Below are 115,343 nucleotides of genomic sequence, written 5' to 3'. Positions count from 1 at the left end.
CAGGAACCACCTCCAACAACTGGTCGATACTCTGTTTCAGTGGTGCACTCTCGTTCAGTTCCTGTTGAAGGAACTGGCGCATGTTAGCGATATGCTGGATGGCAAAGTCTGTTTCCGGATCTGAGCCTTTCACATAGGCCCCCACGCTGATCAGGTCGCGGGCCTGTTGGTAACGGGAGTAAACCTGTTTGAAGCGCTGGGCTCTTGAGAAATGTTCGGGGTTTGTGACCTGCGGCATTACCCGGCTGATGGAGGCTTCCACATCAATGGCGGGGTAATGGCCCTCTTCAGCCAAGCGGCGAGAAAGCACGATATGACCATCCAGAATCGCCCGGGCCGCGTCGGCAATCGGGTCCTGCTGGTCATCGCCTTCTGTCAACACGGTGTAAAAGGCGGTAATCGAGCCACCGCCCGGTCGACCATTGCCGGTTCGCTCCACCAATTGCGGCAATTTTGCAAAGACCGACGGTGGATAACCCTTGGTCGCGGGAGGTTCGCCAACAGCCAGGGCAATTTCACGCTGTGCCTGGGCATAGCGGGTCAGGGAGTCCATCAGCAGCAAAACCCGCTTGCCCTGGTCCCGATAATATTCGGCAATTCTCGTAGTCAGCATGGCGGCACGCAACCGCATCAGCGGCGAGTCATCCGCAGGCGATGCCACGACAACCGAACGGGCAAGGCCCTCTTCGCCCAGAATGTCTTCGATAAACTCCTTCACCTCACGGCCCCGTTCGCCAATGAGACCTACCACGGTGATATCGGCATCGGTAAACCGGGTCATCATGCCCAGCAGCATACTCTTACCCACGCCGCTGCCCGCAAACAGACCCAAACGCTGCCCCTGACCAACCGTCAGTAACGCATTGATGGCGCGAATACCCACGTCCATCGATTGACGCACAGGCGCACGGTTCAGGGGATTGATGATGTCGCCTGTCAACTGGACCCGCGCTTCCGCCTGCAGCGGCCCTTTGCCGTCCAGCGGATCACCGGCGCCATTGACCACGCGGCCCAGCATTTGCGGACCGACGGGCACACGACTGGCGGACGATAAAGGAACAACCCGGGCGCCCGGCTTCAGGCCCTCGATGGCGGTCAGTGGCATCAGGTAAACCTTGTTCTCTTCGAAGCCCACCACCTCGGCTTCAACGCTGCCCGTTCCTTCTCCCTGAATCACACAGCGATCGCCGACAACCATCGGGCATCCCACGCATTCAAGGGTAAGACCAACCATCCGCGTCAGGCGGCCGGAAAGCTCCGGCTCTGGTTCCGGGCTGATGGCACCCTGAAGCTGTCGAAGGCGATCAGCCAGTCGGGAGGTCATCGCCCTCTTCCTTCTGCGCAGGCTCAGGCGACGGCACGGCGTCAGGGCTCATGGCCGAATCACTGAGGACATCCCGATGAAAATCTGTCAGCTCTCCCATTCTGGAGTCTGCCAGTTCGCTCTCGGGGCCGGTGGCATCCGCGAGTTGCTCTTCAAGCATGCCCTGAACCGCACGCTGGAAGCGCTTTTCGACCGTGTAATCCACCAGACTGTGAAGTGTTTCCACTTTGCAGCCGCCGGGCATCAGGCTGTCGTCTTCAACAATCACCGGAGCAACGTCCAGGCGCTCGGTCACTTCCCGAACCGGCTCAAGATCATCCGGATGAATATGGATACGCACATTATCGGCCGCCGAGGGCAGCGCCCTAAGCGCTTTGCGAACAACCTGACGAATCTGGGAGGAGTCGATACTGAGCTCGCGATAGACCACGGCACGGGCCAGCACCGTCGAGAGATTGACGAGTGCAGATTCCAGCTCTTCTTCGTGGCGTTCGATAGGCAACAACAACTCGCCCAACAAATGTTCCAGCCGGTCCAGTTTGGTGGCGACTTCCTGGCGGGTTTCTTCGGTGGCCTGTTGACGCCCCTGTTCCCTGCCCTCCACTTCAGCCGCGGCAAAGCCTTCCTGATGGCCTTCGCTACGCCCCTGGCTGAATCCTTCCTGGTGCCCGGCTTCGAGCCCTTCACGAAAGCCGTCTTCCCGCGCCGCCTCACGGATCTCAGCCAGGTCTGCGGCGGTAAGGGGCTTCACCTCCTCTTCCTGCGCAACCTGGTTGCCACGTTCATCAAGCAGGGGCAGCTCCCAGCGTTCCCAGGCGGTCATCTGTTCTTTGCGGATAGGTTTGGCATCCTGATCGGAGTCTTTCATCACATCATTTCTTCACCGGCACCGCCGAGCGAAATTTCGCCAGCCTCCGCCATTCGACGGGCAACGGTGATGATGTCTTTCTGTGCGGATTCCACTTCGCTGACCTTGACCGGACCTTTGGCTTCCAGATCATCCTGAAGCAACTCTGCGGCCCGCTTGGACATATTCTTGAAGATCTTTTCCTTGACCGCTTCGTCGGAGCCCTTCAGGGCTACAACCAACACCTCGGATGACACTTCCCTGAGCAGGGCCTGAATACCCCGGTCGTCAATATCCTTGAGATTGTCGAAGACAAACATGAGATCTTCGATGGTGGTGGCAAGGTCCGGGTCCATATCCTTGATGGAGTCCATCAGGGTGCCTTCGATCGCCCGGTCCATAAAGTTCATGATATCAGCGGCCCGTTTAACACCGCCAATACGACTGGTCTTGGCCGCTGAGCCACCCGAGAACTGTTTCTCGAGAATGTCGTTGAGCTCTTGCAGAGCCTGGGGCTGGATGCTTTCGAGCGAGGCGACCCGCATCATGACATCCAGGCGCACACGTTCATCAAGGGTTGCCAGAATTTCGGCGGCCTGGTCCGGGTCGAGGTAGGAAATAACGATGGCCTGAATCTGTGGATGCTCGTAGCGGATGATATCGCCGACCGCCCTGGGCTCCATCCATTTCAGGGTGTCCAGGCCGGTGGTGTTTCCGCCCACCAGAATGCGATCAATCAGGCTGGCGGCTTTGTCGTCCCCCAACGCCTGGGTCAGCATCGCACGGATGTAGTCGTCGTTACCCACACCCAAGCCGGTCTGCCCGCCGACGGCGTCAACAAACTGATTAAGCACATAGGTTACGTCATCCTTGCTGACGTCCTGCATCTGCGCCATGGCAACGCCCACGCGCTGAACCTCTTTCGGGCCCATGTGTTTCAGCACTTCAGCGGCATCAGCCTCACCCAGCGACATCAGCAGGATCGCAGCCTGCTCTACCCGGGAGATTTTTCTCTGCGGCTTTTTGGGAGCAGCTTCACCCTGCTGGAGGTTTTGTTCAGTCATCGACGTTCACCCACTGGCGCATAACCTGTGCAACCCTGGCCGGGTCTTCTGCAATCAGGCCTTTGAGTGCATTCAACTGCCTATCATAGCTGTCTGTAGCGCCGGGCAAAAGCAGTTCATCCTGAGATGCCATGGCGTCTCTGAGGGCACTGCCCCCTTCAATGCTGTCGAGCCCGCCGTAGCCGTCGTCTTCCGAGCCTTCTTCTCGTTCACGGCGGCCACCACCAGACAAACTCTTCAAAGTCGGGCGAAGCAGGCCCAGCACCAGAATCAGAATGACCAGCCCGGCCAGAACCTGTTTCATCAAATCCCAGAACCAGGGCTGCTGCCAGAATCCGGGCTCCTCAAAGGTCACGGCTTCTTCTGGCGCAAAGGCGGTATTCATGACGGTTACGCTGTCACCCCTGGCAGCCGAGTAGCCTACGGCATCCCGCACCAGCATTCCAAGCCGCTGAAGCTCGGCTTCAGGCCATGGCTCGTAGGTTACCTCGCCCGTTTCCGGATTCACCACTTTCATGTCGTCGACCGCGAGGGCAACGGTTACGCGTTTGACCGCACCCAGTTCCTGGCGGGTATAGCTGACAGTGCGATCAATCTCATAGTTTCGGGTCGATTCCCTGCGGACATTCACCGGGGGTGCAACGGCTTCTCCATCTTCACCGGCATCGGCGTTGGCCACTTCCGGCACGGTTGCCTGCCCGGGAGGCTGATTGGAAAGTGCGCCGGGCACACCGGCCATGGCACCGCCAGCACCACGCTGCTCAGAAAGCTCACGCTCGCTGCGCACCGCTTGCTGTTCCGGATTATAGAGTTCTTCTGCCCGTTCAACCGCGGAGAAATCCAGGTCTGCAGACACCTCCGCACGATAACGGCCGTCACCAACAATCGGGGAAATCAGGGACGCCACGCGTCGGGTCAGGCGCTCTTCCACTCTGCTGGTGTATTCATACTGATCTTTCATGCGATCAGTCTCGCCCCTGGCTTCATCGCCGGTCAGCAGATTGCCATTCTGGTCAACCACCGTCACCTGAGCACGGTTCATCATGGGGATACTGCCCGCCACCAGGTTCACGATGGCGCGAATCTGCTCCTGCTCTGGCCGTCGACCAGCAAACACTTCCAAAAACACCGATGCGGTCGGTTCACGGGCATCCCGAATGAATACCGAACGTTCCGGAATGGCCAGATGCACACGGGCATTCCGGACACCGCGCATACTGGCGATGGTGCGCGCCAGCTCACCTTCCAGGCCACGACGGTAGCTGATGGTTTCCATGAACTGGGAGGTGCCCAGGCCCCGATCCTGATCCAGTAACTCATAGCCTATGGTTTTGCGATCTGTGACCCCTTCAGCCGCCAGCTTCAACCGGGCGTTGTACACCTGTTCCGAAGGCACCAGCAGTGCGCCGGTACGCGGGTCCATTTTGTAATCGATACCGCTGCTTTCGAGAATCGTGGTTACGTCTTGCGGATTGTAGGCCGACAAATCGCCAACCACCGGCTGGTAGTTAGGCTCCTGAGCCCACAGCACCACCGCAACCCCGAGGGCAACGCTGGCCGCCAGCCCCACCATGAGGCCAATCTGGCGCAACAAGTGCAGACGATTGAACCCGAGCAACAAGTTGCTGCGGCTTTCGGATGCATCTGAGTCCTGGGTTGCGGGCAGGTCAGACGCTGCGGTTTGGGCGGGTACGCTTGCCATGCTACTGCTCCGTTATCAGATCGGCATATTCATGATGTCTTCGTAGGCCCTGACTACCCGGTTACGAACCTGGGTCAGCGCTTCGAAGGACACACTCGATTTCTGGGCGGCAATCATCACGCGGGTAATATCGACGTTGGGATCGCCCATTTCGTAGGCGGTACGCAGTTCACTGGCGTGACTCTGTACCTCGTTCACACTGTTCACCGCGTTGCCGAGCATGTCGTTAAAGCTGGGGACTTCCCGGGTGTCCTGGACCTGCCGCGGGCCATCAATGCGACCGCGCACGGATTGATTTTGTTCGACCTGCTGATTCTGCATCATCTGGGATCGCAGATTCCGGATCTCGGACAAAACATTGTTAATGTCGGCACGCTGAACCATATCACTCTCCAGAACACCCAGGCGGGCATCAGTTATTCATTCTCTGAGACGGTTAAAGCAAACGGCAGGCCAAAACCACTTTAATTAATGTTTTCATGGAATTAACAACAGGAGAGAAGGGTTCAGACAAACTTTTGACAGGAATATGGCGGGCTGAGCGCGGCCGAACGCCGTGGCCGACAAAAAAGCGGCACCCCGAAGGGTGCCCGAAGGAGTAGAGGTCTGAGAAGGTCGAACGATTTAAGCGGCCGCCAGTTCGGCGTCGAGATCAATGCCGGCATCACGCATCTGCGCGAGCTTATAGCGCAAGGTTCTGGGGCTGATGCCCAGCTGCTCGGCAGCCCGGTTACGGCGGCCACGCTCCTTTTTCAGCGTCTGGATAATGATACGGAACTCCTGCTGACGCAGATCATCCCCCAGCGAACCGGCAGCATCTGTGACCTGCTCAAGACTTTCCGGGCGGATTTCCGGCGCCACGTCTTGTTCGAGCTGGCGCTCATGGATTTCGGGCTCAGCAAACGGTGCCGTTGGCTGCGTGAACTCGGAGGAACCGGTAATGCCCATCTCCAGGCACAGATCACCGGCGTGAATAACGTTGCCCTGATGCAGCACCAGTGCCCGCTGGAGGGCATTATCCAGCTCGCGCACATTACCAGGCCAGCGATAGGCCAACAGGGCCTGGCGGGCGTCTTCAGCCAGACTGATACCGGTAAGTTTCATCTTCCGGCAGTGCTTCTTCAGCAGCGACTTTGCCAACGGCATGATATCCAGCGTGCGCTCGCGCAACGGCTGCCAGCGCATCGGAAAGACCGTCAACCGGTAGTACAGATCTTCCCGGAATTTACCGTCACGCACATAGTCCGCCAGGTCACGGTTGGTGGTGGCGAGAACCCGGACATCCAGAGCGATGGTCTTTCGGCCACCGACCCGCTCAACTTCACGCTCCTGCAAAACCCGGAGCAGCTTGGACTGCAGCCCGAGATCCATCTCTGAAATTTCATCCAGCAGGATGGTGCCACCGTTGGCCTGTTCGAATTTGCCTGGTGAGGATGCAACCGCTCCGGTAAAAGCACCTTTCTCGTGGCCGAACAGAATGGCTTCCAGCATGTTTTCCGGGATGGCCGCACAGTTAATGGCCACAAATGGCTGATCCGCGCGAGGTGACCGCTGATGAATGTAGCGGGCCAGCACTTCTTTACCGGTGCCGCTCTCGCCGGAAATCATCACCGTCGAATCACTCGCCGCCACTTTCGCCGCAAGCTGGAACATGCGCTTGCTGACCGGGTCTTCAGCCACAGGCTCATCGCCCGACTTCTGGCGCACGCCACCAACCACTTTACTGACAGCCTCCACCAGAACCTGCGGTTCAAACGGCTTGACGAGGTAATCAATAGCGCCGGACTGCATGGCAGACACCGCATGGCTGATCTGACCATACGCAGTAATCAGCATCATCGGCAGACCCGGGTAAAGCCGCTGCACCTCCGCCAACAGTTCGTGACCGGAAAGGCCAGGCATGTTGACATCACTGACCACCATATCCACCGGGTTGCGAGCCAGGCTGGCGAGCGCTTCCTGACCATTTGCCGCTTCACACACCTGAAACCGGGCCAGTTCAAGGGTTGTTACCAGTGCTTCCCGCAGGTCCTGGTCATCTTCCACTATCAGAATCTGAGCCTTTGCCATGTCTATGCCTCCACCTGCTCTTTAAACCCGGCCAGCCAGCGTGGGCAGCCGCATAACGGCCACTGCCCCACCCTGTCCGGCAGATTGAATCGAAAACTCGCCCCTGTGGGCCTTTACCACCGCCTGAACCACCGCCAGGCCCAAACCCGTACCATGGGATTTCGTGGTGTAAAACGCTTCCATGATTTTACCGGTCTGCTCCGGCTCAAAACCCGGGCCGTTGTCCACAACCCGGATTTCCAGCCCGCCACCGGAAGACGACACCTGCAGCCGGACTTCTGTCGCACCGGCTTCCAGGCTGTTGTTCACCAAATTCGTGCAGGCACCGACCAAGGCATCGCGGTTGCACATCAACCGACATTGACGGCCAACGGAATTATCCAGAGCCACTGCGGCACCGGGCGCCAGCTTCAAGCCATCAACGGCGGACGCCAGCGCTGCAACCAGCTTGTCGGCAGACAGCTCTTCTGCCAGTCGGGTCTCGCCCCGGGCGAAAATCAGCATGTCCCGCACCTGCTGCTCAAGGTGCGTCAGGCGAGACATCAAGCGAGAGGCACAGCGCTGACGCAACTCTTCATCGAGATCCGGCTGGCTCAGGTGGCCGCCATAAAGAATGGCCGCAGACAGGGGCGTGCGAATCTGATGCGCCAGAGACGCTACCATCTTGCCCATGGCAGACAGGCGCTGGGCGTGGGCAAGCTGCGACTGCAGTTGCCGGGTTTCGGTAAGGTCGGTCAGCAGAATGAGCTGGCCAGGCTGATTTTCCATTGTCCGGATTTCGATACTGACCCGGCGGCCGTCTTTCAGAGACACCTCATGGCCATCGTCGCTCCGCGGGGAAAAACAGCGTGTGATCACGTCAACCCAGCGTTCACCGTCCAACGGCTCACCAAGCAGCGCCATCGCTGCAGGATTGCACTGACTGACAACGCCACGCTTGTCGAGCACCACGACACCGGCCGGAAGTGCTTTGAGCAGCGTCGAAAGGCGGTCTGCCAGTTGCTCTTTCTCTTCCAGTTCCTGCTGGCGCTGGCGAGATTCGTGGGACAATTCCCCAGACAACTGGTTAACCCGAGACTCAAGCGTTCGATAGGAATCCGTAATCTGGCGCGACATCCTGTTGAACAGCTCCAGGGCTGAATCCACCGCCTCGTCGTCTTGTTGAGGAAACAGTGCCGTTACCTTGTCATTCGCATCAGCAGCAGCGTTCACACCCACCTGGGTGTGCCCCGGTTCCAGAACAAATTGTGCCTGATTCATAACCTTCCCCCTGAGACCAACCCCTTACAGGCCAGACCACTCGGATGTTTCGTTTGGAGTCAGTTATGCCAACACTGTGCCATCTTTAATTTTTGTTTATATTTCAATGGGAAAGAATTGTAGGGAAGGGAGAGGTGACGGCTTTTCGTCGGCTTTATCGAGGTGTGGCGCCCGCAGGTTACGAACCTTTGACGCCACACCGAAGGGGATATCAGGATTCGTCGGAGTCGTCCCGAAGGCCGTACTTACGAACTTTCTCCACCAAGGTGGTTCTGCGAATCCGGAGTTTTTCAGCAGCCCTGGCAACAACGCCGGCAGCTTCATCCAGCGCCTGCTGAATCAACTGTTTCTCGAGGTTAGAGAGGTAATCTTTAAGATCGATGCCATTAACCGGCAACAAAGCTGGCGCATCCAGACCGACCAACCCCGGTATCGCTGACGGCATGCCATTGTCCTCAACGGGACGATTTTCATCATAATCATCCACATATCGAAACTTCTTGGGCAGCTCCTGCACACCAATCACGCCATAGGGGTGCATGATCGCGAGTCGCTCAACCAGGTTCGCCAGCTCCCTCACGTTGCCGGGCCAGTCATGGCGGCAGAGGCTCATAATGGCTGCGGAATTCATTCTGAGGGAGCCGCGCTTTTCTTTCTCCATCCTCGAGATCAACTCGTTGATGAGCAGAGGAAGATCCTCAACCCGCTCGCGCAGAGCGGGCATTTCAATGGGGAACACGTTCAGGCGGTAATAGAGATCTTCCCGGAATTCGCCACCTTCAATCATGCTTTCCAGATTCTTGTGAGTCGCGGCAATAATGCGCACATCCGCAGACTGAGTGCGATTGCTTCCCACCCGCTCAAATGTGCGCTCCTGCAGCACCCGCAGAATTTTGACTTGCATGTTCAGCGGCATATCACCGATTTCGTCGAGAAACAGCGTGCCACCCTCTGCCAACTCAAAGCGCCCCACCCGAGCCGTGATTGCGCCGGTAAAGGCCCCTTTTTCGTGACCAAAGAGCTCGCTTTCCAGCAGTTCGGCAGGAATGGCACCACAGTTGACGGGAACAAAGGGTTTGTCGCGACGCGAGGAGTGATAATGCAGGTTCCGGGCGACCACTTCCTTGCCCGTACCAGACTCCCCGGTAATCAGCACACTGACGTCTTTATCGGCAACCTGCTCCATCAGCTGACGAACCTGCTGCACTCGCCGACTGGTACCGACCAGGCTACGAAAAAGCTGAACACCGCGTTGCTGGCCACGCTCCCGCGAACGGCTGAACTGACCACGGTAGATCTGCGCCCGATAGAGCGAATCTACAAACTTGGTATAGTTCAGCGGCCATTCCATCCGGGCGATCAACCGCGCCGCATCCTCATCCGAAAGGTCCGCAGTATCCAGGTCACCCACCAACAAAATGGGTAATCCAGGTACAGACTTACACACAGCCGCAATGGCGGCCTCGGCACCGGAATCCTCACCGTTAATCACCGCAACGGATGCACTTTCCCGTTGTTCCGCGTCTTCACTTGCCAAAAGCGCCAGTGCTTCGTCACCAGCCAGAACCTGCTCTTCACCGACGAATTCAAGAATGGTCACCAGATCACGGCGCCGGGTCTCGTCTTCGCTGAGCACCAGCACTTTGTTATTTTTCGACATGCACAGAAATCTCTGTCGGGGATTTGAGCGGTATTTAAGACTGTCCGGCGTCAGGAGTCAATTTTATGACGCCATTTCCAGAGCCAAGTCAACTTCATCATGGCGCCAATCGTGGCACCTCACTACTTGGGCCGGCCTGAGGAAACGTTTTCGTAGGCTTTGGCGGCGGTACGATTCTTACTAACACCGCGCAGCGACTGGCGAGCCTCTTCTCGCGCGCGGGTCGCGCTCTGCTCGGCCTCGGCTACAAAGCGATTCAGCGACTCCAACCGCTCCTTCACCAGCGAGGGCTCAACCTCACCATGCTCCATCAACATCATGAGCGGCTCCACAGCCGGTTTCACCCTGTTATTGAGCTCCGCCAGTGCGTCCCAGTCTTGTGCTTTCAAGGCGTCTTGCAGAAGGGTTTGCAGATGATCGAGTTCTGCCAGAAGGGATTCGGAATTCGCCATGGGCTGTCTCCTGTTACATGAGTGAACACAGACCCCAGGCATAACCCGCAATGCAGCCGCCACCCTGACGGGTGGCGGCCAGGCAGGAAAGTATTACCGGCGGGCCGCTCGACGGGCAGCCGACGCGGTGAATTCATTTCCGCGATAGCCAGGGGCAAAATCGTAAGCCGGATAGCCGTCGTTCAGACCATCAACGTAGTACCGCTGTGCTTTCAGATCATACGTCATTTCCAGAGTAGTCCAGAACACCGGCACACTGTAGTGACTGATGTTATGAGCTTCGGAAACCCGCCAGAGCTCTCCAGCCTCGTTGTACTCCTCTGATGCCAGAATCTGCCAGCTGTCCTCATCAATGTAGAAAACCCGACGATCGTATATGTGGCCAATACCGGTCCGGCGCTTGGCCTCCACGACCCAAACCCGGTGCAGCTCGTAACGGGCCAGGCTCTGATTGATGTGATTGGCTCGGATGATGTCGTCCGGGCGAACGTCTGCATCATGCAGCTTGTAGGCATTGTACGGAACCAAAAGTTCTTTCTTGCCCTTGAGCTCCCAGTCGTACTGGTTTGGTGCACCGTTGTACATGTCTTTCTGATCAACCGAACGCAACGAAGACGAGTTCGGCAGATCGGTTTCATAGGCCATGTTTGGCGAACGGCGCAAGCGGCGAGAGCCTGCATCGTAACGCCAGGCAAGGCGTGGCGAACGAATCTGGTCCAGAGTTTCATGCACCAGTGTGATGGTTCCCGCCAGGGTGCTTGGGGCCAGGGTTTCCGTCTTCAGATAGAAAATTTTGTTATCAATGTCGGCCAGGTCTGCGCCATCTCTGCTGTACGCGAAGAAATAGTCATAGTGGTTCACAACAGCATTGAATGAGCCGTCACGCTGGGGGGTCGCTGATGCACTGCGGAAGGACACTTCCTCGCCCCGGTACCGGAGGATGTGATTCCAGATCACCTCAAGTCCGTTCTGGGGGATCGGGAACGGGCTGGTCATAATGGTGTTACGAACGCCATTACCGTTATCCAGCAGTTCCGCAGTAACCGCATTCTCCAGGAATTTTTCGTAAACGTGCTCCGGGAAGGCGGCGGTGCGGCGGGTCTCGTACACCGGCATAACGAAATCAGGGCCATACTGCGTCAGCATTTTGATATGGCCATCCGTCAGGTTGTCGCGGTAAAGCTCCAGATTGTCCTGTGTCACCACAAATAACGGCTTGTCTTCCGGGAACGGATTGATTTCCACGGTTCCTTCGCGCCAGTTGGCGGGAGGGGTTGCCAGGCCACCCTGCCATTCTGGGATGGTACCCGCAGCGTTGCCAGCGCGCTCAGCACCAACCGGCGTCAACTCACCCTTCAACCGCTCTGCTTCCGCGGGAGAAACTTTGGCCCAAACCGGACCGGAAACGCCCAAAATTACTGCTGTAACGGCCGCATATAGACGGTTTCGCATCCCTTAACCTCCAACATGTGTCTCGCGAGTGATTGAATTTCACCCAAAGTGCGCTCTTTTTGCCAAATTCAAACGCTTGTTTCAAGTGAATGTTTGTAGTTTCTTGTGACAGAGATACCCGGCAAAGCAGGGAGAAATGCCTGACCAAAAATGATACACTGCCCGGCTTGATCAATGGCGCAGCTCTCCTTTTGGCAGGTCGCTTATGGCATCACAATGGTATTCGCTGGTTTCTCAAAATCTGTATATGGCCAAAATACTGTTGGCACAGCTTGAACACGCTGATGAACACGCACAGGTTTCAGGCCAGCCGCCAGCGGCACTCAGAGAAGCACTTACGCAGGGAGCCACGGAACTTTTACTTCGTGGCAGAAGTACGCTGCTGATCATGATAGCGCGTTATCACCAGCAAAAACATGCAACGCCCAGCTCGCTTGCCGAGCTCAAGGCACTGATTCCCTACGAGGTTCAGGAAATCGAAAACCTTGAATTGCTCTGTGATGACCATCGCAGCTGGTGGAACCACCTCGGGCAACTGGAAAGATCCATGGTGCAGCCGGCAGCCCCGAAAAAAACCGTGTCGGCCGAAAACATCATTGCTATATCTGCAGAGGAAGGGCCGGATCGCTCATCTGAACGCTTGCAGCAAACCCTGAAAGCAATGGCAGAATTTGCCCGCGCACTGGAAGACCAGCACGGCGAATGGTGAATCTCACCACAGCCTGCCAAGCAAGCAAGACTCAAGAACAGAACGCATCAGGATAAAGGTCTAAAGAATGTCACCATCGTTTTTCGAGATAGTTCAACTTTCTGACGGCGACTACGCACTGCGCCGGATAGATGATGATGCAGCTCCGCTAGTTCGCATTTCATTCTCGCCAGAAGCGCGGGAGATGATGGAAGACCGCGACATGAATGTCGCCAAGGCCATGATCGCGGCAGGTATCGAAGCGGCGGGCACCATTGCCCATGATGTCGACTGGGACGACGACGAAAACGAGCTTCCCGACTCCAGGCCCCATTACACACTTCACTGATAATACTTATCTCTGGCGAAGAATAACCCCATGGCTATTGCCTTGCGCCGATGCTTTTTGCAGAGATTCAAACGCCGACCGCGCCAACTTGTTGGTCCATAGAACAACGGCATGACAGGTACCCGCACCCAGCGCCAATTCAGCAAGCTGTTGTGCGGGAATGTCCGCCGTTGAACGCAGCACCAGAATTTCGCTGGCAACAATACCGTGCATTTTCTGCCATTTTCCAACCAGAGCTGCCGGTGGATCTATCCAGGCAAGCCACCGCTTTTCCTGGTTGAGCTGAGTGAGCATGGGCAGCAGCATCTGGAAGTTTTCAACCTGCCCTTCCGGCAATATGATCTCGGTTACATTGCCGCGAAACTCTGCCGCCTCAGGTGATGAGCGGCGAACGCCTGACCGTCTGTATCCAGAGGCGACGGCTTGGGCCGGCACAACGGCCGCCGACTGAAACGCTACGTTCTGATTGAAACTCAACTGTTCCATAACTCACCTACCTGCGGTTAACGCAAAACAGATTTTCGGATTCTCAATGCAGCTCTGAACGCCGGATGACACCCACGCCCAGACCCTCAATAAAGAGCTCCTGTTCGGTTAGATCCACTTCAATGGGACCAAACTCTTCGTTCTCTGCAATCAGCCAGACTTTATTACCTTCTTTCCGGAACCGCTTGACCGTAACCTCGTCACCCACCCGGGCCACAACAACCTGGCCGTTGTGAACATCCTGGGTTCTGTGAACCGCCAGCAGATCGCCATCCATGATGCCGATATCCTTCATACTCATACCCCGAACGCGAAGAAGATAATCCGCTGTCGGAGAGAAGAAATCCGGCTGAAGGGCGCAGTGATCCTCAATGTGCTCCTGGGCAAGAATGGGGCTACCGGCCGCCACCTGACCAATCACCGGCAAGCCCAGATCAGGCTCAGCTTCAGGCAACCGGATGCCACGACTGGCACCGGGAACCATCTCAATCGCACCTTTTCTTGCCAGTGCCCTGAGGTGCTCTTCCGCAGCATTAGCTGAACGAAAGCCCAGCTCCGCGGCGATTTCTGCACGGGTAGGCGGATAACCGGTCTCATCAAGGTAGCGTCGGATAATGTCCAACACCTGGGACTGTCTGGCGGTCAGCTTCATCAAGGGCGCTCCGGGTCAACGTGCCTGGGTTTTTATACAGTGATTTGACTATATACAGTGTTTTATCCAGTGTAAACCCTGCTCTTTACTTTTTCTTATCGGTAACAGGCGATATATTCACGGTATGTTAAGGTGAAGTTCAAAGCCTTGATAAGGATGCAGAGCCTCACCATGACCCCCCATCACCGATGCAACATGCCTGATCACACTCACGGTGCCGACGGGAGTGAACGACGAGTCGGCGTAGAAATTGAACTTTCAGGATTGAGTTATGACGCGCTGGTCGAACATTCGGGGCGCCTCCTCGATGGCACACCCGAGCTCAAATCACGTTACGTGACCAGCCTGCAAACTGACGCGGGCACCTTTACCATCGAACTGGATTCAGACCCGATCAAAGACCTCGATCTTGCCGACAAGCGGCTGCCCGAAGCCGTACGTGAATTTGGCACCCACGCCATGGATGTGATCGATTTCGCCGCTGAAAAGATTGTGCCGCTCGAAATCGTCGGGCCACCTCTGGCTTTTTACCGTCTCGATCTCGTCGAGAATCTGATGGATGAGCTTCGGGAACTGGGTGCGGTTGGCAGCCGCGAGGCAATTTACTATGCCTTCGGACTGCAACTGAACCCGGAGCTCCCGGATCTCGAGCCTGATACCATCGTGCGCTATCTGCAGGCATTTGCCGCTTTGTACGACTGGCTCAAATCCCGGCATCAGATTGATATCAGTCGGAAGTTTACTACCTACATAGAACCCTGGAGCAGCCGGTATACCGAAAAGCTGATGGCCGATGACTATGCGCCGGATATCAAAACGCTGATGTCGGATTATCTGCACTACAACCCCACCCGCAACAAGGCGCTCGACCTTCTGCCCCTGTTTGCGCACCTGGATGCCGAACTACTTGCCGAGTATGTTGATGACCCCCGAATCAAAAGCAGACCAACGCTTCACTATCGCTTGCCGGATTGCGACATCGATAACCCGGATTGGCACTTTTCGTCGGTGTGGAATGACTGGGTGATTCTGGAGCAGGTGGCTAATCACCGGGAGCACCTGGCCGAACTGCGGCATGAATTTCTGGCGGCCAGGAAGTTCAGCCTTCACAACCTGACGCATTCGTGGGAGGAAACCACCGCACACTGGCTGCAAGAGCGCGGCTATGTCTGATCACCAGGAAGCCCCGGAGCTTCCCGGGCTTACCATCGGCATAAGCGGCCCGCCCCGCCGGAGCCTTGCCCATCGCCTGATCAGCCTCGGACTGAAGCTCCATGGCGCTCGCACTCACTATATCCGGCCGGGGTCCCGCACCAACGTGGCCCTGCTGGACGGGCTGGTGTTGTCCGGCGGCACGCATGTACACCCGGAACGTTATGATCAGCAGCCGCAAGTGACAGCGAGTTACAGCCCGAAGCGGGATGAAACCGATTACCGGTTGCTGGAGCAGGCGGAAGCCTTGGGCATTCCGGTGCTGGGCATTTGCCGCGGAGCCCAATTCATCAATATCTTTCAAGGTGGCTCTCTGTGCCAGAACGTCACCCCACTGAGGGTCAGAACACGGCACCGCCCTCTGTTGCTGCCCCTGCAAACCGTTCATCTGGTCATCGGAAGCCGTATTGGCGCACTCATGCCAAGTCATAAGATTGGCGCCAACCGCATTCACAGCCAGGCCATCAAACGACTTGGCCGTAGCTTGCGGGTGACGGCGGTAGATAATGACCTCTTTGTGCAAGCCATTGAAAGCACCGGTCAGCAATGGATGATGGGCGTTCAATGGCACCCGGAATACCTTCTTTACCACCCTGGCCATCGACGCATTTTCAGCCATTTTGTACAAGCTGCCTGTGCGCGAAAACTTCAGCGCCTCGAAAGCGATAACCCCCCAAAGACTTCAGAAGGAAACTGACTATGTCACACCCTTATCGAGCACCTGGCCTGGCAACGGTTGTGCTGGCCTCCGTTCTGGCTCCGGTCGCTGCGTCAGCAGGCGAAGTCAGCCTGAGCGGCGAAGGCATTGTGAGCTATACCCCAGACAGCGCCCGGCTTCAGTTTACCGCCAGCGCCGAGCACAAGCTGCCTGAAAAGGCCTCCCAGCAGGTCGCGGATACCATGACACAATGGCGAAAAGGCATTCAGAACCTGCGTGACCAGCTTGATGATTACTCAGATGCTGACGTCAATCTCTATACCCGCTCCCTGCCAATACAGGAGCACGGGCAGAAACCAGAGCAGCTTGCGGTAGCCAGCCAGACGGTCAGCTTTGCGATCCGTGATCTTGAGCTTTTGAACCCGCTGCTGGATCAGGCACAAAAACTTGGACTGCAATACCACCTGGGCAGTCATCAGTTTTTCCACTCAAACGAACCAGACCTTCAGAGACAGGCTCTGGCGCTCGCCATTAAGGATGCCAGAGACCAATGCACATTCGTGGCAGAGCAGCTCGACAAAAGCTGCGGAGACGTTGTTACCATCAATATCAGTGGTGGCCACCGGCCTGTTCCGATGATGATGGCTGAGGCAAAATCCGGCGGAGACACAGTCTCCAGCGTGGGCCCCAGGGAAGTTCGTGCCAGTGTCAGCGCCACCTTCGAGCTGGATTGACCCGCCAGGCACTCAGAAATCCCGGGTATAGAAAATATCCAGTGACGCTGCCAGCCCGCTGGCAGCCTCCAGGTAGAAGTAGCGGCCGAGATCATAGCGCAGTGCCACGGTGGTGATCGGCTCGAAGATGCCCACTCCGTAACGCAGACTGAGCTCATCCGTAATATAACCACTGGCAACCACGGCAGCCTGATCGCCGGAGCCTTCCGCTTCAAGAATCAGGTTTTTTATGCCCAGCTCCTCACCAATACCTTGCGTGAACTTGCTGGTCTGAGTGAGCCCGAGCGATATCGCGGCCTGGCTCATCTGCCCTTCGTCCCCTCTGCCGCGAGGTGGACGGCCCAGGATCACGTAAGACAACGCATCGCTCTGGGGCATTGCAGGCTCGGAAAACACCTCGGTTTCCGGTGCGCTGACCGGGCCGCTCAGTCTTATACCCGCGACAACCGTATCGACTTCCCGCACCGCTTCAATGTCCAGGTAAGGTTCGGTAAGCGCGCCTACAAACACCACCCTCGCCCTGCGCAGATCCAGCTCCTGGCCAAAGGCCTCGTAACGGCCGTTTACCAGCCGCAAGGCGCCCCGGGTATCCATGTTGTTGCCGATGCGCAGCGTTCCTTCCAGATTTCCTGTCAGGCCAAAAGCATCAAAACCCACCTCTTCTTCGCCAACCACCACGGTGATGTCCATCAGCATCGCGCGGATGGTCGGCTCTTCTCGCTGAACACCGACAACCTGCTCATCTTCCGAGACCGAAACCGCCGACTCGGGCAACCCCTTTATCTCAATGCTGCCTCTGGGCACTTCAACCCGGCCGGATACCGCCAGCTCGCCGCTGCCAAACCGGATGTCCAGATCAGGCGCCACTTCCACGCTGGCATAGGGTTCAATATTAACCGGTAAACGGTTCCCGCTGACGTTCAGGGCAAGCTCTGGTTCCTGTTGCCAGTTCAACGTCCCGGAAAGCTGTCCCTGACTTCGGTCGTTACTTTGCCAGCGACCACTGATATCCGCCGAGTAGCCCAGAAATTCCAGCACAAGCACCACCTCTTCCAAGGGCAACGGCAGTTTTGTGTCCTGAAGGCGGCCCTCAGTAAGCGCCAGCTCGCCGGTTATTTCCGGTTTTAACAAAGGGCCGGCGAGCGTCCCTTCGCCATTAACCTGGCCTTTGACCTCCTCCAGCCCGGCAAAGGCCGACAAGAACGCCAGGTCCAGATTTTTCAGGCTGAACTGACCGTCGACCGTTCGCTGCTCCGAGATAGGATCAACCGCCAGGCGAGTACTGAATTCGCCCAACTCAGGGCCGCTCAGCGCAAACGACAGCTCAGCCTGCTCAGGCTTGAGGAGCGCATCGACCGTCAGTGTCCTGTGGCTCAGCTTCTCCCACTTATCGAGTACCAGAAATTCAAAGGTGCCCTCTCCCGCGTCCACGCTGATCCGCCCGTCCGGGCCAGCGTCGGTATACGACAGTTCGATGTCAGCATCGAGCATAGCGGTCCACCGGAAGGTTTCCGGGAACAGAGGCTCCAGAGCGAGCGCGGGAAACCGGGTAATCTGATAGGCAATCCGGGGATCCGGCCAGAGTTGCTGCTCTCCGGCACATACCGAGCTGTCTTGCCAGCGCCAGCAATGCGCACCAAAGCTCAACACCCCGTCGGCGCTATAAACAAGGTCGGCAGGCTGGTCCAGAACCCAGGACTGGCCCGGTTCCGGCACATCGATTTCGCCGCGGGTCAGAGCGCCGCTCCAACTGGCAAGGTTCACGCCCAGACTGCCGACAAAGTCGAGCAGTAGCGACACTTCAGGGTGGCTTGCAGTCAGCGAAACCTGATGGTTTTCGCGGGTTCCGTTGACCGACAGCATGACTTCATCAACGTCCTGCCCGGAAGCCTTGATGCTCTTCGCTGCCAGTGTAGCGTCAAGCACTTCACCAGCGGCGAGTTCTGCCTGTATCTCTGCACTGCCCACCCTCAGAAGATCTTGCCAGGCCAGTTCCTGAGCACCCAGGCTAAGTGTCGCCTGAGGTTTCTGCACATTACCTGAAGCGGTCAGTTGAGCTGACAGCTCACCCTCAAGCCCGGGCACAAGAGCGCCAGGCTGCGGCAACAGGACTGCAAAGTCCGCAGCGATGTCCGCACCGTAGCGACCACTCCCGGTCACTCTGTTCTCACCAACCGTCAGCAGAAGGTCATCCAGCAACCAGTCAGAACCATCACTGGTCAGCCTGCCCTCGGCGTTTGCCTCTTGCTGCTGCCATGTTCCCTGCAGTGCCCAGTCGGCAGACATTGCCGGCAGTTCCCCTTCCTGAAGCTCGCCTTCACTGTTCACTTGCCCGTTCAGGCTGGACTCCAGAACCGGCAACCAGTAACCCGGGTTAAACTGGTTCAGTTCCAAGGCGGCCTGCCAGGACAAAGGGCCGGAAAATCCCAGTTCCCCATGCCCGGAAAGAGAGCCAGCCCCGGTGGTCATCTCCAACTGACGGATACTCAGGGATTCGAGATTGCCATTGACGCGGGTCCTCAGATTGGCAGAGCCCAGTGGCCCGCTTACTCTGGCACCCAGATCGGCATCATAGCTACCGTCACGGTAGGTCGCCTGCCCTTGCAGTGCCTCCAGCACAACGGGCGGCGGCTGAATGCCGGGTATCAGGCCATACCAGGGGAACGCATCCAGATTCAGCTTGGCGTTGGCTTCAAGACCCTCTGACCAGGATACCTCGCCTCTGGCCTCAAAGGTTCCGGGTTGCTGTCGCTCGCTCGCGGCAGGGCCAGACAGCGAAAGTACCAAATCTGAGACATCCCCAGTGGTGACCACCCCCTTCAGGGCAAGGCTGATTTCCCCGGTGGTTCCGGGCAATACGGCACTGGACTCTGCTGCAAAACCCTTTGCCAGTGATCCGTTCAGGCCCACAACCAGTTGGTTAAGAGTGAGGGTTGGTGGCAGGCTGTCATGGGCCAAAAAGGCGGGCGACTGCACCGTGAGGTTTGCCGGCAGGCTGTTATTCAGCGGCTCCACCTGTCCGTTCAGGCTGGCATCGAGGTAGCCTTCGCTCTGGCCCGTAACCCTGAGCTGCCGGACACTGCCGGCAAGGTTCAGCCCAATTTGCCAGGCGTCGCCCGAGGGCGGCGGCAGCTCGGCCGTGACGTTTATATCGAGAGGCCAGTCTCTGCGCATTTCGGCCCGACCGCTTGCGGTCACCCGAATGCCGCCTAATTTATAAAATGCATGATCAATCTGAAGGCTGGCACCGGAGGCACTCGTGCGTAATTCAACCCGATCCCAGATGGCGCTTTCGTTGACCGTCAGTGGTCCCAGATCGACATCCCTCACATTAAGCGCAAGCGGCAGGTTAATCTCTGGCAGAGTGATGGCCCCGGATTCATCGCTCTCATTGCTTTCAGAAGGCTGAACCCCGACCTCAATGCGCGTTGCCTTGAGGGTTTCAAGACAGAGCGTCAGTTCAAACAGGCAGCTTGGTGACCAGTCCACCTCAGGGGATTGCACCAGAACCCCCACACCATAACCTTGCCACTCAAGGCTCTCGGCCTGCCACTGCCCCAACAACGAACCGTTGCCGGCCTTGGTGTTCAGCCCCGGAATTTTCTCTATCGTCCAGGCGGTGCCGGTTTCGGTATTGAGTGCGACAAGAACCAGGCCCACCAGCAACACCGGCAACAGCAAAACCACCGCAAGAATGACCAACAACCAAAACCACCAGCGCCGGCGCAACGGCACCCTGCCGGTCTTCGGCTGGCTGTCATGATTCGGCTGAGCATTCTTCGTTGTCACAGCTCCGGCCCCATAGAAAAGTGAATTCGCCAGTCGCCACCAAGGGATTCGTTCAGCCCCTGAGCGATATCCAGTCTCAACGGCCCAACCGGACTCACCCAACGAATCCCAACGCCAACCCCCGTTGCCAGCGGATCAAACACATCGTCTACCGCGTTGCCCTCATCAACAAATGCCGCAACACGCCAGTTTCTTGCGAACTCGTACTGATACTCGGCACTGCCGACAATAAGATAGCGCCCGCCCACAGCCACACCATCCGAACCCTTCGGCGACAGCGTTTCATAACCATAGCCCCGCACGCTTTGATCACCACCCGCAAAAAACCGGAGCGATGGCGGAACATCAGAAAAGCTGTTGGTGGCCACACCCCCAAAATTGAACCGAGCCAGGAAGCGGTGGTTGTCTGCCAGCGTGTACAACCCGCGAGCCAGTAGGTTGACATGCAGTATATCGGCATCGGAAAGCACGGCGCTGTGTGCGCCCGTCACGTCAAGTTGCAGCCGGTATCCTCTGGAGGGATCAAGGGGCGAGTCGGCCTGTAACTTTGAATAGCTCGCACCTGGCAGTAGCAAGGTGGAATTGCCTCTTTCGTCTTCGCCGATGGTAAATCGCTCGCCTTCCCAGCGCATGGACAGCACCTGCATCCAGCCATTGTCCAGCTGATGACGCCACTGCTGACCGAGCGTCAAACGCTCAGACTCCACATCTTCAATGTGCTCACGCTGATAACCGCTACTCAGGCGAATGGAATCTGTCATGGGTGGGTCCAGAGGCAATTCGTACCAACCGGTCAGGTTTTGGCGCGGCACTGACAGTTCGGTCTCCAGGCCGCGGCGATGGCCCATAGGGTTGATGTAATGCTCGCGCCAATTACCCCGCAAGCGGGGCCCAACATCCGTGGAAAAACCGACACCCGCTGCGATGGAGCGACGTTTTCGGGGCGTCAACACAATGTTTACCGGAATAACCCCGTCGTCGGCCCGGTTTGGCGAGGCCTCAACATCCACCCCGGAAAAATAACCACTGTTGGAAAGGTCACGGCTGAGCTTTGCCACCTCGCCTGCGTGAAACGGCTCACCCGGTTCAAAGGTGACAAACTGATCCAGTAAGGCCTGCTCGAAACCGTGCCCTTCCCGAAAGGTAACCCGGCCCAGGCGATACCGCTCTCCCGTGCGGAAGGTCAGACTGATATCCGCTGTTTTTTCAGAAGGGTCAACCTCAAGCGTTCGGGTTGCAAACTCTCCGTCAAAGTACCCTAAACGGCTGGCCCTGTTCTGAATGATCTGGCGCAGGTTGTCGTATTGGCCATGATTGAGCACGTCGCCCACCGCGGGCTGATCCGGAAGCTGGTATACGAGTTCCGGGTCATCCCGACCTGGTCCTTCAAACACAACCGTGCGGTTCTGTATTCTGACAGGGTCACCGGGCGCCACCGTCAACAAGAGTTCGGCCAGGCCGTCACTGTCGTCGCTTACCGTCCAGGTAATCTCCGGATTGTAATAACCCAGCGCCCTGACCGCCTCTTCAACCTGGGCAATTGCGGTCGGTGCGTAGCGCCGTAAACCATCAGCGGTTCGGCCCTCCACTTCCCCCAGAAAGATCCTGGCATTGTCTTCCAGGGCACTGTAATCACCCTCAACATCAACCTGCACCTGATTCGCCACACTCAAACCGGAATAACACAGCACAAACAGCCGGAAGGCCGTGAGGGCAGCTCTTTTTCGGGTAACGGCTGAAAACATACGGCGTTTTGGTATCCCAACCAGGTTTGGTGATGAATCCCTGTCACAGGAGCGAGAGTTTACCGGTACCCCAATGGCCGTGCCACGCCTGGCGCAACAAAATCACAATTGGCCACATTGCCAACCGGCATGGCGGCCTCCGCCAATGGCCAAGGCGACAATCGGCGCCATGCTCAGGGCTACAGTATCTCTCATGCGCACCCCAAATCAGGAGACTGCCGTGCCCAAGGACCCCATAGGCCTTGCCCTCTCAATTATGAACCGGATTTCCGGAAATCCGCTATTGGACCGGTTAGGGCTTCGGTCCCCACTTGAAAAAACCGCATACCACGGCACCCGCGCGGGTTTTCGTACCATTGCGTTGGCGGGCCGGGAATTCAATCGGGCTCGCAACTGGCTTCCGCAAACACGCTTGCCCGCGCGCAAGCAAGGTGAGCTCTTTGATCTGTCGCTGGATGACGACCAGCTGATGATCACCGACAGTCTTCACAGGCTCTCCCGAGAGGTGCTCCGCCCCAACGCATGCGAAGCTGATGAATCCGGCACATTTCCTGCCCGGATTATGGCTTCAACAGCCGAACTGGGCCTGACCATGTACGCAGTACCTGGTGAGTTTGGCGGTGTTGCCGAGCAGCAGTCTCCGGTCACCAGCGTGCTGATTGCGGAACAACTGGCCTGGGGCGATATGGGGCTCGCCCTGGCGCTGCTGGCACCGTTCAGTGTAGCCCAGGCCATTAGTCAGTGGGGCACCGGTGAGCAGCAGTCACGTTACTTGCCAGCTTTCTGTGAAGACCATCCCCCTATGGCCAGCATCGCTCTGGACGAACCAACGCCCTTGTTCGACCCGATGCACCCCGCCACCACCGCCATTGCAACCGCCCATGGCTATCGCCTCAACGGTGAAAAAGCCCAGGTTGTCATGGGCGGCCAGTGCGATCTACTCCTGGTTGCCGCAGTACTTGACGGCAAACCTCGCATGTTTATCGTGGAGACGGCTGGCAGAAACCTGCTCATTACCGACGACGACGGAATGGGCCTGCGCGCCACAGGTGCCGTCAAAATCTGTTTCGACAACACGGAGCTGCCAGCGGATGCACTGCTCGGCGGTGATGATTTCGATTATCAGGCATTTATCGACCGGGCCGCTCTGATGCGCTGTGGGCTGGCCGTGGGTACTGCACAAGCCGTACTGGATTACGTGATCCCCTACTGCAACGACCGGCACGCGTTTGGCGAACCCATCAGCCACCGGCAGTCTGTCGCGTTCATGATCAGCAATCTGGCGATTGAAATCGACAGCATGCGTTTGCTCACCTGGCGCGCCGCCAGCCGGGCAGAAGCTGGCCTGGCGTTTCATCGCGAAGCAAGCCTTGCGCGATTACTGTGTAACGAAAAGAGCATGGAAGTCGGCAGCAACGGTGTGCAATTGCTGGGCGGCCACGGATTTGTAAAAGAGCACCCGGTTGAGCGCTGGTATCGAGACTTGCGTTCTGTCGCCACCCACCACGGCGGCGTTCACGCCTGAAACAGAGGAACACAGCATGAACCTAGAAATTCCAGGCAAGTTCGCGCCGATTATCCACCAGGCCCGGCAAGTTGCGCGGGAAGTCTTCCGGCCAATCTCCCGAAAATACGACCGTGCAGAACACGCATACCCTAAAGAGCTGGATCTGTTTGCCACCATCATGGACGGCATGAACGACGGCGCGGCCGACGGTGGGGCGGGTGCAGGCCGCCTGGCCCGTTCCGGGGGCGAAGGCGCACCCGGAAACCGCAACGGCACCAACATGAAAACCGTCCTGGGCCTGACCGAATTGTGCTGGGGTGATGTTGGCCTGGCGCTGTCGATCCCCCGCCAGGGCCTGGGTAACTCAGCCATCGCCGCTGTTGCCAGCGAAACGCAGCTGAAACGGTTCGGCAGCACGTGGGCTGCCATGGCAATCACCGAGCCTGGGGCCGGGTCAGATTCCGCAGCCATCCAGACAACGGCCACCCAGGACGGCGACCACTACATCATCAACGGCGAGAAGATCTATGTAACCGCAGGCGAGCGCGCCAATGCCGTCGTGGTCTGGGCAACCCTGGACAAGTCCCGGGGGCGAGCGGCCATCAAATCGTTTGTGGTGGAGAAAGGCACTCCGGGCATGAGCGTGGAGCGGCTGGAAAAGAAACTGGGCATACGAGCCTCTGACACCGCAGCCATCCGCTTCGACAACTGCCGCATTCCCAAAGAAAACCTGCTGGGAGACCCGGACATCAGCGTCGACAAGGGCTTTGCCGGGGCCATGCAAACCTTCGATAACACTCGCCCAGTGGTGGCAGGCATGGCTATTGGCGTGGCGCGGGCTGCGCTGGAGCGTACCCGTGACCTACTCGCCATCAGCGGGTTAAACCTGGATTATCGGCAACAAACCTGGCACCTGCCCGCCGCAGCCCGGGAGCTGCACCTGCTGGAAGCCGAACTCGAAGCCGCCAGGCTACTGACCCTGCGCGCAGCCTGGATGGCCGATAATGGTCAGCCAAATTCCCGGGAAGCCTCCATGGCGAAAGCCAAGGCCGGACGTGTTGGTAGCCAGGTCACTCTGAGGTGCGCAGAGCTGTGTGGCAGTCTCGGCTATGGCGAAACCGAATTACTGGAAAAATGGGCCCGGGATTCAAAAATACTGGATATTTTCGAAGGCACTCAGCAAATCCAGTTGCTGATCATCGCCCGACGACTGCTTGGCAAGTCGTCCTCAGAGTTAAAATAGGCTACTCTGTCAGGGACTTATATTCAGTCCCTGACACGTTTACAGGTAGCCACAATGCTCAGGATAAACCGCGAGAACCTGAAATCCAGCCATCAGATGATCTGGTTCCTCATCGATTTTCTGATGCTGGGCCTGCTGATTATCAACCTTGCGTTTATTATCTGGGACTCCATCTATAATTTCATCGCCGTGCAGAATCTCCTCAAGGAGCACCTGCCTGCAGCGCAGTCTGCCTACCACCCCATCCACGAAAACTTTATCTTCTACGACCTGATCTTCGTATGGATATTTCTCAGTGAGTTTTTTATTCGGTGGGGTTATTCCATCAAGGCAAAGGTTTACGATCGCTGGTACTTTTACCCATTCATCCACTGGTATGACCTGGTAGGCTGCATCCCGGTCGGCAGCCTGCGCTTTTTGCGAATACTGCGGATTATCTCGATCGTATACCGGCTGCATCAATACAAGATCATCGACGTCACCAGTACCCGGCTGTACCGATTTGTTGCGTTTTATTACGACGCCTTCATGGAAGAGCTGTCGGACCGCATCGTCCTGAAAGTCCTGAGTGGCGTTCAGCATGAAGTCCAGCAGGGCTCACCCCTGTTCGACAGAATCCAACATGACATTTTGTATCCGAGACGCCAAATGCTGTCCGACTGGCTGTCAGACCGGATTGCCCTGGCAGCACAGCAGGGTTATATACCGAACCGGGGGGCGTTGCGAGCCTACCTTGAGCACCGGGTAGACAACGCTTTGAAACAGAATCTCGAGTTGTCACGACTTAAGTATCTACCGGTGGTGGGGCCCACCATTCAGGACACCCTGGAGAATGCTGTAGGGGATATCGTGGCCAACGTGATTCACCAGATTCTGGATGATCTCGCCTCCTCCACCAACCATGCGTTTATTGAAGACATCGTAAACGTATTTTTACCTGAGCCAGGTTCGGCAGCCGCCAGCGGAAATACCGAGAAGGAGGCACTCATCGCTCTGATTACCGAGATCATAGAAGCGATCAAGACACAGGTTCAGGTTAAGCATTGGCGCAGGAACCTGCCCTAGTGTCCCGTAGTGGGCAAGCGCCCTGCGTCAGCGCCATTGGGCCGGTGAATAACTGAACACCGGAAGCGACACCCGCCAGCGAATGGCACACATCCTCATCAGCAGCCCCAGACTGAAAGCTGCCAACAGCGTAATATCTTCATCAACACCCTCGCGCAGCAGCGCAAGATACGCCAACGCAACCACCAACGACACACTGGCGTAGAGCTCGTGGCGTAATACCTGAGGCGTTCGATTGCACATAATATCCCGAAGAATGCCACCAAAAATACCGGTGGTAATGCCCGACATCACGATCACCGGTGTTGCGTAGCCAAGCTTCAATGCAACGTTGCACCCGATAACGGTGAAAGCCACCAGCCCGATAGCGTCGAGAACGAGAAACAACTGGTGCAGGTGGCGCATGAACCGGGCAATGACAATGGTCACCAGGCCACCCGTAATGGTCAGATAGATGTAGCCTGGATGCTGGGTCCAGGTCACCGGGAAATTGCCCAACAGAATGTCGCGCACTGTGCCGCCCCCGAGAGCGGTCAGAAAAGCGATAACAGCAACCCCAAAAAGGTCCATATTGCGCCGGCCCGCGGCCAGGGCTCCCGACATGGTTTCCGCCGTGATGGCTATCAGATAGACAGAGGTAAGCACACAGATCTCCTGCGTTCTATTGGCCTCTCCCCCTGTCCCTGATACCTGAGAGTTTACAGGAATACCCTGCTTGCCCCTTCGGTGGACTGCCGGGGCAGTCACTCTCCAGACGGCTGTTGATGTTGGTCGCAGTACATGAGCCTGAGCGTTTATGGGAGGTTGCGCCTTCGGCGGAGTGCGAAAGCACTCTCTCTCCTGCGAGGGGGCGCATTATAGCGCCCAAATACAAAAAAGGCAGATCCGTAAGGTTCCCATAACCCGCTTTGATCACGTGGTCGAGTTAACGGCGAAAATCTTCCAGAAAATGCAGTAGCCAATTAATCCCGGCCAGGTATATCGCCAGTGCTTCCTCTCTGTATTCACCATGCCCATGCGTGGCCCGCGGATGAGCAATCCGATAACAAACACTGCCGCCGCCGTGGAACTCCCAAAGTTTCCTGGGTACCACCGGATCAACGTTTTCATGACCGTCGAAATGATCATTGAATAGACTTCGAATGATCGGATCAATCTGATCGTACCCGGTGGCAAAAATGATGAAGTACGGTTTAAGCTGTTTGATTTGCGCCGCAAGCAACTGATTGGAAAGCCTGAGCACCTCTGAAAGCTCACCATTGGGTCGATCTATCGGTAACCGACCATCGTAATCCCAGGCAAAGAGATTGGCGTACACCAGAGCTTTGGGATCCACATCCAGCTCTCTTGCCAACCGGAAATAATATTGCTTGAAACGACTGCTCGTCTTGGTGACAACACGACCGCTGGCACTGAGTTCGAGAGGATTAAAGTATCGCTACACGGGCTCGGAGCCTTCGGCTGTCGCACTTTGATACGCCTGTTCCAGCGCATCGAAGATATCTTCCGGCACTCTGTACCGGTATTGCTTGCGCCGGTGGTTGGAGATGCGGCCATTCTGGTCCAGGCAAAACATTACCAGCCTGGAAAGATCAGTGTTGGGTATATCGAAGACCCGGTCTATGCTGCGGTAGATTTCGTCGTATCGGGTAAGGAATACGGTTTCTTCTTTCAGGTGTTGTTCAATAGCCTGCTTGGTTGCCCGGGCCATAAATTCGGCGCAGTGGGTGCCGTCCCAGTATCGGTAGAGGGCTTCATGGCCCTTAAATTCAAACTGGAACTGGTTTTCGTCGATGTAAGTAACGTCCCAGTATTGCCTCGCTTGCTCCGAAAACGCTTGCAGCACACCAAGATATTCGGACTCATTCAGGCGTAGCACGATGGATACGGGCAACACCAGGCCGTTTTGGAGGGCCCCACGCTGGCACAGTACCTGGTGAAACAAAAACCGGGACAGGCGGCCATTGCCATCCATGAAAGGATGAACAAATACAAAGCCGAAGGAAACGATACTTGCCAAAACCAGTGAGTCCACCTCTTCCGGTGGCTGGTTTGCCAATGCCATCAGCTGTTCCATCAAGGAGCGCGACAGTTCCGGAGCTGGCGGCACATAGGTAACCCCCAGCGCTCCACGCAAGCCGTTACTAAGGTAATTCTGTTCCGTTCGGAAGGACACAGCCTGGGAGAACACGTTGCTGATAACGGCGTTTTGCAGGTCTACCAGGTAGTCTTCATCCAGTTTTCGGGGGCTGTGGGCCTGTTTCAGAAGGTTCACGAAGCGGGTGGCTTTATCTTCCGACGGTGCTTCGTTTTCAATGGCGTAGGAGTCCTTGGTTTCGTGCAGGTAGGCCCAGGCCAACGTGCGGTTCAGGATGTCTTTCGGAAGTGACTCGGTAAACTCCGTGGCTTTTTGCAGCAAGCCTTCATCAAGCAACGCCTGAAGCTCTCCGGTTCGCCGCACTGTGATGCAGTAATCCAGTGTGCCCAGGCCATTGAATATCACTCGCCAACGGGGATTCTTCTGTCCCTGGCCGGTGATGTAGGCCTTGGCGTTAAATAACGGCACGTAAGCTTGCCGAATGCTCTCCGTGGCGCGTTTAATCGTCTCTCCGGTAAAGTGCTCCCACAGGAAGCAGGCCTTGCGCAAGTATTGGCTGTTTGGGGCGGAATCAAAGGCCTGGCGGATCTCAGACTCTGGGATGGCCGGCAACGCCTGTGCCAGTACCTGCAAGTTGATGCCTTCGTGTTTGATGGCAAACAGAACGTGGCCCAGACGATCATTCGGGGACGGGACCAGCTTTGCGGGCACAGCTATGGTCTGGCCGATGAATTCCTTGCGGGTGACCGAGCGCACTTCCACAGAGATTGCCGGCTCTATTGCCGAGATACTGTCCTGATTGATGAGATGCGCGTAACCTGCGTATTGCATGTTATCCCTTTCTTCCGCCCGCCAGAACTTTATTTACACTCATTTCACTTTATTTACACTTTTTATGATCTCACTAATATTTTTTACACACAAGGATGGGGTGGCCGAGTCGTCCGCTGATGGATTATTTGGCGTGTGACATAGAAAGACTTACAGTCAACAACGAAGAGGGGCCAAAATATCCAAATCGGAAATTGGCACGCATAGGGCACGGTGAGGGCACGGAGAAAATTCCAGAGTCAGAAAGCAAAAAAGGCAGACCAGTAAGTTACTGATCTGCCTTTCTTTTATATGGTAGCGGGGGCAGGATTCGAACCTACGACCTTCGGGTTATGAGCCCGACGAGCTACCAGACTGCTCCACCCCGCATCAAACTTTTTGTTGGCCTTCGGGGCTAACCCCGATCAACGAGGCGCGAATAATACGGCCTGATGCCGGCAGTGTCAAAGGAAATTACGAAATCCCCGTCACTTAGCGCTCAAGAATCGCCGTAACGCCCTGACCGCCGGCGGCACAGATTGAGATCAGACCACGGCCGCGGCCCTTCTGCTCAAGCAGTTTCGCCAGGGTGGCGACAATGCGCCCCCCGGTGGCGGCAAACGGATGACCCGTGGCCAGGCTGGAGCCGTTTACGTTCATTCGCGCGCGGTCGATGCTGCCTAACGGCTTAGCCAGGCCAAGACGCTCCTTGCAGAATCCGGGGTCCTCCCAGGCTTTCAGGGTAGACAGAACCTGCGCTGCGAATGCTTCGTGAATTTCATAGAAATCGAAATCCTGCAACGTCAACCCGGCTTTGGCCAACATGCGAGGCACCGCATAAGCCGGCGCCATCAACAAACCTTCTTTTTTGTCCACAAAATCGACCGCAGCCACTTCAGAGAAGGTCAGCCAGGCTTTCACCTCCATGTTGTGCTCTTTCGCCCACTCTTCACTGGCCAACAGCACACAGGATGCGCCGTCGGTGAGCGCGGTGCTGTTGGCCGCGGTCATGGTGCCATTCTCACGGTCAAAGCAGGGCTTCAGAGTGGCCAACTTTTCCAACGTCGTGTCCGGGCGAAGAATGTTGTCTCTTGCCAAACCGGCCATGGGTGTCATCAAATCCTCGAAAAAACCGGCTTCATAAGCTTTTGCCAGCTTCAGGTGGCTTTCCCAGGCCAGCCGATCCTGGTCTTCCCGGGGAATGCTCCACTCTTTAGCCGTTACCTGGCAATGATCGCCCATAGACATACCGGTGCGGGGTTCACCATTTTCCGGAATTTCCGGCATCAGATGGCCGGGACGGAAACGGCCCAGTATCTTAAGTCGCTCTTTCGCGGATTTAGCCCGGTTAAGGTCCAGCAGAATTTCCCGCAGGCCTTCACCCACACCAATCGGTGCATCCGATGTGGTATCGGTGCCACCGGCAATGCCACATTCGATCTGCCCCAGTGCAATTTTGTTGGCCACAAGAATCGCGGCCTCAAGACCAGTACCACAGGCCTGCTGAATGTCGTAAGCGGGGGTCTCAGGCGCCAGACCGGAACTGAGTACCGATTCGCGAGTCAGGTTAAAGTCCCTTGAGTGCTTGATCACAGCACCTGCGACAACTTCGCCCAAACGCATGCCCTCCAGACCATACCGATCCACCAGGCCTCGCAGGGTGGACGTCAACAGCTCCTGGTTGCTGATTTTACTGTAGGCCGTATTGGAACGGGCGAAAGGCGTGCGATTGCCGCCCAGCACTGCGACGCGGCGAATACCTGAAGTGTTCCTGGCGATTTCGGATTTGGTCTTGGTACTCTTCGGGGCCTGGGCCATAGTGAATAATCCTTTATAACGATGAGGGGTTAGGGTTGGAATTGGAGTCGAAGACGTTGCATTGAAGTCTAACGATTACCCGGCGCGGCTCATTGGCAACTCTGACAACCGCAATACTGCGTTCAGTCAATCCAATAGCCTGAAGAATCTTTACCCTTTAGGCTATTAGATACTCAAGCTTATACAAGGAAGCAACCATGTCTGACCTCTATCTGAAACTCGTGAATACCCCCGTGGGCAAAACCGCCGCTCAATCTCTTGGCCTGCCATCACCGAACCCGCTGAAACGCCTTAAACGCGTCGACCAGCCTTTTGTTGAAGGTGATGTTCTTATTGGCGCAGGCCCCGGCGCAAAGGCGATATCAACACTGGGCGCCATTTTGGCAGCCAGTCCGGCAAACCTGCACCACGCCACCGGAACAGAAATCTTGTCGGAATCCGCGAAAGCCGGCAACAAGGCCAAGACCTTTGACCTCAGCAGCCCGGTGGACACCAAGCTTTCTGCACTGATCTTCGACGCTTCCGGCCTGAAAACCCCTCAGGAACTCCGGGCGCTGTACGATTTCTTCCACCCCACAATTCGCAAACTGGCTTCGAATGGCCGGGTACTGGTCATTGGCCAGGACCCTCATTCCTGCCGCAAAGCGCCTCAGGCTGCAGCCCAGCAGGCACTGGAAGGTTTTGTGCGCGCAGTAGGCAAGGAAATCGGCAAAAAAGGCTCCACCGCGAACCTGATATGGATTGCACCAAATGCCGAGAACCAACTCGACTCCAGCGTGCGCTTTTTCCTCTCCGCCCGGTCAGCATACGTTTCTGGCCAGACCGTGCGCATTGGCAAGGCCGACGAAGCCAAAGCAACCAACCCGGTTGCCGCCCTGGCCGGCAAAGTTGCCCTGGTTACCGGCGCTTCCCGGGGTATTGGTGCGTCCATTGCGGAAACCCTTGCCCGGGACGGCGCAACCGTCATAGGCCTGGACATCCCACCAGCCCTGGAAGAGCTGCAGAAAGTAACCGGCGCCATTAAAGGCAAAGCCATGGCCTGTGATATCACTGACGAAAAGGCGCCAAAGCTGATTGCAGACTTCATTGAAAAGGAAACTGGCGGGGTAGATTTCGTGATCCACAACGCCGGCATAACTCGCGACAAAACCCTTGGCAACATGCCTGAGCACTTCTGGGATATGACCATTGCAGTGAACCTGACGGCGGAAGAGCTTATTGACGAAGAGCTCGCTCACCGAGGACTGCTGAAGGACAACGGTCGAATTGTGTGCATTTCTTCCATCAGCGGGATCGCCGGCAACTTTGGCCAGACCAACTATTCCTGCGCCAAGAGCGGCGTGATTGGCTACGTGGAAGCTATGGCGAAACAGCTCAAGAACGGCATCACCATCAACGCCATAGCCCCGGGATTCATTGAAACCCAAATGACGGCCGCTATGCCCTTCACCATTCGCGAAGCAGGCCGGCGGATGAACAGCTTGTCGCAGGGCGGTCAGCCGGTAGACGTGGCCGAGGCCATTGCCTGGTACTGCAACCCGGCGTCGGCGGGCGTGAACGGTAACGTAGTGCGGGTGTGTGGCCAGTCCCTGATTGGCAAGTAAGCCTCTCACTATGGAAAGCCGGGGGCGCATGGCCCCCGGCTTTTTTATAAGACCGCAGAATTCTCTGAAGGCAAAAAAAAAGCAGATCCGATTGGATCTGCTTTTTTTCAAATCTGGTGGGTGGTGCAGGGATCGAACCTGCGACCCTCGCCTTGTAAGGGCGATGCTCTCCCAGCTGAGCTAACCACCCGGGAAAAAGTGGCGGAGCGGACGGGACTCGAACCCGCGACCCCCGGCGTGACAGGCCGGTATTCTAACCAACTGAACTACCGCTCCGCATTGATTCAACCCATTGGGTCAAACCGGTTGCCAGACAAACACTCTGGCGGCTGCTTAAAAGTGGTGGGTGGTGCAGGGATCGAACCTGCGACCCTCGCCTTGTAAGGGCGATGCTCTCCCAGCTGAGCTAACCACCCACTTCGGAGCTTTACTGTACTTCAAGCTCTAAGCAGTCACTTGCTACGCTTGACGCGCTTGCTGATTCAGCGTTGCTGCATCAACCAAGTGAGACGCGCATTTTAAGCATTTCACTCTGAGAGTCAAATGTTTTCCGGAAAATTCCTGAAGTTTTTTCGATAACCACAAAAACTGAGCGTTTTATGATCGAAATCAGCGAGTTGACCTCACCTCCCACCCTTCGGAAAGTCTTTGACCTCGGCCGTTTTCTGCCCTGCCCGCTCACCTTTCGAGCGCAAGGACAAATCGCTAACCTGAGCCCTGCGCTCTTCCGGAACAGCCTGCGCTGCCAGGGAACGGTTAAGATCATCCAGCCTCGTCTTTACGTCCAGCCAGGATTCTTCCAGGTAGGGTACGAGTCGCCCAGCCACATGCTCAACCCGAGCAAAAACATCATCTTTGAGTGACATCAGTTGTTCTCACTTACTGCCAGATCGCATTCAGTGTAGTCACTCAACCGTTAAAAAATCCACCAGCCGCCACCAGATTCCGCTTCGCGGCGCCGTTCACGCTCCTTCTCAAGGCTGGCATACTGTTTTTCCAGCTCGTCCAGCTTGCGATCAGATTCCAACGGAACCGTGGGGCCGCCACCAAATGGCCAGTACCAGGAGGCAGGTTCATACTTGCCCTGCGCCTTGAGCCGCTCAATTTCCAGCTCCCGCTCTTCCTCAAGAACAGCCCTGCGCTTTTCGTAATCGGCATCCTGATTAACCTCAACGATCGAGGTGGCCGCATGGTTTGGCGCCAGCAAATCACTGTTCAGGAAAAGGGTAGATACGATTTCTCCAGACTGCATGGCGTATTCCCGGGTTACCAATTGCAAATCACCGGACGCCAGTGGGTCTTCCGGATCCAGACCCGGGTAAGGACTCTCCGGCTCGGTCAACTCGTTGTAACGCAGGTAATAAATCTTGCCAGCTTCCACATTAATAGTGGCATCTGCAATCAGGCTAAGACTGAACGAATTCAGGCCTTCAAGCCCGAGCAACGGGCGGCGCATGGCTAAATGGCGCTCCCCAGGCGCCACCTCCAGCCAGGTGAAGCTGTTATTGCGAATATTGAAGTAATGCTTGTCGTCGATATAGACGCTGGGGGATTCAATCTCATCCGCCGCCCACTGGGAATGGGTGCGATAAAAGTACAACAGCGCATTCTGCTGATCCCAGGCGTCGGTATCGATGTGTACAAAGTTATGGCCAGACACTGGGTGCAGGAAACCACCCACACTCTTGCCGATAGATTGATATACGGTACAACCGGACAAGGCCAGCGCACACAGAAGCGCAGCCACGTTTTTTACGAAAGGTGCTCGGATTCTCATTGTTTTACACTCTTCATCCTTTCTCGAGTAGGCAAATCATAACAACTGCCACCCCGGAGAAATGAGAGCTACCGCAAGGGATGAATACAAACCGTTACATTCACCCCTGTCAGCCCTGAAACCGATTACTGGCCTGCGGAACCCGAGCGAAGTTGATTCACCTCTTCTGAAAGACGCACCAGCCGCGAGGTCAGCTGCGCACGGGATGCATCAACGGCCTCCACCACCTTTTTTACTTCCGCCAACTGACTCCTCAGTGCGCGTACCTCTCCACCCCCGGCCATCGAAGCAACGTCATCTTCCAGTGCCGCAATACGGCTTTCCCGGCCATCAATACCGAGCTTCTGCTCCTGCTCGAACCGACGAACACGACTATCCACAACCTGAGCCACATCCCCCATCTGCTGGCGTAGAACACCCAACTGTTCTGCCGACGTTTTGTCGGCCTGCTCCAGCGAGGCCACTGAGCTATCGAGCCGACCTGAAAGCTGCGCGAGATCGCCGGCCAGGCCGGTACGAACCCGCTCCAGGGAGGCCGTTAAATCCGAAACCGATTTGCGAGCCTCACCAAGCGCTTCATCCAAAGCCCCAAGCTGCTGCTGATGCTCATCCAGACGCTTTTTGTTCCGCTCATTGGCTATCACCCAAAGTTTGCGAACCTCACCGTCGGCAGCATCCAGGCGCGCTTCGTTTGCCGCAATCTTCTCCTCCAATGACGCGCCCCGTTCCTGCAAGGACTCACCGGTTTCAGAAAGCTCACCTTCAAAGCGCGCCAGCGCCAACTTACTCTGCCTGGCCCAATAATCTGCTTCCTCCAACTGCCCTTCGAGCGCGGTAATGCGTTGCTCCTGAACATACCAGCCGGTACCCGCTGCAACCGCCACCGCAATCAGCAGCACCCAGACCAGCACCGAGCCACCGCCACCATGACCACCCCCTTTGGCTGGCTTCGGCGCCTTTGACGACTCCGGTGGCTTTGGCGGTTTTTCCTTTTTGGCCGCGGACTTTTCTTTGCCTGCCACCGGCTTTCTCGGCTCCGCCCCACCAAAGGGTGCTTCAGCTCTCAGCTCATCGTCATCCGGACGGATCGGTTCCATTACAGCTCCTGACTATGGATAGTTAAAACAGAGGCCTCGATAATACCCGCACCTGACCAAACGTTAAAATGACGAACGTTACAGGCGCCCCGACAAGGGCGCGGTCTCTGTTGCATGGCAAGTAGGCAGACCCTACAATGGCCGGCTTTCCAATTATCACAGGACAGTTGCATATGCAGCCGCTTGTAGGACTCATCATGGGCTCGAAATCCGACTGGCCCACCATGGAACACGCCGCCGACATGCTCGACAAACTCGGCGTACCCTACGAAACCCGGGTAGTCTCAGCACACCGCACACCCGACCTGCTTTTTGACTACGCCAAAACCGCATCCGACCGCGGCCTGAAAGTCATCATTGCAGGCGCAGGCGGTGCCGCACACCTGCCCGGCATGGTTGCTTCGCAAACGTCTTTGCCGGTACTCGGTGTCCCCGTACAATCAAAGGCCTTGAACGGATTGGACTCTCTGCTGTCCATCGTCCAGATGCCCGGCGGCATTGCCGTCGGCACTTTGGCCATCGGTAAAGCCGGTGCCACCAACGCCGGCCTGCTGGCTGCCCAGATTATCGGCACCTTCGATGACAAAGTGCGCAAGGCGGTAGACGAGTTCAGGGCAACACAAACACAGACTATTTTGGACAACCCTGACCCCAAGGATCAGTGAAACCAGCTCACTCCACCAAGACAAGAGCCGAAACACTGGCAGGAGATCCCGAATGAGAATTGGTGTTCTAGGTGCCGGCCAATTGGGGCGCATGCTGGCCCTCGCCGGATACCCTTTGGCCAAAGAATTTGTATTCTATGACATGTCTGGCAGTCCCAGCGCCGGGCTCGGCGAAACCATCGTGGACCGCGACGGCAAATACCTGGACGACTTTCTGTCCAGAGTTGACCGAGTCACCTACGAATTCGAGCACCTGCCCGTAGACGTTGCCGAACAACTGGCCAAGCACAAACCGGTGCACCCATGCCCTCGCGCCCTCCAGGTATGCCAGAACCGCGAAGCTGAAAAAACACTCTTCGGGCAGTTAGGCATCCCCACTCCGGAATGGAAAACCGCCGACAGCGCTGAATCACTTAAAGCAGCCGCAGAGGCACTGGGCTGCCCGGTAGTGGCAAAATCCATCACCGAAGGGTACGACGGCAAAGGCCAGGCCGTACTCAAAAGCCCGGAAGACGCTGTCGATGCCTGGGCCAGCATAGGCCACCCGAAGGTCATCGTAGAGAAGTTCGTCAACTTCAAGCGAGAAGTATCCATCATTGCAGTACGCGGCGAAGACGGAGACGTTGCCTTCTACCCCATTGCCGAGAACACCCATCACGAGGGCATTCTGCGCTACTCGATCGCGCCCGCGCCGGGCCTGCAGGCACACGTGCAGCAAGATGCGGAGCGATACATCAAAGCCCTGCTGAACGAACTTGGCTACGTTGGTGTTTTAACACTGGAACTTTTCGAAACCGACGATGGACTGGTCGCCAATGAAATGGCGCCACGTGTCCACAACTCTGGCCACTGGACCATCGAGGGCGCCATGACCAGCCAGTTCGAGAACCACATCCGTGCCATCAGCGGCCATGCCCTCGGCAATGTAGAGGCCCGAGGCGTCAGCTGCATGATCAACATCATTGGCGAACACGGTGAGATCGAGCGCATACTGGAGCTGCCCTACGCTCACCTGCACCTGTATAACAAAGGTGAACGGCCGGGGCGCAAGTTAGGGCACGTAAACATCCTGGCAGACAGCTACGAAGAACTCGTCTGGCGGGTAAGGAACTGTGCGCAGTTCCTGCCGGGCAGCCCCGAGTTTAAAAGCTCTTTAACAGCAAAGGGTTGATTTAACTCAAACCGCCCTTATATTGCTTGTACGAACATTCATAAACACAGAGAGACAGGGAGAACGACCTCATGGCATTTGAACTTCCCGCACTGCCTTACGAAAAAAACGCACTGGAACCGCACATCTCTCAGGAAACACTTGAGTACCATTACGGCAAGCACCACAACACCTATGTGACCAAGCTGAACGGCCTGGTTGAAGGTACCGACAATGCCGGCAAGTCCCTGGAAGACATCATCAAGAGCGCCAGCGGCCCTCTGTTCAACAACGCAGCCCAGGTTTGGAACCACACGTTCTACTGGCACTGCCTGAGCCCTAACGGTGGCGGCGAGCCGACTGGCGCAGCCAAAGAAGCCATCGACAAGGCTTTCGGATCGTTCGAAGAGTTCAAGAAAGAATTCAACGACAAAGCCGCCAACAACTTCGGTTCCGGCTGGACGTGGCTGGTCAAGAAAGCAGACGGCAGCGTTGCAATCGCCAACACCAGCAACGCCGAAACACCGCTGACAGGTGCAGACAAGCCAGTGCTGACTGTTGATGTATGGGAACACGCTTACTACATTGACTACCGGAACAGCCGTCCTAACTACCTGGAAGCTTTCTGGAACCTGGTTAACTGGGATTTCGTGAACGAAAACCTCGCGTAAACCGGTTTGTGCCTCTGACAGCGTCAGCTGTCATTGCCAGAAACAGAAACGCCCGCCTGGCATGTGCCCGGCGGGCGTTTCTGTTTCTGAATGCGACCAAACTGCAACAAATCGATACATGTCGCACCAAGATAAATGTAAAAAATCAGGCATACTCAATGACGATCGGATCAGCCTGAACCATACTGTCTAAGGGGCTGACCTGAGAGGTTCATAGGCTCCAACAACAATCACGACAAACGAGCTATCCACAGCCGTATGCAAAAAGCGTTTCATGTAGAAAACCACCTGGGATTCCGGATTCTGCGCTGGGTGCTGATCGTCGCCCTGCTCAGCGGCATTGCGGTCAGCACCGTGCAAGTTGTGCTGGACGCCCAACGGGTCTCTTCAGAGCTTGAGCGGCAGGCCGCCCAGACCATGACCATGGTTCGGGACGCTGCAACCCAGGCCGTTTTCAGCATCGATGAAACGCTTGCCCAACAAGTGGTAGACGGCCTCTTCGCCCTTGAACCTATTCACATGGCAAGCATTACCCACCCGAACGGTGACGAACTCGGCGGTCGGTTGAGGCCACTTCAGGAACTGGATTTCCGCCCAATCACCGATCTCTTCTTTGGCAGTGTCCGGGAATATCGCGAAGCGCTGAACCGCAGCACCAACACCGATATCACCTATGGCTACCTGGAAATTCATTACGACACCGCGCCAGTGGCGGAAATCTGGCTCAGTCGCGCACTGGTCACTTTCACTTCCGGTATTGTTATTGCCCTGATTCTGGGCTTTGTCCTCTTCATCGTTTTCCACCTGTTACTGACAAGCCCGCTACTCCGAATCGTTCACTCCGTTAAAAAGGTCGACCCGGCCCATCCGGATGACCGCCTGCTGAGCGTTCCAAAAGGGCATCAGGCTGACGAACTGGGGCTTTGGGTCAATGCCACCAACAACCTTCTGGTGGCCATAGCAGACAGCCAGCAACGACACCGTGAAGCGGAAGACAGGGCGAGCCAGCTCGCACGCTTTGATTCTCTGACGGGCCTGCCAAGCCGTGATGTGTTTATGGAAGAGTTACGGCAGGATATTCAGGCAGCTCAGGCTGAACACGGTTCTGTGGCACTGATGGTTTGTGGCATAGACGATTTCAAATCCGTCAATGACCAATGCGGGTTTCGAACGGGCGACACCATCCTGCAAACGGTCGCCAGCCGAATGAGCGCCAACCTGTCCTCAGACCGCTTCAGTATCGCCCGTCTGGGCAGCGACCAGTTTGTGATTGTTGAAAAAAAACTTCGGGATGGTTTTCAGGCAGCGGAAACCGCTGAAAAAGTACTCGCTGGCTTCGCCTCGCCTATCAATGCCGGCAATCACCGCATATCCATGACAGCCACCATAGGCATCGCACTGTACCCATCGGATGCCGAAGAAGCCGATCGCCTGCTACAAAGCGCAGAACAAACCATGGCTCTGGCCAAACAGAACGGCCACAACCACTTTCAGTTTTACGTCGCCAGCATTGACCAGGCAATCCGCGAGCGGAAGCAAATGGAGAAAGACCTGGCCCGTGCACTGGCCAATCACGAGTTTCATCTCGTTTACCAGCCCCAGATCAACCTGGAGACCAAACGCATCATCGGCGCTGAGGCTCTGCTCCGGTGGAATCACCCGGAATATGGCCTGGTCCCGCCAGACACGTTCATTCCGGTATCAGAAGCCAATGGTTCCATCGTCGACATTGGTCAATGGGTTCTGGAACAAGCCTGCTGGCAAGCCGCTCGCTGGGCAAGTGAAGGCTTACACCTGAGGATTGCCGTTAACCTGTCCGCCGTTCAGCTACGGCAAGACGCCATCGTCGACGACATTCTCGCCACCCTGGAAAAACACAAGATCCCTGCGGGACGGCTGGAGCTCGAAGTCACCGAAACAAGCTTCATGACCAACCTGACCGATGCCGTGGCCAAACTGCACCGGTTGCACCGAGCGGGCATCAGCATAGCGGTAGACGATTTTGGCACCGGCTATTCATCACTCACCTACCTGAAGCAGATGCCGGTTCAACATCTGAAAATCGACAAACAGTTCATCCGTGACCTGCTCGTCAACGAGGAAGACACCCGAATCGCCAACACCATCATCGATCTCGGCCGAAGCCTGAATCTGACGGTGGTTGCAGAAGGTGTGGAAACTGCAGAGCAAGAGCACTATCTGACCCAAAGAGGCTGCAAACTGGCCCAGGGTTATTTCTTCAGCAGACCCCTGCTACCTAAAGATTTTGAGAGTTTTATACAGACATTTCACGCCAATATCGTGGAAAATGACGCCTGAAATCCAACCCCTTGAGGATTAGACATGGGAACAACCACTGTCATCGGCCTTGTCGTAATTGCCGTTGTCGTGTTTTACCTGGTTTTTATCTACAACAACCTGGTATCTCTGCGTAATCAATTCAAAAACGGTTTTGCCCAGATAGATGTGCAGCTTCAGCGCCGGCACGACCTTATCCCCAATCTCGTAGAGGCCGCCAAAGCCTACCTTGATCACGAGAAATCCACGCTTACCCAGGTGATGGAAGCTCGTAACAATGCCGTCAGCGCCCAGAAAGATGCCGCCAAAGACCCAGGCGACAATACCAAGATCCAGCGCCTTGGCAGCGCAGAAAACCTGCTCACCAAAGCCCTGGCAAACTTCTATGCCGTGGCAGAAAACTACCCGGATCTGAAAGCCAACGAAACCATTCAGCAATTGATGGAAGAGCTGGCCAGCACGGAAAACCGTGTTGCTTTTGCCCGTCAGGCCTACAACGACGGCGTGATGACCTACAACATTTTCCGCGAGAAGTTCCCGAACAACATTGTGGCAGGCATGTTTGCTTTCAAAGAGACCGCCCAGCTGCAACTGGAAACCCCGGAAGCCCGCCAGGCCCCAAAAGTCAGCTTCTGAGGCCTGATTCATGGCAAACCCCGGTTTCTTTCAGCGCCAGGCACACGCCCGGCGCAACACCGGCCTGTTGATCGTTCTGTTTCTGACTGCCGTCACCCTGATCACCCTGGCCGTTTGCCTGGTTGGCTACATGGTCACCCGCAGCCAGAGCTCTCCCCTTCCCTTTCACCTCTGGTTGTTATCAAGCCACGGCCTGGCGACGGCAGCGGCCGTGGTCACGCTGATCAGCGTTGGCTCATTAGTGCGCTGGATAGACCTGGGCGGGGGTGGCAGCCGGGTGGCCCGTATGGTGGGTGCGCGACTGATTGAGCCAGACACAAAGAGCGCGGAAGAGCGGAAACTCCGCAATATTGTGGAAGAGATGGCCATTGCCAGCGGCGTCTCCGTGCCCGAACTCTACGTTATGGACAGCGAAACCAGCATTAATGCCTTCGTCGCCGGCTACACCCCTGGCGAAGCCGTTATGGTCGTCACTCAGGGAGCCTTGTCCCAACTCAACCGGGATGAACTGCAGGGTGTTGTCGGTCACGAGTTCAGCCACATCCTCAACGGCGACATGCGCATCAACGTTCGCCTGATCGCCTTGCTTGCCGGCATTCTTATGATCGGCCAGATCGGTCAGTTTTTACTGCGCGCCGGCTTTTACAGCAGTGGCCGCACACGCAGCCGCGACGGCCGTGCCCAGGCAGCCCTCGGCATACTGGGGCTGGCCCTGATGATCATCGGGTATGTAGGGGTATTTTTCGGTCGACTGATTCAGGCCGCGGTGTCACGTCAGCGAGAAATGCTGGCCGACGCGTCTTCGGTGCAGTTCACCCGCAACCCGGAAGGTATTGGCAGCGCCCTGTTCAAAATCGGCCTGAAAAGCGGATACCTCGATTCCACAAGCCACGCCAGCGATATGAATCATATGTGTTTTGGCGAGTCGGCCCGGATGAAATTCACCTCACTCCTGGCCTCCCATCCGCCGGTGAATGACCGGATCAACGCCATTCAGCCGGGCTTGCTGGCAAGACTGCGCAGCCGTTTGAGAGACACCGAGCCAGGTGCCAACCTTCGTCAGACCGGAGCTCCTGCTGACCGCACACGGCTGGGCGACCTGGTCAGCCAGGTTGCTGAACCTGTTCGAGGCAGAGCCGGTAGCCGGCTTTCCCCCTTGCAGTCATCCTTTAACGAAAACCTGCAGCCACCGCCGACCAAACTCTCCACCCGGGTAGGAACAGTGACGCCAGGCAGTGAGGCCTACGCCGCCCGCCTGCTGGACCAGCTGCCCTCCACATTCCGAAACCTGCTCTACACCCGGGCTGGTGCAATCCAGCTTTGCTATGGACTGCTGACTTACCATCTTCCTGACGCCACCCAGAAGGAACATCTTTCACTGATAGAAAAGCACTCCATGCTGGGCCTGCAAGAAGAGCTTCTAGGCAAGCTTCGGCCGACGCTGATCAAGCTCGGGGAAGCGGCCAGGTTCCCCGTCCTCGAGCTGGCCATGCCTGCCCTGCGCAAACTCGACCCGGATGAGCGCCACGCCCTGCTGACCAATGTGCAGAGACTGGTCGCCGCCGATAATCGGCTGAGCCTGTTTGAGCTGGCATTGACCACCTTCCTGAACAGGCACCTTGCGCCAGGGGCAGAACATGCAGTACCGGTAAAACACCGAAATTACCGATCCGTGCTTCCCGCCATAGAGCGTGTACTCAGCCTGTTCGCCCGGGCCGGCAGCACTTCTGAGGGGCAGTCCGTCAAGCTGTACCGTGAAGCCATGGCCGGCTTCTGCAACGGCACCGCCGAAGTGACAACCGGCAAAGTGTCCGTCAACGAGCTGAAAGCCGCGCTGGAAACCCTGAGCCGCCTGTCGCCACTCCTAAAGCCAGCCATCATCGACGCCTGCGGACACTGCATCATGCACGACGGAAAAGTGGACGTGCGGGAATATGAGCTCATGAGGTTAGTGGCAGACCAACTGGACTGCCCAATGCCCCCGCTGTAAAACCGGGGTCAGACCCGGGGTCAGACCCCGGCCCGTAATGACATGCCCGTGAGGTTATTCGAAGGCAAATAAAAGGGGCCAGTTCCCGGCACGGCCCTGAAGCCTGAGTTCTGTGCCGGGGACTGGCCCCATCGGATGCTTCTGTTATTCAGTATGTTTTTACTGGCGGCGACCTTCAAACAGCATATCCACCGACGCCCCGGTCTCCGGTGCCGGCAAACCAAGCTTCTCCCTCACTTCCAGGTTTACATCCCACAAGCGGTTAAACTTCTCGGTGGTGGCCGCGACGGCGTCTTCCTTGCCAAGCATGATGGTCGGGCGCAGGAACACCAGCAGGTTACGCTTTATGCGAGTTTCAGACTCGGACGAGAACAGTCGGCCGAGCACCGGGATATCACCGAGCAGGGGTACTTTGCTCTTGTTCACCTGATAATCGTCTTTGATCAAGCCGCCCAGAACCACAGTTTCGCCATCGTCGGCTAAGACCGTTGTTTTGATTTCACGTTTGTTGGTGATCAAATCCGAGGCGCCATCTACGGTGGTCGTGGAAATGTCTTCCGTGGTTTGCTCAACCACCAGGCGCACCAGGCCATCGGCACTGATGGTCGGGGTCACCTTAAGCGAAAGACCCACGTCTCGGCGCTCAATCGTGGTAAAGGGGTTCGTCGTGCCATCGCCTGTGACCGTGGACTGACCAGTGCGGAAAGGCACGTTCTGGCCAACGATGATTTCCGACTCCTGGTTATCCAGAGTGATGATACTCGGCGTAGACAGCAGATTCGCTGCAGCGGAGGATGACAGTGCCTGGATCAGCACACCCCAGGTTATGCCGTTTTCATCACGGTTACCCGCACCCAACGTAATACCCCCGCCAAGTTGCGGGATGGTGTCGCCTACCAAGGCCCCGATGACCGAGTTCAGGCCAACCATACCCTGACCACTGGTCAGATTGGTGCCCAACACCGGAAGAGATGAAGCAGATTCATCGCCTGCGGCTAACTGCACACCCAACTGGTCACCCAGCTCATCGCTGATCTCGACAATTGCGGCCTCAATCATCACCTGAGCACGACGCACATCCAGCTGGGCAACAATTTGCTCGGCTTCTTGCATCAATGACGGGTCGCCCCGAACCACCAGGGCATTCAAGCCTTCGTCTGCGAATACCGCAAAATTGTTATTCGGATTGCTGCCCGCGCCCCCGGCCGCGCCAGTGCCACCTCCGCTGCTTTCTTTGATCGCCTCGCCCATGACGCCTTTGAGAATTTCCGTCAGGGTTTTGGCGTCCGCATGGCGTAACCGAAGCACCTTGGTTGTACCACCACTGGCAGATGGCTGGTCCAGCTTGCGGATCAAGCCACGCATTTTGTCCCGGAAGGTTTCATCACCACGCAGAATCAGGCGATTGCTTCGCTCATCGGCGGTTACACTGTACTTGCGTGCAACGTTGTCGCCACCGGCCCGGCCCAATTCATCCGGTGCCAACTCCTGCAGCAGCTTGACCATATCACCAACCCAGGCTTCGCTGAGCTGGATCACCTCAACTTCGTACTTCGAGGGACTGTCCAACTCACGAACGATTTGCTCGATACGCTGAATGTTGGAGGAATGATCACTGACGATCAGAGCATTCGCCGCCGCAACACCGGCCAGATGACCATACTTGGCGACAAGAGGACGAAGAATGGGCACCAGTTCAAGCGCATTGGCGTTATCAATCTGAATAACCCGTGTAATCAGCTGCTCAGAAGGCGTTACATCAAACCGGTCCAGCACCTCAGCAGACTGCTTGGCATCCACCTGCTGTACTACCTTGACCACTTCTTCGCCCGGAATCGCAGTGAACCCGTGTACGTTCAGCACCGCCAGGAACAAATCGTAAATTTCATCCTTGTTCATCGGCGCACTGGAAAGCACCGTCACTTTACCTTTAACCCGGGGGTCCACCACAAAACTGTAACCGGTAATATCGGCCACCTGGGTCACAAACGCCCTGATATCTGCATCCTTGAGATTCAGCCTCCAGGTTTCTTCCTGAGCATGTACCATCGATACCAGTGGTAGCAGTAAGGCAAACAAGAGAGCCCTGAGGATATTGGTCTTGTGGTTATACATCTGGCGATATCGTCCTGTTGTAGATTACCGGATCAGCGCCATTGCTCGGGTATGGCATAGCTGACCGTAAGTAGGCTTCCGTCACGTTCTATTTCAATATCCAGCCGGGGCTGGCTGCGCCAGTCGTCGAGCAGCGCTTTGTCCTGTTCAATGTCGCCCAGTCGCTGCCCGTTGACTGCGGTGATCACATCACCCGGGCGGAGATTAACAGCATTGAGCATCGCGTTCGATCCGTCGTACACATAACCTGACTGCCCCGCATCACCCGCCGGGCTCAGACCATAAACTGACAGGGCCGCGGCACCCTCAACGTCGAGCTGGGCTCTGGCGTTCGCCAGGAAAGCCTCTGGCGATTCGGCGGGCTCTGCCTGAGCGGTCTCTGCCAACATACCCTCAACACCCAAATCTTCCTCAAAGGCCAGCGATTCATAGCGCCCGCCACGCCTTATAAGCACTCTGTCGGCCTCTACCTCGGCCAGCTCCGCATTACCCGGCAGGGTATCGCCCACCCGGTAGTATTCCGTTTCACCATTGCTCCCGGCAACTATAGCACCGGAGTCTTCCGGGCGCTGCCCTATCAGCACGCCTTCCAGCCTCAAACGAAGGCCTGTTTCCGGCGCAGAGCGGCGCACCACATCGGCAACACCTGTCTGGGATTCCGGGCGGCCAAACAACTCGTAACCTGCAATCGGCGCAAGGTGAACGCCTTGCCGACCATCGGCTTCCGCCGATACCTGGCCATAAATTTCCGGTACCGGCCTGTCCTGCCAGGCAAAAAGCCAGGTGACTCTGGCCAGCTCCACAGCCAGGTAGACCACCAGAAGAATCAGTAGCAAGTTTGCCAAAAGCCGCGAAACCCGCTCCTGAGCATGTATTGATACACCGGCCATATTACAGCCCTCCCGGCAGCAACGGCTGCCGTACCCGGAACACCACGTCGCCCGGGCGGGCGGTATCGGGCCAGGGTTGCTGGGCCAGATCAACCATGCGTTTATAAACACGAATTTCCATCATGCCATCCCAGAGGATACTGGCATCAGCCGCCGGCCCATCACCGCCTTGCTCTGAGATGTCGAGCGCGACGCCGCCATCAACGGTATCCAGGTTGGCCTGCATGGGCGGAAACTGTGCCTGCCCTGTCTGGTTACCCATCGGCCAGGAAACCATGCCGCCGTTCCAACGCCCCAAACCCTGTGCATTTTTCAAACGATCATCGGACCACGCCAGGTTCAGGCGATCAATGCTCACCTCACCCTCAATCATCGCGCCGCCACTCTGTCGAATCAGGCCCTCAAACTCAGAAACCTCCACCGTTCCATTGGCAGACACCTCAAAATTACCGGGCCATCCCGCCGTAGCAACCCCTTCCAGCCGGGATTGTGACGAAGACACTGAAAATTCAATCGGCAACGCCAATTCCGTGAAAGAAGGCCAGGAAAACTGCCAATGAACTCTCGCCGGGAAGCCACCTACGACGACGCCAGCAGCACCGCCCCATAACGTTCCGGAAACTTGCCTAACCTGAACCTGAGGCGGCAACGGAACCTGATCGGAAAGCTGATGCCACACCCAGCCCACGGGCACGCGCACGACCAGCATCACCCCGAACACCAACAGACCAAGCAACAGGAGCAAGACAAACTTGCCTGGGCCGAAGAAAGGCTTTGATGGAGACTCACTCATACGTCGTGCACATTTGGAAACCGGTAGCCGAGTCTAACAAAGGCTGTTGCCAAGTTCATGATTAAAGCAATAAAAAACCCCACACCGGTGTGAACCAGCGCGGGGTTTTAAGGGGTCGATCAGGCCAGGCCTCAGGAATTGAGACCTGGTCGGGATCTGGCCGGCATCACATCATGCCGCCCATGCCTCCCATACCGCCCATGCCACCCATGTCCGGCATGCCGCCACCGGCTTTCTCGTCTTCCGGCTCATCTGCAACCATCGCCTCAGTGGTGATGATCAGAGAGGCCACAGAAGCCGCAGCCTGCAGTGCAGAGCGGGTTACCTTGGCAGGATCCAGGATACCCATCTCCAGCATATCGCCGTATTCTTCAGTGGCAGCGTTGTAACCGAAGGCGCCCTGACCTTCTTTTACCTTGGCTACAACAACAGAAGACTCACCACCGGCGTTGAATACGATCTGACGCAGCGGAGCTTCCATGGCACGGCGCAGAATGTTTACACCGGCTTTCTGCTCTTCGTTGATCGCATCTACCTTGTCCAGCGCAGCAATGGCGCGGATCAGGGTAACACCACCACCAGCTACGATGCCTTCTTCAACGGCAGCGCGGGTAGAGTGCAGCGCGTCTTCAACGCGGGCCTTCTTCTCTTTCATTTCCACTTCAGAGCCAGCACCGATCTTGATCACAGCAACACCGCCAGCCAGCTTGGCTACGCGCTCTTGCAGCTTCTCTTTGTCGTAGTCAGAGGTGCTGTCTTCGATCTGCTTGCGGATCTGCTCAACGCGGGCTTCGATGTCGCCCTGCGCGCCGGCACCGCCGATCAGAGTGGTGTTTTCCTTGGTCACGTTAACGCGCTTGGCAGTACCCAGGTCGTCCAGAGTGGTGTTCTCCAGAGTCAGGCCCACTTCTTCGGAAATCACAGTACCACCGGTCAGAATGGCGATGTCCTGCAGCATTTCCTTACGACGGTCACCAAAGCCCGGCGCTTTAACAGCGTTGACCTTCACGATGCCACGCATGTTGTTGACAACCAGAGTGGCCAGCGCTTCGCCTTCGATGTCTTCAGCGATGATCTGCAGTGGCTTGCCAGCCTTGGCGACAGCTTCCAGCACCGGAAGCAGCTCGCGGATGTTGGAGATTTTCTTGTCAACCAGCAGGATGTACGGATCGTCCAGCTCGGCAGACATGTTGTCCTGGTTATTGATGAAGTACGGGCTCAGGTAACCGCGATCGAACTGCATACCTTCAACCACGTCCAGCTCGTCTTCCAGGCCACGGCCTTCTTCAACGGTGATCACGCCTTCTTTACCAACACGCTCCATCGCGTCTGCGATGATGCGGCCGATTGTCTCGTCGCCGTTGGCAGAAATGGTGCCTACCTGGGCAATGTTGCGGCTGTCGTCGCACGGAGTGGCCATCTCGCGAATGGCTTTCACGGCTTCAGCGGTGGCTTTGTCGATGCCGCGCTTCAGGTCCATCGGGTTCATGCCGGCGGTGACCGCCTTGATACCCTCGCTCACAATGGCCTGAGCCAGAACGGTTGCGGTGGTGGTGCCGTCACCGGCAGTTTCGTTGGCCTGGGAAGCAACTTCCTTGACCATCTGGGCGCCCATGTTCTCGAACTTGTCTTTCAGCTCGATCTCTTTGGCGACTGATACACCGTCTTTGGTCACGGTAGGTGCGCCAAAAGACTTCTCCAGAACCACGTTACGACCTTTCGGCCCCAGAGTTACCTTAACCGCGTCTGCCAGGACATTTACGCCTGCAACCATACGCTTACGGGCACTATCACCGAATTTAACTTCTTTAGCTGCCATGTCTTCTGTTCCTGTTCGTTAAACCGAATTTGAACCCATCGGATTAATGAGCGTTATTGCCTGTCGCTTATGCGATCACTCAAGCACGCCGTAAATGTCGCTTTCGCTCATGATGAGCAGCTCTTCACCGTCAACCTTTACGGTGTTACCAGCGTACTGACCGAAAACCACGGTGTCACCGACCTTGACTGCCAGTGCACGGGTTTCGCCATTGTCCAGAATGCGGCCATTGCCCACAGCGATCACTTCGCCCTGGGACGGCTTCTCTTTGGCATTACCCGGCAGCACGATGCCACCTGCAGTTTTCTCTTCCTCTTCCTTACGGCGCACGACAACTCGATCGTGTAACGGACGAATTTTCATTGCTCTGCTTCTCCAGTAGCCACATTCATCATGCGGCAATGACAGTTACATGTTTAAAAGTGTCTGACCGGAAAACCCGGCCCGACAAATTGCCCGGACTGCCAAGCAACTGAAAGACAGTACTTTTCAGCCCGCGGCGAATCTGTGCAATCTAAATGGGGCTCGCCACTGTGTTTTCAACACCCCTCAACGAAAAAAATTACTTTTTTTCGAGCTTGTCCCGGTCTGAATCGGTCTGATCCTGAAACTCACCTTCAATAATGTCGCCGTTGGCATCCCGATCAAACGGCCGCTGCGGTCCGAACGGCCCATGAGCGTCAAAAGGCCCCTGCCCGAAAGGCCCGGCACCACCGCCAGCCCGAAAGAAAAAGCTCCGGCTTTGAGCCTGCCCGGCAACCGTCATCCGCGTCAGCGCCTTGGCCGCCAACCAATGCCGGGACCCCGGCAACAAACAGGCAAAACCCACCGCATCGGTAATAAAACCGGGCGTCAGCAGCAGCGCACCGCCCACGGCCAGAATCAACCCCTCGGCCACCTCCTTCGCCGGCAGCTCACCGCTGTTCAGTCGCTGATTCGCCCGCAACAACGTTGCCAATCCCTGCTGGCGCAGTAACCAGGCACCAATCACTGCGGTCAGTAACACCAGACCGATGGTGTTCAACACCCCGATCATGCCGCCGACTTTGATCAGAACCACCATCTCGGCGATGGGCAAAATAATGAAAAGAAACAGGAAAACGGGCAAAATGCCTCCTAATAAAAACGCTCAGACACACAGAGAACCTAAAACCACCTCTGAACTTAATTAGGGCAAACCATGAAACTTCAAGATTCCGTTATTGCAATCACCGGCGGCGGCCAGGGACTGGGCCGCGCCATGGCCGAATACCTGGCAGCCAAAGGCGCCAAAATCGCTCTCATCGACCTGATGGAAGACAAACTGACCGAAGCAGCAGAAGCCTGCAAAGAAGCCGGCAGCGATGCCAAAACCTACGTGTGCAACGTCGCTAAAGAAGACGATGTTGAAGCCACCTTCCAGGCCATCATCAACGACTTCGGCCACCTGAACGGCCTGGTGAACAACGCCGGCATTCTGCGCGACGGCCTGCTGGTGAAAGTTAAGGACGGCAAACTGGAAAAACGTATGGAGCTGGCCCAGTGGCAATCGGTCATCGACGTCAACCTCACCGGTGTTTTCCTGTGTGGCCGTGAAGCCGCCACCCGCATGATCGAAAACGGTGACCAGGGCGCCATCATCAACATCGCCTCCATCTCGCGCGCCGGCAACATGGGCCAGAGCAACTATTCTGCCGCCAAGGCCGGCGTGTCTGCCCTGGTACCGGTCTGGGCCAAGGAACTCGCCCGCTACGGCATCCGCTGCATGGGCATCGCCCCGGGCTTCATCGAAACCGAGATGACCGCCTCCATGAAACCGGAAGCCCTCGAGAAAATGACCGCAGGCATTCCGCTCAAGCGCATGGGCAAGCCGGAGGAAATTGCCTCTGCCGTGGCATTCATCTTGGAGAACGACTACGTCTCCGGCCGCATGATCGAAGTGGACGGCGCCCTGCGCATCTAGCCGGAAGCTGATAGTAAGCCCTGAGACTCTGAATGGACACGTTCGAGAACGAACCCACTAAAGAGCAGAAAATCTGGCAGGTAGTGGCCGCAATCCCGGAAGGGAAAGTGGCCAGCTACGGTCAGGTAGCCGCCATGGCCGGCCTCGGCCGGCAGGCGCGCTTTGTTGGCCGGGCCCTGGGCACGCTGCCCTCCGGTCACAGGATTCCCTGGCATCGGGTTATCCGGAGCAACGGTCAGATCGCTTTTCCTGAAGGTACGGAAACCTGCCAACTCCAAACCGAGAAGTTAAGATTGGAAGGTGTGGATGTGAATAAAGGAAGGGTAAAGATGAAAGACTTTCAGTGGCAGCCCTGAGCCGAACGCCCAGGGCCGCACTGATATTACTGCAGACTCAGATCAAACCGCCTTGGCAGCAATGATCTTGTCGTGCCACTCAACCGGGCCGGTCTGGTGCACAGAGCTGCCGCGGGAATCTACCGCTACAGTGACCGGCATATCTTCCACTTCAAACTCGTAGATGGCTTCCATACCCAGCTCTTCGAAGGCGACAACTTCTGCCCCCTTGATCGCTTTGGACACCAGGTAGGCCGCACCGCCAACCGCCATCAGATACACAGCGCCGAATTCTTTGATGGCGTCGATCGCTACCTGACCTCGCTCAGCCTTGCCGATCATGCCGGTCAGGCCGGTTTTCTCCAGCATGGTACGAGTGAACTTGTCCATCCGGGTTGCGGTGGTGGGACCTGCCGGGCCAACCACTTCTTCACGGATCGGATCTACTGGGCCCACGTAATAGATGAAGCGGCCTTTAAGATCCACCGGCAGCTCTTCGCCGCGCTCAATCATATCCACCATCTTCTTATGGGCGGCATCACGGCCGGTCAGCATCTTGCCGGACAACAGAACAGTTTCACCCGGCTGCCAGTCTTTCACGTCTTCCGGGGTGACGGTGTCCAGATTCACCCGGCGAACATTGGCGCCTACTTCCCAGGTAATTTCCGGCCAGTCGTCCAGGCTCGGCGGTGTCTGCAGTGACGGGCCAGAACCATCCAGCGTGAAATGGGCATGACGAGTAGCCGCGCAGTTCGGAATGATCGCCACCGGCTTGTTGGCCGCGTGGGTCGGGAAATCCTTGACCTTCACATCCAGCACCGTGGTGAGGCCGCCCAGGCCCTGAGCCCCGATACCCAGCTCGTTCACCTTCTCGAACAGCTCCAGGCGCAACTCTTCCGCACGATTGGATGCGCCACGAGCCTGCAACTCATGAATATCGATCGGCTCCAGCAGGGACTCCTTCGCCAGCTCCATGGCCTTCTCGGCCGTACCGCCAATACCGATGCCCAGCATGCCGGGCGGACACCAGCCGGCGCCCATCTGCGGCACCATTTTCAGCACCCAGTCCACCACCGAGTCAGACGGGTTCAGCATGGCAAACTTGGACTTGGCTTCGGAACCGCCGCCCTTGGCCGCAACGTGCACTTCAACGGTGTTACCCGGAACCATCTTGTAGTGAATGATGGCCGGGGTGTTGTCCTTGGTGTTCTGACGCTTACCGTCCGGGTCTGCCAGCACGGAGGCGCGGAGCACGTTGTCCGGGTGGGTGTAGGCGCGACGGACGCCTTCATTGATCACATCGTCCAGCGGCTTATCGCACTCGAACTTCACATCCATACCGATATTTACGAACACGGTCACGATGCCAGTGTCCTGGCAGATCGGACGATGGCCCTGGGCGCACATGCGGGAGTTGATCAGAATCTGGGCGATGGCATCCTTCGCCGCCTGGGACTCTTCCCTCTGATAGGCCTCATAAACAGCCTGAATAAAATCCTTCGGGTGGTAATAGGAAATGAACTGGAGCGCATCGGCTACGCTTTCGATCAGGTCGTCCTGGCGGATTACGGTGGTCATAGTCGCCTCATCAGCTTTCTGATTATCGGAAGTGCGCGGAGCCGCCGAAGCAGCCCTGCTTATAAAGGAAGCGAGAGTTTACCAGAAAATTCTGCAAGCGAGTGATGAGACGGAAGGCGAAAGGGCTATCACCACCAATGGGAGAACCTATGGTGACGGCATGGGCATTTTCGAAACAAATTGTTAAAACCGCCAGTCGCGGGCACAGCAACACTCGACAAACGTCCAAAGGCCCACTATTTTTCAAGGAGGCCACTCCAACCGTGCGAGGAGCGACTCCAAAAGCAGAATCACACTTTTGGCTGATCAACACTTGCCAGACTGTCGCTATAGTCGAAGCTACAGAAATTGGCTTAAAGTGCTGGCTACAAATTCAGACAACAAGCAGAACAGGCAAAAGAACGGAATTCAGGGGCCGACCGGTTCCGTCTAAGCCGGATATAACGACACAACAACAGGAAAAGGTTCCACCCATGTTCAAGAAAACTCTAATAAGTCTTGCCGTGGCTTCTTCCCTTGGGTTGACGGGCTGTTTAGACAGTGGTTCCACCGGGAACAATGCGAATCCGGATTATCAGATTACTGACACAACTATCGACCGCAGCATAGTACGACCTATATTTGACCCTAACCCCCTTTCGGAAACCTTCAGCGTACCCACGCATTTTGACCTTCTGCTACTGTTAGGAGCGACTCAGGACGCTAACCACGACTTCACCGCCCCCGCTTCCGGCCCTGAGCCTGTCAAAAGCGCGCTGAACAGCCTGTCTGGATTTTCCACAACCAGCGCTTTTAACGTTCGTTTTGATGGGGAACTGAATGCAGGTTCTGTAGTTGCTGGTCAAACCGTTTTCTTGATTGCGCTTGAGACAGACTCCCCCCTCAAGGGCACACCTGCAGAACTGGCTCTTCCGGCCGTCAACCCTGCCGATATCGCCGGACTCGCCCCGGACGCGAGTCAGCCTAAGTTCCGTGCAGAAGCCGTCAACGTTGATAACGGCGTTAACAATGCGATTCGCATTACCCCACTGGAACCTCTTGAAGAAGGTCGCAAGTACCTTGTATTGATCGGTAACGGCGTAAAAGGTGCCAATAATAAGAGCATTGACCAATCTATCCAGGGTCGCGCTCTCGGCGAAGGCACCTTGGGCAACACAGCTCTCGAAAATGTAAAAGCCATTGTCAGCGGCCTGAACAAGCTCGGCACGTCAATTCTTGCGCCTGCGGGACAAGAGGTCGCCCTTGCGTATTCATTTACCACGAACGCAGATTCACAAGTACTGCGTACAATGATGACCCCCCTGGTCTCCGCTACAAAACTGGGACAGCAGATCGGCTTTACCGCACAGTTAAAAGCTGTGAGAGATGTCTACACTGACCTGAACTTTTCGCAGCTGACCACAAAGTTGAAAGAGCTGGGAACCAAGGCAGCACAAGTCGGCGCCGGAAAACTGGACATCAGCACACTGCCGCCCGAGGAACAGCAGGTCATTGGTAAACTTAGCCAACTGTCCGCAATAACAACTGAAACAAACCTCACCGCTGCGGTGACGGATGAAGTTAATAACGGAACCATTCACCTGCCTCAGCCACGCCCCAACCTGTTCCTGAACAATAAGCCGGCTACCGATCTGCTGACCATTCAAGGGCTGGCATTGCAGGCAAGTCAAAGCGGCACACCGAACCTGATTGTGGACGCTGCAGCACAGGTCACTGTTGCCGAAGGTGCTATACAACTGCCTTACTTCCAGCACCTGCCTGGCACTTCAGGTAGCGGCCTTACCGACGGCAGCTGGCAGGGCAACACCACTCTAGAAGCAAATCTAAACGCAACGCTAAGCCCCGATGGCAACGATCTATTCCAGTTCCTGCGCGATGGCCGGAACGCCGATGGCTCCGTTGGTCCGCTGAACGTGAATGGCAACTTCCCATTCCCGGAGAAGCAGGCTGATACAACCGTGCCTATCGTTGTTTTCCTGCCCTCACTGGAGGATGCCAACACAGCAGACATTGAGCGTCCAACCACTTGTGGCGATCCGGTCGCACCTAACGGCATCACTATTTTCCAGCACGGCATTACCGTTGACCGCAGCGCATCCATGCTCCCTGCCATTCTTCTGGCACAGAAGAGCTGCCAGGCGGTTGTTGCCATTGACCAGCCACTTCATGGGCTTGGCGGAAGCACCGTCGGAACAGTCCCTGGTTTGACGCCATTGGATGAGAGCGCCGTGCTGGCAAATGCCCAAGGAACACTCCAAGCCTATTTTACAGCTCTTGGTGGCGCAGCAAATGTTCCTGTAGCATGCAGTGCTGCAAACCTTGCAGATCCAAATACCCCAGAAACCATCCAGTTCGCCTGCCTGCAAGTTGATGGCATGAGCAAGCTGCTTGAGGCCGACTATACCGGAGAACGTCACTTTGGCTTTACCAGAGATATGGCGGCAGCTGGCGTTGCCGCAAAGAGCGCAGCGGACATTACCGCAGTGTCGTCTGGAAGCCTCTTTATTAACCCTGGCAACATGCTTAATGGCCGAGATAACCTCCGGCAGAGCGTGGTGGATCTCATCAACGTAGCGGCAACCGTAAAACTGATGCCTATCATTGATGTGACTGGCTACGATCAAACTGGAACCCCCACTGGTGTGCCAGATGGATTAAACGACCCCATCCTGAAAGATGTAGGCTCAGTTAACTTTATCGGCCACTCTCTCGGCGGCATCTCAGGTACCGTATTCGCCGCGCTTAGTAATGACCCAGTACTGAACCCGACACTTAACGGCCTGTATGCTTCAGCCGGCAAGAGCATCACCTACCCGAAGCTCGACTCTGTTGTGCTGCACAATACCGGAGGCCAGGTCACCCGCTTGCTGGAGAACTCCCAGACTCGCTCCGGGGATCTACTTGATGGCCTTGCTGCCAACGGCATTACGCAGAAGACCTCAAACTTCGAGAACTTCTTCTACGTATTCCAGTCCGTGGTTGATGGCACTGACTCAGTAAACTTCTCACTGGAGCTTGGCAACTCAACGGATAACCTGCTCATCACCTCTGTGACCGGTGACAGTACGGTTCCGAACGAGGCAAACGTCAACCCTCTTGGCAACGCTTACCCAGCACCACTAGCGGGCACAGAGCCAATGATGGCCCTGATGGATATTGGCCAAGGCGGATTGGAGTTGGCTGATCGCAGCGAAGGACTGTCGCTTGTCGACTCCGACAACAATACAACTCAGGCGTTACCTGCTGCCTCCTTCTTTGCCGGCACCAATCCCTGCACCCAGGCCAATCACGGCACCTTCGTGGGACCGATTGTTGACAATGAAAATTGTGAGGGTGGCAAAGCAGTTACCAGTACAGCCTTCGCTGCCATGGTTGCTCAAACCATCGGAGCAGTGTCTGGCTCGGGCCTCGCCTTTGGCGGTGACGCAACAGCAGCTTCGGTTCTTGGTGCAGAATCGGCCGGAGCCATCGGCCTGTCTCTCGGCGTGAGCCCAACTCTGGACCGCGCATTGGACCAGGACAAAGCCCAATAAAACCAAATATAAGTTAGCTTAATGAATACAGCCCCGGCACATGCCGGGGTTTTTTTTTATCCTAGTATGCATTACCTAATCCCTCCCCCTACCATAACCGCACGTTTGTACCACTTTCCCAAAACCGCTTGTCCCCATGGACGTTAAACGATCAGGAGCGATCTCATGCGTGCAGCACCCTCCCCAAAAACCTTTGGCCTGTTAGCTTTTGTTGCAATACTGGCGGCATGTACCGCTGCCGTCACCCCGGAATGGGTGGCCACGTACAATCACGGCGCTACATCCAGCGATAACCGCATAACCTGGCTAAACGATATGGTTGTCGACAGCTACGGTGATGTGCTGGTTGCTGGCACAGCCAACCAAACCGGTCTGTCCGAGCGGCAGGAAGAGGCCGTGTTCGTCAAGTTCTCCCCAACCGGTGATCGGCTGTGGGTGGGCACTGCCTCGCTGCAACGCACTGACGACAACGGTTCAGCACGGTTTTTCGATGATACCCGAGCGCTGGTAGCAGACAATCAGGGCAACCTCTACAGCATTGCGATCACCCAGCGTACAACCGATAACAGCACCGGGTTCACCTCTCATCTCGTTAGCTTCGACCGCAACGGAGAGCAACGTTGGACCCGAAAGTTGAGTGATCAGGAAGACATGCGAGCGCTGGCTATTAATGGTGATCAGGTTGTCGTTTCCGGGCTTTCAACCCAGCGTTTCAGTCTGACCGGCGACAAGCTTTCACACGTTGACCACCCTGAACACTCCGCCTGGCACATTGCATTCAGCAGCAACGGAAACTATGCCCTTACAGGGGGCTGGAAAATCAGCCTGTTCTCAGCTGCCGGTGAACTGCTGTGGCAAGCAGACGCCGACGAAGAGGGCACGGCACTCGGGGAATCACTCTTTACCATGGACGGCGACTTGATCACCACGCAATCTGTGGAACCTCGTGGCGCAGGCCTGGTAACCCGCTGGAACCAGAACGGCCAGAAGCTTTGGCAAAAGACCCTGACAGCACCGGCGTCAAGCTACGGCCTGATGGGGCCGGTTCTGGTGGCGGAAGACTATCGGGGCGACCTTTATGTTGTTACGTCTAACGCTGACGGGCGCCGAATCGCCAAAATGGATGGCCTGGGCGGCTTCTACTGGAACAAAGCCAATCGCAACGGCATTGTTCAGGATATGGCGTTGATCAATGGTGAGGTGTTTGTAGTCGGTGACGGCCGCAATGAGAAATACGACACCAACGGCCAGCTGGTTGCAGAAAGCAAAACCGGCCGCGCCGTGCAGATTACCCAGGGCCGTGTGGCTGTAGATGGCGATCACATTTACGCAGGGTATGCAGCCACCATGGACGGCGGCATGGGGCTGCACGTCTCCCAGTTCAAGAACCGATAACCCTCCGTTAACGGAATAGAATGGGGTGGCCCAGCTGATTCTGGCTGTGGCCATCCCCCCGATCCCCCTCAACCACCATCCTCCGCGCCTTAATCTGAGGATGCTCCGCCGCTTCCTCAATCGTCAGCACAGGCTCCACGCAGGCATCCACCTCGGCAAAAATCACCCGCCACTCGGCAAACGTCTTGGCCGCTAGCCTTTCCTTGATAACCGCCTTCAGCTTTTGCTGATGTTCTGGATTCTGGCTCATCGTCAAGCTCTTCATCTCGCCAATACCCAGTGTGTCGCACAGCCGCGCTGAAAACTGCGGCTCCAGGCTGCCCACGGAGAGCCAGCGGCCATCACTGGTCTGGTAGTAATCGTAGAAGGTGCCGCCGTTGAGCATACCGCTCTCTGGCTTCTGAGGCTGCCCGCCTGCCAGAGCGGCCGAGCCGGCCATGGCGTTCAGGGCAAAGGCGGCGTCGGTCATGCTGATGTCGATGAAAGCGCCCTGCCCGGTTTGCTGGCGCTGGATCACAGCGGCAAGAATGCCCATGACCGCGTGGTGGGAGCCGCCCGCCACGTCGGCGATCTGAATACCCATGGGTGGCGGGCCGCTGTCGGCACGTCCGCAATGACTGGCAACGCCAGAGAGAGCCAGGTAGTTGATGTCGTGGCCGGCACGGTCTTTGTAGGGGCCAGTCTGGCCATAGCCCGTGATGGCGCAATAAATGAGATTGGGGTTGATCGCCTTGAGGGCCTCATAGCCTATACCCAAACGATCCATCACACCGGGGCGAAACTGCTCCACCACGATGTCGTATTCCTGCACCAGTTCTTTGACCTTCTCCACACTGCCTTCCTGCTTCAGGTTGAGCGACAAAGTCTGCTTGCCCCGGCTAAGGTAGGAATAGGTGGTGCTGAACTTGCCATCAAAGGGGGGCATGACCTTGGTCAGGTCTACCCGGTCTGGAGCTTCTACCCGAAGCACTTCCGCGCCCATGTCTGCCAGCATCATGGTGGCGTAGGGCCCGGGCAACAGGGTGCTGAAATCCAGAATCTTGAGGGTACTGAGTGGGCCTGACATGGCGGTCTCCTTTAGGTATGGCGGGTGCCGGTTGGGTCGGTCTCGTTATTCGGGTTTATGCTGCCGTGTTTTGCCATCGGGGCCAACTGCCGGTTCCTTCATTCCAATTGGCCGTTTCTTCCATTTAACCAACATCTCTGGTGGTTGCATTGTCTCACCGGCCACTTATGATGAACGTCGTTTCTACGGATGGTTCTGGTTATGTCTACCCTTACGGTTTCCAAGCATTTTGTCGAGGCATCCCTGTCGGGGGCCGAACGTCTCGGGCTGGATGCTCGCCTGTTGCTGCACGAAGCCGGCATTTCACCGGATTTGCTGCGCATTGAAAAAGCCCGGGTAAACAGCGACCAGTTCAGCCGGTTGATGCAGGTTATCTGGAGCCGGACCGACGATGAGTTTATGGGCATGGGGCCACGGCGAGCGCGGTATGGCACCTTTGCCACGATGTGTGCGCTGGTAATCAACTGCCAGACGCTCGAAGAAGTATTCCAGCAGGCATTCCGGTTCTCCCGGCTATTTGAGCCGATGGTCAGCATGGAGCTTGAAGCCAACGACACCAATGCCCGCCTGGTGAGCCGCATCGAGGGTGAACTCCACGACCCCGCCTATTTCCTCCAGGAGAGCATTCTGGTGATCTGGCACAGGCTGGGCAGCTGGCTGATCGGGCAGCCGGTGGAGCTGGAGAAAGCGGAATTCAGTTACCCTCGGCCGGAGCATGGTGATGAATACCGGCACATATTCCGCTGCCCGCTGTCGTTTGAATCCGATTGCACTGCCCTCACCTTCAGCAAGCGCTTTCTGTCTGCCCCGGTGATTCGAGACAAGCCGGAGATGCGGCAGTTTCTGAAAACCTCGCCTGCGGATTTACTGTCACGCCCTGATGAAAGCAACACCTGGACGGGCCGTATCCGTGGATTGATTGGTCGGGACTTTTCGAAACCCATGCCCGATTTCGACTGGATAGCCCAGGAGCTGCACACCAGCCCGCAAACTCTGCGGCGGCGTTTAAAGCAGGAGAACACATCGTTTCAGGAGATCAAGGATTTACTGCGGCGAGACATGGCCATCTACTACCTGAGCCATCAGGAGCTGCCCATTAATGATATAGCCGAACGGGTCGGTTTTACCGAGCCATCCACCTTCCACCGGGCGTTCAAGAAGTGGACCGGTGTTACCCCGGGCGCCTGGCGGGAAGGCGAACGGGGTGATCTGGCACACTGATCAGCTTCAGGCGCCGCCGCTGCCCTGCTGCAAATTACGGATGAGGCGGCCCAGGGTCCGGGCAATGTCACTGACCTGCCCCTGGTTCTGTGCCAACTGAAACAGACGGGAGCCATCTCTGGGATCGTAGATCCAGCAAGCACCCACTGCCGGCTCACAGTCCCATCGGGGCTGCGGGTTCACCCCGTAGACCGGTAACGAGCTGGTTGTTCGAACAGTGGTGCCGTCTATCTCCCTACGAATTTCCTGAATGTTCAGAGCACTGTCGTTCAGGGTGACCCGATACTGAATATCCGCCGGCCGGTCCAGCCGGACGACCGTTTTGTCCTTTCGCCAGCCGGTGGCATCCAGCAACGCGTTAAGGTGAATGGTCAGGGCTTCCCGATCGGATTTGGCAAGATACAGGCGTTTCAGGGTTTGCACATCTTCCCCGCCAGCAGGCTCAATGATGGCCACCGGCTCCTTGACCCCGCCATCACCTTCCGCAAGCGCGCGGGCGGTCGCCTTGCTTTCCTTTTCAATGTCAGTGATCAGCTTCAGGGATTCCTGATAATGCTGCCCTTCTGCCCCCACGCGACTGACGTAGGCCTCCAGGGCGGAGCGCGCCTCGTTCAGGCGCTGGGCTTGCAACATGGCTCTACCACGGTAATAGAAGTAGTCGGCCGGCTTTTCTCCTTCCATGGTCTGCAGGCGGTTCAGGTATTCGCCCGCTTCGCTCCAGCGGCCGGCACTGACCGACTCTTCGGTGGCCAGCATCAAACGACGGATTTCATGTTCCGGCTCCAGAGCCTGAGCCTGCCCGGAAAACACCACCAGGGCGGAGGACAACACCATGCCGGTCAGCCATAAACGGGCTACCGGCGCACGCCGCTTACTTGTTAAAAACATACCGCTACTCCTGCTTGCTTTCTGTGCTGTCTTGCAACGCTTCTGCCGGCTCAACCTCGCGGCGGGGCTCAGCGGGTTGAGATTCATCCATATCGTCGGGATCATCAGCGTCCACTTCGGCCTGGTCCACGATATTTTTGGACAATTCCTTCTTCACCCGAACACCCAACTCAACAAACCGGTTCGCTTGAGAAATGAGATTACCACGGCCTCGGGTCAGGGTATTCATCGCATTATCGTACGTACCCTGGGCGGTGTGTAGCTGGCTGCCCAGGCGCTCCATGGCTTCCACAAATACCCGCAACTTGTCATACACGGCACTGGCCCGGTCGGCGATGCGACGGGCATTCTGGCTCTGGCGTTCATAACGCCAGATGTTTTCTATGGTTCGCAATGTGGCCAATAAAGTGGTAGGTGTTACCACAATAATCTTTCGTTCGAAGGCTTCTGCGAACAGGTTCTCGTCCTGCTGGAATGCCGCCACAAAAGCCGGCTCAATGGGCATGAACAGGAACACAAAATCGGGCGAATGCAGGCCGCTGAGCTGGCTGTAGTCTTTCTCACTCAGAGTACGGATGTGGTTGCGTACCGCTTCTACATGCTGCTTCAGGGCGTCTGCCCGGGCGTCGTCATCCTCGGCGATCACCCACTGCTGGTAGGCCACCAGAGACACCTTGGAGTCCACCACCAGATTGCGCTGATCCGGCAGGTGCACGATCACATCCGGTCGCAGCAGCTGGTTATCACCGTCCCGATAGCTGCCCTGAGTTTCGTACTCCACGCCTTTACGCAAACCCGAGCGTTCCAGAACCCGCTCGAGAATCAACTCCCCCCAGTTGCCCTGAACCTTCTTGTCGCCTTTCAGGGCTTTGGTGAGGTTGGCGGCTTCTTCGGTGATCTGCCGGTTCAGATCCTGAAGGGATTTGATTTCACTGCGCAAGGCCTGGCGATCACGGGTTTCGGTGGTGTACACGTCTTCAACCCGCTTGCGGAAATCCTGCAACTGGTCCCGGAACGGGTTGAGCAGAGAATCCAGGCTGGCTTTGGATTGCTGGCTGAAGCGTTCACTTTTCTGGTCGAAGATGCGATTGGCCAGGTTCTCGAATTCCTGCTTGAGGGCATCCCGGTTCTTTTCCAGCAACTCCAGCTTCTCGCCCGTGTTTCGGCGTTCTTTCTCGAGGGTGACTTCCTGCTCCCGCAGGTCTGCCTTGAGTTCGGAAACCTGGTCCCGCCAACCGTCAATCGCACGCTCCAGTTTTTCAGCCCGGGTTTGCTGCTCACTCAACGAGCGTTCCAGGTAGCCCACTTGCTGGTCGTGCAAAGCGCTAGCCTGGTTTACCTCGGCCAGTTGCCGGCGCAACCGACTGCGTTCCACCAGGCTGCGAAACAACAAGCCCAAAACCAACAGGCAACTAACCAACAACGCGACCAACCCGCCCGCAGCGATGTCTGGCCGGGCGATGATGATTTGGGTAAATGCCTCAAGCACGGGCCATTTCTCCTTGAAATGCGGTGGGTTTATTCAATACTGATAGCAAAGACCAAAGCCTGACAGTCTACCCCAATGCCGGAACCTTTTGCTCCATACCGGGACAAAGCCTCAGAGACGGCATCGACTGATTGGCATTTAGCGCAATTGCGCCGTTTGTTCTATGGACGCAAGATAAAAATTCATCTAAAACCATGGAACACATCGTATAACGCTTTAGTGGTCAATTTACTGGGCGCCCAATGGCGGGAACAGAGCATGTTCAAAGAACTCTGGAGAAAACTCGGAGCAGATTTCCTGCAGGCCAGCAGCCCGGAGGACGATCCGGAGTGGGCGAAAGAGCAGCCATCCGGCCGTAGAAGCGGCGTGAAGCTCCTGCCCCATATCACCCATACTGGCGAGTTCCACCTGGAACGGGTAACCACGTTGTTGCGTGCACGCTACGGACAATCGTTTACGGCCCCGGATAACGCCGCCGAGGATGACCGCACCCTGAAAGAAGTGATCGGCTTTGCATCCCGCATTCAGGATCAGGACATTCAAAGAGAGCTGCTGCTTTTTTACCTGAATTGCTCACCGGTTATTCAGGAATACCTGCGCTCGGAAACCCCCCTGGGCAAAGGCCCGTTCCTCGGCAGCTAAACCCCGCCTTAACCATCTGTAAAGTCGCGATACAGGCGGCTTGTAGTATACTCTCCCACCTGACCGACAACACATCCAGTGGCTGCCCGGAGTCCAACACCGGTTTATAAGCGCAGCCAATTCAGGGGACATTCATGGGTTACACGTTCTTGCGGCCCCGGATTTTGCTCGCATCCGGGGTATCAGCACTGATGATTGCGCTGTCCGGGTGCGCAGCGGATCACTATTTCATGGTGCCTAAGGAAGGGGTTGAAGACATCCGCACTGCGGTCAACAAACAGCGCGCCACGCTGGTCACAATGGAGAGTAATGCGGGGGTGCGCCAAGAGCAGTTGCTGAACCAGAGCCAACAGGCCACCCAGACCATTCTGGACGCCATCTCGACCCAGGTCGAAAAGCCTAGCTGCCCGCCACCCGTGGTTCGGCAAAGCTGCCCCCCGCCCCCTAAAGACACCGGTCGGGCTGATCGCCTGAAAGGGAAAGTGGTAGTCGGAGAAGTCGAAAAACTGTTCCTGGCAGACCCGGGCATTGTTTACACCGCGCGTATAGACAGCGGTGCCGAAACCTCTTCCATTCATGCTCGCAACGTTAAACGCTTTGAACGGGATGGTGGCAACTGGGTGCGCTTTGAGGTGCCGGTCCCCGGAGCGGAAAGTGAACAATGGGTAACCATGGAAAAAGAAGTTTCCCGCCGGGTGAAGATCATCCAGTCGGCAGCCGACGAAGCAGAACGCCGTGTCGTGGTTGAGCTTCAATTTGCCATTGGCGACCACCAGCAGGTTGCCGAATTTACCCTGGCAGATCGTACCAACCTGACTTACGAAGTGCTGATTGGCCGCAACGTACTGCGCGACGTGATGCTCATTGACGTAGGCAAAGAGTTCGCCACTGAACTGCCAAAGTCTTACGTTGACCAAACTTCCACGGGAGACGACGCATGACCGTAAGGTCCCGCATCCCTTTCTATGTGGCTGTATTTCTCCTGATTACAGCGGGCATATCCTTCGCCACCTGGCGCCATATTGAGCTTGGCATCCCGTGGATGACCGGAGAACAACGTCCGGTGTGGATGATTGAAGCCAGGGTAGACTTTGAAGGCCAGGGCGACCCCGCCCAGGTTAACCTGCACATTCCCCAACAACCACCGGGCTTTCGCATCCTGACCGAACAGGCCGCCTCGCCCGGCTATGGATTCTCAATTCTGGAGAGCTCTGGTAGCCGGCGCGCAGAGTGGACCAAACGCGAAGTCACCGGGCCGCAGACGTTGTATTTCAAAGCCCAGTTTGTTCCGGATGAAACCGCGCCCGAACAGCGCCCTGCACGGCCCCCCCGGCCCCAGGCAGTCTTCTGGGAAGAGCCCCAGGCAACGGCCGTGCGCGAACTACTGAGCCAGGCAACGGAACGATCAAGCTCTCCGGAAAGTATGACCCGGGAACTGATTCTGTTGATGCAGCCAGACAACCGCACCCAGAACACAACGCTGCTGGTATCGGATGAAAACTATCTCAGACTGCTGGTTCGCATGCTTAACCACGCGGGCATTGCCGCTCGCACTGCCGACGCGCTGAAGCTGGAAGACGCCCGCCGCCGGCAACAACTGGTGCCCTTCCTGCAGATCTACAACGGCAAGCGCTGGCTGACTTTTGATCCGCGCACGGCCGAACAGGGGGTTCCGGAGAACCTGCTGCTATGGCGACAGGGTTCGGAATCTCTGCTGGATGTACTGGGTGGTGACAACTCACAAGTGAGCTTTTCCATGCTTCGCCAAACGGTACCGGCACTGCAGCTGGCAACCCTGGAGGCAAGTTCCAACGGACTGAGCGTGCTGAGCTTCTACCAGCTTCCCATTGAAGAACAAAGCATGTTCCGCATGTTACTGCTGCTACCCATCGGCGCACTGATGGTCGCCTTCATGCGCATTGTTATTGGCGTGCGAACCTCCGGCACCTTCATGCCGGTGCTGATCGCAGTAGCCTTTGTTCAGACCACCCTGGTGCCAGGGTTGATTGCCTTTCTCTCGGTGGTGGCTATCGGGCTTTTGCTCCGAGGCTACTTGTCGAGCCTTAACCTGCTATTGGTCTCACGGATTTCCGCGCTGATCATTCTGGTCATTTTCATCACCGCCGGGTTGAGCATTGTGGGTTACCAGATGGGCTTTAATACCGGCATGACGGTCACCTTCTTTCCCATGGTGATCATCGCATGGACGATTGAGCGCATGTCGATTCTGTGGGAAGAGGAAGGTCCCCGGGAAGTTCTGGCACAAGGCACCGGCAGTCTGTTTGTCGCCATCTGCGCCTACCTGGCCATGAGCACGCCTCTGGCGGGCCACCTGACGTTCAACTTCCCCGAACTGCATCTGGTGATCCTGGGGCTAATTCTGTTGATGGGCCAGTACACCGGCTACAAGCTCAGCGAACTTCGGCGTTTCACCCCGATGAAGGCCTACGACTGACATGGACTGGATTTCCCCTCGCAGTCTGACCAGGCTCGGAATGCTGAATATGAACCGGCGCAATGTGGATTACATTGCCCGGTACAATGAACGCTCATCCTACCCACTCGTCGACAACAAGCTAAAAACCAAGCTGGCCGTCAGTGAGTACGGCGTGACAACACCAAAGCTGCTGCAGGTAGTTCGCCAGCAACATGAGATTTCCCATTTCCGGGAAATGGCGGAAGACCTTTCAGGGTTTGCCATCAAACCTGCCAAAGGTTCCGGCGGCAAAGGCATCACAGTGATTATCGGGCGAGATGGTGATGACTTCGTCAAAGCATCCGGCGCACGCATATCCGTGGCGATGCTTGAGCGGCACCTGACCAACATTCTGGCCGGGCTTTATTCCCTGGCCGGCACGCCGGATGTCGCGATCGTAGAAAACCTGGTGCAATCCTCTCCTGCTCTGGCGAAGTATTCGTTCCAGGGGGTACCGGATATTCGCATCATCGTGTTTCAGGGTTATCCGGTGATGGCGATGCTGCGCCTGGCCACCAAGGCGTCGGATGGCAAAGCCAATTTACACCAGGGCGCGGTGGGCGTGGGGCTGGATATTGGCACTGGCAAGGGATTGAACGCCGTCCAGTTTAACCGGCCCATCACCTTGCACCCGGATACCGGCCTGACTCTTGAAAACATTCACATTGAGGCATGGGAAGACATGCTGGAAATGGCCGCGCGCTGTTATGAAGCCACCGGGCTTGGCTACATGGGCGTGGATTTGGTCGTCGATGCCCAGGAAGGCCCGCTATTGTTGGAGCTAAACGCCCGCCCAGGGCTTGCGATTCAGATGGCCAATGGCTGTGGACTGCTGCCCCGGCTGAAGAATATCGAAGCTCTGAAACGCCCCCATTTCAGCCCCCGGGAAAGGGCGCAGTATGCGATGGAAGCGTTCAGTAGGCGCTGAGCCCTTCGGGCTCAGGCATAAAAAAACCGGGACTGATGAAGCCCCGGTTTTTTTATGCGACGGTTACCTGATCAGGTCAACTCGCCCCGCTGTATTAACAGCTTTCTTTCATGGGTCAGGCCTTTCATCAGACTCCAACACATAACAAGCAAAACGACCGTAAACGGCAGCCCCGCACTGATGGCAGAAGCCTGAATTGCGCCGAGGGCATCAGCACCTCCACCGAAAATCAGAGCAGCGGCAATCGCCCCTTCCATCACAACCCAGAACACACGCTGTGCGGTCGGCGCATCGGTTTTACCACCTGCAGTGATGCTGTCAATAACCAACGACCCGGAGTCAGAGGACGTAATAAAGAACACCAACACCAGGACAATACCAACAAAGGACATGATGGCGGTCATCGGCAGGTTTTCGAGCATCTGGAACATCGCCAGCGGAACCTCCTGTAAGCCGTTGGCCGCCAACTCACCAATGCCGTTCTGCATCTGATCCAGTGCCGAGCCACCAAAGGTGCTCATCCACACAATGGTAATCAGGGTTGGAATGATCAGCACTGCGGTCACAAACTCACGCACCGTGCGCCCTTTGGACACCCGGGCAATAAACATGCCTACGAACGGTGACCAGGAAATCCACCAGGCCCAATAAAACACAGTCCAGGCACGCATCCAGCCTTCGTCTTCACGGCCAAACGGATTACTGAGCGGTACAAAATTGGCAACATAGCTTGAACTCGTCACCCAAATCGTATCGATAATAGCCATCGTCGGCCCGGCGAATATCACGAACAGCAACAGGACAGCCGCTACAACCATGTTGAAGTTACTGAGCACCTTAACACCGCCGTCCAAGCCGCGAAGCACCGAGATAAGCGCAACGAACGTGACACCGGTAATGATCGCCATTTGCACGTTTACGCCTGACGAGGTGTCAAATAAATAGTCCAGACCAGAAGCGGCCTGCTGTGCACCAAAGCCCAGCGAGGTTGCCAGCCCGAAGATCGTAGCCACAACCGCCAGCACATCAATAATATGCCCGGGCCAGCCCCACACACGATCACGCAACAACGGAAAGAAAGCCGAGCGAATCGTCAGCGGCATATTCTTGTTGTAGGCAAAAAATGCCAGCGACAGTGCCACCACTGCATACACAGCCCATGGATGCAGGCCCCAATGATACATGGTGGCGCCCATGGCCAAGTCCCGGGCCTCGGGCGTTTCCGGTGTCACATTGAATGGCGAAAGGTCCCAGTGCCCGGTGTAATAGGCAACCGGCTCTGCAACCGCCCAGAACATGAGACCGATACCCATGCCGGCCGCAAAGAGCATGGCGAACCAGGACATGGTCGAGAACTCAGGCTTTGCATCCTGGCCACCCAGGCGAATTTTGCCAACTGGCAAAAAGATCAACGAGAGACTGAACACCACAAAGACATTCGCACTCAGGATAAAGAACCAATCAAAATTGTTGATAATCGCGCCTTTGGCGCCGTCCAGGAGTGCTTTCGACTCTCCTGGAAAGATAAGGGTGCCAATAACGAACAGCACCACAATGACTGACGTAACCGGGAACACCCAGTTATGCAGATCGAGACCAAAAGGATTGACATTATCCTGGCCTGCGACGTAATCCGTCTGATATTCGTCTTTCACTACCTCGCCCACGTTGGAGCCTCCTGGTTTTGGTGTGATTGCTGAATATTGCGTGAGTGTCAGATCGTGTGAACCGACCTTCAAATGTTACAAGCGCGTCATCTTATTAGTTTGAGCTCAAAACATCAAAGCAAGTTAAATGTCGCATCCACAAACATAAGCATAGACCAGCTTCAGAAAACACAGCGTAAATTTAGTGACGTATACTTCAGCCATCAACGCGCTCCGGCCTACCAGAGGTAACTATGGCAAAAACCACCACCTTTCCTTTTCGCTACACCGCTTACGCAATCAGTGTTGCCGGGCTGGTCATCTCACTGCCGATCACCCTGTGGGCTGGCTCCGGCTACATCATCCCGGCAATTTTCGCGGCCCTGGCCGCCCTCGGCACCCGGGATCTGCTGCAACGCAGCCATACAGTCAGCCGCAACTACCCAATCATGGCGAACTTCCGATATCTGTTTGAATCTGTAGGCCCGGAAATCCGTCAGTACTTCATTCAGTCCGACACCGAAGAGCGCCCGTTCTCCCGTGAGCAGCGCACGATCGTGTATCAACGCGCCAAAAACGTTCTCGACAAGCGCCCGTTCGGGTCCCAGTTGGGCATGTATGACGAAGGATTTGAGTGGATGAACCACTCGCTGACACCCACCAAACTGACTAACAGCAACTTCCGCATCCTGATTGGCAAAAACTGCGACAAGCCATACAGCGCCAGTGTTTTCAACATCTCGGCCATGAGTTTTGGCTCGCTATCCGCCAACGCCATCCTGAGCCTGAACACCGGCGCAAAGAAAGGCGACTTCTACCACGACACCGGCGAGGGCTCTATCTCCCGCTACCATCAGCAGCCGGGCGGCGACCTGGTATGGGAGATCGGTTCGGGCTATTTTGGCTGTCGCCATCCGGACGGCAGCTTCAACCCCGATATGTTCCAGAAAAATGCCGCCCTTGAGCAGGTAAAAATGATAGAGCTCAAACTATCTCAAGGAGCAAAACCAGGCCATGGCGGTATTCTGCCCGGCGAAAAAGTCACTCAGGAAATTGCCGAGGCCCGGGGTGTCGAGGTCGGCGAAGACTGCATCTCGCCCTCCAGCCATTCTGCGTTTTCGAACCCGATCGAACTGCTTGAATTTATTGAGCAGTTGCGTGAGCTGTCCGGTGGCAAGCCTGTGGGCTTCAAACTTGCCATAGGTCACCCGTGGGAATGGTTCGCCATCGTCAAAGCCATGCTGGCGACTGGCAAGAAGCCCGACTTTATCGTGGTGGATGGCGGCGAAGGTGGCACCGGGGCGGCACCGCTGGAGTTTATCAACCGGCTGGGCATGCCGATGACGGAAGCGTTACTGTTGGTGCATAACACGCTGGTTGGCACCAACCTGCGTGAAGACATCGCCATCGGTGCTGCAGGCAAGATCACCTCAGCCTTTAACATCGCCCGCACCCTGGCGCTGGGTGCAGACTGGTGCAACGCTGCCCGCGGCTACATGTTTGCCCTGGGCTGCATCCAGGCCCTGAATTGCCACACCGGGCGCTGCCCCTCCGGCATTGCTACCCAGGACCCTCGGCGAGGCAACAAGCTGGACGTGCCTCTGAAAAGCGAGCGGGTATACAACTTTCACAAGAACACACTGGATGCCCTGCAGAATCTGCTGGAAGCCTCCGGCCTGAAACATCCCTCTGAACTGGGGCCGGAGCACATTGTGCGCAGGGTATCCAAAACCGAAGTGCACAGTTATCTGGACCTGTTCCCCTTTTTGGAGCCGGGAGCCTTGCTGGAAGGAAAAACCGGGCTGACGGTGTTTGACAAATACTGGGAAAACGCCGAGCCAGATACCTTCGAGCCGCCGGAGTTCATATTGAAACTGAGGGAAACCAAACTGCGCTAGTTTCGGCAAGAAAAACGCCCACCACCTGTTTATTTTTCCCGGGGGCTGGTGTAGACTTCGCTCCCGCTAAGCCACTGAGATAAACCTGTTTTATCGTGGCTTGCGGATTACGGGGCGTAGCGCAGCTTGGTAGCGCACTTGCATGGGGTGCAAGGGGTCGTAGGTTCAAATCCTACCGTCCCGACCAGAATTCCCTACACAAAGCCTGGACCAAACGGTCCGGGCTTTGTTGTTTCTATACCCTCTACCTCATCGCCTTGAGGGCACCGGCCCACTTGGCCATTTCTTCGAGCATCGCTGAAGCCGATCCAGTGTGGTGGTCACCCGCCTGAAAATTCCGATTGTCATCCAGTAGCTCCCAGGGCATCTGAACCATCACGCTTTCGACCATGGGCATCATCTTCACCGTGGTCACCAGCTGCTTGGCCATCTGCGCCGACCGCAGGCCCCCGGATACGCCACCGTAGCTGACAAACCCACAAGGCTTGTAATTCCATTCGTTGTACACGTAGTTCAGTGCATTGATGAACGACGGCGGTGGGCAAAAATTGTATTCCGGGATCACAAACACGTAGGCATCGGCCTGGGCAACACTGTCGGACCAAGCTTTGGTGTGGTCATGCTCGTATTTTTGCATGCGGGGGTGGTTGGGCTCGTCGTAAACCGGCAAGTTGAAGTCCGCCAGGTCGACCAGATCACTGGCAAAGCCGCCCTGCTCGTTGGCAAAGCCATTGAACCACCGGCCAATTGAAGGCCCTATCCGGCCTGGGCGGGTGCTGCAAATAATCGTCTGAAGCTTGAGCGACATAATCGTTCATCCTTGTGGTGAGAAAACTCGTGGGTGCTAAAACTATAGTCACCCGATCACGCAAAAGATAACGGAGAGATCAGCAACCTTCGTTCAATTTGCCTGAACAATACAGGGGTATGGGACTTGTCATTTCAGGCCGGGGTCAGACCCCGGGTCTGACCCCGTTTTTCTTTTACTCCGAGGAAGCAATCAGGCTGGCGTTGCCGCCGGCGGCGGTGGTGTCGATGCAGAGGTGCCGTTCGATCACGTAGCGCTGGTCCAGCTTGTGCTCGTTGATGATCGGCAAGAGTGCACCGTCGCGCTTGAGCAGAGCCTGCCGATACTGCTTGAGCAGGGGCTTTTCTGCGACGCTGACCACGGCTTCAAAGCCTTGCAGTGTGGCAAGTGCTTCTGGCTCCAGAACACCGTCGCAGGCCACCACGGGCAAGCCTGCTTTGATGGCGTCGGCCAGCGCCTTTTCAGCACCCGGAGCCACCACGACCACCTTGTTACCTTGCGACAGAGCCGTGCTGGCCTGTTCTATTGCTGATTCAGCATCCGGCCCCAAACAAAGCACAACACCGCGAGCATGGCAGGACAGGTGGTTTTGCTCTCCGGTTGGCCCCGGCATTTCCTCGTGGCCAAGATCCAGGGCAATCGGCACGTAGTTGAAGAACACCTTGAGCATTTCCTGGCGCCCTTCGGCGATCGGCGCGTCGATCTTACCTACTTGGTCGATCAGCTTCTGCGCCTTGCCAGCGTTTATGGCCTTGCCTTCAACCGCGGTTTTCTCAACCACCTCACCTTTGATAAAGCGGCGCACATACTGCGGCCCGCCGGCTTTCGGGCCGGTGCCTGACAAACCTTCACCGCCAAAGGGCTGGGAGCCGACAATGGCACCGATCTGGTTGCGGTTAACGTAGGTGTTACCGACCTTGATGCGGCTGGCAATGTGCTCGATCCGGCGATCAACCCGGCTGTGAATGCCAAACGTCAGGCCATAGCCCTTGGCATTCACCGCATCCACTACCTTGTCGATGTCCTTCGCTTCGAAAGTCGCCACGTGCAGAATCGGGCCAAAGATTTCCTCTTCCATCTCCTCGATGCCGCTCACTTTGAGCACAGCGGGTGAGACGAACAGGCCTTTCTCGGGCACCGGCAACTTCTTCAGCAACTTACCCTGCTGCTCGAACCTGGCGCAGTGGTCGTTGATCTTCTTGCGGGATTCTTCATCGATGACCGGACCCACATCGGTAGACAGCAACCAGGGATCGCCAATACCGAGTTCTTCCATGGCGCCGTAGAGCATTTCCAGCAGGTTGTCGGCAATGTCTTTCTGCACGTACAACATTCGCAACGCCGAGCAACGCTGCCCGGCGCTCTGGAACGACGACGCCAGTACATCACGCACCACCTGCTCCGGCAGCGCGGTGGAATCCACGATCATGGCGTTCATACCGCCCGTTTCAGCCACCAGCGGCGCATCGGGGGCCATGTTCTCGGTCATGGCTTTGTTGATCAGTTTTGCGGTGTCAGTGCCACCGGTGAAGCACACACCCGCAACCCGTGAATCGGAGGTTAACGCAGCGCCCACGGTGCCACCGTCACCCGGCAGTAGCTGGACTGCTTCTTTCGGAATGCCGGCTTCGTGCATCAGCTCAACCGCCCGCACGGCCAGTAAAGATGTCTGCTCCGCGGGTTTGGCCACAACGGCGTTACCGGCCGCCAGGTTCGCCAGAATCTGGCCGGTAAAGATAGCCAGCGGGAAGTTCCAGGGCGAGATACAGCACATCACACCTCGGCCCTGGCCTGCATCCTTATAACGAATGCCTTCGTTGGCGTAATACATGGCGAAGTCCACGGCTTCGCGAATTTCCGCCACGGCATCCAGCAAGGATTTGCCGGCTTCACGGGTGGTCAGGGCGAATAATTCGTGAACATTCTCCTCGTACAGGTCGCCCACTTTGCGGATCAGCTCTGCCCGCTGTTCCGCCGGAACAGTTGACCACTGACTAAAGCCCTCCTGAGCCGCATCCAGCGCAGCACTGACATCAGCTTCGGACGCATAGGTAATCCGACCTACCAGATCGTCCGGATTGGCCGGGTTGCGAACCTCTACCACCTGATCACTCGAAGCGGGAACAGCCATCACCGGGCCACCCTGCCACTGATGGGTTTTGTATCGACCACGCCCTTCGTTGAGCTCGGCCACCGTGACGGGGTCGGTAATATCCCAGCCTTTGGAATTACGACGCTGATCACCGAAGAGGTTGGCCGGGCGCACGATCGCCTTACTGGAAATGTCTTTGCCAAGACCAACCACGACATCAACCGGGTCTTTGGCAATCTCCTCCGGCGTGATGCTGGTGTCGACAATCTGGTTCACAAAGGAGCTGTTGGCACCGTTTTCCAACAAGCGGCGAACCAGATAGGCCAGCAGGTCTTTGTGGGCACCCACAGGCGCATAGATGCGGCACGGCACCTTGCTGTCTTCCAGCACCTGATCGTGCAGTGACTCGCCCATGCCATGCAGGCGCTGAAATTCGAATTTGTCACGACTCAGATCTTTCGCCAGTTCCAGTACCGCAGACACAGAGTGGGCGTTATGGGTGGCAAACTGCGGGTAGATCCGGTCTGTCATGCCCAACAACTGACGGGTACAGGCCAGATAGGAGACGTCACTGCAGGCTTTACGGGTGAACACGGGGAAGTCGGTCAGGCCCATCACCTGTGCGCGCTTGATCTCCGCATCCCAGTAAGCACCCTTGACCAGGCGCACCATGATGCGACGGTCAAGCTTTTGCGCCAGCCCATACAGCCAGTCCAGAGTCTGGGACGCCCGTTTGGCAAAGGCCTGAACCACAATGCCAAAGCCATCCCAGCCTTTAAGCTCGGGCGCGGACAAAACTGCTTCAATGACGTCGAGCGACAGGTCCAGCCGGTCCTGTTCTTCGGCATCAATATTGAAACCCATGTTAGCGGCAGCGGCTTTTTTGGCCAAAGTCAGAGCGCGAGGAACCAGCTCGTCCATTACCCGCTCTTTCTGACCATATTCATAACGGGCCAGCAGTGCCGAAAGTTTGACCGAAATACCCGGGTTGGTGCGCACATCGCCTTCACAGCGCTTGCTGATACTGTCGATGGCATCGGAGTACGCCTTGAAATACCGCTCCGCATCTTCGTCGGTGCGGGCGGCCTCACCCAGCATGTCGTAGGAGTAGGTATACCCCTGCGCTTCTTGCGCCTTGCCATTGTCCTGAGCTTCTTCAATGTCTCTACCCAGCACAAACTGCCGGCCCATTTCCTTCATAGCCTGGCCTGCGGCCACGCGAACCACCGGCTCCCCCATACGCTTGACCAGCCTGCGCAGAGTATCGCCCACGCTCTGGCGCTCGGAGTCTTTAAGCAGGTTGCTGGTCATCAGCAACGCCAGGGTGGCAGAGTTGATCAGCCCGGATTTGGCCTTGCCCACATGGGCGCCCCAGTTGCCCGAGGTGATCTTGTCTTCAATCAGGTCCTGAATGGTCAGGTTGTCCGGTACGCGAAGTAACGCCTCGGCGAGACACATCAATGCCACACCTTCTTTGGTGGTCAACCCGTACTCGGCGAGGAATTTTTCCATAATGGTCGGGCGCGCGCCGTTTCGAACGCTGCGAACCAGGTCTGCGGCCCGGGCGGAAATAGCCTTACGGGTGTCGTCCGACAACTGAGCTTCAGCAATCAGCCGGTGAATTACTTGATATTCGTCCGTCAGATAATTGCTGCGGATGGCGTGGCGCAACTCATTCATATCTGGCGTCGCGGATTGCTGTGAACTCATGGGGCTACCCTCCTGATTATTTTTAACGCTGTCCGCATTCTAAGCCAAGGCGGAATATGCTATTTTCCTGTTCATTGGCATTTTGCCTTAATATTTTCCTTTATTAGCCAGCGATGAATTACCACTAATCCTGCCAAATCGGTAGAATCAGACGCATCAGCCTCTCAACAACAAACTGATCGCTTTACATTAAAGGATAGCAGCCATGCCGGATCTCGACAGAATCGACCATTCAATCATCCGGGAGCTGCAGAAAAACGCCCGCATGACGGTGACGGACCTCGCCTCTCGGGTCGGGCTGTCTAAAACGCCTTGCCAGGTACGCATGCGCCGACTGGAGGAGCACGGGTACATCACCGGCTACAGCGCCATGGTCAACCAGACCAAACTCGGGCTATCTCATGTGGCGTTTGCACAGGTCACACTGAATGACACCAGCAGCAAAGCACTCGCCACCTTCAACACTGCAGTGAAGCAGATTTCTGCCGTAGAGCAATGTCATATGATGGCGGCCAACTTTGACTACCTGCTGAAAATCCGAACAAAGAATATGGCCGAGTACCGCCAGGTACTGGGGGAACAGATATCGAGCCTGCCTCACGTATTGCAAACCAGCACCTTTGTGGTGATGGAAAGCGTGAAAGACCGGGGCCTATAATGAATGCCTCAGCCCCGACCACATGGGTGGCCCTTTAGCATGCGCATTGTTATCGCCCCGGATTCGTTCAAGGAGTGCCTGACAGCCGAAGAGGTGGCAAGCGCCATTGCCCGTGGCTGGCAAAGGGCAGCTCCGGACGATGAGCTGATCAAGATCCCCCTGGCGGACGGCGGCGAAGGCACCACAGTGGCACTGACAAGAGCCTGCCAGGGGCAGCTACAGTCTGTATCCGTCACTGGCCCTCTGGGCGATCCCGTGACCGCCCACTTCGGTCTGATCGGAAATGGTGAAACAGCCATTGTGGAGGTAGCTGAAGGCAGTGGCCTGCACTGCGTACCGCCCCATAGAAGAGACTCAATGAGGGCTTCCAGTTTCGGCACGGGCGAGCTGCTTCTCGCAGCACTTGCACATCACCCGGCCACCCTGATCATGGGGCTCGGTGGCAGCGCCACTACGGACGGTGGCGCAGGTCTGTTACAGGCACTCGGCGCCCGGTTGCTGGACGAACATGGCGACGATATCCCCCCGGGGGGCCAGGGGCTTGCGAAGCTCCACAGCCTGGACCTCAAACCGGCCGCCCAGCGCTTTGACGGGGTCCGCCTGATAGTCGCCTGCGATGTCACTAACCCTTTGCTTGGCCCCCATGGCGCGGCGGCCGTGTTTGGCCCGCAGAAGGGAGCCACTGCTGCACAGGTTGCCGAGCTGGACAATAATCTTGCGCACTTCGCACGGCTACTCGACGCACAGGGCCTGGACATAGCCGGCTTCCCCGGCAGCGGCGCCGCAGGTGGCATCGGAGGCATGGCCGCTGGCATTCTTGGCGCAGAACTCCGTCCCGGCATTGAATTGGTCATAGAAACGCTGGAGCTGGAAGGCCAGATCAAGAAGGCCGACCTGGTGATTACGGCGGAGGGATCGATCGATGCGCAAAGCGCCTCTGGCAAGACACCGGCAGGCGTCGCGGCTCTGGCAAAAAAATACGGCGTGCCAGCCATCGGCCTGGCCGGAAAGCTGGGTGGCGATCTCAACGAACTGCATGACCTGGGGTTGTCAGCGGCATTCTCTATTACACCCGCACCGATGGACCTCCAGCAGGCCTATGCAAGCGCTGATTTTAATCTGGAGCAGTCGTCGGAGCAGCTGGCAAGGCTTGTCCACCGCCTTTCCGGCACCCCCTGATTGAGAAGCTCAGGTGCGGATCAGAGAGTTCGACAAGCCCGACAGGTCTATTTTTCCCCGCGCAAGCTGAACCTTGCCCCTGCGCTCCAGCTCCTTCAGTAGTCGGCTGACTACCTCCCGCGCGGTACCAAGCTCCACCGCCAACTCCTGGTGCGTGATCGTCAGCAACTTTTGCCCCTGGCCCGCCCGGGCCTGCAACCATTCTTCAAGCCGCTCATCCATTCGATGAAAGGCCACTTCCTCAACCAGCATCATCAGATCATCCAGGCGACGGCCATAAGATTCCATAATGCCCAGGCGAAATTCGGCGGACTGATCCATCAACCGATCAAACAGGCCTCTGGGGACCATGGCGGCCTCCGACTCTTCTTCAACCACCGCTTCGGCCCGATATCCCCGCCCGGTCATCAGACAGCCGATCGACAGGGTGCAGATATCATCCGGGCCCATCCGGTAAAGCACGATGCTGTGCCCTGATGCCCCCGTCATCTGTACCTTGATGCTGCCACCCAACACCAACGGCAAACCACGACAATGCTCTCCGGCACTGAACAACACCTGCCCGGCTGGAAAACGCATGGTGCTTATGCCGTCGAGTGCCTCGCTGCGCAAGCGATCACTGAGGGTATTCAGAATACTGTGCTTTGTCATTGATGGCGCCTGGATTGCCAATGAAGTTTCTCCTGTGTGACTTTATCACTGAACCGCGACCACCACAGGAATATAGTCAAGCCATCACCCGACATCACACAGGAGATTCAGAGATGACGGTAAACATGGGTTCAGCAGACCGTATAATTCGTGCCATCGTGGGCGTTGTCTTGATCGCTCTGGTATTTGTAGGCCCGCAAACCGCCTGGGGCTGGGTTGGCATAGTACCACTTGCCACTGCCTTGATCGGCAACTGCCCCGCCTACTCCATCTTCGGCATCAAGACCTGCAAAACCAAATAACGCGCAGTCAGGCCTTCCTGAACGCAGAAAGGCCGGAGTGCTGAAGCACCCCGGCCTTTCCTGATCGTCCTGAACAACCGCGACGGTCGTTGTTAACGCGCGGGCGCGTTCAGTACGTCCAGCACTTCTTCAAGCTCGGTAATCATCTGCCGGATCAGTTGCTTGTACTGCGTTGTGTCATCCTTGACCTCAGTGCTGCTCAGCTTTTGCTTGGCACCACCGATGGTGTAGCCCTGATCGTACAGCAGGCTTCGAATCTGGCGAATGGTGATCACATCGGCGCGCTGATAGTAGCGGCGGTTACCCCGGCGCTTGACCGGCGACAACTGAGGGAACTCCTGCTCCCAATACCTCAGTACGTGCGCTTTTACCGCACACAGATCGGCAACTTCACCAATGGTAAAGTAGCGCTTCCCCGGAATGGTGGGGAGTTCGTTGTTATGACTCGGTTCCAGCATACGCTTCTACTTTCTGTTTCAATTTCTGACCTGGTCGAAACGTAACTACGCGTCGTGCACTGATAGGAATTTCTTCACCCGTTTTCGGGTTCCGTCCCGGCCGTTGCTTCTTGTCCCTGAGATCAAAGTTGCCGAAACCCGACAATTTAACCTGCTCGTTATGGCTGAGTGCGCCTCTGATTTCATCGAAGAAAGCCTCGACCATTTCCTTGGCCTCCCGCTTGTTGAGACCCAACTCTTCATACAAGCGCTCTGCCATGTCCGCTTTCGTCAAAGCCGCCATCTGTCAACTCCTCAGTGTTGCCCCCAACTCTTCCTTCAGGGCATCAATTACCCCATTGAAGAGCGAATGCACTTCGTCTTCATTGAGCGTGCGTTCGGGATGCTGCCAGAACAGGCTGAGCGCCAGGCTGCGATTGCCTTCACCCAGGCTTTCGCCCTCATAGACATCAAACACACGCAACGCCGTGAGGTGTTCGCCGGCATGCTTACGGGCCACATGCTCAACCTGAGCGAACGCCACATCGTTTCCGATAATAATAGCCAAATCGCGCCGAACTTCCGGGAATTTTGAAATATCTTTGAAATTAGGCACATATCCAGAAACGATCGAATTCAAGAATAGCTCAAACATCAGGATCGTGCCATTAAGTTCAAGATTTTTCTGAACTTGTGGGTGCAGTGTTCCCAGCCAACCCACATGCTCACCATCCCGCAGTAATTCTGCGGTCTGGCCCGGATGCAATGCCGGGTGCTGACTGGCAATAAACTGGATTTCGATGCCGAGCAGCCGGAACAAACCTTCCAACTCTCCTTTTACATCAAAGAAATCCGCTGTTCTGCGACCGTTTACCCAGTTTTCAGATGTCTGATGACCAACCACTACGCCCGCCAACATGGGCTGCTGATCAATCTGATCGCCGTTTTGCTCGAAGCGCAGCCCGGATTCAAAGAGCCGGATACGAGGCTGCTGGCGGTTCTGGTTGTGCAAAACGGTTTTCAGCAAGCCGCTCCAGAGTGTCGTACGCATCACCGACAGGTCGCTGGAAATGGGGTTTGCCAAGGCAATACCTTCCCGCTCCGGGTCAATCAACTGCTGCACCTTCGGATCAACAAAGCTGTAGGTCACTGCCTCCTGGTAGCCCTGCGCCACAAAGTAGTTGCGGATAGCTGAAAGTGGACGAACCGCCTCTTCACGGGCGCGCAAGCCCAGGGAGCCTGTCGGTTCGGTGACCGGCAGATTGTTGTAGCCAAAAATGCGCCCTACTTCTTCGATCAGATCTTCTTCAATAGAGATATCCGGGCGGAAGCTGGGCACACTGATCCGCCAGCCGTCCTTCAGTAATTTGTCGACATGCAGGCCCAGGCGGGACAGAATTTCTTCAACCGTGGTGCGGTCAATTGCCAGACCCAGCACATCCGCCAGACGCTTTTCACGCAGGTCAATCGCTCTGGGCTTGGGCAAGTCTTCCCAGCTGGCCACTTCAACAATCTCACCCGGCTCGCCGCCCACGATGTCCATCAACAGGCGGGTTGCTCGCTCCATGGCGTCGCGGGCCAGCTCGTAGTCAACGCCGCGTTCGAAACGGTGAGAAGCATCGGTATGCAAACCGTACTGACGCGCCTTGCCAGCCAGCATTATCGGTTCGAAGTAAGCCGATTCCAGCACCAGGTCCCGCGTTTTTTCGCTGACACCCGAGTGTTCACCACCCATAACTCCGGCAATCGCGATCGGCTTATCGTGATCGGCAATCAGAAGCGTCTCAGGAGTAAGGTCCACTTCCTGGCCATCCAGCAATACCAATTTTTCTCCGGCCTTGGCCATGCGAACCACGATACCACCCGCCACTTCTTCCCGGTCAAAGGCATGCATCGGCTGGCCAAGCTCCAGCATCACGTAGTTGGTGACGTCGACCGCAGCATCAATAGAACGGATACCGGAGCGGCGCAGTTTTTCCTGCATCCACAGCGGCGTTTCTGCCTGCAGGTTGACGTTGCGCAGGATGCGGCCCAGGTAACGGGGGCAGCCTTCCGGCGCTTCTACCCGAATGTCCGGCACATCGGAGTGCACCGCTTCAACCGGCAGGATCTCGGGGGCATTTACCAACAGGCTGTTCAATACACCCACTTCACGGGCCAGACCCTTGATGGAAAGGCAGTCGCTGCGGTTGGGCGTAAGATCCACATCAATGGCGATATCATTCAGCTTAAGGTATTCCGCGATGTCCTGCCCCACCGGTGCATCTTCCGGCAACTCCATCAGGCCATCATGGTTCTCCGAAAGGGCAAGTTCCGATTCCGAACAGAGCATGCCTTCAGAGGGCTGGCCGCGTAGCTTGGCCTTCTTGATCTTGAAGTTGCCCGGCAGAACCGCACCCACAACGGCGAAAGGCACTTTCAGGCCATTGCGCACATTGGGAGCACCACAGACAACCTGAACGGTCTGCGTGCCGTCACTGACCTGACACACGCGCAGCTTGTCGGCGTCCGGGTGAGCTTCGACAGAGACGACTTCGCCCACGACTACGCCGGTGAATTCACCCGCTACCGCTTCAAAGCCATCTACTTCCAACCCGGCCATGGTGATCTGGTCCATCAGCTCCTGGGAACCAATGCTCGGATTAACCCACTCACGCAGCCACTGTTCACTGAATTTCATCGTTCTTGCCTTGTCCTGATGCCATTTATGCGGTTGATTCGGAATCCTGCTTGCGCCGTTCTGCCCTTCGGCTTAACGAAACTGACGCAGAAAACGCAGGTCGTTTTCGAAGAACATGCGCAGGTCTTTCACGCCATAGCGAAGCATGGCCAGGCGCTCAACGCCCAGACCAAAAGCAAAGCCACGATATTCCTCGGCATCAATACCGCAATGCTCGAACACCTTCGGGTGCACCATGCCGCAGCCCATGACTTCCAGCCACTTGATACTGCCATCCGGTTCCCGACCCCACTCGATATCCACTTCGGCAGAAGGCTCGGTGAACGGGAAATAAGATGGACGAAAACGCACTTTCAGGTCCCGCTCGAAGAACACCCGCAGAAATTCTTCCACCGTACTCTTCAGATCAGCAAAGCTGACGTTCTTCTCAACCAGCAGGCCTTCAACCTGGTGGAACATGGGGGTGTGGGTCATGTCGGAATCGCAGCGATAGACCCGCCCCGGGCAAATCATCCGGAACGGCGGCTTGCCAGCTTCCATGGTTCGGATCTGCACCGGTGACGTGTGGGTGCGCAGCAACGTGCCCGGATTGAAATAGAAGGTGTCGTGCATGGCACGCGCCGGGTGGTGACCCGGAATGTTAAGGGCTTCGAAGTTATGGTAATCGTCTTCGATTTCCGGGCCCTGCTCCACGCTGTACCCGGCGCGGGCAAAAATTTCTTCAATGCGCTCGAGCGTCCGCGTCACAGGATGCAAACCACCCAGATCCTGACCACGACCCGGCAGGGTTACATCGATGGATTCACTGGCAAGCTTTGCCTCAATGGCGATCTTTTCAAGGTTCGCGCGACGGGCATTGATGGCCTGTTCAACCTGACCCTTGGCTTCATTGATTTTCTGGCCGGCGGCAGGACGCTCCTCCGCAGAAAGTTTGCCCAGGGTTTTCGCCTGTTGGGTGATCACCCCTTTTTTGCCGAGGTATTCCACGCGAATGTGATCAAGTGCCTGAAGGTTGTCCGCTTGCTCTACCGCGTTCAAACCATCCTGAACCAGTTGCTCCAGGTTATCCATTGACCCTGCTCCAAACCAGAAATGGGGTAGGTTAAAACAAAAATAGGGGAAGAGCGTGCCCTTCCCCTATCAGAAGGCGCCAGCATGATGTCATGAGGCGCCCGGATCGATCCGTAATCGATGAAAGAGCTTAAGCGATCACAGGGATGCTTTGGCTTTCTCAACAACAGCGGCAAACGCCTGCTGCTCGTTCATAGCCAGATCGGCCAGAACCTTACGATCGATTTCAACATTCGCTTTCTTCAGACCAGCGATCAAACGGCTGTAAGACAGACCGTTTGCACGGGCGCCAGCGTTGATACGAGCGATCCACAGTGCGCGGAAAGCGCGCTTACGGTTACGACGGTCACGGTATGCGTACTGACCGGCTTTGATAACCGCTTGCTTGGCAACGCGGAATACACGACTACGAGCGCCGTAATAACCCTTGGCCTGCTTGAGAATCTTCTTGTGACGACGACGTGCTACCACGCCACGTTTTACACGAGCCATACTTTAGTCCTTTTACCTTAATATCTGAGCAAGAATGTTTGGCAGCTTGATCAGCAAGCCGTCATACGCTTGATTGACGCCACGTCAGACTTGGCAATCAGCTTGGTGCCGCGCAGCTGACGCTTACGCTTCGGGCTCTTCTTGGTCAGGATATGACTGGTGAAGGACTGCTTGTGCTTGAAGCCAGTGGCGGTTTTCTTGAACCGCTTGGTAGCTCCGCTCTTGGTTTTCATCTTAGGCATTTTTTAAAACTCCGCATTCTATTTTTGAGTAAAACAATTGTGCCCCTGAACGACAAATCCCCCGCCGATGCGGGGGACCCATCACAGGATCAGGTTCACTTCTTTTTGCGGGGCGCCACAATCATGGTCATCTGCCGGCCTTCCATTTTCGGCCGCATCTCAACCGTTGCGATTTCTTCAAGATCTTTTTCGATCCGCTCCATGAGCTTCATACCGATTTCCTGGTGTGCCATCTCACGGCCACGGAACCGAATCGTAATCTTGCCGCGGTCCCCGTTTTCAAGGAAACGTACCAGGTTGCGTAGTTTTACCTGATAATCCCCTTCTTCAGTTCCTGGACGGAACTTAAGCTCTTTGACTTGCGTCTGCTTCTGTTTCTTCTTGGCAGCCGCCTTCGCTTTCTTCTCGTCGAAGATCTTCTTGCCGTAATCCATTATCTTACAGACGATCGGATCGGAATCCGTAACCTGCACCAGATCAAGGGTAGCTTCTTCGGCCATTCGAATGGCCTCCTCGATCGATACAACACCAACCTGATTGCCTTCGGCATCGATCAGTCGGACTTCAGTTGCGTCAATATTCTCATTGATAGGCGCTTTTGGAGTACGCCCACCCCGATTCGCTCGCTGTTTAATAATCAGATCTCCGTTTTGGTTCTGCCTTTACGTTGAATGTCACCAGCCAGCAGCTGTTCAAACGCTTCAAGCGATAGGGTCCCTAAATCTTCGCCTTTGCGGGTGCGCACCGCAACCGCATTGTTCTCGACTTCTTTGTCGCCAACAACGACAAGATAGGGCACCTTGTTAAGAGTATGCTCGCGGATTTTAAAGCCGATCTTCTCGTTTCTCAAGTCAGCATTAACCCGATATCCCAAAGAATCCCATTTTTTGGCCAAATTCTGACAGTAATCACGCTGATTATCGGTGATATTCAGTACCGCAATCTGGGTTGGCGCCAGCCAGGTGGGGAATGCACCTTCGTATTCTTCGATCAGTATACCGATAAACCGTTCAAAAGACCCGAGAACGGCCCGATGCAGCATAACCGGCGTTTTCCGCTCGGAATTATCAGCCACATACTGGGCGCCCAGACGGCCCGGCATAGAAAAATCGACCTGAATGGTACCACACTGCCATACCCGACCGAGACAGTCTTTCAGAGAATACTCGATTTTCGGGCCGTAGAAGGCACCTTCGCCCGGCAACAGCTCCCAGTCAACACCTTCACGATTGAGAGCCTGCTCAAGTGCCGCCTCGGCTTTGTCCCAGACTTCATCAGAGCCAACACGCTTTTCAGGGCGGGTAGACAGCTTGTACAGGATCTCCGTAAAACCGAAATCCTCGTACACCTCGTGCAGCATCTTCATGAAAGCTGACACCTCTTCCTGAATGGCGTCTTCTTCGCAGAAAATGTGGGCATCATCCTGGGTAAATCCACGCACCCGCATCAGGCCGTGCAGCGCGCCGGAAGCTTCATTCCGGTGGCAGGAACCGAATTCCGCCAGGCGCAGCGGCAAATCCTTGTAGCTCTTCAGGCCCTGGTTGAACACCTGCACGTGGCAGGGGCAGTTCATGGGCTTGATGGCATAGTCGTGTTTCTCGGACTCGGTGGTAAACATGCCGTCCTTGAACTTGTCCCAATGCCCGGATTTCTCCCACAAAGTACGGGACACCACCTGCGGTGTCTTGATTTCCTGGTAGCCATGCTGGTGCTGCTTGGCCCGCATGTACTGTTCAATTTCCTGATACAGCGACCAGCCATCCGGGTGCCAGAACACCATACCCGGAGCTTCTTCCTGCATATGGAACAGGCCCAGCTTCTTGCCAATCTTGCGGTGGTCCCGCTTCTCCGCTTCTTCCAGGCGATTCAGGTAGGCCTTGAGCTCTTTCTTGTTGCCCCAGGCAGTACCGTAAATCCGTTGCAGCTGCTCGTTATTCTGGTCACCACGCCAGAACGCACCCGCCACCTTGGTCAGCTTGAAAGCTTTCAGCTTACCCGTGCTGGGCACGTGGGGCCCGCGGCAAAGGTCAATAAAATCACCCTGACTGTAGAATGACAGGTCTTCCTCACCGGGAATGTCCTCGATGATGCGGACCTTGTATTCCTCGCCCATTTTTTCAAACAGCTTGACCGCATCTTCCCTGGACATAACGGAACGGGAAACCGGCAAGTCCTGCTTGGCCAGTTCTTCCATCCGCTTTTCGATACGCGCCAGGTCTTCATTGGTAAACGGGCGCTCGTATTTGAAATCGTAATAGAAACCGTTTTCGATCACCGGCCCGATGGTTACCTGGGCACCCGGGAACAGCTCCTGTACGGCCATCGCCATCAGGTGAGCGGTGGAATGGCGGATCACATCCACGCCGTCTTCATCGCGTTCCGTTACGATGGCCAGCTCGGTGTCGTTCTCGATCCGGAAACTGGTGTCGACCAGCTTGCCATTCACTTTTCCGGCCAGAGCGGCTTTCGCCAGGCCTGCGCCAATATCGGCTGCAACATCGTGAACGGTAACGGCTTCTGCAAAGCTGCGATGGCTGCCATCCGGCAGAGTAATAACGGGCATGGTGCTCTCCTGTGGTTTCTCAGCGGTGATCTATACCAAAGATCACATGTTTGCCGGCTTCCGCGATACAAACCGTGGGCCGAATTGTGCAGGAGTTTACCAGAAAAAAGCCCGGCAACAATGCCGGGCTTTTTTCAGCGCGCTTGACGGGCGGCTAGGCCGCCTGAGGTTGCGCCTCCTCCCTTGCCTTCCGCTTGAGCTGGCCAAAAGCCACCAGCGCCAGCAGCAAGAGTGCGGGAATGAACATCAACTCTCTGGGCGGCCGTTCAAGCTGTGCCTGGACAGCCTCAATACTCCACCCGAACTGGATACCGGCCTTCTCGGCAGCGCTACCGAAATTGACGAAGTCTACGGCCAGAGCGCCATCAAACTCTGACACCTCCAACCCGGCAGCTGCCATGCGCTCGGTGGCGGTCTCGCCTGCCGGCATGTCAAGCTCAACATAAGTGGTTATGTCACTACCATCCAGAGACATGCCGGACACCCGGAAAACAACCGACTCATCAACCGGCGCGGTTTCCACATACTCCATAATCGCCGCACCCTGACGCTCTTCATAGGGCGGATAGACCATATCCCACCAGAAGCCTGGTCGAAACATGGTAAAAGTGATCAAAAGCAGTGCCACCGTCTCCCACCACCGGGTTTTGGTGAACCAATAACCTTGCGTAGCCGCCGAAAAAACCAACATGGCTGTGACGGCACTCGCGATGGTAATCAGCAGGTCAACCCAACCGGTAAGCCCTATCAGTAATAACTGGGTATTGAAGATAAACATGAACGGTAGAATGGCCGTCCGAATATCGTAGGTGAACCCTTGAATACCCGTTCGTATGGGATCTGCTCCGGAAATGGCGGCCGCCGCGTAGGCGGCCAACCCAACGGGTGGCGTATCATCCGCCAAAATGCCGAAGTAGAACACGAACAAGTGCACGGCTATCAGCGGAACCAGCAAACCATTCTGCGCGCCCAACGAGACGATGACGGGCGCCATCAAGGTGGACACCACTATATAGTTTGCAGTAGTGGGCAACCCCATCCCGAGAACCAAACTGATCACGGCCGTAAAGATCAGCATCAGCATCAAATTACCGCCGGAAAGGAACTCTACAAACTGAGTCATCACAAGGCCGATGCCGGTGAGGGTAACGGTTCCCACAACGATACCCGCCGTTGCCGTAGCCACGCCAATGCCGACCATGTTGCGACCGCCCGTGGCGAGCGAATGGAACAAGTCTGAGATGCCGCCGACAAATTCAGCCAATAGCCCGCTGTGGTTACGGAAGAAAGCTTTCAACGGCCGCTGGGTCACCACAATAAAGATCATGAACAGGGTTGCCCAGAAGGCGGATAGCTGAGGGGAGAAACGCTCAACAGTGAGGCACCATACCAGCACCACCACGGGCAAAAGATAATACAGACCGGTCTTTACCGTTGGCCCTACTTCAGGAAGCTCACCCATTTCCTTCTCGGGATCATCCTCCTCAAGCTCGGGGAACCTGGTGGCATAATTCACAAGACCTGCGTAGGCTGCCAAAACCGCCGCACCCAATATCCACGTAGCCGAATCACCAAAATAGGCCTTGGTCCAGCCAATACCGTAATACACTGCAAACGTCAGAATAATCAGCCCGAGCAGCACCACCACCCAGGTCAACATTCGCTGAGCAAGGGTTGGGCGGTTAAGCCGCTCAATACCGTGCATTTTCAGTTTGCACGCTTCCAGATGAACGATATAGATCAGTGCCACATAGGAAATGAGCGCAGGCAGAATGGCGTGCTTGATCACTTCCAGATAAGAAATACCGACGTATTCCACCATCAGAAACGCCGCAGCCCCCATGATCGGCGGTGTCAGCTGGCCGTTTGTCGAAGCCGCAACTTCCACGGCGCCCGCTTTGGTGGCAGGAAAGCCTACCCGCTTCATCAGGGGGATGGTAAAAGTTCCCGTGGTAACAACGTTGGCTATGGATGAACCGGAGATCACGCCGCTGAGACCACTGGAGACCACAGCCGCTTTTGCCGGCCCCCCTTTCATGTGCCCCAGCATGGCGTAAGCCACTTTGATGAAGTAATTACCGGCTCCAGCCCGCTCCAACAAGGCACCGAACAGAACGAACAGGAACACAAAACTGGTAGAAACCCCCAGGGCCACACCAAACACACCTTCCGTGCCCAACCATTGATGGGAGGACAGCTTGCTGAGACTCACCCCCTTGTGTGAAATAACATCCGGCATGTAAGGGCCGGCCAAGGAGTATCCAATAAACACCAGCGCCACGATGGTAAGTGGCAATCCCAGTGCTCTTCGCGTCGCCTCCAGCAATAGCGCAAGCCCAACCAGAGCTACCCATAGATCCTGGGTAATTGGCGCGCCAGGGCGCTGGGAGAGCTGGTCATAGAAGACATAAAGATAAGAGGCAGCGAACGCGGCCGCCAGTGCGAGCACCCAGTCATATATGGGCACCTTCGTGGAGTGCACACCCTTGATCATCGGGAATGCGGAAAACGCAAGAAACACGGCAAACGCAAGATGAATAGAGCGCGCTTCCGTTGAGTTAAATATACCGAAGTTCAGAATGAACGGCAGGGGAGATGCAATCCAGAGCTGGAATAACGACCAGCACACCGGCACGATGAATAGGATTACAGCCGCAGGCCCGGCAAGCGCCCTGCCTCCGATTTCCGTCTGCAATACCTGATCAACCTTGGCAGCATCCACACCCGCCCCGGTACCCGGGTCATTCTTTGCCATGGAATGTTCCTGTGATGTGAAGAAAATCTGGTTGAATAAACAGAGCGGGCCTTAGCCCGCTCTGTTACTTTTCTGGCTGATCAGTCGATCAGACCAGCTTCACGATAGTACTTGGCGGCACCCGGGTGCAGAGGCGCACTCAGAGCGTCAGATACCATTTCTTCTTTCTTCAGGTTGCCAAAGGCCGGGTGCAGGCGCTTGAAGCTGTCGAAGTTCTCGAAAACGGCCTTCACCACTTCATAGACCACTTCCTCAGGGACGTCCGTAGACGACACGAAGGTTGCGGCAACACCGAAGGTTGTTACGTCCTGATCCGAGCCACGATACATGCCGCCAGGGATTACTGCCTTACGGTAGTATGGGTTATCTGAGATCAGCTTTTTGCTGGCCGTGTTGTCTACGTTGACCAGAACGCTGTCGCAAGAGGTTGTCGCTTCCTTGATAGCACCGGAAGGGTGGCCAACGGTGTAAAAGAAGGCATCAATATTGCCATCGCACAAAGCCTGGGACTGTTCAGCAGCCTTGATTTCGGCGGCCAGACCAAACTTGTCCATGCCCCAACCCATTTCTTTCATCAGCACTTCAGCTGTCGCACGCTGGCCGGAACCCGGGTTACCCACGGAGACACGCTTGCCTTCGAGGTCTTCAAAGTTCTTGATACCAGAGCCCTTACTGGCAACCACGGTGAATGGCTCGGGATGCAGCGAGAATACCGCGCGCAACTTCTCGTTCTTGCCGGCTTCTTCGAACTGGCTGGTGCCGTTGTAGGCATGATACTGCCAGTCAGACTGGGCAACGGCCAGATCAAGCTCGCCTGCACGGATGGCGTTCAGGTTATAAACAGAACCACCGGTACTCTCAACAGAGCAGCGAATACCGTGCTCCTTCCGATCCATATTGACCAGTCGGCAAATGGCACCGCCGGCCGGGTAGTAAACACCGGTCACACCGCCGGTACCGATCGTAACGAAGCGCTGCTCCTGAGCAGAAACGGCTGTGGACGCGGCGCCCATGCTGACGGCAGCTGCAACAGCAAAAGCGGACGCTTTAAGTTTCAGTGTCATGTGTGCTCTTCCTTTTCTTGGTCATTATTGTCAAATGCCCATTCGTCGATACGGGCAAATATCCGGTTCGTGTTAGAACATAGAACACTTCAGGCCATAAATAAAGGAAGGATTAGCACGCTAACCAGCTGAAGAGACAACAAAAAAGCCCGCAGAAGCGGGCTTTTTTGAGGTTTCAGGCAGCGATCAAGACTTGGCTGCCCTGGCTTTGGCCAGCATTTTGTCTGGCCTCAACAGGAAGCGAGCCAGTGCGGGCAGCAGCCAGATTGCGCCCACCATGTTCCACAGGAACATGAAGAACAACAGGAAGCCCATGTCTGCCTGGAACTTGATGGGTGAGAAAATCCAGGTCACGACACCAAGCCCAAGTGTCACACCGGTAAAGATAACGGCCTTACCCGTGGAGCGAAGGGTTTCATAGTAAGCGTCCTGCAAGGTTTTTCCTTCAAGCAGGAACTTCTCCAGCTTGCTGTAGATATAAATACCGTAATCCACACCGATACCGACACCCAAAGCAATAACCGGCAAAGTCGCCACTTTGATACCGATACCTGACACCGCCATGATGGCTTCACAAAGGACAGACGTCAGCCCCAGCGGAATCACGATACAAGCCACTGCGCGAATTGAGCGGAAGGTCAGGAAGCACAACAAACTCACTACGCCATAAACCAGCAGCAGCATGACGTCCTTGGCGCTCGAAATAACCTCGTTGGTCGCCGCCTCAATACCGGCATTACCCGCGGCCAGCAGGAAGGTGTGCTCCTCATTGCTGTTGGCCTGCGCAAACTCTTCAACGCGCTCAATCACGGTCTCCAGAGTCTCGGCCTTGTGGTCTTCCAGGAATACCAGTACCGGGGTCAGATCGCAGGTGGTGTTGATCAGGCCTGCAGGGGCATCTCTGATGGACGCATTAATGATGGTCTGGTTGCGTGAAATTTCGAACCACTTCCAGTTACCCTCGTTAAGCGCCTTGGTGACCAGCTTGGACACATCCGCAAGCGATGCAGAACCCTGAACGCCCGGAGTGTTCTGAAGCTCCCACTGAAGACTGTCCATGGCCCGCAGCACGTTGTACTGGGTACATTGCTCTTCCGGCGTTTTCACCATCACAACCAGAACATCCGCACTGGTTGAGTAATTATTGATGATGTAGGCGTTATCTTTGTTGTAGCGGGAATCAGGGCGCAGCTCAGGCGCGCCCTGATCGAGATCGCCCACCTTCAAGTCCTGCTTGTAGTACATCCCAAGGCCCAGACCAATGACCGCAATCAGCAGTGAAATAGGCGCAACACCGGGGTGAGAAAAGTAGGACATAACACGCCATTTGCGGTCCTGCTTGTCGCCATGATTCTGCACATGACGCACACCACCCTTGGAAATGCCTACGTAAGACATAATCAGTACATGCAGCACCAGGTTGGTGATGATGACAAAGGCAACGCCCAGGCCAGCGGCTACCGCCAGATCACGGATAACGTCGATTTCAATGAAAACGAGCGTCAGGAAGCCCATCGCATCCGAAATCAACGCGAGCATGCCCGGAATATACAGCGCACGGAACGCTAATCGTGCAGACGTGATGGCATCGAAACCTTTCGCAGATTCTACCGCCATCGCATTGACGATCTGCACCCCGTGACTGATACCGATGGCGAACACCAGGAAGGGTACCAGCACCGAATAAGGGTCCAACCCATAACCAAGCAGTTTCAGGGCACCCAGTTGCCAGAACACGGCAATAATCGAGGTAAACACCGGGACCAGGGTTCCAGCGATACAACGCGAGTACCAGAACAACAGCAACGTTGTCAGAAGGATGGTAATGCCGGCGAACCAAGCAATAGAACCGATACCTTCAATCAGATCACCCACTTTCTTGGCAAAACCAACGATGTGAATGCTGATGTTCGGGTTCTGCTCCTGGTACTTGCTACGGATTTTTTCTTCCAGCTGGCGGGAGAACTCGGCGTAATCCAGCGCTTCACCGGTTTCCGGATTTTTCTCGTACAGCGGTGCGTATACGATGGTCGAGCGGAAGTTGTCAGATATCAGACGACCGACTTCGTTCGAGCGCAGCACGTTCTGACGCAATTGCTCGAGGCTATCCCGGGAACCGTCATAGTTGTCCGGAATGACCGTACCGCCTTGAAAGCCCTGCTCTGTCACCTCTACCCAGCGGACATTTGAGGTCCACAGAGACTTCAGACCAGAACGATCAACGCCGTTGAGATAAAACATCTCATCGGTGATCTGCTTCAAGGTCTCCATGTACTCGGGATTGAAGATGTCACCGTCTTCGACGGCCACGGCAATACGAACAAAGTTGCCAAGGTTGTCGAGATCGTCCCGGTGATCAAGCATATTGACGATGTAGGGATGCTCCAGCGGAATCATCCGCTCAAAGCTCGCATCCGGCTGAATTTTTATAGCGTTGTAACCAAGAAACACTGTTAACAAAAGGAAGGCAATCAGAATCACCGCCCTGTTGTTAAAAATCAAACGCTCAAGAAACGGCTCCGCTTTTGGCGTTGTCAGGTAATGATCACCCCTGTCATGCATCGGGTCAGACATTAATAAGGCCCTCTATCCATTAATCCGTTGATGCCACACCAGGGCGTTATTTAAGGTTCCGGCCGCGAGAATCGGTGAATTTCACACCACCCTCACCCACCAGCAAAAGATCGGTTCCAGCCAGCGGAACCACACTCATGACACTTTCCCGGTCATCCCGGAAGTAGGCGCGAAAGCTTTCACCGCCATTTGCACTCATCAGCACTGCACCGCCGTTGCCCACCAGAGTAATACGGCCGTCTTCCGCCACTGCGGCATTGTTCAAGGTTGCGTTGCCCTCGTTCGGAACCACGGTCCAGCTGCGACCAAGATCACCAGAGAACAACGTTGTGCCGCGCAAACCAAACGCCAGCACTTCGTTTACCTGCCCGGTGCCACTCACCCCAAACAGAGAGCCAGCATAAGGACTTTCACGCTTTTTCCAAGTGGCACCGTTGTCTACTGAAACATGGATCTGGCCAGCTTCACCAACGATAACCAGGGCACCACCGGTGACACGAGTGATGCTGTTGTAATGGAAGTTCTGAGGGTTCTCGACATTGGAAGACCAGTCCCGCCAGGAGTCACCACCGTCCTGACTTCTCAGGATCATGCCGTAGGCACCAACAGCAAAACCGTGGCTGTCATTTTCAAACCACACGTCCAGCAAGGGGTTTACCGGGCCGATATCCATATCCGACTGGGCGTTCTCCATGGCGAAAACCAGATCATCCAGAGCCCACTCGAGATCCGCCTTTTGATCTTCGGGAGCTTGTTCGATCTGCTCTTCCATCTCGGCAATCTGCTCTTCCTTGCTCTCGATGGAAAGCTCGGCAGCCTTGAGCCCATCAAGCTGCAACTGCCAGCTGGCACCCGCATCTTCGGAATGCAGCACAACACCACTGTGGCCAACAACCCAGCCGTGATCGCTGGTACCGAAATCCACGGCAGTCAGAGTCACAGACACAGGCACTTCTGCCTGGCTCCAGGTTTTCCCCTCATCGTCGGAGTAAATAATGTGCCCTCGCTCACCAACCGCCACAATACGGTCACCAGCACGGGTTGCATCATTCAGCAGCGACTCCGGTGCCAGCTCGGTGGCCCGGGCCGGAGTCTCGATGATATCTGTGAGCGCAAACGCTGCAGGTGCTGCCAATGCCATGGAGAGGCCCAGACAGGCAGAACCCAGTGTCTCGCACATGAACCTATTAGCCATTCAGATTGCCTTTACGTTGGTTGGATCGTGAAGCGCCTGCCGCAGATTCCAGGCAGCTTTTTGCAAACAAACCGGCAGCCATCTGGCCGCCGGTGTACTTCATGCCCGCACAAAATGCGCCAGGCCCCGGGCCCGGCGCATTTCATCAGCGTACGCTGCGCCTACGCAGGGACGCTGGCGAGAAATAACGCTTATTCGGTACTTCGTCAGTGAATACGCGGGTATTCGGTTCTTCGGTATCCAGGCCGAGCACGTGATAGCGGCGAGCCTGAAGGTCGTGATATACGTCCAGAACTGTCCATACACCCGGCAGCTCATAGTAATTTTTCGGAATACCCATGGTCACACGCCACAGTTCGCCGCGGCCATCGTACTGATCAAGCAGAACGGTGTTCCAGCTGTCCGCGTCGACGTAGAAACGACGTTTACCGTAAATGTGACGCTCACCCTGTTTGAGAGTGGCTTCCACCACGTGCACGCGATGGAGTTCCCAGCGGGTCAAATCCGGGTTGAGATGAGACATGCCCAGGATGTCTGAATAAGGGGTGCCTTTCTCGCCAATACGGTAGTTGTTATAAGGGATGTAAATTTCCCTCAGCCCCTCGTAGTTCCAGTTATAGCGGTCCATGGCACCGTTGAAGATGTCGGTGTCATCAGCGGTACGAAGGTTGTCAGCCGCCGCGATCGGGGAGTCATACCCCAGGTTTGGCGCACGACGCACTCGACGCTGACCCGCGTTATAACCCCAGCCATTACGTGGATTAATAATCTGGTTCAAGGTTTCGTGAACCAGGATCGCGCCCCCGGCAAGACGAGGTGGAGACTGGGTAAACGACAGGTAGTAAAAAATGATGTTATCGAGTTCTTTCTCGCTACCTTCAGGGTTATAAAAGTTGAAGAAGGCCTCCTGCTGCGAGGTCACCAGGCTATACTCACCGTTGGTCTGGACGGCCACTTCGCTTGCTCGACGCGTGAGGCTTATTCCACGCCAGCGAGTCAAATGATTCCAGACCACCTGCCAGGCTTTCTCTTCGTTTGAGCCATGGAGTATCGGGAACGGATACCCACCAAAAGCGCCCTTAAGACCTTCTGACTCACCGACGATCTCGGCATTTACTGCATTTTTCTTGGTATTTTCAGCCACCCAGTCTGGAACGGCGTGGGTACGGCGAGATTGATAGACCGGAATGCGGAACGTAGTCGGGTAGGTATCCAGCATGGCCCTGACACCATCGGTCAGGTACTCATCGTATTGTTCTTTGTTGGCCGCTGTGATCGTAAACAGCACCTGATCGTTCGGGAACGGGTTGATGTGGTGCTGACCGCTACCCTGATAGCCCGCAGGTGGCTCTGTAAGACCGCCCGTCCAGGCCGGAATCGTGCCGGCCTCGTTACCCGCCTTCTGGGAACCAAAAGGCGTAAGCTCCTGCCCCAGGCGCGCCGCCTCAGCGGCGGACACTGCGGCATGAGCCGGGGAAACTGCGAAGGAAAGAGCCAGCAGCCCACCCAGGAATACGGTTTTGTTGTATCTCATTGTGCAACCTTTAATTCGTCTGAAAGCCTCTGCAGGGCTCTATTGTTATTGTCTGATGCAACTCGGACTTTCCATCAGATTAGCCGATTGAACAATAATGTCTATCGATCAAAAGTGCGATTTTGTATCTGCTTGTGACCCACTCCCTTTCGCTGGAGCATGAACATCCGCCGGTGATCAGGCCGCCTGAGCGCGGTCATCGGCGGATCCGCTCAACCGGACCTAGTCCGCCAGGCTTTTGTGAACGACTTCGTAGACGTCGCCGGAAAGCTCGCTCTTATCACGAATCCGCTCAAGTGCCGCTTTCATCTGCCCACTGTAGTGTGGGGCAAATTTCTTCCAACGCGTCAGTGGTGACACCAACCGTGCGGCGATCTGCGGGTTACTGTCATCCAGCCGGCACACCTGATCAGCCAGGAACTGATAGCCGCTGCCATCCGGGTTGTGGAAGGCCGCCAGGTTCTGGCCGGCGAATACGCCGACCACAGAGCGCACTTTGTTGGGATTCTTCCAGTCAAACGCCGGGTGCTCCAGCAATTGCCGAATCTGGGCCAACTGGCCCGCCTGGTCGCTCGACGCCTGAACCGAGAACCACAACTCCACCACCTGCGGATCGTCACGGAAACGCTCGTAGAACGCCTCCAGCGCGTGATTGCGGTCGTCTTCAAAGCCGGAGTTCACCAGAGCCCGGAGGGCTCCCAGGCGGTCTGTCATGTTGTCGGCGTTGTGGAACAGCTCCAGGGCCAGTTCGCGCCCTTGTTCGTCATCCAGGTGCAGAAGCCAGGCCAACGCGGTATTACGCAGACTACGCTGGGCAATGGCATCAGACGTCAGCTGGTATTCGCCCGGCACCAAATGGCGCTGATAACAGGCCAGCAGGTCATCCCTCAGTGAGGCCGCCAGATGGCTCAGTACCCGCTTGCGCGCTGCGTGAATGGCTGGCACATCAGCCCGCTCTGCCAGCTCTACCAGATAGGCTTCAGACGGCAACAGCAGCATCTTGGCCACCAGGGCCTGATCCAGTGAGGTGTCGTTCAGCAGCTGGCGATAGGCTTCCACCAGTCGCGGCTCCACTTCCGCATCATCCGGCGCCTTGATCAGAGCCTGAATCACATCCACCGCCAACCTCTGACCCGCATCCCAGCGGTTGAAACCGTCCGGATCGTGGCTCATCAAGAACAACAACTGCTCGCGACTCCAGGGGTATTGCACCCTGACCGGGGCTGAGAAACCTTGCAACAGGGATGGCACCGGGCGTTCCGCCAGGCCGTGAAACTCAAAACTGTGCTCCGCCTCGGTCAGCTCGAGCACCCGCTCTGTGGGGCCACCCTGTTCCCGGGCACTCAGATTGAGCGGCAGTGACTGGCCAGCGCCGTTCAACAGGCCCACGGCAAACGGAATATGCTGAGGTTTCTTGTTGCTCTGTCCCGGCGTGTCGGGAATGCTCTGGCGAACATTCAGCCGATATACACCACGGCTGTTGTCGTAATGGTCGGACACCGTCAGCACCGGGGTACCAGCCTGCTCGTACCACAACCGGAACTGGCCCAGGTCACGGCCGGATGCATCCTCCATGGCACGGACAAAATCGTCAGTGGTGACTGCCTGGCCATCGTGGCGTTCAAAGTAAAGATCGCTGCCTTTGCGGAACAGTTCGTCGCCCAGCAGGTTATGAATCATCCGCACCACTTCTGCCCCTTTCTCATAAATCGTCAGGGTGTAGAAGTTGGAGATTTCCATGTAGGACGCGGGCCGAACCGGATGCGCCATAGGGCCGGCATCTTCGGCAAACTGGGCGGTGCGCAGTAGAGTGACGTCTTCAATCCGCTTGACCGTGGGCGAGCCCATATCGGCGGAGAACTGGGAATCCCGAAACACGGTAAAGCCTTCTTTAAGGCTCAGCTGGAACCAGTCCCGACAGGTTACCCGGTTGCCGGACCAGTTGTGGAAATACTCATGGGCGACGATGGCCTCGATGCGCTGGAAGGCGGCATCGGTGGCGGTGTCCTGGCTGGCCAGCACACAGGACGAGTTGAAGATATTCAGGCCCTTGTTTTCCATCGCGCCCATGTTGAAGTCGTCCACCGCCACGATCATGAAGATGTCGAGGTCGTATTCCCGGCCATAAACCTCTTCGTCCCAGCGCATGGAGCGCTTGAGGGCGTCCATGGCAAAATCGCACTTTTCAGCGTTACGGGGCTCAACATAGATACGCAAGTCGATGGCGCGGCCGGAGCAGGTGGTAAAGGTGTCGCGCTTTTCCACCAGATCCCCCGCAACCAGCGCAAACAAATAAGCCGGTTTGGGGAACGGATCTTCCCAGGTCACAAAATGGCGCCCGTTATCGAGACTACCCTGCTCGATCGGGTTGCCGTTGGACAACAGGATCGGATAAGCATTTTGGTCGGCTTCAATACGGGTGCGGAACCGGGCCATCACATCCGGGCGATCCGGATAGAAGGTGATACTGCGAAAGCCTTCTGCCTCGCACTGGGTACAGAACATGCCGGAGGACTTGTACAGTCCTTCCAGGCGGGTATTGCTCTGGGGTTCGATCCAGGTCACCACGCTCAGTTCAAACTGCCCAGGTACGCCACGTACGATCAGCTTGTCGCCCTGATCTTCATAGGCGCCCGCCTCCAGTTGCTCGCCATCGAGGGCCACACCCTCCAGTGTCAGGCTGTCGCCATCGAGTTCCAGCGGCACATCGCCCTGAGCGGACTCCGGGTTGCGGCGCATCGCCAGGGTACTGTGTACCCGGGCGCCATCTTCAAACAGCTCAAAACGCAGATCCACGTGGTCAACCAGATAAGCAGGTACCTGGTACTCACTCAGATAAATGGTTTGTGGCTGGTTGGTTCGCATTCACACTCTCCAAAAAATAGGCATGGCCGGACAAAAACGTAGCGGGCTCAGTCAAGAACCCGAAACCGGACTTCGTAGCCGGTAAATTTCCGAATATTAATAACGCCGGTATCGAGCATCAGGTACTGCCCTTTGATACCTTCGAGCAGGCCTTCCACTTCCGGGGTTTTGTCAAGGTTATGGGTTTTCACTTTCGACGGCCACACCTGCACCGGATAACCGAGCCCGAGTGAGGCCTCGTCCACAACTCGCAGGCTGTCTTCGCCATGCTGCCGCTTCAGCTCGGCGAGGTCATCCTCGATCAGCGCCAGTATGCGCTCGCGTTCCTGCACCAGATCCAGCTCCGGCACATCGCCCTTGAGCATCGCGCGCCAGTTGGTGCGGTCTGCCACGTGGCTCTTGCAAGCCACTTCCGCCAGGCCCGCCAAATAGCGGCTGGCTACGCGAAGCATGGGAATCGCATCCACCGCACCCTGGTCAATCCAGCGAGTGGGTACCTGGGTGCCCCGGGTAATGCCGACTTTCAGGCCACTGGAATTGGCCAGGTAAACCACGTGCTCCACCATGCAATTGGCTTCGCCCCACTCCGGCTCGCGGCAGGTGCCCAGATGGAAATGGCACTTTTCCGGGCTCATGATGCAGCTGTCACAGGCCGCCAGTTTGCGGAAGCAGGGGTAACAAAACCCCTGATTGAAGCTCTTCTTGGTGGTGCGATCACAATGGATGCAGCGGATTACGCCGTCGTAGTCCAGCCGTACCTTCCGGCCCACCAGTTCGTTCAGGGGAATCCGGGTATCGCCCACGGCCAGTGTGTAGGCCACGGGCTCGCCGGCTTTCGCCGGCATTTTTCGCAGCCGGCCGGTGACATCAATAACCTGGCTCAAACCTTAACCTCAACAAACTGGTCCGGGTTCACATCGTTGTTCTGGCGGTCTTTACGAAACTGCACGGAGGGGTCACAGGCGGTGCCCGCTTTTTCGCCACGGTCAAGATAACCCACTCTCTCCTGTTCCGGGATGTTGTGCTTGTTTTCGTAATAGATCACCGCTTCCAGACAGATGGCGCGCTGCTCACGGGAAATTGCGCGGCCATCCGGCCATTTGCCCAGCTCAATGGCTTGCTTGAGGCTGCGGTAAACCGTCGGATCCAGCCGCTCAATCAGTTCGTCGTAGGTCACAACCCACCTCCTGAAAATCTGTTCATTGAAAAATCGGCAAATCCGTTTGACACATGCAAATGATAACGCTTATCATTCTCTCACCAAATGACAACGGTCGTTTCATTTGGTCTCTCTCATCAGGAGCTATACGCTCTTTTCAGCCTCACCTTTCCGTGGGGCTTTTTTTATCCCCAGCGCTTGCCTCGCAGCGGCGATAACAGCGCCACTGCGAGTCCCGCAACAAAGCCACCCAGGTGGGCTTCGTTTGCCATGCGCCCCAGACCCAGCATTTCCGGCAAGGGCGTGAAGCCAATCACCATCCACACCAAAGCAAAGGTAATCAGTGCCGGTGGAAACTGAAACCGCCGGCGACGGCGCTGGCTCAACCAACAGTAGCCCAGAATGCCATACACAACGCCGGACAAGCCGCCAAACAAAGGGCCAGAGACCAGATACTGAAGGCTATTGGAGGCCAGACTGGCCACGACAAACAGCGTAACCAGCCGTGCCCGACCATCCATCCATTCAATCTGACTACCCAGGAACCACAGCATGACCGAATTGAAGATGATGTGGGTCCAGCTGAAATGCAGAAAATCCGGTGTGATCAAACGCCAGATCTGGCCACCGGCCAGCGTGGCCGACAAGGCATCTATCCGCCCGGCCAAAGTGCTGAACGCTTCCCACGGGAACTGCCGGGGGTCCACCAGCATCAGGTTGGCCGCCAGGGCATTCTGGCCCATACCGGTCAGCCACACCATCACCACCGCTACGACGATCGTTGCCACCACGAATGGGGCATGGGCGGGCGAAGGCTGCCAACGTCCCTCCGGGGTGATCGGGAATGAGGTCTGATTATCCAAGCTTATCTCCGTGCCTCAGCGTGCAACACTGTCTTCACTGGTCGGGTAATCGGGCTGTTCTGGCCGGCCGACTTCCACCCATACAAACTTGTCTCGGGACAGCACCTTTTCATCGTCCATCCGATAGGCCACCAACTTGCCATACTTCACCGCACTGTAATCAATACAGGCGACATTCTGTTTCAATGGCGCGGGGCTGCTGTCCATCCAGTAATGCCCGACAAACACCGGAGGCGCATCCAGCGGATAGCTGATCAGTTGCTTCCGTTCTGCCTCGGTCAGCTTCATTCGCGCTACTTCGGGCGGTAAAGGGTCTGGCTGAAACACAACATCAGCGTAGGTTTGTGGGTTGTCGGCCCAGAACTTGGTACGAAAGAACTCGCGGATATAGCCATCACGCCCGGTAATTTTGACGCCCTCCGGCAATCGCAGGTCTGTCCCCCGCAGGAGGGTATCCATCACCTGCCCTGCAAACGACTCAATCGCCGCCGAGGCATGCAAAAAGTCCTCATCGATGCAGGCACCGCCCTGACTGTCACGAAACTTGTCAATCAGGCCCTGGTCCCAGCACGCATGCACCACCCGAAAATCATCTTCATCAATGAACAAAGGAATGGTGTAAAACCACTCAAGAAACTCATTCCACTCATGAGGGTACGCATCAAACTGCTCAAGCGTTTCCTTGATCAGGCGATCGTGGCGGGCGTTGTGCTCCCGAAGGAACTGTTTTCCACTACCTGGACGAGCCCGGGTGCAGTAGCCCAGTGCGTTATATTCGTGGTTCCCCATAACAATCCGGGCGGCGCCATGCTCAACCATATCCCGGACCAAATGAAGCGACTCCCGAATTCTGGGGCCCCGATCAATGATATCGCCAATGAAAATGGCCTGCCTGCGCGGGTGCTGGTAAATCCCGTTGAGCTTACGGTAGCCCATCTGATCCAACAGCCGCTCAAGGGTGTTTGCACACCCGTGTATATCGCCAATAATGTCATAGCCGCGACTTGCGGCTGTCTTGATTCCCGCCATATTCAACTCGCTGCTATTTCGCTTGCCCAACCCAGCTTGTCACGACAGGTGGCATAGAAGTTGTGATCAGTCGGGTGGATAAGACGGATCTTGAAGGGCTTTTTGGTAATGCGAATGATGTCGCCTGGCGCACAGGCGATGTTCATCTGGCCATCAAAACTGATCTGCGGGTAGGTTTCGTTGGTCTCACCAATGACCAGCTTGATCTCACTCTTACCGTCCACCACGATCGGGCGGCTACTCAGGGTGTGAGGGAACATGGGCACCAGCACAACGGCATCCAGCTTGGGGTGCATAATCGGGCCACCGGCAGACAACGAATAGGCGGTTGAGCCCGTTGGTGTCGCCACAATCAATCCATCAGAACGCTGGCTGTAGACGAAATGGCCATCAATGTACAAGTCAAAGCCGATCATTCTGGTGGATTTGCCCGGATGCAAAACCACATCGTTCAGGGCGGAGCCGAATCCCAGGGGCTGGCCATTGCGCTCTACGTGGCCATCCAGCAAAAACCGCGATTCTTCAATGTATTCGCCAGCAAGAACCTGGGCCAGCCGTTCCTCAAGGTCCGAAGGGGAAATGTCAGTAAGAAATCCTAGTCGCCCACGGTTTACGCCCAGAATAGGAATCTTGGATTTTGCCAGCTCCCGGGCGGCACCCAACAAGCTGCCATCACCACCAACCACAATGACGAGATCACAAATTTCACCCAACAGCTTCTTGCTGGCCACCTGAAGCCCATGGCCCGGTATCATCGTTGAGGTGTCTTCTTCGATGATGACCTGGTAGTCGTTTGCAATCAGATATTGTTTGAGTTGCCGCAGTGACTCAACCACCTTGACGCTGCCCATGCGCCCGATGATTCCGATATTCCTGAACTGGTCCATGAAGTATCCCGTGATGCCTGAATGAGACAGAAGCAGCCAACGGCAGCCCCGATCTGTGACGAACAGATCTACAGTCTAACGAAACTCGGGCAGATACTGAAAAAAGTTAAAGCTTCAGGCTTTGTGAACATCACAGCGGTCGTCCACTCCGGACTGGAATTCGGCCGGTTGGGTAACCCGCATGATCGGCTCCCCACAGACACTGCCTGCATCATCCTTATGATTGCAAAGCGGGTTTTCATAATGGGCAAGCCACTCTTTGTAGGCCGGCTCATTCATGCCACAGCGCTCCGCGGCATAGGCCAGTGGGTTCCGGAAGTAGGTTTCGATATCCTCATACGGCAGAGTGATGTGCCCGACGCCATGATGGTAAGCCACCAGAAAGACCGTCTGGCTGCGCAAGTGATGCAAAAGGGAGTCTTCCGGGGGCTCCCGATGTTTGAGCTCGTAGTTTTCCTGCTCTAGTGCGACAATTTTTTCATCCCGGAGCTCCAGTTCTCGCTGCTTTCTTTCCAGCTGTTCCTGCAGTAACACCCTTTCAGCGTCCGAACTTGAACCTTTACCAGGTTCAGCATCACCTTCGACCATGCTTTCCTGCATTGAAAGGTACTGTTCGTTACGCTCCGAAAGCCTACGCTTCAGCTGCTCATTGGTCAGACGAAGGCGCTCATGCTTTTGCTCGAGATCGGCCATTTCGCCCCGCATTGCCTGCATGGCGTGTCGATGCTCCCGCTGAAGATCGGCAAGGGAATCTCGCTGAACACTCTGAAGGGTTTTAATCCTGAGCCGGTGCTCCCGAAGCAACTGCGCCATTCGGGCCCGCTCTCTGCTCCCATCTACCTGGCTTTCAAGAGGTGCGGCCGGGGTTAGAACCGGGATGTTCTCTTCCACTGGCTCTGCTTTGCGAAACCGCAAGGCATTGGCGTCCACCGTTTTACGAATCGTTTGAAAGTGATTACTGCCCGGCGTCATATCCGGGTCCCAAAGTTCCTCGGCGAGCCTGGAGTCAGGGCACTGGCTTCGGCACACCAACCGGATCGGGCCACCACCCATATCAGGGCCTTTGGCGCCTTTTTCGGCCAAAGCTTCAATGGGAATATTCCAGTTGCTGTCGGCGCGACCTTCTTCGTCGAACCATATGCGGAAGAAAACCAGGGAGGCGACAGTCAGGTCAGGGTTCAGGTTGACCAGAACAGCGCGAACGTCCGTTTCGGCAAGGTCCGAAAGGCCGACATAGCCATCCAGAAAGGCGCCGAATTCTGACAAACGCATCTGGCGGGCAACCTGTGCGCCGTCCATAAAAAACACTGCCGAGTGGACGTCAGCAGCCTGGCTGGCATTAACCATTAAACCTTCTCCGTGCTTCGGGAATCCCATCGGAAGACGCTTGTGATCGCATTCAGGTTCCAAATCGAACCCCATCCGAACATAGTCTAGTCAGACACGCCCCGAAACACAGAGAAAAACTGCAACGTTTTGTGATCAGGTCAGATTTCTGCTGCCAGACGACTGCCCTGATCAATCGCACGCTTGGCATCCAGCTCGGCAGCCACGTCGGCACCGCCGATCAGATGCACTGGCAGACCGGCCGCTTCAAGCCCTGCTTGCAGCTCTCGCAGCGGTTCCTGCCCGGCACACACAATGATCGTATCAACCGGCAACAGCTTGTCCACACCGTGCTCGGCACCCTTTGGAGTAACCGTGATGTGCAGGCCCTCGTCATCAATCTTGCGGTAGGTCACACCCGGCACCATCTGCACATCCCGGTTTTTAAGCGAGGTACGGTGAATCCAACCCGTGGTTTTACCCAGATTTTTGCCAACCTTTGATGCTTTCCGCTGCAGCAGGTAAACCTCACGGGCCGGCGCCGGCACTTCCGGCGTCATACCCTGAATACCGCCCCGATGCTGAACCGTCAGATCAACACCCCACTCTTTCATGAAATGCTCGGTGCTCAGGGATGGCGACTCACCTTCATGCACGATAAATTCGGATACATCAAAGCCGATACCACCCGCTCCAATCACGGCCACTTTCTGTCCCACCGGCTTACGCTTGAGCAATGCATCGAGGTAGCCAATCACCATCGGATGGTCGATACCTTCAATATCAGGAGTACGGGGCTTAACTCCGGTGGCAAGCACTACCTCATCAAAGCCGCCGGCTTTCAAGTCCTCTACTGATACGCGCGTGTTGAGGCGCACATCCACACCGTGTTTATCGAGCATGACACGGAAATAACGCAGGGTTTCGTAGAATTCTTCCTTGCCCGGTATGCGTTTCGCCACATTGAACTGCCCGCCAATCTCACTGGCATCATCAAACACCGTGACCTTGTGACCGCGCTCGGCGGCAACCGAAGCAAAGGCCAGGCCGGCCGGACCGGCACCGACAACTGCGACAGATTTCGGTGTTCCCGTCTTCACATAGGCCAACTGGGTTTCATTACAGGCACGAGGGTTCACCAGGCAGGTGGTCAGCTTACCGCTGAAGGTATGATCCAGGCAGGCCTGGTTACAGCCGATGCAGGTGTTGATCTCATCAGCCCGATCTTCCGCCGCCTTGAGCACCAGGTCTGCATCTGCCAGAAAGGGCCGCGCCATGGACACCATATCGGCATCGCCTTCGGCGAGAATTTTCTCGGCCACATCGGGCATATTAATTCGGTTGGTGGTCACCAGCGGAATGCTGACTTCGCCCTTCAGGCGCGCGGTTACCTTGGAGAAGGCGCCACGAGGTACCGATGTCGCAATGGTTGGCACACGAGCTTCATGCCAGCCAATGCCGGTGTTAATGATGGTGGCACCGGCCTTTTCAATTTCCTTGGCAAGATGCACCACTTCTTCCCAGGTGCTGCCGTCTTCGATCAGATCAAGCATCGACAACCGGTACACGATGATGAAGTTTTCACCAACACGCTCGCGCACGCCCCGCACGATTTCCAGAGCCAGACGAATCCGGTTCTCGTAACTACCGCCCCATCGGTCGGTTCGATGGTTGGTGTGGGACACAATAAACTGGTTAATAAAGTAGCCTTCAGAACCCATGATCTCTACGCCATCGTATCCGGCTCTTTGGGCCAGCGCGGCACAGTTCACATAGTCGTCAATCTGCTTCTGAATGCCCGCTTCGTCGAGCTCTTTTGGCTTGAACGGGTTGATCGGTGCCTGAATGGCTGAGGGCGCCACCAGTTCCGGAGAATAGGCATAACGACCAGCATGGAGAATCTGCATGCAGATTTTGCCGCCTGACTCATGCACCGCCTGAGTGATCACCTTATGCTTGTCGGACTCTTCTTCGGTACTCATCTTGGCCGCGTGCTGAAAAACAGCGCCTTCACTATTGGGGCCGATACCGCCCGTCACAATGAGACCAACGCCACCACGAGCCCGCTCCGCATAAAAGGCAGCCAGGCGCTCAAAACCGTTCTTTACCTCTTCCAGGCCTGTATGCATAGACCCCATCAGAGTGCGGTTGCGCAAGGACGTAAAACCCAGGTCCAGAGGTTCAAGCAGGTGCGGGTACTTGCTGGTGCCAGCTGTTGCAGTCATTGGTGATCTCCTCATCGTATTATCGGGACGGGCAAATCATGGCTCCCGTTGTTATGACGCCTACACTAACCAGCATCACCCAATGCAACAATATCCCCAAACAACATTTAATTATCTTTAGATAACATTGATAATAACGCCATGACCAAAAATCCTCACCATAACCGCAACGCCCTCGGCAACATCAGCCTGCTTTACGTTCAGGTATTGTTGCGAGCCACAGAAGCCGAAGGCGGCGATACGCACAGGCTCAAGTCCCAGTTCCGTCTTAGCGATCAAGCCCTGGCGTCACCGGAAGCCAGGATCAGTATTCCGAGGTTCATGCGCCTCGGCCATGCGGCGATCACTCAGACCGGAAACCCGGCCCTTGGCCTGCGCATGGGCGCTCTTACCCGGCCGATTGATGCCGGCATTGCCGGGATGGCGGCCGAAACCGCTGAAACGGTCGGGCAGGCAATGGCGACGCTGAGCCGCTATTCCGTGCTGACAAGCCAGAACTCCAGGGGAGAGCCCAGCCTGAATGCGGAGCAGCGTTCAGCTCGCTTCTACTCGATCCAGCCCTACAATCTCTACAACTACTTCGTGGTGGATTCCATTCTGGCCGCCTGGACCCAGCTGATTCGACATATAACCGGTCGGTACGACGTGCTGGAGCGGGTTCGCATCGAGTACCCCTCTATCGGGCTGGACGAAGTTTTTGAAAGCTGGTTCCGGTGCCCGGTAGAGTTTGGTGCGCCGGAGAATGCCATACGACTGAAAGAAAGCGTGTGGCGGCAAACGCCCTCGCAGGCTCACCAAGGCATGCATGAAAAACTGACCGGCTGGTGCGAGCAGGAATTGGCCCAGATACGCAAAGGCTGGAGTGTGGCTGACCGGGTGCGCTACCTGATGACGCCACTGCTGAGAGGCGAAACACCGACACTGGAAACGCTGGCCGCAAAACTGGGCACTACGCCGTGGACCCTGCAGCGGCAACTGGCCAGCGAAGGGACCGGGTTTCGGCAGTTGCTGGACGACACCAGGAAACAACTGGCGAGGGATTATCTTCGGGAAACGGATGCATCTTTGTCTGAGATTGCCTGGCTGCTGGGATTTGCTAATCCACCGGCTTTTTACAAAGCCTACCAACGCTGGCATGGGGTCAGTCCGGGCGAAAGCCGGAAAAAATCAAAACAAGGGAATTAAGCTAAAAACTGAGAAATAAGGGGGGGGGGGAGAAAATGGCGGAGCGGACGGGACTCGAACCCGCGACCCCCGGCGTGACAGGCCGGTATTCTAACCAACTGAACTACCGCTCCGCGCGGGTTGTCTGAACAATGCTTTGATTGCTCGGTGACAACGAGGGCGCATTATAAAGAGCCCCCCACTTATGTCAACGATTTTGCCAAACTTTTTTTCATACTTTTCAGCACACCACCCATTACATCGCATCAACCATGGCATCTTTGCCTTGCGCGGTTTTTCGGTATTCAATGGGCGTCATGTTCGACCAACGCTTAAACGCACGGTAGAACGTGCTGGGTTCTGAAAAACCGGTCAGATACACAATTTCATCAATGGATTCGTCGGTCGTTGCCAACAACTGCCTGGCGAGCCTGTAACGGAAGTCCGCCAACACCTGGTTGAAGCTGGTTTCTGCTTCCGTCAAACGGGTTCTCAGGGTTCTGGGCTTGATTCCAAGGCGCTCCGCTACCGCATCCAACGTCACCTCACCACTGTCCAACAGTTCGGCCACGATACGCTCAACCTGCCCTACAATGTCTTTCTTCTCGAGCCGCGCAACTTGTTCACTGGCAAACCGCTCGTGCAATGCCAGCAACTCAGGCTCGGCATGGGGTGATGCGTGGGATAACATTTCTGCAGGAAAATACAGACGGTTTTCTTCGGCCCCGAAGACCACCTCACAACCGAGGACTTCCTTTACGTGCGCCTCACTTCGGTTGCAGTCGTGCTCAAATTCGATGCGCGACGGGTAGAAGTTGCCATCAGTAATGGATTTAAAAAAGGTGATAAGACCCTGAACAAAACACTCGTTGAAATGCCGTAGCCTGCGCACTTCATCTGAGGCCGTATCGAGAACCATGCAGGCTTCATCGCCTTCAATCAGGAAGTCGGTCTTGGCAGCATCGCTCAGCAGGCGCTGATAGTTCTGCGCACGGCGAAGGCCCTCTCCAAAAGTGGGACTACTGAGAAAAAGATACTCCAGCACCTGCCCCTTGTAGGCCGGCAGCAGAGTGCCAAGATGGAGGCCGACATCCGGATCACCGGAAACATCTTCAACAACTTGCCAGAAATAGAGCTGGGCGTTGTGGGGAGTTCGGAGCTGGTCGGTGAATACGTAACTTTCATCAACGCCAAGGCGACTAAAAATAGCATCGGTGTCGATACCTTTCTTTTTCATCGCTTCATAAATCAGGCGCAACATCACACCCGCATCACGTAATTCCTGCATAGTATCCCGCTTTTTTATTTATTGGTTACTACTTTGACCCGCCGGACAGAGCCCGCAGTTGGCCAGGTCAATGCCCGATGGGACTGGGTTTGACAGACTTCCGGGCAACCACAACCTTAGTCGTATATTAGAGCATATCAGGCCACAGACGCACAGTTGTACCAGAATCTGAGAAAAACCGGTAACGGTTCAACGGATGCGATAAATTTTCCGGCTTTAAGTCCTGTAACGGAGACAGTAGAGATGTCAGAGCCCTTCATTTACCACAGCGCCCCACCCTCATTACTGCCGCTCTTCGGACGAGCCCTGTTACCAAAACAGCAAAAGGCGGGAGAAAACACCCGAATACCGGATTTACAGGCAGAGCTCGTTGGCATGTCCACGAACACCAAAGCGCTGCCACAATACCTGCAGGTGTGCGGCTTTGAAGCCGGCTCCAAACTCCCGGCCACCTGGCCCCATATCCTCGCCTTTCCGCTGCACCTGAAGCTCCTGACCGACAAACGTTTTCCGCTGCCGTTACTGGGGCTTGTGCACCTGCGCAACAGCATCACCCAGCACCGGGCGATAGGATCGGGGGAGAATCTGGATATCCGGGCGACCCTGGCCAACCAGCAGATGACAAACCGGGGCATCGAATTTGATCTGATCACCGAAGCCCGATCTGCAGGAAAACGGGTCTGGGAGGAAACCAGCACCAACCTGTTTCGCATGGCCACTCAGAAAGCCGGTACACCAAAGTCAGCACCGCCTGAGTTGGAGAGCTTCCCTTTCACGGAACTGATTACCGCTCCGGAAGACATCGGGCGCCGGTACGCAAAGGTTTCCGGAGACCGCAACCCCATCCACATGCACGCGCTGAGCGCCAAGGCGTTCGGGTTTCCGAGAGCAATCGCACACGGCATGTGGAGTAAAGCCCGAATCCTGGCGCTGCTGGAGCAACAGAGTCATTGGCAAGGCGGCGCTTTTACCATGAGCTGCCAGTTCAAAAAGCCACTGTTATTGCCGGGAAAGGCGCAGCTCAACTGGCAGGAGAATGAAAACGGGTGGGACTACCAGCTACTCAATGCCAGTGGCAGCGCACCGCACCTGAACGGGCGCATCGACTGGCTTTAAGCGAAAGCTGAGGTTACGGAGCCGTGCAGAGCTCACCTTCAACCCCCGCTATGGGCAGAGTGAAGTAAAAACAGGCGCCGCCATCTTCGGGGCGCTCATAGCCAATTTCCCCACCCTGCGCCTGAATCAGCGAACGGCAGGTGGCCAGGCCAATGCCCATGCCGTCATCTTTGGTGGTGTAAAAAGGATGGAACAATTTTTCCTCGGCCTCTTCAGGTACACCGACACCGTGATCACGTACCTGAACCCGAACACAATGATCGCCACAACGTCGTGCACTCACCTCAACCGGTGCGGATGAACCTGCGGTGCGGGTGGCCTCCAACGCATTGCGAATCAGGTTGAGGGTGACTTGCTGCACCTGAATGGGATCGCCTTGAACATCGGGCAGATCGCCTTCAACCTGAACCTCGATACCGCCTTCATTGTTGCGCATATCGACTTCGGCGAACTGTCGGGTATCGTCCAGCAACCCCGGAACCGACAACACCTCTTTTCCGGTTGCCGGTTTCTTCATGAAACGGCGAATACGGCGAATGATTTCGCTGGCCCGGTGAGACTGGGCTTCAATCTTGTCCATGGTTTCCCGCAGCAGAGCAAGATCCGGCGCGTCTTTGGCCATCATGCGCTTGGAAACCCGGGCATAGTTTGAAATAGCCGTCAGCGGCTGGTTAACCTCATGGGCAAAACCGGCCGCCATTTCACCCATGGTGGTGAGCCTTGAGGTATGGGCCAGCTGATCGCGCTGCTCCTGAACCAATGTCCTTGCCTCGTCCAGCGCCTGCTCATTCTCGAGCTCTACCGTAATGTCCCTGAACACGACAACAGCACCGTGCAATTCACCATCGTCGAGCTTGGGCGTAGCGCGATATTCCGCTGAAAAACCGGTGCCGTCTGCCCTGAGCATTTGAATGTCGCGCTGATTTTCCGCCACACCCTGCTGACAGGTCGCCATCACCGGCAGGCTGTCTTTGCAGGCGGCCGCTGTCGCAAAATGAAGATCAAAGAAGCTTTTTCCAATCAGCTCTTCGGCAGTACAGCCCATAATCAGAGCCGATGCCGGGTTGGCAAACTCAATGATGCCGTTCTCGTCCAGGCCGTAGATGCCCTCGCTGATCGAGTTGAGAATGCGCGCCTGATCACTCTGGAGCTCGCGATTTCGTGCCTGCAGCTCCCGCTCCAGCCTGATCACACTGGCGTGGGTTTTCACCCTGGCAATCACTTCCTGAGACTGGAAAGGCTTGGAAATATAATCAGCGCCGCCCAGGGAAAAGCCCTTCACCTTGGCCTGCAAGTCATCCAGTGCTGAAAGGAACACGACGGCGCAATCCGCGGTGTCCGGGTCGGCCTTCAGGCGCTCGCACACCTCATAGCCATCCATCTCCGGCATCATGATATCCAGCAGAATGACTTCGGGGCGATGGCGGTGGGCAAGATCCAGTGCTTTTTCACCTTCGTTGGCGATAAGCAGTCGGTAGCCTTTGTCTTTCAGGGTCTCGTAGAGGACTTTCAGGTTCTGCGGATTGTCATCCACCAACAGAACCGTGACCTCTGAGTTCTCACTGACAACTTCAGTCATAGCAACGTAGCCGGTTATAAACGTTCTGGCATGATGAACACACCAGTCGGCTCAGTCGATAAGGTCCTTTACGGACAGCACCATGCGCACCAGGTGTGCAAGGGAGTGGGTGCCCATCTTGTGCATAACACGGGAACGGTGGATTTCAACAGTCCTTTGGCTTATCTCTAGCTCGATGGCAATCACCTTATTGGCCTGGCCCGCGATCATCCTGTCCATGATTTCTCGCTCGCGAGGCGTCAGGCTCTTCACCCTGCGAATAATTTCCTGTTTTTCGTCCAGGGATTTGCGCTGTTCCTTATCCTGTTCCAGCGCAGCTTCTATCTTTTCGAGCAGAGCTTCTTCACGGTAGGGCTTCTGAATAAAATCCACCGCGCCTTCTTTCATGGCATCAACTGCCATAGGTACATCGCCGTGACCGGTCACAAAAATAATCGGCAGGATGGAGTGCTTTTCATTGAGCTTCTTCTGAAGCTCCATACCGTCCATGCCCGGCATCCGAATATCCAACACAATGCAACCTGCCATCTTGTCTGAGTACTCTCTCAGAAATGCGCCTGCATTTTCGTAGGTTTTCACCGGCTTGCTATCCGATTTCAGCAACAACTCCAGTGAATCGCGGACAGCTTCATCGTCCTCTACCACGTATACGGTCTGCTGGATATCAGTCATGGATGTGCACTCTCCTGTCCGTTTTATTTTAGGGCCGATCAGTGAATGGACGGATCTTTTTGATCGTCCCGGGCATGCTCCTGCCGCTCATGTTCGCGCATTTTTTCAAGCCGTTGCTGGATAATGCCAAAAACACTCTGCTTAGGGTACCTGCCTTTATCATCGGCCTTGCCGGCAGGTTTACCCAACAACAGTGTAATAGCCTCTTCCACACGGGCAACCGGATAGACGAAAAACTTGCCGGCCCTTGCGGCCTGAACCACTTCGCTATCAAGCATCAGGTTCTGGACATTGGTCTGGGGAATGATCACACCCTGGGTTCCCGTAAGGCCACTTTTAAGCTCACAGGTTGAGAAAAAGCCTTCGACTTTCTCATTAACACCGCCAATCGGTTGAACCTCTCCGAACTGGTTTACCGAACCGGTAATGGCCAGATCCTGCCTCACAGGTATACCAGACAGCGATGAAATCAACGCAACCAGCTCCGCCAGCGAGGCACTGTCGCCATCAACCTCCCCGTAATTTTGCTCAAAGGTAAGGCTGGCCGACAGATGCATAGGATCATTGATTGCGAAATGCGACGCCAACCAGGAGCTCAGGATCATGACACCCTTGGAGTGAATATTGCCGCCGAGCTTCACATCCCGCTCGATATCGATAACCGCCCCATCACCGTAGTAACAGGTGGCGGTTACCCGGTTGGACATACCAAACTCGAAGCCCCCGGTAGACAATACCGATAGCGCATTGACCTGGCCTACGCAACTGCCTGTCGTCGTCACCAGAGTTGTACCATCCCGAATGGAATCGTAGAAATGGTCACGAATACGGCTGTCCCGGTACCGGGCACTCTCCAGCGCTCGCTCCACATGCACCTCAGTGATCAATCTTGCTCCGGCCTGGCGAGCCCAGAAATCAGATTCACGGAGCAAATTGGCGATATCAGCCGCGTGCAGTGACAGCCTGTCCTGATGGTCGGCCATACGGGCACTGTGTTCAATGATTCGCGCCACCCCTTTGTTATTGCAGTGAAGCAGCTTCTTTTCCACCACCAGACTGGCAATGAACTTCGAGTACATCAGCTGGCTTTCGGTGCTGCGATACATCTCATTTTCGAAGTCCGCCGTCACCCTGAACAACTCGGCAAACTCAGGATCGTACTCCTGCAACAACATCCAGGTTTCCCGGTCACCGAACAGCACAATCTTCACATCCAGAGGGACAGCTTCCGGCTCAATGGAAATGGTGCCGGACAACGTCAGTTCACGTTCCAGGGAATTGATCTGGATAACATGGGACCTTAACGCCCGCTTCAGCCCATCCCATACGAACGGCTGCTCAAGCACCTTGATGGCATCCATCAGCAGGTAACCGCCATTAGCCTTGTGCAGGCTGCCAGGGCGGATAAGGGAGAAGTCTGTGAAAACGGTGCCTTTGTAAGTCACATTTTCCACATAACCAAACAGATTATGATAAGTGGGGTTGTCCTCCACAATCACCGGGACTTCATTGGTGCCCTGATGCACCAGAACGTTTACCAGATACCGACGCGGCGCCTTCTTATCCAGGGAAGCGTAAGCAATGGCGGCCTGCTCTTCATCGTCATCCAGAAAAATATCGAGATTCTCTGCAAGGTCTTTGCGAACGGCCTCCAGATACGCCACCACATCCGGTAACTTCTGGTATTTCTCGACCAGCTCGTCAACCTGATGACCGGAAATGCCTTCAAGGGTTTCCTGGTTGAGTGCCTGTTGCTTCTCGGCATACTCCAGCTCCCAGTCCGCCAGCTTTCGAAGCACCTGCCGCAGTTTTTTCTCAAGCTTGTTGATGACCTCCTCAAACTTGTCCCGCTGCGCATCGGTCAGCGCCTGGAAGCTCTCAGCGGTGTGGGGTTCGTCACCGTTCATCGCAACCAGCCGGTAGCCGCCCGGCGTGGTAACGGTCAGGCTGACCTTTTTGCGCCTCGCCTGAGCGGCCACCTTCTCCAGCTCGTCTTCCTGCATTTTCACGTAGTCACTCTTGAGACGCTCAGCACGCTCAAGAAAACTGTCACCCTCGAAGGTCTGGGGAATCATCTTCACCAGCCGGGACATCAGTTTTTCCATGTCCTGCTTTAACTGCGTGCCCATGCCCGCCGGGAGTTTCAGCAGTGTCGGATTCCGGGGCTCTTCAAAATTGGCGACATAACACCAATCGTGGCTTTGCTGCTCGGTGTCAACATGATGCTCCAGGTAACGAAGCATCATGGTGCGCTTGCCCAGCCCGTTGCGGCCAACTGCGTAGACGTTGTAACCGCCGTGAGGCATGGCCAAGGCAAATCGCACCGCCTCCTGAGCACGATTCTGGCCAACAATTTCAGCCAGAGGCTCAAGTTGCCGGGTCGTCTTGAATGGCAGGTCTTTCAGAACACAGGCTTTGTAGAGCTGATGCAGTGGCAATGACTTCAAGTTGGGTTCCCGTCGAGGTCGGTTTCTGGTGATAACTGAACCTGCCATTGTAGTGTTTGAGCTTCAGGCTGTCGCGTACCACTTCCTGTTTTATCCGATCAGGCCTGAGCACCCCTTCTTTGCCAACCCTGTCACAAAAACCCGCTTGGTCGTTTTTCAGGCAGGCCGCCTATTACTACACTTTCAGGTCCGGACGGATTCCGGGCACAAACAAGTACAACAAGCGTGATGGTCAATGAAATGACAAAAGGTTCCACAGATCGCCGAATCAAGGAGCGTTTCCCGGCGTCCTGCCTGACAGTTCAACTCCGGGAGCGGGGGTTCTTCGGGCGCGGAAAGCCGTCAATCGCAGTCACCTGTCTGGATCTGAACCGATATGGCATGGCGGTGCTTTGCCCTCGGCCAATGGATGCTGGCGTGCGCTTGTATCTTGAGATGCAGGGTAAGTACATCAGTGAATCCAGGGTGAGCGCGCGGGTTGTAGCTTGCGAGCCATACCAGACCGGGTTTCGTGTGAGCATGCAGTTCAGCTACTGCCTGGACAAGAATGGCTATTCCCGGTCGGTCGACAATGCGCTTTCCCGCATCGAGGGCTTTTATAACCGGTTTGCCAGTTAATCACATCAAGCCGGCATCCAGGCTGGCAGCCAGATACAGGCCCAGTTCGCGGCATTGTGACTCAAACTCTTCTTTGTAATCGCCTTGACAGACCAGCGGCTCCTGCACTTGCTTCCAGCGGAGTCCGGTAGTGATGCTGTCTATGGCCCGACGGGTACCGGTGCCGTCGTGGCCAGCGCGGATGTAATAAGCGAAGGGCAAGCCTTGGGTTTTTTCGAGGCAGGGGTAGTAGCTTCTGTCGAAGAAGTCTTTGAGGGCGCCAGACATGTAGCCCAGGTTTTCGGTGGTGCCGAGAATGATGGCGTCGCAGGCGAGCACGTCTTCAGGGCCGGCGTCCAGTGGCGCTTTAACAACCACTTCGACCGCTTCAATATCCGGGTTACGGGCACCTTTTTCTATGGCCTCCCGTAACCGCAGGGTATTCGGAGACGGTGCATGGGCTACGATTAACAGTCGCTTCATGTAACGTCTCCCTCTTTCTCTGTTCTCTTTCTCTGTTCTCTTTCTCTGTTCTCTTTCGCTGTTACAGCAGCTCTCCATTCGCTTCGGCCACGGCCTCAACCGCTTCTTTCTTAACCGGCTTCGGCATCAGCTTGTCGCGAACCTTGGCTTCGATCTCATTCGCCATATCCATATTCTCTTCCAGGTATTTGCAGGCGTTCGCCTTACCCTGGCCGATTTTGTCACCGTTATAGGCGTACCAGGCACCGGATTTGTCAACGAAGCCTTCTTTCACACCCATGTCCAGAACTTCGGCCATATGGTAGATGCCCTTGCCGTACAGGATCTGGAATTCGGCCTGTTTGAACGGCGGAGATACCTTGTTTTTAACCACTTTTACGCGGGTTTCGTTACCGGTTACTTCGTCGCCGTCTTTAACGGCGCCAATGCGGCGGATATCAAGGCGCACGGAGGCGTAGAATTTCAGAGCGTTACCACCGGTGGTGGTTTCGGGGCTGCCGAACATAACGCCGATCTTCATCCGGATCTGGTTGATGAACACCATCAGGCAGTTGGCGTGCTTCACGTTACCGGTCAGCTTACGCAGCGCCTGGGACATCAGGCGGGCCTGAAGGCCTACGTGGCTGTCGCCCATCTCGCCTTCGATTTCTGCCTTGGGTGTCAGGGCTGCCACGGAGTCGACGATGATCACGTCTACCGCATTGGAACGCACCAGCATGTCGGCAATTTCCAGTGCCTGTTCGCCAGTGTCTGGCTGTGAAACCAACAGGTCGTCCACGTTAACGCCCAGTTTCTCGGCGTAGATCGGGTCAAGTGCGTGCTCGGCGTCGATGAAGGCACAGGTTTTACCCTGCTTTTGAGCTTCAGCGATGACCTGCAGGGTCAGGGTCGTTTTACCGGAGCTTTCCGGGCCGTAGATTTCGACAATCCGGCCATAAGGCAGGCCACCAATACCCAGTGCTACATCCAGACCCAGAGAACCGGTGGACACCGCAGGAATGGCTTCGCGGGGCTGATCGCCCATTTTCATTACGGCACCTTTGCCAAACTGGCGTTCAATCTGGCCGAGTGCTGCACTGAGTGCTTTTTTGCGGTTGTCTTCCATTGTTGCCCTACCCCTGTTTACCGGAACTGCTGGCCCCGAAATCTGGCGCACAGCAGTAAGATTCGAAAAGGACACACCGGAGGCCGTCCAGTGTTTTCCTGTATATTTGAACAGTATTAAAACATATGCGTTCGCGCAGACCAACCCCTGTCTGAGTGAAAAAGATCACAGCTTTTCAAGAAACGCGGTAACCCCTTGCAACGCATACAAAACTGACTGTCGTCGCACCTGGTCGCGGTCGCCGGCAAAGCACTGCACGCGGGTTTCGGTGTTGCTCGGGCCAGTGCCCCACGCAAACCAGACTGTGCCGACTGGCTTTTCCTGGCTGCCACCACCGGGGCCGGCAATGCCGCTGACGGCAACCGCCAACTGGGAGCCCACAGCCTGAACGGCGCCCGCCACCATCTGCCGGACAACGGGCTCACTGACCGCGCCGTGCTCAGCCAGCATAGGTTCCGACACCCCCAGAATGGCCTGTTTGGCGTCATTGCTGTAGGTGACAAGCCCAGCCATGAAATAGCCCGAAGAGCCGGCACGGTCAGTCAATACTTTGGCCACCCAGCCACCGGTGCAGCTTTCGGCTGTGGCGATGGTCCACCCTTGTTGCTCGAGGAGCTTCCCCAACTGCTCGCCCGCCTCGCACAGCGCCCGATCTGAAGCTTGCATGATCTATCTCCGGTTTTTGTCTGTCCTGTGTTTTCGTCACTTTTCCAGGCGGCGCGGAAAACCGCTGACAAAGCCACGATCAATACGGTCTTTCAAGGCCCAAACCCACTTTCCGGCGACCGCAAAAGGTCCGTAGCTGCCCGTCGCCGTTTTGTCACCGCAGGCAATAAGATACAACGTGTGAGTGCGCGGCTTGAAGGCGGCAAGGCTGCCGCCCTCCATGGCAGCCATCAGATTTGCAGCCAGCACCGGACCTGCACGGACTGCATGGACACCGGAACGGCTCAACGCCTGGTCAGTTCGAGCACATACATCACCTGCGGCAAATACCTTCGGATGGCTCGTGCTCTGGTGACGGGCATTCACAAGCACAAAGCCACTGTCATCCGTCTCGAGACCGCAGTCGGAGAGGAACGAAAACGGCACAGAGCCGGTCACCGCCATGACCAGATCCGCCACCAAGGAGCGACCGTCAGACAAGCTCAGTACCTGCCCCGCTCCGGTTGCACGCAGCTCCACCACATCAATGCCGTACCGGGCCAACTGTCGGGACGTCAGCCTTCTCATGCATTGGCCGAAATCTGGCAACAGCCCTTGAGAGCCCGTAATCAGGGTCATGTGCGGAGCGCCTGTCACTG

The 115,343-nt window shown here is 56.2% G+C and carries 95 protein-coding genes, 6 tRNA genes and 2 riboswitches (2 of these 103 only partly in view); of the genes, 32 read left to right on the top strand and 69 right to left on the bottom strand.

Annotation, left to right across the window (positions count from 1 at the left end; translation table 11 throughout):
• From fliI to QPL95_RS00960, 10 genes are all read right to left on the bottom strand, one after another.
• Positions 1–1,324, bottom strand: the 5' portion of a protein-coding gene (gene fliI, locus QPL95_RS01005) for a flagellar protein export ATPase FliI (protein WP_303289156.1). Its footprint begins 68 nt before the window's first position; 1,324 of the gene's 1,392 nt are visible here — the first part of the coding sequence; it begins with the start codon at positions 1,322–1,324; its stop codon lies beyond the left edge, outside the window.
• The gene (locus QPL95_RS01000) at positions 1,305–2,192 is read right to left on the bottom strand and encodes a flagellar assembly protein FliH (RefSeq protein WP_303289155.1); all 888 of its coding nucleotides are present in this window, start codon (positions 2,190–2,192) and stop codon (positions 1,305–1,307) included. The genes fliI and QPL95_RS01000 overlap by 20 nt, the downstream gene beginning before the upstream one ends.
• Positions 2,192–3,235, bottom strand: coding sequence for a flagellar motor switch protein FliG (fliG, locus tag QPL95_RS00995; protein WP_303289154.1), 1,044 nt, complete (start codon positions 3,233–3,235; stop codon positions 2,192–2,194). The genes QPL95_RS01000 and fliG overlap by 1 nt, the downstream gene beginning before the upstream one ends.
• Positions 3,228–4,937: a flagellar basal-body MS-ring/collar protein FliF gene (fliF, locus tag QPL95_RS00990; protein ID WP_303289153.1), complete on the bottom strand. Its 1,710-nt coding sequence runs from the start codon at positions 4,935–4,937 to the stop codon at positions 3,228–3,230. Before fliF ends, fliG begins: the two co-directional genes overlap by 8 nt.
• Positions 4,938–4,952: 15 nt before the next feature.
• Positions 4,953–5,321: a flagellar hook-basal body complex protein FliE gene (gene fliE, locus QPL95_RS00985; RefSeq protein ID WP_303289152.1), complete on the bottom strand. Its 369-nt coding sequence runs from the start codon at positions 5,319–5,321 to the stop codon at positions 4,953–4,955.
• A 240-nt stretch (positions 5,322–5,561) separates the two neighbouring features.
• Complete coding sequence (locus tag QPL95_RS00980; protein WP_303289151.1) at positions 5,562–7,007, bottom strand: sigma-54 dependent transcriptional regulator; 1,446 nt, start codon at positions 7,005–7,007, stop codon at positions 5,562–5,564.
• Between the two features lie 21 nt (positions 7,008–7,028).
• Complete coding sequence (locus QPL95_RS00975) at positions 7,029–8,267, bottom strand: PAS domain-containing sensor histidine kinase (protein WP_303289150.1); 1,239 nt, start codon at positions 8,265–8,267, stop codon at positions 7,029–7,031.
• 211 nt (positions 8,268–8,478) lie between these two features.
• Positions 8,479–9,927 carry a sigma-54 dependent transcriptional regulator gene (locus QPL95_RS00970; protein WP_303289149.1) on the bottom strand — a complete coding sequence of 483 codons (1,449 nt, stop codon included), beginning with the start codon at positions 9,925–9,927 and terminating at the stop codon, positions 8,479–8,481.
• Positions 9,928–10,049: 122 nt separating this feature from the next.
• Positions 10,050–10,379: an SOS cell division inhibitor gene (locus QPL95_RS00965; protein ID WP_303289148.1), complete on the bottom strand. Its 330-nt coding sequence runs from the start codon at positions 10,377–10,379 to the stop codon at positions 10,050–10,052.
• A gap of 93 nt (positions 10,380–10,472) precedes the next feature.
• Positions 10,473–11,831, bottom strand: coding sequence for a DUF1329 domain-containing protein (locus tag QPL95_RS00960; protein WP_303289146.1), 1,359 nt, complete (start codon positions 11,829–11,831; stop codon positions 10,473–10,475).
• A 205-nt stretch (positions 11,832–12,036) separates the two neighbouring features.
• Between QPL95_RS00960 and QPL95_RS00955 the strand changes: the two genes are divergently transcribed.
• A complete protein-coding gene (locus QPL95_RS00955; RefSeq protein WP_303289145.1) occupies positions 12,037–12,540 on the top strand; it encodes a DUF6586 family protein in 504 nt (167 codons plus the stop codon).
• Positions 12,541–12,607: 67 nt separating this feature from the next.
• Positions 12,608–12,868 carry a hypothetical protein gene (locus QPL95_RS00950; RefSeq protein WP_303289144.1) on the top strand — a complete coding sequence of 87 codons (261 nt, stop codon included), beginning with the start codon at positions 12,608–12,610 and terminating at the stop codon, positions 12,866–12,868.
• 6 nt (positions 12,869–12,874) lie between these two features.
• Here QPL95_RS00950 and QPL95_RS00945 read toward each other — a convergent pair whose 3' ends face one another.
• Positions 12,875–13,354, bottom strand: coding sequence for a cell division inhibitor SulA (locus QPL95_RS00945; protein ID WP_303289143.1), 480 nt, complete (start codon positions 13,352–13,354; stop codon positions 12,875–12,877).
• Positions 13,355–13,397: 43 nt separating this feature from the next.
• Positions 13,398–14,009, bottom strand: a complete 612-nt coding sequence (gene lexA, locus QPL95_RS00940) for a transcriptional repressor LexA (protein WP_303289142.1) — start codon at positions 14,007–14,009, stop codon at positions 13,398–13,400.
• Between the two features lie 168 nt (positions 14,010–14,177).
• Between lexA and QPL95_RS00935 the strand changes: the two genes are divergently transcribed.
• Genes QPL95_RS00935 through QPL95_RS00925 form a run of 3 tightly spaced genes read left to right on the top strand, consistent with a single transcriptional unit; the run spans position 14,178 to position 16,610 of the window.
• Positions 14,178–15,179 (top strand): amidoligase family protein, encoded by a 1,002-nt coding sequence (locus tag QPL95_RS00935; protein ID WP_303289140.1) that lies wholly within the window; start codon positions 14,178–14,180, stop codon positions 15,177–15,179.
• Positions 15,172–15,915: a gamma-glutamyl-gamma-aminobutyrate hydrolase family protein gene (locus tag QPL95_RS00930; protein WP_303289139.1), complete on the top strand. Its 744-nt coding sequence runs from the start codon at positions 15,172–15,174 to the stop codon at positions 15,913–15,915. Before QPL95_RS00935 ends, QPL95_RS00930 begins: the two co-directional genes overlap by 8 nt.
• Positions 15,916–15,917: 2 nt before the next feature.
• Positions 15,918–16,610 carry an SIMPL domain-containing protein gene (locus QPL95_RS00925; protein WP_303289138.1) on the top strand — a complete coding sequence of 231 codons (693 nt, stop codon included), beginning with the start codon at positions 15,918–15,920 and terminating at the stop codon, positions 16,608–16,610.
• A gap of 12 nt (positions 16,611–16,622) precedes the next feature.
• On the opposite strand, the gene QPL95_RS00920 is transcribed toward QPL95_RS00925, so the two are convergent.
• Positions 16,623–20,399: a translocation/assembly module TamB domain-containing protein gene (locus tag QPL95_RS00920; RefSeq protein ID WP_303289137.1), complete on the bottom strand. Its 3,777-nt coding sequence runs from the start codon at positions 20,397–20,399 to the stop codon at positions 16,623–16,625.
• Positions 20,396–22,144 carry an autotransporter assembly complex family protein gene (locus QPL95_RS00915; protein WP_303289136.1) on the bottom strand — a complete coding sequence of 583 codons (1,749 nt, stop codon included), beginning with the start codon at positions 22,142–22,144 and terminating at the stop codon, positions 20,396–20,398. Before QPL95_RS00915 ends, QPL95_RS00920 begins: the two co-directional genes overlap by 4 nt.
• A gap of 220 nt (positions 22,145–22,364) precedes the next feature.
• Between QPL95_RS00915 and QPL95_RS00910 the strand changes: the two genes are divergently transcribed.
• The 3 genes from QPL95_RS00910 to QPL95_RS00900 are packed head-to-tail and all read left to right on the top strand — an operon-like array spanning position 22,365 to position 25,959.
• The gene (locus QPL95_RS00910) at positions 22,365–23,669 is read left to right on the top strand and encodes an acyl-CoA dehydrogenase family protein (RefSeq protein WP_303289135.1); all 1,305 of its coding nucleotides are present in this window, start codon (positions 22,365–22,367) and stop codon (positions 23,667–23,669) included.
• A gap of 16 nt (positions 23,670–23,685) precedes the next feature.
• Entirely contained in the window at positions 23,686–24,894 is a 1,209-nt protein-coding gene (locus QPL95_RS00905) for an acyl-CoA dehydrogenase family protein (protein WP_303289134.1), read from the top strand.
• 54 nt (positions 24,895–24,948) lie between these two features.
• Complete coding sequence (locus tag QPL95_RS00900) at positions 24,949–25,959, top strand: hypothetical protein (RefSeq protein ID WP_303289133.1); 1,011 nt, start codon at positions 24,949–24,951, stop codon at positions 25,957–25,959.
• Positions 25,960–25,986: 27 nt separating this feature from the next.
• On the opposite strand, the gene QPL95_RS00895 is transcribed toward QPL95_RS00900, so the two are convergent.
• The 5 genes from QPL95_RS00895 to QPL95_RS00875 all read right to left on the bottom strand — a co-directional run bounded on the left by QPL95_RS00895 (position 25,987) and on the right by QPL95_RS00875 (position 30,685).
• Positions 25,987–26,604 carry a trimeric intracellular cation channel family protein gene (locus QPL95_RS00895; protein ID WP_303289132.1) on the bottom strand — a complete coding sequence of 206 codons (618 nt, stop codon included), beginning with the start codon at positions 26,602–26,604 and terminating at the stop codon, positions 25,987–25,989.
• Between the two features lie 22 nt (positions 26,605–26,626).
• Positions 26,627–26,723, bottom strand: a riboswitch (glycine riboswitch).
• Positions 26,724–26,812: riboswitch (glycine riboswitch) on the bottom strand.
• Between the two features lie 72 nt (positions 26,813–26,884).
• Positions 26,885–27,295, bottom strand: coding sequence for a hypothetical protein (locus QPL95_RS00890; protein ID WP_303289131.1), 411 nt, complete (start codon positions 27,293–27,295; stop codon positions 26,885–26,887).
• Between the two features lie 102 nt (positions 27,296–27,397).
• Positions 27,398–28,888: a Fic family protein gene (locus tag QPL95_RS00885; protein WP_303289130.1), complete on the bottom strand. Its 1,491-nt coding sequence runs from the start codon at positions 28,886–28,888 to the stop codon at positions 27,398–27,400.
• Positions 28,889–29,180: 292 nt separating this feature from the next.
• A tRNA-Met gene (locus QPL95_RS00880) sits at positions 29,181–29,257 on the bottom strand.
• Between the two features lie 102 nt (positions 29,258–29,359).
• The gene (locus QPL95_RS00875; RefSeq protein WP_303289129.1) at positions 29,360–30,685 is read right to left on the bottom strand and encodes an acetyl-CoA C-acetyltransferase; all 1,326 of its coding nucleotides are present in this window, start codon (positions 30,683–30,685) and stop codon (positions 29,360–29,362) included.
• 197 nt (positions 30,686–30,882) lie between these two features.
• On the opposite strand from QPL95_RS00875, the gene QPL95_RS00870 reads away from it, so the two are divergent.
• A complete protein-coding gene (locus QPL95_RS00870; RefSeq protein ID WP_303289128.1) occupies positions 30,883–32,289 on the top strand; it encodes a 3-oxoacyl-ACP reductase in 1,407 nt (468 codons plus the stop codon).
• Between the two features lie 114 nt (positions 32,290–32,403).
• On the opposite strand, the gene QPL95_RS00865 is transcribed toward QPL95_RS00870, so the two are convergent.
• From QPL95_RS00865 to QPL95_RS00840, 6 genes are all read right to left on the bottom strand, one after another.
• A tRNA-Val gene (locus QPL95_RS00865) sits at positions 32,404–32,479 on the bottom strand.
• Positions 32,480–32,488: 9 nt separating this feature from the next.
• Positions 32,489–32,565: transfer RNA gene (locus QPL95_RS00860), tRNA-Asp, on the bottom strand.
• Between the two features lie 64 nt (positions 32,566–32,629).
• Positions 32,630–32,705, bottom strand: a tRNA-Val gene (locus QPL95_RS00855).
• Positions 32,706–32,912: 207 nt separating this feature from the next.
• Entirely contained in the window at positions 32,913–33,155 is a 243-nt protein-coding gene (locus tag QPL95_RS00850; protein ID WP_303289127.1) for a hypothetical protein, read from the bottom strand.
• A gap of 50 nt (positions 33,156–33,205) precedes the next feature.
• Positions 33,206–34,066: a DUF2846 domain-containing protein gene (locus QPL95_RS00845; RefSeq protein ID WP_303289126.1), complete on the bottom strand. Its 861-nt coding sequence runs from the start codon at positions 34,064–34,066 to the stop codon at positions 33,206–33,208.
• 125 nt (positions 34,067–34,191) lie between these two features.
• A complete protein-coding gene (locus tag QPL95_RS00840) occupies positions 34,192–35,163 on the bottom strand; it encodes a hypothetical protein (RefSeq protein ID WP_303289125.1) in 972 nt (323 codons plus the stop codon).
• Positions 35,164–35,336: 173 nt separating this feature from the next.
• Here QPL95_RS00840 and purE point away from each other — a divergent pair, with 173 nt between their 5' ends.
• The 6 genes from purE to QPL95_RS00810 all read left to right on the top strand — a co-directional run bounded on the left by purE (position 35,337) and on the right by QPL95_RS00810 (position 42,573).
• The gene (purE, locus tag QPL95_RS00835; RefSeq protein WP_303289124.1) at positions 35,337–35,828 is read left to right on the top strand and encodes a 5-(carboxyamino)imidazole ribonucleotide mutase; all 492 of its coding nucleotides are present in this window, start codon (positions 35,337–35,339) and stop codon (positions 35,826–35,828) included.
• Between the two features lie 52 nt (positions 35,829–35,880).
• Positions 35,881–36,999: a 5-(carboxyamino)imidazole ribonucleotide synthase gene (locus QPL95_RS00830; RefSeq protein WP_303289123.1), complete on the top strand. Its 1,119-nt coding sequence runs from the start codon at positions 35,881–35,883 to the stop codon at positions 36,997–36,999.
• 71 nt (positions 37,000–37,070) lie between these two features.
• The gene (sodB, locus tag QPL95_RS00825) at positions 37,071–37,649 is read left to right on the top strand and encodes a superoxide dismutase [Fe] (protein WP_303289122.1); all 579 of its coding nucleotides are present in this window, start codon (positions 37,071–37,073) and stop codon (positions 37,647–37,649) included.
• 258 nt (positions 37,650–37,907) lie between these two features.
• The gene (locus tag QPL95_RS00820) at positions 37,908–39,968 is read left to right on the top strand and encodes a bifunctional diguanylate cyclase/phosphodiesterase (RefSeq protein ID WP_303289121.1); all 2,061 of its coding nucleotides are present in this window, start codon (positions 37,908–37,910) and stop codon (positions 39,966–39,968) included.
• 24 nt (positions 39,969–39,992) lie between these two features.
• Positions 39,993–40,583, top strand: coding sequence for a LemA family protein (locus tag QPL95_RS00815; protein WP_303289120.1), 591 nt, complete (start codon positions 39,993–39,995; stop codon positions 40,581–40,583).
• A 10-nt stretch (positions 40,584–40,593) separates the two neighbouring features.
• Entirely contained in the window at positions 40,594–42,573 is a 1,980-nt protein-coding gene (locus tag QPL95_RS00810; protein WP_303289119.1) for a M48 family metallopeptidase, read from the top strand.
• Positions 42,574–42,732: 159 nt separating this feature from the next.
• Here the strand turns inward: QPL95_RS00810 and gspD are convergent, their stop codons facing one another.
• The 6 genes from gspD to QPL95_RS00780 form a co-directional block, all read right to left on the bottom strand.
• A complete protein-coding gene (gene gspD, locus QPL95_RS00805; protein WP_303289118.1) occupies positions 42,733–44,688 on the bottom strand; it encodes a type II secretion system secretin GspD in 1,956 nt (651 codons plus the stop codon).
• 32 nt (positions 44,689–44,720) lie between these two features.
• Positions 44,721–45,578 (bottom strand): type II secretion system protein N, encoded by an 858-nt coding sequence (locus tag QPL95_RS00800; protein ID WP_303289117.1) that lies wholly within the window; start codon positions 45,576–45,578, stop codon positions 44,721–44,723.
• Between the two features lies 1 nt (position 45,579).
• Positions 45,580–46,371, bottom strand: coding sequence for a type II secretion system protein N (gene gspN / locus QPL95_RS00795; RefSeq protein ID WP_303289116.1), 792 nt, complete (start codon positions 46,369–46,371; stop codon positions 45,580–45,582).
• A gap of 166 nt (positions 46,372–46,537) precedes the next feature.
• Complete coding sequence (gene groL / locus QPL95_RS00790) at positions 46,538–48,190, bottom strand: chaperonin GroEL (RefSeq protein ID WP_303289115.1); 1,653 nt, start codon at positions 48,188–48,190, stop codon at positions 46,538–46,540.
• A 75-nt stretch (positions 48,191–48,265) separates the two neighbouring features.
• Entirely contained in the window at positions 48,266–48,553 is a 288-nt protein-coding gene (groES, locus tag QPL95_RS00785) for a co-chaperone GroES (protein ID WP_303289114.1), read from the bottom strand.
• Between the two features lie 199 nt (positions 48,554–48,752).
• The gene (locus tag QPL95_RS00780) at positions 48,753–49,298 is read right to left on the bottom strand and encodes an FxsA family protein (RefSeq protein ID WP_303289113.1); all 546 of its coding nucleotides are present in this window, start codon (positions 49,296–49,298) and stop codon (positions 48,753–48,755) included.
• Positions 49,299–49,370: 72 nt separating this feature from the next.
• On the opposite strand from QPL95_RS00780, the gene QPL95_RS00775 reads away from it, so the two are divergent.
• Together QPL95_RS00775 and QPL95_RS00770 are read left to right on the top strand one after the other, a co-directional pair.
• Positions 49,371–50,132, top strand: coding sequence for an SDR family oxidoreductase (locus QPL95_RS00775; protein WP_303289112.1), 762 nt, complete (start codon positions 49,371–49,373; stop codon positions 50,130–50,132).
• A gap of 32 nt (positions 50,133–50,164) precedes the next feature.
• Positions 50,165–50,488 carry an MGMT family protein gene (locus QPL95_RS00770; protein WP_303289111.1) on the top strand — a complete coding sequence of 108 codons (324 nt, stop codon included), beginning with the start codon at positions 50,165–50,167 and terminating at the stop codon, positions 50,486–50,488.
• Positions 50,489–50,530: 42 nt separating this feature from the next.
• On the opposite strand, the gene QPL95_RS00765 is transcribed toward QPL95_RS00770, so the two are convergent.
• Complete coding sequence (locus tag QPL95_RS00765) at positions 50,531–52,045, bottom strand: fumarate hydratase (RefSeq protein WP_303289110.1); 1,515 nt, start codon at positions 52,043–52,045, stop codon at positions 50,531–50,533.
• Between the two features lie 473 nt (positions 52,046–52,518).
• Here QPL95_RS00765 and QPL95_RS00760 point away from each other — a divergent pair, with 473 nt between their 5' ends.
• Together QPL95_RS00760 and QPL95_RS00755 are read left to right on the top strand one after the other, a co-directional pair.
• A complete protein-coding gene (locus QPL95_RS00760; protein ID WP_303289109.1) occupies positions 52,519–55,578 on the top strand; it encodes an MECDP-synthase in 3,060 nt (1,019 codons plus the stop codon).
• 165 nt (positions 55,579–55,743) lie between these two features.
• On the top strand, positions 55,744–56,973 hold the full coding sequence (locus tag QPL95_RS00755) for a PQQ-binding-like beta-propeller repeat protein (protein WP_303289108.1): 1,230 nt from the start codon (positions 55,744–55,746) through the stop codon (positions 56,971–56,973).
• Positions 56,974–56,980: 7 nt separating this feature from the next.
• Here QPL95_RS00755 and QPL95_RS00750 read toward each other — a convergent pair whose 3' ends face one another.
• Complete coding sequence (locus QPL95_RS00750; RefSeq protein WP_303289107.1) at positions 56,981–58,039, bottom strand: CaiB/BaiF CoA-transferase family protein; 1,059 nt, start codon at positions 58,037–58,039, stop codon at positions 56,981–56,983.
• Between the two features lie 201 nt (positions 58,040–58,240).
• On the opposite strand from QPL95_RS00750, the gene QPL95_RS00745 reads away from it, so the two are divergent.
• On the top strand, positions 58,241–59,260 hold the full coding sequence (locus QPL95_RS00745; RefSeq protein WP_303289106.1) for an AraC family transcriptional regulator: 1,020 nt from the start codon (positions 58,241–58,243) through the stop codon (positions 59,258–59,260).
• Between the two features lie 6 nt (positions 59,261–59,266).
• Here QPL95_RS00745 and QPL95_RS00740 read toward each other — a convergent pair whose 3' ends face one another.
• Positions 59,267–60,148 carry a hypothetical protein gene (locus tag QPL95_RS00740; RefSeq protein WP_303289105.1) on the bottom strand — a complete coding sequence of 294 codons (882 nt, stop codon included), beginning with the start codon at positions 60,146–60,148 and terminating at the stop codon, positions 59,267–59,269.
• 4 nt (positions 60,149–60,152) lie between these two features.
• Positions 60,153–61,637: a DNA recombination protein RmuC gene (gene rmuC / locus QPL95_RS00735; RefSeq protein ID WP_303289104.1), complete on the bottom strand. Its 1,485-nt coding sequence runs from the start codon at positions 61,635–61,637 to the stop codon at positions 60,153–60,155.
• Positions 61,638–61,895: 258 nt separating this feature from the next.
• Between rmuC and QPL95_RS00730 the strand changes: the two genes are divergently transcribed.
• From QPL95_RS00730 to QPL95_RS00715, 4 genes are all read left to right on the top strand, one after another.
• Positions 61,896–62,279, top strand: a complete 384-nt coding sequence (locus QPL95_RS00730; protein ID WP_303289103.1) for a hypothetical protein — start codon at positions 61,896–61,898, stop codon at positions 62,277–62,279.
• A 134-nt stretch (positions 62,280–62,413) separates the two neighbouring features.
• Complete coding sequence (locus QPL95_RS00725; RefSeq protein ID WP_303289102.1) at positions 62,414–63,220, top strand: RimK/LysX family protein; 807 nt, start codon at positions 62,414–62,416, stop codon at positions 63,218–63,220.
• Entirely contained in the window at positions 63,217–64,734 is a 1,518-nt protein-coding gene (locus QPL95_RS00720; RefSeq protein WP_303289101.1) for an inactive transglutaminase family protein, read from the top strand. The genes QPL95_RS00725 and QPL95_RS00720 overlap by 4 nt, the downstream gene beginning before the upstream one ends.
• Position 64,735: 1 nt before the next feature.
• Positions 64,736–65,683: an alpha-L-glutamate ligase-like protein gene (locus QPL95_RS00715; RefSeq protein WP_303289100.1), complete on the top strand. Its 948-nt coding sequence runs from the start codon at positions 64,736–64,738 to the stop codon at positions 65,681–65,683.
• 71 nt (positions 65,684–65,754) lie between these two features.
• Here QPL95_RS00715 and QPL95_RS00710 read toward each other — a convergent pair whose 3' ends face one another.
• Positions 65,755–67,350 carry a BCCT family transporter gene (locus tag QPL95_RS00710; RefSeq protein WP_303289099.1) on the bottom strand — a complete coding sequence of 532 codons (1,596 nt, stop codon included), beginning with the start codon at positions 67,348–67,350 and terminating at the stop codon, positions 65,755–65,757.
• A 233-nt stretch (positions 67,351–67,583) separates the two neighbouring features.
• Between QPL95_RS00710 and QPL95_RS00705 the strand changes: the two genes are divergently transcribed.
• A complete protein-coding gene (locus QPL95_RS00705) occupies positions 67,584–69,227 on the top strand; it encodes an FMN-binding glutamate synthase family protein (protein ID WP_303289098.1) in 1,644 nt (547 codons plus the stop codon).
• 110 nt (positions 69,228–69,337) lie between these two features.
• Positions 69,338–69,414 (top strand) — tRNA-Pro (locus QPL95_RS00700).
• A gap of 57 nt (positions 69,415–69,471) precedes the next feature.
• On the opposite strand, the gene QPL95_RS00695 is transcribed toward QPL95_RS00700, so the two are convergent.
• On the bottom strand, positions 69,472–70,035 hold the full coding sequence (locus QPL95_RS00695; protein ID WP_303289097.1) for an NADPH-dependent FMN reductase: 564 nt from the start codon (positions 70,033–70,035) through the stop codon (positions 69,472–69,474).
• A gap of 175 nt (positions 70,036–70,210) precedes the next feature.
• Positions 70,211–73,837: a bifunctional proline dehydrogenase/L-glutamate gamma-semialdehyde dehydrogenase PutA gene (putA, locus tag QPL95_RS00690; protein WP_303289096.1), complete on the bottom strand. Its 3,627-nt coding sequence runs from the start codon at positions 73,835–73,837 to the stop codon at positions 70,211–70,213.
• A 205-nt stretch (positions 73,838–74,042) separates the two neighbouring features.
• Here putA and QPL95_RS00685 point away from each other — a divergent pair, with 205 nt between their 5' ends.
• Both QPL95_RS00685 and QPL95_RS00680 read left to right on the top strand, forming a co-directional pair.
• Positions 74,043–74,495 carry an Lrp/AsnC ligand binding domain-containing protein gene (locus tag QPL95_RS00685; RefSeq protein WP_303289095.1) on the top strand — a complete coding sequence of 151 codons (453 nt, stop codon included), beginning with the start codon at positions 74,043–74,045 and terminating at the stop codon, positions 74,493–74,495.
• Between the two features lie 39 nt (positions 74,496–74,534).
• Positions 74,535–75,674: a glycerate kinase gene (locus QPL95_RS00680; protein ID WP_303289094.1), complete on the top strand. Its 1,140-nt coding sequence runs from the start codon at positions 74,535–74,537 to the stop codon at positions 75,672–75,674.
• A gap of 9 nt (positions 75,675–75,683) precedes the next feature.
• Here QPL95_RS00680 and QPL95_RS00675 read toward each other — a convergent pair whose 3' ends face one another.
• Complete coding sequence (locus tag QPL95_RS00675; protein WP_303289093.1) at positions 75,684–76,325, bottom strand: Crp/Fnr family transcriptional regulator; 642 nt, start codon at positions 76,323–76,325, stop codon at positions 75,684–75,686.
• Positions 76,326–76,438: 113 nt separating this feature from the next.
• Between QPL95_RS00675 and QPL95_RS00670 the strand changes: the two genes are divergently transcribed.
• Complete coding sequence (locus QPL95_RS00670) at positions 76,439–76,627, top strand: DUF2892 domain-containing protein (RefSeq protein ID WP_303289092.1); 189 nt, start codon at positions 76,439–76,441, stop codon at positions 76,625–76,627.
• 92 nt (positions 76,628–76,719) lie between these two features.
• On the opposite strand, the gene QPL95_RS00665 is transcribed toward QPL95_RS00670, so the two are convergent.
• From QPL95_RS00665 to QPL95_RS00565, 21 genes are all read right to left on the bottom strand, one after another.
• Complete coding sequence (locus QPL95_RS00665; RefSeq protein WP_303289091.1) at positions 76,720–77,085, bottom strand: MerR family transcriptional regulator; 366 nt, start codon at positions 77,083–77,085, stop codon at positions 76,720–76,722.
• Positions 77,066–77,368, bottom strand: a complete 303-nt coding sequence (ihfA, locus tag QPL95_RS00660; protein ID WP_044386556.1) for an integration host factor subunit alpha — start codon at positions 77,366–77,368, stop codon at positions 77,066–77,068. The genes QPL95_RS00665 and ihfA overlap by 20 nt, the downstream gene beginning before the upstream one ends.
• 3 nt (positions 77,369–77,371) lie before the next feature.
• Positions 77,372–79,744 (bottom strand): phenylalanine--tRNA ligase subunit beta, encoded by a 2,373-nt coding sequence (pheT, locus tag QPL95_RS00655; protein ID WP_303289090.1) that lies wholly within the window; start codon positions 79,742–79,744, stop codon positions 77,372–77,374.
• Between the two features lie 72 nt (positions 79,745–79,816).
• A complete protein-coding gene (pheS, locus tag QPL95_RS00650) occupies positions 79,817–80,815 on the bottom strand; it encodes a phenylalanine--tRNA ligase subunit alpha (RefSeq protein WP_303289089.1) in 999 nt (332 codons plus the stop codon).
• Between the two features lie 138 nt (positions 80,816–80,953).
• A complete protein-coding gene (gene rplT / locus QPL95_RS00645) occupies positions 80,954–81,307 on the bottom strand; it encodes a 50S ribosomal protein L20 (RefSeq protein WP_022989373.1) in 354 nt (117 codons plus the stop codon).
• A 50-nt stretch (positions 81,308–81,357) separates the two neighbouring features.
• A complete protein-coding gene (gene rpmI, locus QPL95_RS00640; RefSeq protein WP_007151842.1) occupies positions 81,358–81,549 on the bottom strand; it encodes a 50S ribosomal protein L35 in 192 nt (63 codons plus the stop codon).
• 95 nt (positions 81,550–81,644) lie between these two features.
• Positions 81,645–82,190, bottom strand: a complete 546-nt coding sequence (gene infC, locus QPL95_RS00635) for a translation initiation factor IF-3 (RefSeq protein WP_303289711.1) — start codon at positions 82,188–82,190, stop codon at positions 81,645–81,647.
• Positions 82,187–84,112, bottom strand: coding sequence for a threonine--tRNA ligase (gene thrS / locus QPL95_RS00630; RefSeq protein WP_303289088.1), 1,926 nt, complete (start codon positions 84,110–84,112; stop codon positions 82,187–82,189). The genes infC and thrS overlap by 4 nt, the downstream gene beginning before the upstream one ends.
• A gap of 154 nt (positions 84,113–84,266) precedes the next feature.
• The gene (locus tag QPL95_RS00625; RefSeq protein WP_303289087.1) at positions 84,267–86,867 is read right to left on the bottom strand and encodes a TRAP transporter permease; all 2,601 of its coding nucleotides are present in this window, start codon (positions 86,865–86,867) and stop codon (positions 84,267–84,269) included.
• An 80-nt stretch (positions 86,868–86,947) separates the two neighbouring features.
• On the bottom strand, positions 86,948–87,931 hold the full coding sequence (locus QPL95_RS00620) for a TAXI family TRAP transporter solute-binding subunit (RefSeq protein WP_303289086.1): 984 nt from the start codon (positions 87,929–87,931) through the stop codon (positions 86,948–86,950).
• A 186-nt stretch (positions 87,932–88,117) separates the two neighbouring features.
• On the bottom strand, positions 88,118–90,505 hold the full coding sequence (locus QPL95_RS00615) for an RND family transporter (RefSeq protein WP_303289085.1): 2,388 nt from the start codon (positions 90,503–90,505) through the stop codon (positions 88,118–88,120).
• A 46-nt stretch (positions 90,506–90,551) separates the two neighbouring features.
• Positions 90,552–91,700, bottom strand: coding sequence for a YCF48-related protein (locus tag QPL95_RS00610; protein ID WP_303289084.1), 1,149 nt, complete (start codon positions 91,698–91,700; stop codon positions 90,552–90,554).
• A gap of 145 nt (positions 91,701–91,845) precedes the next feature.
• Complete coding sequence (locus tag QPL95_RS00605; RefSeq protein WP_303289083.1) at positions 91,846–93,234, bottom strand: DUF1329 domain-containing protein; 1,389 nt, start codon at positions 93,232–93,234, stop codon at positions 91,846–91,848.
• 222 nt (positions 93,235–93,456) lie between these two features.
• Entirely contained in the window at positions 93,457–96,099 is a 2,643-nt protein-coding gene (gene pepN / locus QPL95_RS00600; protein WP_303289082.1) for an aminopeptidase N, read from the bottom strand.
• 47 nt (positions 96,100–96,146) lie between these two features.
• Positions 96,147–96,983 (bottom strand): DUF2797 domain-containing protein, encoded by an 837-nt coding sequence (locus QPL95_RS00595; protein ID WP_303289081.1) that lies wholly within the window; start codon positions 96,981–96,983, stop codon positions 96,147–96,149.
• Complete coding sequence (locus tag QPL95_RS00590) at positions 96,980–97,276, bottom strand: YeaC family protein (protein ID WP_303289080.1); 297 nt, start codon at positions 97,274–97,276, stop codon at positions 96,980–96,982. Before QPL95_RS00590 ends, QPL95_RS00595 begins: the two co-directional genes overlap by 4 nt.
• A 167-nt stretch (positions 97,277–97,443) precedes the next feature.
• Positions 97,444–98,127 carry a rhomboid family intramembrane serine protease gene (locus tag QPL95_RS00585; RefSeq protein WP_303289710.1) on the bottom strand — a complete coding sequence of 228 codons (684 nt, stop codon included), beginning with the start codon at positions 98,125–98,127 and terminating at the stop codon, positions 97,444–97,446.
• A gap of 9 nt (positions 98,128–98,136) precedes the next feature.
• A complete protein-coding gene (locus QPL95_RS00580; protein WP_303289079.1) occupies positions 98,137–99,150 on the bottom strand; it encodes a metallophosphoesterase in 1,014 nt (337 codons plus the stop codon).
• Positions 99,151–99,152: 2 nt separating this feature from the next.
• Positions 99,153–100,037 carry an NAD(+) kinase gene (locus QPL95_RS00575; RefSeq protein WP_303289078.1) on the bottom strand — a complete coding sequence of 295 codons (885 nt, stop codon included), beginning with the start codon at positions 100,035–100,037 and terminating at the stop codon, positions 99,153–99,155.
• Between the two features lie 114 nt (positions 100,038–100,151).
• Positions 100,152–101,384: a DNA repair protein gene (locus QPL95_RS00570; protein ID WP_303289077.1), complete on the bottom strand. Its 1,233-nt coding sequence runs from the start codon at positions 101,382–101,384 to the stop codon at positions 100,152–100,154.
• A 140-nt stretch (positions 101,385–101,524) separates the two neighbouring features.
• Positions 101,525–103,588 carry an NADPH-dependent 2,4-dienoyl-CoA reductase gene (locus QPL95_RS00565; RefSeq protein WP_303289076.1) on the bottom strand — a complete coding sequence of 688 codons (2,064 nt, stop codon included), beginning with the start codon at positions 103,586–103,588 and terminating at the stop codon, positions 101,525–101,527.
• A 141-nt stretch (positions 103,589–103,729) separates the two neighbouring features.
• On the opposite strand from QPL95_RS00565, the gene QPL95_RS00560 reads away from it, so the two are divergent.
• Positions 103,730–104,773, top strand: a complete 1,044-nt coding sequence (locus QPL95_RS00560) for an AraC family transcriptional regulator (RefSeq protein ID WP_303289075.1) — start codon at positions 103,730–103,732, stop codon at positions 104,771–104,773.
• A 36-nt stretch (positions 104,774–104,809) separates the two neighbouring features.
• On the opposite strand, the gene QPL95_RS00555 is transcribed toward QPL95_RS00560, so the two are convergent.
• Both QPL95_RS00555 and QPL95_RS00550 read right to left on the bottom strand, forming a co-directional pair.
• Positions 104,810–104,886, bottom strand: a tRNA-Asp gene (locus tag QPL95_RS00555).
• Positions 104,887–105,008: 122 nt separating this feature from the next.
• Complete coding sequence (locus QPL95_RS00550) at positions 105,009–106,040, bottom strand: AraC family transcriptional regulator (RefSeq protein ID WP_303289074.1); 1,032 nt, start codon at positions 106,038–106,040, stop codon at positions 105,009–105,011.
• 243 nt (positions 106,041–106,283) lie between these two features.
• On the opposite strand from QPL95_RS00550, the gene QPL95_RS00545 reads away from it, so the two are divergent.
• Positions 106,284–107,156: a MaoC/PaaZ C-terminal domain-containing protein gene (locus tag QPL95_RS00545; protein ID WP_303289073.1), complete on the top strand. Its 873-nt coding sequence runs from the start codon at positions 106,284–106,286 to the stop codon at positions 107,154–107,156.
• Positions 107,157–107,169: 13 nt separating this feature from the next.
• On the opposite strand, the gene QPL95_RS00540 is transcribed toward QPL95_RS00545, so the two are convergent.
• From QPL95_RS00540 to QPL95_RS00530, 3 genes are read right to left on the bottom strand one after another with little or no spacing between them, the layout of a single operon-like run.
• On the bottom strand, positions 107,170–108,735 hold the full coding sequence (locus QPL95_RS00540; RefSeq protein ID WP_303289072.1) for a response regulator: 1,566 nt from the start codon (positions 108,733–108,735) through the stop codon (positions 107,170–107,172).
• A 51-nt stretch (positions 108,736–108,786) separates the two neighbouring features.
• Entirely contained in the window at positions 108,787–109,407 is a 621-nt protein-coding gene (gene fixJ / locus QPL95_RS00535; protein ID WP_303289071.1) for a response regulator FixJ, read from the bottom strand.
• A 38-nt stretch (positions 109,408–109,445) separates the two neighbouring features.
• Positions 109,446–111,854 (bottom strand): Lon protease family protein, encoded by a 2,409-nt coding sequence (locus tag QPL95_RS00530; RefSeq protein WP_303289070.1) that lies wholly within the window; start codon positions 111,852–111,854, stop codon positions 109,446–109,448.
• 240 nt (positions 111,855–112,094) lie between these two features.
• On the opposite strand from QPL95_RS00530, the gene QPL95_RS00525 reads away from it, so the two are divergent.
• Positions 112,095–112,472, top strand: coding sequence for a PilZ domain-containing protein (locus QPL95_RS00525; protein ID WP_303289069.1), 378 nt, complete (start codon positions 112,095–112,097; stop codon positions 112,470–112,472).
• Here QPL95_RS00525 and QPL95_RS00520 read toward each other — a convergent pair whose 3' ends face one another.
• From QPL95_RS00520 to QPL95_RS00505, 4 genes are all read right to left on the bottom strand, one after another.
• Positions 112,473–112,934: a flavodoxin family protein gene (locus tag QPL95_RS00520; RefSeq protein ID WP_303289068.1), complete on the bottom strand. Its 462-nt coding sequence runs from the start codon at positions 112,932–112,934 to the stop codon at positions 112,473–112,475.
• Positions 112,935–112,995: 61 nt separating this feature from the next.
• Complete coding sequence (recA, locus tag QPL95_RS00515; RefSeq protein ID WP_303289067.1) at positions 112,996–114,039, bottom strand: recombinase RecA; 1,044 nt, start codon at positions 114,037–114,039, stop codon at positions 112,996–112,998.
• A 165-nt stretch (positions 114,040–114,204) separates the two neighbouring features.
• Positions 114,205–114,705, bottom strand: a complete 501-nt coding sequence (gene pncC / locus QPL95_RS00510; protein ID WP_303289066.1) for a nicotinamide-nucleotide amidase — start codon at positions 114,703–114,705, stop codon at positions 114,205–114,207.
• A 36-nt stretch (positions 114,706–114,741) separates the two neighbouring features.
• Positions 114,742–115,343: the 3' portion of an FAD-dependent oxidoreductase gene (locus tag QPL95_RS00505; protein WP_303289065.1), read on the bottom strand. The gene runs 511 nt beyond the window's last position; only the last 602 of its 1,113 coding nucleotides appear in the window; its start codon lies off the right edge, out of view; the stop codon is at positions 114,742–114,744.

Origin of the sequence: Marinobacter sp. SS5-14b (assembly GCF_030541005.1) — a bacterium.
GTDB lineage: Bacteria > Pseudomonadota > Gammaproteobacteria > Pseudomonadales > Oleiphilaceae > Marinobacter.
This window is presented reverse-complemented; position numbering and strand designations above follow the sequence as displayed.

Excerpts from the sequence above, each read along its gene's own strand:
- QPL95_RS01000 (WP_303289155.1), bottom strand. The coding sequence starts at position 2,192 with ATGAAAGACTCCGATCAGGATGCCAAACCTATCCGCAAAGAACAGATG.
- fliG (WP_303289154.1), bottom strand. The coding sequence starts at position 3,235 with ATGACTGAACAAAACCTCCAGCAGGGTGAAGCTGCTCCCAAAAAGCCG.
- fliF (WP_303289153.1), bottom strand. The coding sequence starts at position 4,937 with ATGGCAAGCGTACCCGCCCAAACCGCAGCGTCTGACCTGCCCGCAACC.
- fliE (WP_303289152.1), bottom strand. The coding sequence starts at position 5,321 with ATGGTTCAGCGTGCCGACATTAACAATGTTTTGTCCGAGATCCGGAAT.
- QPL95_RS00980 (WP_303289151.1), bottom strand. The coding sequence starts at position 7,007 with ATGGCAAAGGCTCAGATTCTGATAGTGGAAGATGACCAGGACCTGCGG.
- QPL95_RS00975 (WP_303289150.1), bottom strand. The coding sequence starts at position 8,267 with ATGAATCAGGCACAATTTGTTCTGGAACCGGGGCACACCCAGGTGGGT.
- QPL95_RS00970 (WP_303289149.1), bottom strand. The coding sequence starts at position 9,927 with ATGTCGAAAAATAACAAAGTGCTGGTGCTCAGCGAAGACGAGACCCGG.
- QPL95_RS00965 (WP_303289148.1), bottom strand. The coding sequence starts at position 10,379 with ATGGCGAATTCCGAATCCCTTCTGGCAGAACTCGATCATCTGCAAACC.
- QPL95_RS00960 (WP_303289146.1), bottom strand. The coding sequence starts at position 11,831 with ATGCGAAACCGTCTATATGCGGCCGTTACAGCAGTAATTTTGGGCGTT.
- QPL95_RS00955 (WP_303289145.1), top strand. The coding sequence starts at position 12,037 with ATGGCATCACAATGGTATTCGCTGGTTTCTCAAAATCTGTATATGGCC.
- QPL95_RS00950 (WP_303289144.1), top strand. The coding sequence starts at position 12,608 with ATGTCACCATCGTTTTTCGAGATAGTTCAACTTTCTGACGGCGACTAC.
- QPL95_RS00945 (WP_303289143.1), bottom strand. The coding sequence starts at position 13,354 with ATGGAACAGTTGAGTTTCAATCAGAACGTAGCGTTTCAGTCGGCGGCC.
- QPL95_RS00935 (WP_303289140.1), top strand. The coding sequence starts at position 14,178 with ATGACCCCCCATCACCGATGCAACATGCCTGATCACACTCACGGTGCC.
- QPL95_RS00930 (WP_303289139.1), top strand. The coding sequence starts at position 15,172 with ATGTCTGATCACCAGGAAGCCCCGGAGCTTCCCGGGCTTACCATCGGC.
- QPL95_RS00925 (WP_303289138.1), top strand. The coding sequence starts at position 15,918 with ATGTCACACCCTTATCGAGCACCTGGCCTGGCAACGGTTGTGCTGGCC.
- QPL95_RS00915 (WP_303289136.1), bottom strand. The coding sequence starts at position 22,144 with ATGTTTTCAGCCGTTACCCGAAAAAGAGCTGCCCTCACGGCCTTCCGG.
- QPL95_RS00905 (WP_303289134.1), top strand. The coding sequence starts at position 23,686 with ATGAACCTAGAAATTCCAGGCAAGTTCGCGCCGATTATCCACCAGGCC.
- QPL95_RS00900 (WP_303289133.1), top strand. The coding sequence starts at position 24,949 with ATGCTCAGGATAAACCGCGAGAACCTGAAATCCAGCCATCAGATGATC.
- QPL95_RS00885 (WP_303289130.1), bottom strand. The coding sequence starts at position 28,888 with ATGCAATACGCAGGTTACGCGCATCTCATCAATCAGGACAGTATCTCG.
- QPL95_RS00875 (WP_303289129.1), bottom strand. The coding sequence starts at position 30,685 with ATGGCCCAGGCCCCGAAGAGTACCAAGACCAAATCCGAAATCGCCAGG.
- QPL95_RS00870 (WP_303289128.1), top strand. The coding sequence starts at position 30,883 with ATGTCTGACCTCTATCTGAAACTCGTGAATACCCCCGTGGGCAAAACC.
- QPL95_RS00850 (WP_303289127.1), bottom strand. The coding sequence starts at position 33,155 with ATGTCACTCAAAGATGATGTTTTTGCTCGGGTTGAGCATGTGGCTGGG.
- QPL95_RS00845 (WP_303289126.1), bottom strand. The coding sequence starts at position 34,066 with ATGAGAATCCGAGCACCTTTCGTAAAAAACGTGGCTGCGCTTCTGTGT.
- QPL95_RS00840 (WP_303289125.1), bottom strand. The coding sequence starts at position 35,163 with ATGGAACCGATCCGTCCGGATGACGATGAGCTGAGAGCTGAAGCACCC.
- purE (WP_303289124.1), top strand. The coding sequence starts at position 35,337 with ATGCAGCCGCTTGTAGGACTCATCATGGGCTCGAAATCCGACTGGCCC.
- QPL95_RS00830 (WP_303289123.1), top strand. The coding sequence starts at position 35,881 with ATGAGAATTGGTGTTCTAGGTGCCGGCCAATTGGGGCGCATGCTGGCC.
- sodB (WP_303289122.1), top strand. The coding sequence starts at position 37,071 with ATGGCATTTGAACTTCCCGCACTGCCTTACGAAAAAAACGCACTGGAA.
- QPL95_RS00820 (WP_303289121.1), top strand. The coding sequence starts at position 37,908 with ATGCAAAAAGCGTTTCATGTAGAAAACCACCTGGGATTCCGGATTCTG.
- QPL95_RS00815 (WP_303289120.1), top strand. The coding sequence starts at position 39,993 with ATGGGAACAACCACTGTCATCGGCCTTGTCGTAATTGCCGTTGTCGTG.
- QPL95_RS00810 (WP_303289119.1), top strand. The coding sequence starts at position 40,594 with ATGGCAAACCCCGGTTTCTTTCAGCGCCAGGCACACGCCCGGCGCAAC.
- gspD (WP_303289118.1), bottom strand. The coding sequence starts at position 44,688 with ATGTATAACCACAAGACCAATATCCTCAGGGCTCTCTTGTTTGCCTTA.
- QPL95_RS00800 (WP_303289117.1), bottom strand. The coding sequence starts at position 45,578 with ATGGCCGGTGTATCAATACATGCTCAGGAGCGGGTTTCGCGGCTTTTG.
- gspN (WP_303289116.1), bottom strand. The coding sequence starts at position 46,371 with ATGAGTGAGTCTCCATCAAAGCCTTTCTTCGGCCCAGGCAAGTTTGTC.
- groL (WP_303289115.1), bottom strand. The coding sequence starts at position 48,190 with ATGGCAGCTAAAGAAGTTAAATTCGGTGATAGTGCCCGTAAGCGTATG.
- groES (WP_303289114.1), bottom strand. The coding sequence starts at position 48,553 with ATGAAAATTCGTCCGTTACACGATCGAGTTGTCGTGCGCCGTAAGGAA.
- QPL95_RS00775 (WP_303289112.1), top strand. The coding sequence starts at position 49,371 with ATGAAACTTCAAGATTCCGTTATTGCAATCACCGGCGGCGGCCAGGGA.
- QPL95_RS00770 (WP_303289111.1), top strand. The coding sequence starts at position 50,165 with ATGGACACGTTCGAGAACGAACCCACTAAAGAGCAGAAAATCTGGCAG.
- QPL95_RS00765 (WP_303289110.1), bottom strand. The coding sequence starts at position 52,045 with ATGACCACCGTAATCCGCCAGGACGACCTGATCGAAAGCGTAGCCGAT.
- QPL95_RS00760 (WP_303289109.1), top strand. The coding sequence starts at position 52,519 with ATGTTCAAGAAAACTCTAATAAGTCTTGCCGTGGCTTCTTCCCTTGGG.
- QPL95_RS00755 (WP_303289108.1), top strand. The coding sequence starts at position 55,744 with ATGCGTGCAGCACCCTCCCCAAAAACCTTTGGCCTGTTAGCTTTTGTT.
- QPL95_RS00750 (WP_303289107.1), bottom strand. The coding sequence starts at position 58,039 with ATGTCAGGCCCACTCAGTACCCTCAAGATTCTGGATTTCAGCACCCTG.
- QPL95_RS00745 (WP_303289106.1), top strand. The coding sequence starts at position 58,241 with ATGTCTACCCTTACGGTTTCCAAGCATTTTGTCGAGGCATCCCTGTCG.
- QPL95_RS00740 (WP_303289105.1), bottom strand. The coding sequence starts at position 60,148 with ATGTTTTTAACAAGTAAGCGGCGTGCGCCGGTAGCCCGTTTATGGCTG.
- QPL95_RS00730 (WP_303289103.1), top strand. The coding sequence starts at position 61,896 with ATGTTCAAAGAACTCTGGAGAAAACTCGGAGCAGATTTCCTGCAGGCC.
- QPL95_RS00725 (WP_303289102.1), top strand. The coding sequence starts at position 62,414 with ATGGGTTACACGTTCTTGCGGCCCCGGATTTTGCTCGCATCCGGGGTA.
- QPL95_RS00720 (WP_303289101.1), top strand. The coding sequence starts at position 63,217 with ATGACCGTAAGGTCCCGCATCCCTTTCTATGTGGCTGTATTTCTCCTG.
- QPL95_RS00715 (WP_303289100.1), top strand. The coding sequence starts at position 64,736 with ATGGACTGGATTTCCCCTCGCAGTCTGACCAGGCTCGGAATGCTGAAT.
- QPL95_RS00705 (WP_303289098.1), top strand. The coding sequence starts at position 67,584 with ATGGCAAAAACCACCACCTTTCCTTTTCGCTACACCGCTTACGCAATC.
- QPL95_RS00695 (WP_303289097.1), bottom strand. The coding sequence starts at position 70,035 with ATGTCGCTCAAGCTTCAGACGATTATTTGCAGCACCCGCCCAGGCCGG.
- putA (WP_303289096.1), bottom strand. The coding sequence starts at position 73,837 with ATGAGTTCACAGCAATCCGCGACGCCAGATATGAATGAGTTGCGCCAC.
- QPL95_RS00685 (WP_303289095.1), top strand. The coding sequence starts at position 74,043 with ATGCCGGATCTCGACAGAATCGACCATTCAATCATCCGGGAGCTGCAG.
- QPL95_RS00680 (WP_303289094.1), top strand. The coding sequence starts at position 74,535 with ATGCGCATTGTTATCGCCCCGGATTCGTTCAAGGAGTGCCTGACAGCC.
- QPL95_RS00675 (WP_303289093.1), bottom strand. The coding sequence starts at position 76,325 with ATGACAAAGCACAGTATTCTGAATACCCTCAGTGATCGCTTGCGCAGC.
- QPL95_RS00670 (WP_303289092.1), top strand. The coding sequence starts at position 76,439 with ATGACGGTAAACATGGGTTCAGCAGACCGTATAATTCGTGCCATCGTG.
- QPL95_RS00665 (WP_303289091.1), bottom strand. The coding sequence starts at position 77,085 with ATGCTGGAACCGAGTCATAACAACGAACTCCCCACCATTCCGGGGAAG.
- ihfA (WP_044386556.1), bottom strand. The coding sequence starts at position 77,368 with ATGGCGGCTTTGACGAAAGCGGACATGGCAGAGCGCTTGTATGAAGAG.
- pheT (WP_303289090.1), bottom strand. The coding sequence starts at position 79,744 with ATGAAATTCAGTGAACAGTGGCTGCGTGAGTGGGTTAATCCGAGCATT.
- pheS (WP_303289089.1), bottom strand. The coding sequence starts at position 80,815 with ATGGATAACCTGGAGCAACTGGTTCAGGATGGTTTGAACGCGGTAGAG.
- rplT (WP_022989373.1), bottom strand. The coding sequence starts at position 81,307 with ATGGCTCGTGTAAAACGTGGCGTGGTAGCACGTCGTCGTCACAAGAAG.
- rpmI (WP_007151842.1), bottom strand. The coding sequence starts at position 81,549 with ATGCCTAAGATGAAAACCAAGAGCGGAGCTACCAAGCGGTTCAAGAAA.
- thrS (WP_303289088.1), bottom strand. The coding sequence starts at position 84,112 with ATGCCCGTTATTACTCTGCCGGATGGCAGCCATCGCAGCTTTGCAGAA.
- QPL95_RS00625 (WP_303289087.1), bottom strand. The coding sequence starts at position 86,867 with ATGGCAAAGAATGACCCGGGTACCGGGGCGGGTGTGGATGCTGCCAAG.
- QPL95_RS00620 (WP_303289086.1), bottom strand. The coding sequence starts at position 87,931 with ATGACACTGAAACTTAAAGCGTCCGCTTTTGCTGTTGCAGCTGCCGTC.
- QPL95_RS00615 (WP_303289085.1), bottom strand. The coding sequence starts at position 90,505 with ATGTCTGACCCGATGCATGACAGGGGTGATCATTACCTGACAACGCCA.
- QPL95_RS00610 (WP_303289084.1), bottom strand. The coding sequence starts at position 91,700 with ATGGCTAATAGGTTCATGTGCGAGACACTGGGTTCTGCCTGTCTGGGC.
- QPL95_RS00605 (WP_303289083.1), bottom strand. The coding sequence starts at position 93,234 with ATGAGATACAACAAAACCGTATTCCTGGGTGGGCTGCTGGCTCTTTCC.
- pepN (WP_303289082.1), bottom strand. The coding sequence starts at position 96,099 with ATGCGAACCAACCAGCCACAAACCATTTATCTGAGTGAGTACCAGGTA.
- QPL95_RS00580 (WP_303289079.1), bottom strand. The coding sequence starts at position 99,150 with ATGGCGGGAATCAAGACAGCCGCAAGTCGCGGCTATGACATTATTGGC.
- QPL95_RS00575 (WP_303289078.1), bottom strand. The coding sequence starts at position 100,037 with ATGGACCAGTTCAGGAATATCGGAATCATCGGGCGCATGGGCAGCGTC.
- QPL95_RS00570 (WP_303289077.1), bottom strand. The coding sequence starts at position 101,384 with ATGGTTAATGCCAGCCAGGCTGCTGACGTCCACTCGGCAGTGTTTTTT.
- QPL95_RS00565 (WP_303289076.1), bottom strand. The coding sequence starts at position 103,588 with ATGACTGCAACAGCTGGCACCAGCAAGTACCCGCACCTGCTTGAACCT.
- QPL95_RS00560 (WP_303289075.1), top strand. The coding sequence starts at position 103,730 with ATGACCAAAAATCCTCACCATAACCGCAACGCCCTCGGCAACATCAGC.
- QPL95_RS00550 (WP_303289074.1), bottom strand. The coding sequence starts at position 106,040 with ATGCAGGAATTACGTGATGCGGGTGTGATGTTGCGCCTGATTTATGAA.
- QPL95_RS00545 (WP_303289073.1), top strand. The coding sequence starts at position 106,284 with ATGTCAGAGCCCTTCATTTACCACAGCGCCCCACCCTCATTACTGCCG.
- QPL95_RS00540 (WP_303289072.1), bottom strand. The coding sequence starts at position 108,735 with ATGACTGAAGTTGTCAGTGAGAACTCAGAGGTCACGGTTCTGTTGGTG.
- fixJ (WP_303289071.1), bottom strand. The coding sequence starts at position 109,407 with ATGACTGATATCCAGCAGACCGTATACGTGGTAGAGGACGATGAAGCT.
- QPL95_RS00525 (WP_303289069.1), top strand. The coding sequence starts at position 112,095 with ATGACAAAAGGTTCCACAGATCGCCGAATCAAGGAGCGTTTCCCGGCG.
- QPL95_RS00520 (WP_303289068.1), bottom strand. The coding sequence starts at position 112,934 with ATGAAGCGACTGTTAATCGTAGCCCATGCACCGTCTCCGAATACCCTG.
- recA (WP_303289067.1), bottom strand. The coding sequence starts at position 114,039 with ATGGAAGACAACCGCAAAAAAGCACTCAGTGCAGCACTCGGCCAGATT.
- pncC (WP_303289066.1), bottom strand. The coding sequence starts at position 114,705 with ATGCAAGCTTCAGATCGGGCGCTGTGCGAGGCGGGCGAGCAGTTGGGG.